The sequence below is a fragment of the Blautia sp. AF19-13LB genome (assembly GCF_003479105.1).
Classification (GTDB): Bacteria; Bacillota; Clostridia; order Lachnospirales; family Lachnospiraceae; genus Fusicatenibacter; species Fusicatenibacter saccharivorans.
On the sequence record NZ_QUGO01000008.1, the window covers coordinates 1 to 112217 of the forward strand.

The window sequence follows — 112217 nt, forward strand, 5'->3', positions numbered from 1 at the left end:
TAGTATTGACTTTTTATTTGCAGGCTGAAGTAACGAGAATGCGACGCGCAGTTTTCAAAAACGCTCCCCTAGTATCTATAACGCAAGGGGAGCGTCTATTTTCAATTAGTTCGCTTGTTCTGATAATCGAGTTTTGCTTAAGCTCTCTCCCAGCGGCCTCCCGGGGCTGAAGATATAACACAATAAGCAATATTCAAACTTGAGGTTCCAGCTTTAATATACGAACGACAGGACCGTCCACACTCTAAAGTCGAATATGTAATCATCTGCGTATTATTTGGAGTATAGTGATATGGGGTTCCTCCAGCAGGATTTGAAATTGTTTTTGTAATATCATCATACTGGAATCCCACCTCTGGTGAATATTTGGATGTCTGCATTAAACTACTTGCTTTCATAGAGGTTCCGTAGTTCAGTGTTGTTTCAAACCAATTAATTCGTACCTTTAATGCCTGACGGTCATTTGTCACGGATACTTTCATGGTTGCATAAATGCTGTACTGGCTAAGCTGCCCCGTATTGCTTACAATATCAGTGATTGCTACTCTTTGCTGATGCTCGTCTACAATCAACAAACCCGTTGAAATAATATCCTGCTCGCTGCCATTTTCATCCACTACCTGTGTGATTGACAAATAATCATCCGGCTTTGCATCAATGGCGCGGGTCTTCATCTGTTTTTCCTGATATTGTTCAATTGCAACCTTAATTACGTCACTTTCATTCGTGATGTGATTGTTTAAAACCTCTTCATACACTCTGTTTTTTAATTCTGCATTTGTTTCTGCTTTTACTTTGGATTACAATTTCGCTTCCAAATCCTTCTTCACCTACCCCACCATTTACAACAACATCTCTTCCTACAAATCCTGATGGTGGTCAAAGTTAATCAAATATTTTATTTGTCTTGACATAACTTTCCATTAACTTATAATTTGTTTGCATCTTATATAATCTTAAAAGATCTAAATCCTGTTTAAAATATTTCTTGCACTTTACATCTTTTTGTGCTTCTAAAATACAAGCCTCAACCATTAATGAAGTGTGCAATGATCCTCCTTTTCCGGCAAATAATGTCTGTTGAATTCTTTTTCGACAGACACCTATTGCTTTTTCAAAATATCCCAATTCTTCCAACGCCATCCCATAATTTCCCATACTCATACCCCAATCTAAGATGTGAAATACAGGTTTAATAAAACTTTTTTCATATTGTCCCACTAAAAATTGATATATTTCCAATGCTACTTTATAATCCTGTTCACCCCAATAAATCAATGCCATTTCTGTCAAAATACTAACTTCCTCTGTATTTAAAACATATTCTATTTTTTGTCCTTCTTCAACTTTAAGTGACATAGCAAGTAATTCTTTTAATTGTTTTATAAATTGTTCCGTATATTCTGCATTTTCCTTATATTTTACTTTTACCCTTTCTGTTTCAATATATTGGTAATTTTTCATCAAATTACAGTCTAATTTTTCTTCAATTTTTGAAAGTACCTTTTCTGCATTTCCATACTCTTTTCGATGAATAAACTTCGAAAATTCAATCTTCAACTCCAGCGTCTCATACTCTTCCACTTGAATCCCCGTCTCAATTCTATCCCCACTCCTTCCCATCTTCTCCATCATCTGACGTAGATTTCCGCTTCGTGGTTTCTGATTTCCGTTTTCGATTCTTGCCAATGTTTCCTGCGCACAAATGTCTTCACTCAGTCCTTCCTGTGTAAGTTTTGCCGCATTTCTTGTTCGACGTATCAATTCTGCATCAATCTCGAAATTCCGAACCACATGGTCAAACAGACGGTAATTTTTAAAAGAAACTTTATAATCACTTTCCAATTCCAGAAGGCTTGCACGTTCCTGTCGCAGCAACCCAATAAATTCTGCGTTACTATTTTCTTTTTCCAGAATCTGCGCATACTGCTCCAGAATTTCCGGCATATAAAGCAGTTTCCCTTCTTCTCTCAAGTTTTCTAACGCCGTTTCTGTTATCAATTTTAAATAAGTATCCGCTTTTCCATCTCGGGCTGTTTTTTCTATTAACAATGCAGCATATGGAATTACTTTTACTCGTTCTGTCCTCTCAAAGTTTTTCTGAAAGATCTCCTCTACTAACTCCTGAAGTTCTTTCTCTCCTCGTTCACGATCTGTACCAAAACAGACTTCCCATCGAAATAGCAGAAGTTTGTATTCCTCTGCACTTAAAATCCCTGTCTTTCTCTGTATTTCCGCTTCTGGCATTGTCTGTACAATTGCCTTTTCCAAATGTTCACATACTGTCTCTACTGATTTACCACGAAGCCATGCAATCTGCGCATATTCCTGCTCAATGAACTGCTGATGCAGCGGCTCCTTTGCTCTTTTATTCTTCTCATATTCAAGCAGACATTGTTTTGCTTCTTCCCATTTTTTTTGACAAATTTTCTGTTGTATCTCCTGACGCAATTCATAGATATTGTAAATGTCCCTTGGCAATATATAAGTGAGCCTCTCCACCGATTTTCCCAACCGTCCCATAATTCGATCAATCAGAAAAAAATCAATTTCCTGCTGATCTGCTTCAATTCTTGCATATTTTGACACAGAAGAAATACCCAGGCATAATTGTTTTTGTCGTATTCCTTCTTTCTCTCGTAATTTCCATAGTAATTGACCAATTCCTTGCATCTGTTTCCCTTTACTGATTCCTTTTTCTATGTTATTTTTTGTGACTTTTATTATGATTTTAAAATTGTATTTACAGCAAGAGAAATTATCACCATATTTTAATTTGATTTTTATACAAATCCACGTTTTCTATTTTTATAAGTAAAAAAGTGTAATTTTTCCCTTTTTCATACGTATAATATACTTTGAATTTATTTTCATATTTTTCTTTTGTAAATGGTGAATAACCCGTCAACTTCCTGACATCTCCAAAATCTGGGATAATGGTGTGTAGAGTGTAAAAAGTGTGTTTCACACTTTTTACGAAAAACACCACAGGAGGTATTGATCATGAACACCAAGTTAGCCACCAGACAAATCCGATTGAACGAATGGGCTGCAATTATAAAAGACTGCAAAGCCAGTGGCCAGAAAGTTGATATTTATTGTGAACAGCACGGGTTATCCAGAGATGCCTATTATTATTGGCTGCGTAAAGTAAAAGAAGCAGCTTTAACACAGGCTGGTTTTGTAGAACTTCCTGCTCTGACATCAGAACAGATACCAGCCAAAACAATTGAAAAAGGAACCTCTGCATTTGAAACTCAGATGATTATTAAAATAAATGAGATTGAGTTCTATATGAACGAAAACTCGTCATCAGAACTGATATCCAGAATGCTGGAAATCATACGTCATGCTTAATGATGCTTCCGGCTTCCAACACGTTTACTTATGTACCGGATATACGGATCTCCGAAAAGGAATTGATGGATTGATCTCTATTGTTACCGGAACATTTGGCCTGGATCCAACCGAAGCGGGATCCATCTTTCTGTTCTGTGGACGCAGAAATGACCGGATGAAAGTCTTACTCTACGAAGGCGATGGCTGGCTTCTATGCTATAAAAGATTTACCGATGGAAAACTTCAATGGCCAAGAAGTGAAAAAGAAGCCAGAGACCTTACCCCTCAACAGTACCGATGGCTGATGGAAGGACTTTCCATTGAACAGAAAAAAGTAATACACAAGGTGAAACCAGAGCTTTATTAGTTCTGTTTTATATATGTACATTGACAGTTTTATAAGTTATCTAAATTTCCCTGAAATGCCTGAAATAAAGGGTTTTTCAGTGCCATCTGTGGTATAATGGATTCATGGAAAACATTACTTTAACCCTGGACGAACTGAATAAGATGCCGAAGAATGCCATAGCATTGCTGTACATACAGATGAGCGAAAGCTTTACGATTTTATCTGCACAGAGCCAGAAGATCCAGGATCAGAATGAAAGGCTGATCCATCAGATTGAAGATCTTCAGGAACAGATTGCAATCCTGACACAACAGCGTTTTGGAAAAAGAACGGAAACTGACAAACAGGTTATGGGACAACTGTCGTTTTCTCTTGAAAACATGTGTGTCCTGAATGAAGCAGAGGCACTTGTAGAAAACGGTATTCCTGATGAACCTGACATTGAAAAAGTCGTTGTCCGCAGAAAGAGAACCAAAGGAAAACGTGACCTGAATCTTCAGAACATCGAAGTTGAAGTGATCAACCACGATTGTTCCGAAGAAGAATTACGGGAACACTTTCCAAAAGGATGGCATCCTATGGAAGATGAAGTATATAAAGAACTTCAGTATATTCCAGCCAGATTTAAAGTATTGGAACATCATATCAAAGTATATGCCGGGAATTCTGATTGCGGCAGTTTTCTGCGTGCAAAAGCACCGGAACGTCTGCTGGCACATAGTATTCTTACCCCGGAACTGGCAGCTGCCGTGTTTAATGCAAAGTATGTAAATGCGGTACCTTTGAACCGTCTTTCTGAAGAATTCCTTCGAAATGATGTCAACATTCCGCGGCAGGATATGGCAGGATGGATGATCCGTCTCAGTGAGTATTATCTGCAGCCGGTTCATGATCTGATGAAAGCAGAGATTATGGAATCCCACCATATCCATTGTGATGAAACACCATTTATCATGCCTCAGCACAGCAAGGAATATATGTGGGTGTTCCATTCTCCTGGTGGAAGCGATACCCATCCACTCTTCCTATATGAATATCTGGGTGGCAGAAGCGGCGAAGTCCTGGAAAAATATCTATCTGGATATCAAGGGACACTCGTAACCGATGGTTACCAGCCGTATCATACGCTTATGAAAAAAAGTGATAGGATCCAGGTGGCCGGATGTTATGCTCATGCAAGACGGAAATTCACAGAGATCATAAAAGCTGTGAAGAAGAATACGCCGCTCACGCCAGGACAGGCAGTTGCTGCTGAAGCAGTCAAACGGATCGACGCGATGTATCATTTGGACAACATGTATAAAGAATCATCGGCAAAAGAGAGATTAGATAACAGACAGCGCTCTGTAAAGCCTCTTGTCGATGCCTATTTTGCGTGGCTGAAAACATTACAGGGAAAATCAAACGCAAGCTCCAAGTTAAAAGAAGCAATCAATTATTCGATCAATCAGGAAATATACCTTCGAAGATTCCTGGAAGATCCGCTTCTTCCGCTGGATAACAACGATGCAGAGCGTAGTATCAAGTCTTTCTGCGTTGGAAAACATTCCTGGCATATCATTGATTCTACAAAAGGAGCCAAAGCGAGTGCTCTCTTATACAGTATTGCAGAAAGTGCCAAGGCAAACAGCCTGAAACCATACGAGTACTTCTGCTACCTGTTGACAGAACTTGTGAAGTATCCACGAAACGATGTTCCAACAGAGGTGTTAAAAACTTTAATGCCATGGTCTGAAGAACTGCCGGATCACTGTCGAAAAACTAAATCAAGGTAAAGCTCAGTGCCAGCCTTCGGGCTGGCATATCTTTTTCGGGAGGACGAGTTATTTACCATATACTTTCTTTTAAAATAAAATATGGAATTGCCCTAAATCAAGGCAATTCCATGCATTATAATTTATCTTTAGTATGGAACCCTCCCATTCTTTACCCATAGCAAAGTAAAGCATCGGTGCATGCAGCAGCAGGCTGTCATATCCCATCAACGCCATCGTTTCTGTCAATGCTTTGACCTCATCGGATGTTATGAGCGGAAGCCGCAGCGCCATCAGCCCAAAGCAGAGCGAATATCCCAAAAACACAGCCAGAAAGCCGTCATTAACACATGGGAAAAACTATAAACGCTGCTATGTACCCGCGGTAAAATACAGTTGATATAATTTTTCTGCACATCCTCCCAGTAACTGAGCGCGAACGGCAATACGACAAGAATTGTATTCGTCACCAGAAATGCACTTACACCGCCGCGCGCATTCACCAGATAATAAACCGAGCAGTTTCCTCCTGATCCTGCTGCTTCAGGGTAAATGCTCAGGAAGGTAAGTACGGCAATAAAGGCAATTGCGAGATAAAATTTCCACGATTTTATCATTCTGCTGAAATCGGAATGCAGCATTCGAAAAAAGACCATTTTTTTGTTCACCCCCGTCTCGTATGAATGTTCCATGATACCATTTTTATATTTTCATGATAGCGTAAACGCCTGAAATAGTTTATGACGTTTTCTGAAACTTTGAACAAAAAACTTTTTATTCATTTTATCAAGTTGGAACTTTCTCCACCAGATCTTCTACCGTACATACTAATGCCCGCGCAATCTTCAACAAGGTCTCTGTCTGCGCCTTGTTAATATCCTTTCTTCGCTGTTCATACTGCTGAATGGTCCGAACCGAAACACCTGCCTGCTGTGCCAGTTCACTCTGACTTAGATTTGCAAAAGTACGCAATTCTTTCAAGTTTGTCTCCGGTTTTGCTTCACGATATAATTCATTCATTTTATCTACAAACTGACGAACATCCATTTCATGATATGGCGTGTAGAGCATTCGCACTTCAGTTACAGGAATAGCCTGGTTTATTTCCGCAAAAGACAAACTGGTACTCCACTGATAATAGGCCAACGCCCAGCCTGTCCAATATTCAGGGCTGCGATCGTAAGAATAAGAGGGGGCTTGTTCCGGCTTTGGTTCCCCTGCTTCCTGTAATACTTCATATGCAATTTCAACTCCCGACATTCCCGCTACCACAGAACAGTCACCTCGTTCAAACCGTGACGCTGTATTACTCATACAAAACCACTGCCATACAGTTTCCAACGGCCGTTTTAAATCATTGACCATATAATCCAGCATGCAGGCAAGATTTTTTTGTGCAACAGAAAGATATAATTTATCGTAAGCGTGGATCATCTGGTTTCATCTCCTCATCTAAAATTGTGGTGATATATAAATCACCCCGCTGACGGCGGTTTCGTTCCAGATCAAAATATTGCCGACGCGCCATATGATCACGGGATGCTTTCCTCTTATACCATTCCTGCACACTTGCAATCTCATACCCTGTAAATTCCAAACGTTCAAATGCTCTTCTGCTTTTTAAAACAAACTGCTGGCCCAGTTTTCCCAGACGCATTGCATTACTCAACTGACGGTAAGAAATTGCACCATTAATAAAATCCGCTGCAAAAGAAAAATAGCTGTCGTCAGCACGATATCCAATGATAATATCTGCCTTTTCATAATCAAGATGAAAATTTTGTAGCAAATATTCTTTTGCTTCTGCCGCCAACGGTGTGGATGCATCAAATTCTCGATTTTCCAACAAAATCGTAAGCCAATGGAGCATTGTATAGTCGCGCATATTCAAATTGAGAACTTTCAATCCATCACATTCAATCTCATATCTATTTGCGTAACCATTTTTATCCGCACTGACACCCCATTCTTTGGCCATATTTTGGTTTTCTGTACAGTAAAATCCAACACCATAATCATTATAAATTTTTCCATAACCATATTTCGGCCGTTCAATAATATGATCCGAACCATGATAAACTGTTTTTTTCATTTTACCACCTCTGCTTCAAATTATACTCCTAAAGGCGTATAAAAACAACAAATAGAAAAATTCGGATTCAGAAAATACGTTTGAAAGAACTTTTGACATTTTTACAAAAGCGTGATGCTATGATGTCGAAAAAGAGCTCTGCCGACAGACGGTCAGCCTGTTTACTAATTATGTCAAAAATGGTCGCCTAGTTTGCAGACAGGGGTGGCTATTTTTGCGTCTTACCCTTATTTTTTCTCCACCATACGCTTCCTACAACAACTCCTCCCGCCAGCACAAAAATTATTTGTTTTCTCGAAAGCCTCCATCCGAATAACTCAACTCTTACTTCCTTCGGCTGATACGAATACCCCATCAAAATTCTGTTATCATCCCCCGTCCCCACCGACGCATGGCAGTATGTGGTTCCCATGAATTTCATCGCAGATCTCGGTGTTCCCAGCTGGCTCCCGGAATAGCTGGCGCCATTTAGCTGTTGATTGTTTGCAATAAGATTCCCACTGACTTCCCAGTCGCTCATTGTTCTGTCCTTATACCATAAGGTTCCGCCAAATTCATACGGTCTTATCGCCTCTCCCAACAAAAACGAAAAGCTGTCGTTTCCACAGGGTTTTTTGTTCTCTGCAAATTCATAGGTCGGATAAATATAAATCGTCGAACCAATTTGAAAGGCTGATGCATAGAACTCAATCCATTCGAAATCTTCCTCTCTTCCATTCATCGCCTGTTTTCCTACATCGATTTTCATATACTCAAATTTTCCATCCCCATTTTTTAAATCATCGACGATAAACTGCTTCACATGCTCATCCAGCTTTTGTATCTCATTCTCTGGCATCCCTGTTTCCTGCAAATAAGCATCGTAATCAGAAGGAACCTTTTCCTCTGCCTTCACATAAGATACCCCCGCATACAATGACAGTCCGCAACAAAGTAAAACCAGAAATAACGTCCGCATTTTTCTCATACAACGCTCCTCCTTCCTGTTGTCATATTCGATAAACCCGTTCAAATATTCTCTCTTTATCATTATATTATCATAAGATTCAGAATCTTTATATGACGTTTTCCTTAACTTTTTAAAACGCAAAAAATCCCTCCCCACACATCACGCATGGAAAGGGATTTCTCTATTTACTCTATTTTTCTTTTAATCCATCAGCAGATCTCCGCCCCTGCCGGCATTGCTTTTTCCGGGGTCATGAGGCATACGTTGCCTTCGGCGTCTTCTGCGCAGAGGAGCATTCCTTCAGACATCATGCCTGCCAGTTTGGCCGGTTTCAGGTTGGTCAGGACCATAACCTTCATTCCGATGGTATCTTCCGGTTTGTAATATGCTTTGATTCCGGAGACGATCTGTCTTACCTGGCTTCCTACTTTGACCTGGAAGCAGAGGAGTTTTTTGGATTTCTTGACTGGCTCGCAGGAGATGATTTCACCTACCTGGAACTGCATTTTTCCGAAGTCTTCGAAAGTGATTTCTTCCTTCGGCTCAAGGTCAATCACTGCTTCCTCTTCTTTTTCCTCTTCCTGGGATGCAGCAGCCATAGCAGCTTTCTGTTTTGCCTGGATCACTTCTACTTTTTCCATTACCTCTTTGACATCGAGTCTCTGGAACAGGATCTGCGGCTGATCGGTTACTTTATTGCCCGATACGTACAGTCCGAACTGATCGAGCTCTTCGTAGCTGCGTTTCTCTGCGTTCAGCTGAGCCAGGATCTTCTCAGTAGTCTCCGGCATGAAGGACTCGAGCAGGCATGCGCCGATGGTGATGCTCTCTACCAGGTTGTACAGAACTTCTTCCAGACGGTCTTTCTTTGCCTCATCCTTTGCCAGTGCCCACGGCATCGTCTCGTCGATGTATTTGTTGCAGCGTTTGAACAGACCAAAGATCTCAGTCATTGCATCTGCCACACGCAGCTCTTCCATCTTTGCAGCAACTTTTGCTTTTGTTGCGGTAACGACTGCTTTCAGATCATCATCCACCTCTTCTGCTGCGCCGGTCTTTGTCACAACGCCGCCGAAGTATTTGTTGCTCATGGAGATGGTACGGTTTACCAGGTTTCCAAGAGTATTGGCAAGGTCGGAATTCATACGCTCAACCAGCAGCTCCCAGGTAATGACACCGTCGTTCTCAAACGGCATCTCGTGCAGAACGAAGTAGCGGACAGCGTCTACGCCGAACAGGTCTACCAGATCGTCTGCGTAAATCACGTTTCCTTTGGATTTACTCATCTTGCCGTCGCCCTGCAGCAGCCACGGATGACCAAATACCTGTTTCGGCAGCGGCAGATCAAGTGCCATCAGGAAGATCGGCCAGTAAATGGTATGGAAACGGATGATGTCTTTTCCGATCAGATGCAGGTCTGCCGGCCACAGCTTGTTGAACTGCTCGGAACTGTTTCCGTCACAGTCATAACCGATTCCAGTGATGTAGTTGGTCAGTGCATCCAGCCATACATAGGTAACGTGCTTCGGGTCGAAGGATACCGGGATTCCCCAGGTGAAGGAGGTTCTGGATACACAGAGATCCTGCAGTCCCGGAAGAAGGAAGTTGTTCATCATCTCGTTCTTTCTGGAAACCGGCTGGATGAATTCCGGATGAGTGTTGATATAATCGATCAGTCTCGGTGCATATTTGCTCATCTTGAAGAAATATGCTTCTTCTTTTGCCGGCGTAACCGGGCGTCCGCAATCCGGGCATTTTCCGTCTACGAGCTGGGACTCGGTGAAGAAGGATTCACACGGTGTACAGTAAAGACCTTCGTAATATCCTTTGTAGATATCTCCCTGATCGTACAGTTTTTTGAAGATTTTCTGTACCTGTGCCTCGTGATCGGCGTCGGTGGTACGGATGAATTTGTCGTAGGACGTATTCATCAGATCCCAGATTCTCTTGATCTCGGTGGATACGTTGTCTACGAATTCTTTTGGCGTGATACCTGCCTCTTCTGCTTTCAGCTCGATCTTCTGGCCATGCTCATCGGTTCCGGTCTGGAAGAATACATCGTAGCCCTGCTGACGTTTGAAGCGGGCGATGCTGTCCGCGAGTACGATCTCGTAGGTGTTTCCGATGTGCGGCTTGCCGGATGTGTAGGCAATCGCCGTGGTGATATAATATTTTGGTCTGATTTTTTCCATTGCTTTCATTTCTCCTTTCAAATAAAAAAACTGCCTTATTCCGCTCTCTTGTAGTCGGAAGAAGACAGGTTTGTTTACCCGTGATACCACTTCTTTTCGTCCCTGCCTCACGGCAGAAACCTCTGCAGGTACATGTGCTATACCTCTCCGCTGTAACAGGCGGAACCTGTCGCAGCCTTACCGTTTCAGATTGTTGTTCTCACGGTTCGGTGCGCCTCTCGGAAGCCATGTTCGATCTGCCGCTCCTCCTCCCCTCTCAGCCTGCAAAACCGGAATAGTTTTCGGGGGTGTTCTCTGTAAATTCGCACATGCAGATGTACTCTCTTCGTCACTGTGTTTTGTTTTTATGCACTGGTTTTATGCTAACACATTTACATCAATTTGTAAACCGCAAAAAAGCCCGCCGTACGGGGATTTTTTCATATTCTCCCCATTCGGCGGACCTTTCATTCATCGTAACAATTATCTGTGGTTTGCTTTGATCACAGACATTGCTGCTTCATCTGCTACAACTGTCAGATCGTTGTGAAGCTGCAGGATGGAAGCCGGAACCTGCGGAGTAACCGGTCCGTACAGAACTTTGTCGAGGATCTCTGCTTTTCCTTCGCCGCTGACGATCAGCAGAACTTTTCTCGCCTGCATGATGTTCTTGATTCCCATGGTGTATGCCTGGGTCGGAACATCCTCTACTTTTTCAAAGAAACGTTTATTTGCCTGAATGGTGCTCTCGGTCAGGTCAACGCAGTGTGTCTCTTTCTCGAATGCTGCGCCCGGCTCGTTGAATCCGATGTGGCCGTTGTTTCCAAGTCCAAGAAGCTGCAGGTCAATGCCGCCGACGCTGCGGATGATTTCGTTGTATGCTGCACATGCTTTTTCGCTGTCCGGCTCCAGTCCGTTCGGAACGAAGGTACGCTCTTTGTTGATGTTGACATGATTGAACAGGTTGGTGTTCATGAAGTAACGATAGCTCTGATCATTCTCCGGAGAGAGTCCTTTGTACTCGTCCAGGTTTACGCTGGTGACATTTGCGAAATCAAGGTCGCCTTTGTTGTACCACTCAACGAGCTGTTTGTAAGCGCCGACCGGGGTAGATCCGGTTGCAAGGCCGAGCACTGCGTGTGGTTTCATGATCACCTGCGCGGAGATGATGTTTGCTGCTTTTCTGCTCATATCATTGTAATCTTTTGCTTCAATTAATAACATTTGTTTTTCCTCCAAATTTCTTCTATATAATAAATTACATAATAACCTGTTTCAGGTTCAGTTCGTCGTCCACCAGAAGTACATGCGCTTTTTTGCCCGGTGCAATGGATCCTACTTCATCGTAGATACCGATGCTCTGTGCCGGATTTCTTGTTGCCGCAAAAATGGCATCTGCCAGCGGAATATCAAACGAAACTGCTTTTCTCATGCAGTCGTACAGGTTCGTAGCGGAACCCGCGATGGTCTCACCGTCGGTCAGGGTTGCTTTTCCGTCTTTCATCCAGACAGCCTGTCCCCCGAGGGAATACGTTCCGTTTGGCATTCCTGTTGCCATCATGGAATCGCTGATGAGAACCATGCGCTCACTTCCCATCATGGAGAAGGTCGCGCGGACAACAGCACCGTGAATGTGATAGCCGTCGCAGATCAGCTCCATGCGGCACTCCGAATCGTCAAATGCTGCGCCGATGACACCTGGGTTGCGGTGTGCGAACGGCGGCATTGCGTTGTACAGATGGGTGACATGGTGTGCACCTGCTTTCATGGCTGCCAGCGCCGTGTCATAATCTGCTGTGGTGTGGCCGATGGAAACCATGACTTCATCGGAAACTTCTTTGATAAATTCCAGAGAACCTGGCATGTTCGGGGCCAGTGTCACGAGACGGATTTTTCCGCCGCTCGCCGCATTGCATGCGCGGAAGAACTCAGCGTTCGGAGCCACGATGTTCTCCTCTGCCTGTGCGCCTTTTTTGATCGGATCGATGAACGGTCCTTCCATGTTGACGCCGGCGATCACTTCTGCTTCCGGCTCATCTTTGATTGCTTCGATGGTTCCGAAGATTTTCAGCAGATCGTCTTTTGGCAGTGTCATGGATGTCGGGCAGTAAGAGGTGATGCCGTGCGCTTTCTCGTAGCGCAGGATCTCTTTTAAACCTTCCACGTCTCCGTCTGAAAAATCATGTCCGGCAGCGCCGTGGCTGTGTACGTCAACCAGTCCCGGCAGAACCATCATGCCTTTCGCATCGATCACTTCCTGATCGATCACTTCTTCTTTTGTGGAAACGAAACGTTTTCCTTCTATATAAAGATCTTTTTCCGCAAACGTTCCGTCTTCCTGAAATACGCGTCCGTTTTTGATAATCATTGTCTTGCCTTCTTTCTTTGATCTGTTCTGATTATAATTTATGTTGATTTTATTTTCAACTATTTTTATATTTTAGAAATTACTTTCACGTCATTAAAGTTCTTTCCATTTTTCCGCCCGCTTTCCCGTGCAATTCACACACAATTGAAAGTTGATTCACCACTCTGCCTGTGATACAATAAAGCAAGAACTGATCTGAATTTTTTTCAGATATTTACAGATACCAGGAGGACTTACGTTCCATGGAACACTTTGAAAAATCGATTATTCCTGTCATTGAGTCTGTCTATCCCTCGTTCACTCCCCTGGAACGGACGGTAGCAGATTTTTTTATTCATAATACCGACGAGTCGGATCTGTCCGCGCGCCACGTTTCGGAACTGCTCTATGTTTCGGAGGCTTCGCTCTCCCGCTTTGCGAAAAAATGCGGCTACACGGGCTACCGCGAATTTGTCTACCGTTACCAGGAAGGCCTGAACGCCGCACTGCCTGGCACGGACGATCACATCAAACAGGTGCTGAATACGTATCAGGAGCTGCTGAATAAAAGCTACTCGCTCGCCGACCGCGCGCAGATTGACCGCATCTGCCATATTCTCACTTCGAAGCGTCGGGTGTATGTCTACGGTCTTGGAAGCTCCGGACTTTCCGCCCAGGAAATGAAGCTGCGTTTTATGCTTGCAGGCGTGGATATTGAAGCAATTACCGACATTCACATCATGAAAATGAATGCCGTTCTGCTCAATGAGAGCTGCGCTGCAATCGGCATTACCGTCAGCGGACAGACACCGGAGGTGCTGCGTGCGCTCGGAGCCGCAAAGGAAAAGGGAGCCTCTACCATTCTCTTTACTTCCCGCAGCTCCAGCGATTACGATGCCTTCTGCGATGAAGTCCTGCTGCTTGCGGTCAAAGAGCATCTGAAAAACGGCGGCGCAATCTCTCCGCAGTTCCCGATTCTCGTTATGATCGACGTTCTGTACTCGCATTTTCTCACGACCGACAGCGAGCGCAAGGAGGCTTTATATGAATACGCCGTCACCAAACTCCATGAAACGTGATCCCGGCCGCGGCAGCGCGTATCTTTCTTTTCTGAAGAAACGCTGCCGCGATTTCTTTTTCTTCTGCCTGCTCCTCGGCGTTTACGTCGCCTTCATCACCCTCACAGGCATCGGCTGTCCGATCCGGTTTTCCACCGGCATTTCCTGCCCGGGCTGCGGAATGAGCCGCGCGGTACTGTTAATGCTCTCCGGTCATTTTCGGGCGGCATTTCGGATGCATCCGCTCGTCTATGCCGTACTGCCCGCAGGGATATGGCTCTTCTTCGGGCCGGAACAGACGGCGGGACTTCGGCGTTTTAAAAAGGGGATCATTACGGTGCTTGTCGTGCTGCTTCTCGCCGTTTATGCCTGGCGCATTTATTACCACGACCCGCTCCTTTCTATTGACCCTTCTCTCGGGCGCGTGCTACAATGGTTCTATCTTAATTAAAGGGGGTATTTACAAATGAATGTAAAAGACAACCGCAGTTTCTGGTTCTATCTTCTGCTCACATTTCTGACGTGCGGACTCTACTCGATCTACTTCTGGTATGTTTATGTGGAAGACCTGAACACCATCTTTTACGGTGACGGCGAAGACAGCCCAAACTACATTATCGTGCTGCTTCTGTCCTGGGTTACCTGTGGAATTTACGGCGTTTACTGGCGTTACAAACAAGCGAACCGCATGTACCGCGAATCCTACGACCGCTACGGTGTGATGATTGAGGAAAACGGTTCCGCCATTCTTCTGTGGACGCTGCTCGGCTACCTGACCGGCGGAATTGGCCAGCTCGTTGCCGACTATTTCATGATCCAGAACCTGAATAAGACGGCGCTCGTTTATAATTCACGTGCATATTAAGCAGGGGAGGCGTTTTTTATGGCAACATCTATGGTAAAGGGAAATCCGGTAAAGCTGATGCTCTCGTTTGCCTTTCCGCTTCTCATCGGAAATCTGCTGCAGCAGACGTATAACATCATTGATGCGGCGATTGTCGGCCAGGCACTTGGCCCGGAGGCACTCGCCAGCGTCGGTGCAAGCAGCAGTGTACAGTTTCTGGTGCTCGGCTTCTGTATGGGAAGCTGCACGGGATTCAGTGTCCCGGTTGCCAAGTATTTCGGCGCCGGAAAGCTTGATAAAATGCGCGATTATATTTTTAATGGTGCTGCACTTGCTGTCCTGATTGCGGCCATTCTGACCACACTCTGCAGTTTACTCTGTGCACCGATTCTGCACCTGCTGTCGGTTCCGTCCGATATTTTCGCGGATGCTTACGCATATCAGCTTGTGATTTTCCTCGGAATTCCGTTTTCGATTCTGTACAATTATCTTTCCAGCATCCTGCGCGCCGTCGGGGACAGCCGCACACCGTTTCTGTTTCTGGCATTTTCGGCAATTCTGAATATTTTCCTCGACCTGTTCTGTATTATCATTCTGCATCTGGGGTGCGCAGGCGCGGCGATTGCGACGATTTCCGCCCAGGCGATCAGCGGACTTTTATGTCTGTTTTTTATTTCCCGTAAGGTAAAGCTCCTGCTTCCGACAAAGGAAAACCGCACTCTGCGAAAGGATGCCGCGCAGGAACTCCTCGCAATGGGCATTCCGACGGGACTGCAGTTTTCGATCACGGCAATCGGCAGTATGGTAATGCAGTCAGCGAATAATGGACTTGGCAGTGTTTATGTTTCGGCGTTCACAGCTGCTATGAAAATCAAACAGTTTATGATGTGCCCGTTTGATGCGATCAGTACCGCGGCTTCCGTCTTCTGCAGTCAGAATCTCGGAGCCGGCCAGTCAAAGCGAATCCATCAGGGACTCCGCCAGGGTGTGCTTGTCGGTGTCGGCTATGGTGCGTTTGCGGGTGTCATCATGATTCTGTTCGGACGGCCGCTGACAAAGCTCTTTATTGTCAGCTCTGCTTTTGAAGCAATCAACGCTTCGGCAAAATATCTGCGCTGCCTCGGATTTTTCTACTGGATGCTTGGTATTTTGAATGTCTGCCGTATGGTAACGCAGGGACTTGGCTACTCGGGAAGAGCCGTTTTCTCCGGCGTAATGGAGATGCTGGCACGAACGATTGTCTGCCTGGGATTTGTCGGTGCGTTTGGCTTCACCGCAATCTGCTTTGCGGATCAGGCTGCGTGGCTCGCCGCCTGCTGCTATATCGCACCGACATGTCTGTACTGCGTGAAGAAATCCACGAAAATGATTGCGGATCGCGGTGCGAAATAATAACGTTATTTTCTGTCTTACAGCGGCTTCCAGATACTTCTCAGGTTATCGCGGCAATCACCAAAAACTTGTTCCATCACAGATTTTGGTTCATTGCCCGCAAAATCAAGAAAAAGATACTGTTCTGCATGGAATCATCTTCCCCTCAAAACAGTATCTTTTTTCTTGTTTTTTCATCGTTACCGCTCGATTCCATCTCTTGCCGCAAGACCCTTGTCAAACGGATGCTTGATTTTTTTCAGCTCCGAAACATAGTCCGCCCGCTCAATCAGCGCCTCCGACGGTCCCTGCCCGGTCAGAATCACTTCCAGCTTCTCCGGCTTGTGATCCAGAAAATCCAGAAGGAGCTGCTCATCAAACAGTTTGCTTCCAATCGTATAAACCAGCTCGTCCAGAAACAGTACATCGTATTCTTCCTGAACTGCTTTTTCTGTCACTTTCTGAAACTGCTCTTCATAATACCGTTTCTGCTCTGCCTTCTCCTCCGGTGTCATCAGAAACGAAAACTTTATCTTGTCCTGCCCCGGCACAAACGTCACATTCGGCGACAGTAAGAGCACCTTCCGCTCGCTCGTGCTGTTATCTTTCATAAACTGATAAATCAAAACACGGTATCCATACCCTGCCGCACGCGTGCAGAGTCCCATACCACAAGTCGTCTTTCCTTTTCCATCCCCACAGTAGATGTGGACACAGCCTGTCTGTTTTTCCATGGTGAAAACCTCGCTTTTTCTTTCTATGTTCATTTGTAAACAACAGGTAATTCGAAACAAGTTCGCAATCCCAAGTAAAAATTGTAAACAACGGAAAAAGGAGGGCAGATTTTATTCCGCCCCCCAAAAAGGTTTCCTGATTATTTACCGAAATATCTAGCCAGCAGACCAGCGAATGCTTTTCCGTGTCTAGCTTCGTCTCTTGCCATCTCATGCACGGTGTCATGGATTGCATCGAGATTCAGGGCTTTGGCACGTTTTGCAAGATCTGTTTTGCCAGCGGTTGCTCCGTTCTCTGCCTCTACACGCATCTGCAGATTTTTCTTGGTGCTGTCGGTTACGACTTCGCCGAGAAGCTCTGCGAATTTTGCTGCGTGCTCTGCTTCTTCGTAAGCTGCTTTTTCATAGTACAGACCTACTTCCGGATATCCCTCGCGGAATGCTACTCTGGACATTGCCAGGTACATACCAACCTCGGAGCACTCGCCCTCGAAATTGGCTCTCAGGTCTTTTTTGATATCTTCCGGAACATCGGATGCTACGCCAACTACATGCTCTGCTGCCCAGGTCAGATCCTCGCCCTGCTCGATAAATTTCTCTTTCGGTGCTTTACAGATCGGACAGACTTCCGGTGCTTCTGCTCCTTCATAAACATATCCACATACGCTGCATACAAATTTTTTCATAGTCTTTCTTTCCTTTCTTTTTGTTGTGTATTTAATTTTATCATTTCCAATTTTGTGGTTTATAACAGTTTTTTATTTTTGATATTAGTAACTGTTACTGATATTACTTTAACATAAGCTTCCCTTTTTGTCAATGCCTATTTTTAATTTTTTCTTTCTTCCTGGGGATGCTATACGTTCCCCGGGTGATTTTTGCAGTTCTCGCAGATGCCGTAAAAATTCACAGAGTAATCTTCGATCGTACCTCTGAAATTTTCCGCTGCTACGTTCTTGATTTCGCTGATGTCACGCATTGTAAGGTCTGTCACGCAGTGACATTTTCTGCAAATGAAATGGTGATGCGTGGAAGTATCTCCATCGAACCGGTCCGGGCCATCTCCTGTTGTAAGACGCTTGATCTCTCCTAATTCAGAAAGAAGAGACAGGTTCCGGTATACTGTGCCAAGACTGATATTGGGAAATTCTTTCCGTACATCGGTATAGAGCATATCTGCGGTCGGGTGATCCTTTCGCCCCTGAAGGCAGACTTTGATGCTTTCTCTTTGTCTGCTATACTTGAGTGTTGACATAGTTTTTTTCCTTTCGTATCTTTCGATAACAGTAATTGTTATTATATTTATACTATAAGGCTGCTTCTCGCAAAAGTCAAGAAAAAGATCACTACCCTGTCTACACAGATTTCCGTCTGTCCCAAGATCAAAAATTCCCCAAAAACGAGGAGTGCCCAGGAACCTCTCGGTGCCTGGGCTATTATTATGAAAAAATCTTAATTGTGTAGTGATTGCATACACGCTGTTCCTTTGGAACTGAGATAACTATACCAATTAATTATGAACAGATTATGAACGTGCAGTGAATCTTCTGTGAATTTGTACATTTTTTAGAATTATTTTATACTTTCTTTGTGTATTTATCACATATTTTATTTCTAATTCTGTCCCTTACTCTCTACTCTGTCTAGAAATCGTTTTTCTCCGTTAATTTTTCTATTCGTATTGCCCATCCCCGATTTTCCCTGTCATTTCTCTCTCATTTATGTTAAGATTGATGTACAGCCAATGCGGCAGAATGGAGGATTTTTTATGAGTACCGGAAATCAGGAATATATACGAGACATGAACCGCGCCCTGGTTCTCGAGGCAATCGCCAACCATCCGCCGCTTTCCCGCGCAGATCTGGCGAAAATGCTGCATCTGACAAAAGCAACCGTATCCACCATCGTCCAGGAACTGCTCGACCGCCAGCTCGTCATAGAACTCGGCAGCGCCGAAAAAACTTCCATGGGTCGAAAACCGATTCTGCTTACTTTTAATAATCGCTGCGGTTCCATCATCGCCGTCGATCTCGGCGTAAAAAAGATCACCATTCTCACCGGAGATCTGAAGGGAAAATCATGTACTGTAAAAGAATACCCGATTGATCCATCCCTCTCACTGGAGGAATACCTGATTTCCCTCCTCCACAAAACCAAATCCGACCTCCCCAAGACTCCGTGCGGCCTCGTCGGAATCTCCATCGGAATCTACGGCGTCGTCTGCGACGACCTCGTTTTATTCACACCCTACTACGATCTGAAACACTCCAACCTGAAAAACTACCTCGAAGAAGAATTTCAGGTTCCTGTCATCGTAGAAAATGAAGCCAACCTCTCCGTCATCGGCGAAGCCGCCTGCGCAGAGCACTTTAAAAATATGATCTTCCTGAACATCCACGAAGGCGTCGGCATGGGAATCCTCATTGACGGCGAACTCTACACCGGCCAGAACGGCTACGCCGGCGAATTCGGCCACACCATCCTCTTCCCCGATGGCCGGCCCTGCCCCTGCGGCAACCACGGCTGCCTCGAACAGTACATCTCCGAAGCCTCCGTCCTAAACGATTTTGCCGCCGCCGAAGGCTTAGAAAACGTCTCCGTCGAACGCTTCATCCAGTATTACCAGGAAGGCAACCCCAACGCCCTCAAAGTAATGCAGGATTTCACCCACTACATCGGAATCAGCCTGAACACGGTTCTCCACACCTTCAACCCGGACGTCATCGTCATCAACAGCTCCTTCACCAACTACATCCCAGGTCTGATCGACGAAATCACCTCCGGAATCCAGAACCGCCTCCGCTGGTACCTCCACGTCCTCCCGGCTCACCTGCAGGATGTCTCCGTCCTCATGGGCGGAATCAGCCTCTGCTCCCGGAACTTCCTCGGAATTTCCACCTTTAAGCTGCTGGACCTGTAACTCAGAAATAAGTCCCTGTTCAGAGCCCCATCTCGATTCCGCTGCGCTGCATCTTGATGTGGCTTCTCGCCATATGAAATTTCAGAAAAAAGTACTCATTCATGCAAGCATGATTCGCAATTTGTTCTGAAATTTCGCATGGCTCTGAATAGTCACAATTTGTTCATGATTTTTTTACAACATGAACACGCTTTCAACATAATTTACCCGTATACTAAAAGCATAAATAATGAATGCCAACATTATTTACACAATTTTCTTTTTCATATTGCCGATTAGAAAATCGGCTCTCCTTCCTTTAAAAATAAAAATGAAAGAAAGCACTGTTTCGCCAACGGTGCTTTTTTTCATGCCTTTTTCTCATTTTCTCCCATCTTCCTCACAACAATCTCACGCCGATCCGCCCATCCGGGCGGATCCAGACCTCCCCTCCCGCCCCCACTACCAGCCTCGCCGCCGCCCGTCCGTCCTTGCGTGATGCGGCATGGCAGCATTGGAAAAGCGGGCAGGAAAAACCAGAAAAAATGGAGGCCTTTCGAGAGACTGAAATCTGGTGCTCAACACCAGATTTCAAGGCATTCTGAGCTGGGAAAGCATCAGGCTTTCCTGGCGAATAATGCCGGTGTCTGTCGAAAGACCTCCATTTTTTCTACGTTTTTCCCCCGCTTTTCCACCGCTGCCATGCGCATCACGCGAGGGCGGACGGGCGACGGCGAGGCGTCCCCTCTATTTACACAATTCATCCGTCAACCGCGCAAACTCCTGTAAATTCAATGCCTCCCCACGAATCGTAAGCGGCCAGCCGCAGGCTGTGATTGCAGCCTCAATCTCCTCTTTCGAAAAATGCAGCAGCTCCGAATTTTTCAGTCCGTTCGCCAGCGTCTTCCGTCTCTGATTAAACGACGCCCGAATAATGGAGAACATCAACTTCTCATCCTTCGTCTCCACCGGCATCACCTCATGACGCGTCAGCCGGATCACCGCACTTCCAACCTTCGGCCGCGGCATAAAACAGTTCGGCGGCACATTCGCCACAATATACGGCTCCGCATAATACTGCACCGCCAGCGACAGCGCCCCGTAATCCTTCGATCCCGGCCCCGTCTGCATCCGGTCCGCAACCTCCTTCTGAACCATAACCGTAATCGAATCCACCGGCACATGATTCTCAAATAATCCCATAATAATCGGCGTCGTAATATAATACGGAAGATTCGCCACAACCTTGATCGGCCGTCCGTTGTTCTTCTCCTTCGCCAGCGCCGCCAGATCCACCTTCAAAACATCATTGTTGATAACCTCAACATTATCATAATCCGACAGCGTATCCTCCAGAATCGGGATCAGATTCTTGTCAATTTCCACCGCACACACACTCCGCGCAGCATACGCAAGATACTGCGTCAGCGTACCGATACCAGGTCCGATTTCCACAACAAAATCGTCCGGTCCGATACCTGCAGCGGCTACAATCTTATCCAGCACATGTGGATCGATCAGAAAATTCTGACCATACTTTTTCTGAAATACAAAGCCGTACTTCTGCAGTACGGCTATGGTATTCTGCGGCTCCCCGAGCCACGGTTTTACTTTCTCCATAAATTCTCCATGTATTTAGAACTCAAAGTCTTTCTCGTAAAGAATCACGCGGTCGTCCGCATCGGTATGCTTTCTGGACATGCGTCTTCCGAATTTACGGGTTCCCTTTTCTGCATGGGCGATGGCACGATCCACCATATCTTTGACCTGTGAAATCGTCATCGGCTCGCCCTCCTTCTGATTGTTGCCAATCTGTGTATACAGAGCAAGCACACCCATCTCGTCCATCTTGTATCCATTCTCACGCGCATACGTGCGGGCAAACGTAACCAGCTCGTCGTTCGTGAAAACAGGAATCGAAATGACCGTCTCAAACTTCTTCGCAAAATCAGGGTAATTCCGCAGAAGACCTCTCATGCTGACCTTCTCATCCTCGATGATCAGAACCAGACTGTCTGTACGGAAATCCATTGCCTGCGACAGCTTCTCGATCGTCTCCGGGTACATCAGACCGGCACGCTCGATCAGGAGGAAACCTCCCGCCAGCTTTGAAACAATCTGCGCACAGTCCTTTTTGTTCAGAACAGATGCATCCAGACGGGCCATCTTCGTTGCCGGAAGTTTTAAGTCAGCACAGATTGCACGGACGAGATCCTCCGACAGCTTCGTTTTTCCAGTACCGTATCCGCCCATAATGGCAATGTTTCCATGACGGGAAGTACGGTCGCCTGCGTAATGATAAACACCATGCATTGCATCCAGAATCTGGATATCCATGCCTGGAACTTTCGCAAAGTAAGTAAACAGCGCTTTCTGCTCATCACTCAGCTTATCCGGCTGGGTGTCGTTCAGGATGCGGAGTCTTGCCTCCTCCGGCGTCTCCTCGCGGAGCACCTCTTCAATCGATTTCGCAACAGTTCCTTCCGGAATGTTGTCGCGGATCAGCTGAACGGTGGCATCCGTTGTTTTTTCGATGCTCATGTTGATCGTCGCATCGGATACGCGCTCACGCTTTGGCTCGGTCGGAACTTCGATTTCGATTTCCTCCGGGGTAATCTCGATCGGCTGGGTTCCTGCCGGCTCAAACGGATCGGCTGGCTCAGTCTCGGCCGGGGTTTCCGGCTCTGTTTCGCTTTCCGGCTCATCAGCAGGTTCTGCTTCCGCAGTTTCCGGCTCGTCCGGCAGTTCGATTTCCGATGCTTTTTCAGCTTCCTGCACTTCTGCGTTCAGCGCTGCCTGAAGCTCACTAAAATCGATGGTCGGCCGTGTCTCCTCTGCCGGTTTCAGATCCGGGATGACAACCGTTGCATCCATGGACGGCGTCTCCGCCGGTTCTACGGTTTCCTCAATTTCGGCTTCCGCCTGAGCCTTCTCGGCTGCTTCTGTTTCAGCTTCCACTGCTGGTTCTGTAACTTCTGCTTCTTCGATTTCAGCCTCGGCTGCCGGTTCTATAATCTCTTCGATCTCAGCTTCATCCATCGGCTCTGCAGCTTCTTCGGTTTCAGCCTCATCCGCCGGTTCTGTGATCTCTTCGGTTTCCGCTTCATCTGCCGGTTCTGCTGCTTCTTCCGGCTCAGCTTCCGCCTGCGGCTCCTCAGCCGCTTCCCGTGCCTCTGCCTCGGACTCCGGATCCATCGGCTGCTCTGCGGTTTCGGCTTCTGCTACCTGCTCAGCCGGCTCTTCTGCTTCTTCCTCCGCAACTTCCTCCGACAGGTTTGCTGCGGTCTCCTGGAACAGTGCTTCGAGGTCCGGCTCTTCGTATTTCTTCTCCGGCTTCGGTGCTTTCGGCATTACCGGCTCGGCTTTTTCCTTCGGTTTTGGCTGCGGTCTTGTCTTGATCGTCGTGTTGGCATCCGGGGATACCTCTACGTTTACATCAAGCTGCTCCGGCTCCAGATCTTTTACTTCGTACTGTACCGGCTCTTCGCTTGTCTCTTCCTCGACTGCCGTCTCTTCCTGTTTCTTTCCGCGGAAGGAGAAGACATCGCGGATGCTCTTTGCAAGCTCTGCGTGAAGATCGATCGTATTTCCAAGGTACGTCGGCGTGCTGTCTGCATACGCCTGCTCTTCCGGAATCTCCTCGATCGGCTCCTCTGTCTGCTGCAGTGCTTCGTACTCCTGCACCTGCTCTGCATCTGCCTCGGCCTGCTGTGTTTTCTCATATGCTTCGTACGGCGAACCGGCTTCTTTTTCTTCTTCACCGGCCACATACTGGCTCATCACACCGCCGTTTACCGGTTTTACTTCCGGCGTCTCTGCCGGCTCTTTCGTCGCAGCCATTTCACCGGCTCCGCTCTCTCCGGCTAACCGCACTTTAAGTGCTTCCGGATCCTCGGACGGCTCTTCATTCTTTTTGTAGTCAAAACGATGCTCGTATTTGATCTGCTGGGACGGTGACAGCGGCTCGTACTTCATTTTCAGATCCATTGCCTTTGTCACATATTTGCCCTCGCTGAACCACAGGATCAGCTCATCACAGGCATCGATGCATTTCTGCGTCTCTCCGGCTTTGCTGTAAAGGTTTGCCAGTTCATATGCCCATCTCTCGGTAAATTCCCGCTCTTTGTATTCCTCCAGAAGGGAAATCTGCTCCTCAAGCGGCGCTTTCTGTCCTCTTAAAATCTTGTATTTCAGCAGATACCGGGAATTATCGTGACGTGCGACTGCTTCAAACTCGTTGTAAAAGTCAATCGCCTCATCAAAGTCTTTCATTTTTACGGAGACCTCTACCAGGCGGTACAGAATGCCCTTTCCGATGGAGGAACGGTCATACGCCATCAGCAGAATCTTCTTCGCCTCCGGATATCGTTTGTTCGCCTCATAGACATCCGCTACCATGCCGAGCGTGCGCAGACTCTTGACACGCCGCCAGTCAACGGCTTCTACAACTGCAAGTGCCCCCTCATAGTCCTCTTTTTTTACCAGACTGTTCAGCTCTTCCAGCCGGCTTTGATATTCAGCTTTATCCAATCTTTTCACCTCAATACATTTCAGATTGTTTTAGTTCATAGACACGAACAGTGTACCACACTCCCCGTAGAATGTCAAAAGAATGCCTGTTTTGCAGGCATTTTTCGGGATGCAGATCCTTCCAGCGGGCATCAAAAAAAGAACACCCGCCCCTCCGGTTTTCCCCGGAAAAGCAGGTGTCCCCTAACTACTTATATTTGATTCTGATTACTTTCTGACAGTAATCTTGTCCAGATGCCAGATATCATCTACATACTGCTGGATGGTACGGTCGGATGTGAATTTGCCGCTGTGTGCGGTATTCAGGATCGCGCTTCTTGCCCATGCAGAAGTATTTCTGTATTTATCCTCAACACGCTCCTGTGCTGCCGCATAGGACTTGAAGTCTGCCAGGGTAAAGTACATATCCGGGCGCGGAGCATTCTTCGGTGTGAGCAGAGAGTCATACAGATCACGGAACATCATGGTGTCGCCGTTTGAGTATCTTCCGCTGATCAGATCCATCACTACGTTGTGGATGTCCTGATCGTGGATGAAGTAGCTCATCGGATCGTAGGTGTAGTTGTTCTCATATTCGATAACCTGATCTGCGGAAAGTCCGAAGATGAAGGCGTTCTCTTTTCCAACTTCCTCAACGATCTCTACGTTTGCACCGTCCATGGTTCCAAGAGTCAGGGCACCGTTCAGCATGAACTTCATGTTACCGGTACCGGAAGCCTCTTTACTTGCGGTGGAAATCTGCTCGGAAACATCAGCAGCGGCAAAGATCAGCTCTGCGTTGCTGACACGATAATCCTCGATAAATACAACTTTGATCTTTCCTTTGATGGTCGGATCGTTATTTACGACATCCCCAACGGAATTGATCAGTTTGATGATTGCTTTTGCACGCTCATAGCCTGCGGAAGCTTTCGCTCCAAAGATGAAGGTTCTTGGGTAGAACGGCATATCCGGGTTCTTTTTCAGACGGTCATACAGGTACATAATATGAAGAATGTTCATAAACTGGCGTTTGTACTCATGCAGACGCTTTACCTGAACGTCAAAAATAGAGTTCGGATCTACATCAATGCCGTTATGCTCTTTGATGTATTTTGCCAGGCGAACTTTATTTTTATATTTGATTTCCATAAATTCCTTCTGTGCCTGGGTGTCATCTGCCAGCTTAGCGATCTTTTCGATCTTCGGCAGATCGGTGATCCAGCCGTCTCCGGCGTACTCGGTTACCCAGTCAGCCAGGAGCGGGTTTCCGTGAAGCAGGAAACGACGCTGTGTGATACCATTCGTCTTATTGTTGAACTTCTCCGGAGTCATCTCGTAAAAGTCTTTTAAGGTCTGTTTTTTCAGAATCTCGGTATGAAGCTGTGCAACACCGTTGACAGAATAGCCGCCTACGATAGCCAGACGGGCCATATGAACCTGTCCGTCGTAGATGACTGCCATCTGGCGGATTTTCTCTTCATCACCCGGGTACTGCTCTCTTACCTGGATCAGGAAGCGGCGGTTGATCTCCTCTACGATCTGATAGATACGCGGAAGAAGTCTGGAGAACAGGTCAACCGGCCATTTCTCGAGTGCCTCTGCCATGATGGTGTGGTTGGTGTATGCGCAGGTCTTTGTGGTGATCTCCCATGCCTCATCCCAGCCAAGGCCTTCTACGTCCATGAGGATTCGCATCAGCTCCGGAACGGCTACGGTCGGGTGAGTATCGTTCAGCTGGAAGGTAACCTTCTCATACAGCTTTGTGATATCATCGTGATGTTTTTTATATTTTGCAACTGCTCTCTGTACGCTTGCAGAAATGAAGAAATACTGCTGTTTCAGACGCAGCTCTTTTCCTTCGTAATGGTTGTCGTTCGGATACAGAACCTCTACGATGGTTTTTGCAAGATTTTCCTGCTCAACCGCTTTGTGGTAATCACCTTTGTCGAAGGAATCCAGGGAGAAGTCCTGAATAGCCTCTGCATCCCAGATGGTCAGCGTGTTTACAACATCGTTGTCGTATCCTACGATTGGCATATCGTAAGGAATTGCGTTTACAGACTGGTAATCTTTCTGTACGAAGTTTACGCGTCCGGTAGCCTCATCATACTCCTGTGCTACGTATCCGCCAAATTTTACTTCTTTTGCGTATTCCGGGCGTTTCAGCTCGAATGGATAGCCGTGTTTCAGCCAGTTGTCCGGTACTTCTACCTGATAACCGTCGCGGATCTGCTGTTTGAACATACCGTATTTATAACGGATACCGCAGCCGTATGCCGGATATCCCAGTGTAGCTAGGGAATCCAGGAAGCATGCTGCCAGACGGCCAAGACCGCCGTTTCCAAGCGCAGGATCTCTCTCCTGGTCCTCCAGAAGGTTCAGGTTCAGTCCCATCTCATCAAGAGCTTCCTGTACCTGTTTGTATGCAGTCAGGTTAATCAGGTTATTTCCCAGCGCACGTCCCATCAGGAACTCCATGGACATATAGTACAGAATCTTCGGATCCTGCTCATCCATTGCTTTCTGGGTTTTCAGCCAGTTGTCAATAATAACGTCTTTTACTGCGTAGCAGACTGCCTGGTAAATTTCCTGCTGGGAAGCCTCTTCCAGATTTTTTCTGTACAGCATTTTTACGTTTTCTTTGACACTGTTCTTAAAAGTTTCTTTGTTGAACTCGGCGTTTAACATCTGCGTCCTCCTCAATAGCAGTCTGCGAGCGGAGAGCTTGTCTGCATCCCCGCTCGCAGGCTGATTTTTATATTAACGATCGTCGTGGAAACGCATCCAGAAGTATTCTTAGATACGCTCTACTGCCATGGTAACCTTTTCGGAGTTGATATTCCACTCCTTCTCATAGCCCTTTGTCTCTCCAGTCACGATTTCTTCTGCCAGAACTTCAGATTTAATTTCATCACCATGGTTTTTCATGATGCTTACAATCTTGTCGTTGTCTTTTGCATATACTCTGATCTTGTCCATAACCTCAAAGCCGGCCTCTTTACGCATGGTCTGAATTTTACTTACCAGCTCACGAACAAAACCTTCCTCGATCAGTTCCGGAGTCAGATTGGTATCCAGAACAACGGTGATTGTATGGTCGGATTCGGATACATAGCCTTCCATCTGTGCCATGTCAATTAACAAATCCTCCTCTAATAATACAATTTCCTGTCCATCGATGTCAAGTTTAAGTTCGCCGGTGCTCTTGATCTCTGCCATAGCCTTGTTTCCATCCAGCTCAGACAGGGTTGCTTTGATCTTGTTCAGCAGTTTTCCGTATTTTGGTCCTACGGTACGCATCTGCGGTTTGAAGCTGTAGCTGATGAAATCTGCGATGTCATCTTTAAATACAACTTCTTTGATGTTCAGCTCATCCTCGATAATCTCTTTGTAGAACTCGGAAAGCTGGAACTCGCTCTTCACGTACATGGTTCCGATCGGCTGACGGTTTTTGATATTGGCGGTGTTTCTTGCGGCACGTCCCATAACGACGATCTCCAGCAGGTCTGCCATATCCTCTTCCATCTTCGGATCGATCCAGTTCTCATGTACCTCCGGGAAGTCGCACAGATGGATACTTTCCGGTGCACTTGCATCGATGCTCTTTACGAGGTTCTGATAAATATCCTCTGTCATGAACGGAATCATCGGAGCTGCTGCTTTTGCAACGGTCACCAGTGCGGTGTACAGAGTCATGTAAGCATTGATCTTATCCTGCTCCATGCCTTTTGCCCAGAAACGCTCACGGGAGCGGCGTACATACCAGTTACTCATATCATCCACGAAGGACTGCAGTGCTTTTGCTGCTTCCGGAATCCGGTAATTTGCCAGGTTGTCGTCTACAGCTTTTACAGTGGATTCCAGACGGGACAGCAGCCATTTATCCATAACAGCCAGCTTGTCATACTCCAGACTGTATTTTGTTGCATCGAAGTTGTCGATGTTTGCATACAGAACAAAGAATGCGTAGGTGTTCCACAGGGTTCCCATGAACTTTCTCTGTCCTTCCACTACCGTCTTGCCTGCGAAACGGCTCGGCAGCCACGGAGCACTGCTGGTGTAGAAGTACCAGCGGATTGCATCTGCGCCATAAGTCTGCAGTGCGTCGAACGGATCTACGGCATTTCCTTTGGATTTACTCATCTTCTGTCCGTTCTCATCCTGTACCAGACCAAGAACGATAACGTTCTCGTACGGTGCTTTGTTGAACAGCAGAGTGGAAATTGCAAGCAGGGAGTAGAACCATCCACGTGTCTGGTCTACAGCCTCGGAAATAAACTGTGCCGGGAACTGTTTCTCGAAGATTTCTTTGTTCTCGAATGGATAGTGATGCTGTGCGAACGGCATGGATCCGGAATCGAACCAGCAGTCGATAACCTCCGGTACACGGTGCATCTCTTTACCGCATTTCGGGCACTTAATGGTCACTGCGTCGATGTATGGGCGGTGAAGCTCGATGTCATCCGGGCAGTTGTCGGCTTTTTCTTTCAGTTCTTCGATACTGCCGATGCAGTCCTGATGGCCACATTCACACTGCCATACCGGAAGCGGAGTTCCCCAGTAACGGTTTCTGGAAAGTCCCCAGTCCTGAACATTCTCCAGCCAGTCGCCGAAGCGTCCTTTTCCGATGCTCTCCGGAATCCAGTTGATGGTGTTGTTGTTGCGGATCAGATCCTCTTTTACTGCAGTCATGCGGATGAACCAGGTCTCACGTGCATAGTAGATCAGCGGAGTATCACATCTCCAGCAGTGCGGGTAGCTGTGCTCGAACAGCGGCGCATCAAACAGAAGGTCTTTATCCTCGAGTGCCTGCAGAACGGCCATATCTGCTTTCTTGCAGAAAGTACCTGCCCACGGAGTTTCCTCGGTCATCTCACCTTTTTCGTTTACTAACTGTACGAAAGGAAGATCGTATCTGTGACCGACCTTGGAGTCGTCCTCACCAAATGCAGGGGCGATATGAACAACACCGGTACCATCGGTCAGTGTTACGTAGGTATCGCAGACTACATAGTATGCTTTTTTGTTTCCGATTCTCTTCTCAGCGTACGGGAACAGCGGCTCGTACTCTTTGAACTCAAGATCTTTGCCCTGATAATGCTCCAGGATTTCAGCGCCCTCACCGAGAACGGTGTCTACCAGAGCAGCTGCCATATAATAGGTATATCCTTTGCTTGTTACTTTTACATAATCCTCATCCGGGTTGACGCAGAGTGCAACGTTGGACGGAAGGGTCCACGGTGTGGTGGTCCATGCCAGGATGTAAGCGTCCTCGCCTTTTACTTTAAAGCGGACAACGGCTGAACGTTCTTTGACATCTTTGTATCCCTGCGCTACTTCGTGGGAAGAAAGCGGGGTACCGCAGCGCGGGCAGTAAGGAACGATTTTGTGTCCTTCGTACAGAAGACCTTTCTTCCAGATCTCTTTTAATGCCCACCACTCGGACTCGATGTAATCGTTATGATACGTAACGTATGGGTTTTTCATATCAGCCCAGAAGCCAACGGTATGGGAGAAATCTTCCCACATTCCCTCGTATTTCCATACGCTCTCTTTACACTGCTCGATGAATGGCTCTACGCCGTATTTTTCGATCTGGTCTTTTCCGTCCAGACCGAGTTTTTTCTCAACTTCCAGCTCTACCGGCAGTCCGTGGGTATCCCAGCCTGCTTTTCTCGGTACCTGATAGCCTTTCATAGTACGGTATCTCGGAATCATATCCTTGATAACACGGGTCTCTACGTGGCCGATGTGCGGTTTTCCGTTTGCGGTCGGCGGTCCGTCATAGAACACGTAGGACGGATTTCCTTCACGCACTTTCATACTTTTTTCGAAGATCTGATTGTCTTCCCAGAACTTCTCAACCTGTTTTTCTCTCTCGACAAAGTTCATGTCGGTTGAAACTTTCTTGTACATGCTTGTACCTCCTGAAACTTAAGTTTCTCGTTTGATTTGCTCGCGTAAAATAAGAAAAAGCTCCCGCCCTGTAATAGGACGAAAGCTGTACTTATCGTAACCACCTGTTACATACTATCATATGCATTTCCTGTAACGGGGAACAACCGGCAACTTCTTACCACTGCTCTCCGGTTTTCTATATTTTATGCGCCGGGTACGCAGATTCAGAACTGCAACTTGGAAGTGATGTTCACCTGCCGCTACTTGTACCGGACTCCCACCATCCCCGGCTCGCTTTCCACAGACCGTTCACGCGCAGACTACTGTCTTCGTCATCGTTTTTCATGCCTTATTATAACTAGGGGCTGTAAGCGTTGTCAAGAGTGGAAAGCATATTTTATCGGTTCTTTTCCGCGATTTTACGGGATTTTCGGGGGTGTGCGTTGCTATTTGGATGGGGGAATGGTAAAATCGGGGTATAATCAAAAAACGGAAGGGAAGTGAAATCATGGGAAGATTTGTGAATCCGGACAACAGTGCATTTCAGGTTGCTCTCAATTCCGAAATCTATGTGGACAAAACAGGACTTTTATCGTATACCAACAAAGTTCTGGACACCATGCAGGGCTATATCTGCAACAGCCGCCCGCGGCGGTTTGGAAAATCATTTGCTGCAAATATGCTGGCGGCCTATTACAGCAAGGGCTGTGATTCCAGAAAGATGTTTTCTGGCCTTGCGATCAGCCAGACGGCAGACTTTGAGAAGCATCTGAACCAGTACGATGTGATTCATCTGGACATCCAGTGGTTTCTTTCGAATGTCAGCGATCCGGAACAGATTGTGGCCTACATTACAGAATGTACACTGGCCGAGCTGCGTACCATCTATGCAGATCAGCTTCCGCCGGAAGTTTCCACCGTTCCCGACGCTCTGTCCCGGATCAAAGAGGCGACCGGACAGAAATTTGTGATTATTATTGATGAATGGGATGTCCTGATTCGTGATGAGGCCTCCAACCAGAAAATTCAGGATGATTACATTAATTTTCTTCGTGGAATGTTCAAAGGGACGGAACCGACGAAATATATCCAGCTTGCGTTTCTCACGGGTATTCTTCCGATCAAAAAATTGAAAACGCAGTCTGCCTTAAATAATTTTCATCAGTATTCCATGCTGAATCCAGGCCCGCTGGCTTCCTATATTGGATTCACAGAAGATGAAGTTTCCGCTCTCTGTCAGAAATACGGACAAAATTTTGAGGAAGTCAGACGATGGTACGACGGCTATCTGCTTGGAAATTACCATGTATACAATCCAAACGCGGTAACAAGTCTGCTTCTGGATGGGACATTCCAAAGCTATTGGTCGGAGACGAGCACATACGACTCGATGGTTCCTTTTATCAATATGGATTTTGACGGATTGAAAACAGCAATTCTGGAGATGCTTTCCGGCGCCGCAGTTCCCGTACTGGTTACTTCCTTTAAAAATGATATGGTCAGCTTTGTGAATAAAGATGATGTTCTGACGCTGCTGATTCATCTAGGGTATCTTGCCTATAATCAGCAGACGCAGATGGCATACATTCCAAATGAAGAAATCCGCCGGGAATTTCTGACGGCGGTTACTTCCAACCGCTGGAATGAACTTCTTACCTTTCAGCAGGAATCTGCAGAGCTTCTGGATGCTACACTTGCTATGGATGAAAATGCGGTTGCTGCAGGAATTGGAAAGATCCATGAGGAATATACTTCTGTGATTCAGTATCATAATGAAAATTCACTCAGTTGTGTGCTCACGATTGCTTATTTAAGTTCCATACAATATTACTTCAAACCCATTCGTGAACTTCCGACCGGGCGCGGTTTTTCCGATTTTGTCTTTCTGCCAAAGCCGGAATACCGATACGATTTTCCGGCGCTTGTAGTAGAACTGAAATGGAACAAGAATGCGGAAACGGCACTGGATCAGATTAAAAGACAGCATTACCCGGCTTCCATTGCATCTTATACAGGGGATATTCTGCTGGTTGGTGTTAATTATGATAAGAAGACGAAGGTGCATGAGTGTCGGATTGAAAAATATTTGAAATCAGGAGAAAAATGATGAAAGTTGTGATTGCAATTGATTCTTTTAAAGGAAGCCTTTCCTCTCTGCAGGCAGGAACAGCGGCCGCCACCGGGATTTATCGTGTCGATCCGAAGGTGGAGACGGTTGTGCGCCCGCTTGCCGATGGCGGTGAAGGTACCGTTCAGGCACTGACCGAAGGTCTTGGCGGACGGCTTGTCTCCGTTTCGGTGACCGGTCCTGCCGGAAAGCAGGTTATCTGCCCGTATGGCATCATCGACCGGACGCAGACCGCCATTATCGAGATGTCGGGGGCTGCCGGTATTACGCAGGTACACGGCGATGAGAAAAATCCGCTGTACGCCACAACGTACGGTGTCGGTGAGGTTATCTGCGATGCCATCCGCAATGGCTGCCACCGCTTTATCATTGGAATCGGCGGAAGTGCCACAAATGACGGCGGTATTGGTATGCTACAGGCACTCGGTTTCGGACTGCTCGATGCAGAAGGAAAACAGGTTCCTTTTGGTGCTGTCGGACTGGAATCTCTTACCGCGATTACGGCAGATCACGTTCTGCCGGAACTTTCGGAATGCACCTTCCGTATTGCCTGCGATGTAACGAATCCGCTCTGCGGTTCCAACGGCTGCAGCGCCGTTTTCGGACCGCAGAAGGGCGCGGATGCTGTCATGATCAAACGTATGGACACATCGCTTGCCTCCTACGCCGCACTCTGCCGGAAAACATTCCCGAACGTCGACGCGGAATTTCCCGGAACGGGTGCTGCGGGCGGACTTGGATTTGCTTTTCAGACGTTTCTTTCTGCTTCACTGGAACCCGGCATTCAGATCGTACTGGATGAAACCCGACTTCGTGATGATGTAAAAGATGCTGATCTTGTTATCACCGGCGAAGGACGGCTCGACGGACAAACCGTGATGGGAAAAGCGCCGATCGGAGTTGCAAAACTTTCAAAAGAATACTGCAAACCTGTCCTTGCGTTCTCCGGCTGTGTCACAAAGGATGCATCTGCATGCAACGCCGCCGGAATTGATGCCTTTTTCCCGATTCTGCGGAGCGTCGTTTCACTCGAAGAAGCTATGGATGTGAAAAATGCGGCAGAAAATATGACCGATACGGTAGAACAGGCTTTTCGGCTATTTTTGCTTCAGTAAAGCGGATATTCGCAATCCGCTTCGCTACTTACTTGATTCGATTAAAATACAAGACCGTTTTCTCCTGCTTTAATTTTTACAGGAAGAACAGAAAACACGCCGCGCTCTCATCGTCTTAATTCCATCAGATATTCTGTCGTTCCTGCTTCCAGCTGTTTCGTTCCTGTCCACTGAAATCCGTGGCGGTTGTAAAACGCAATGGCACGCGTGTTTTTCTCCAATGCCCATAGATGGTCTGCGTCAAACTTTTCAATTGCAAAGGTAATCAGCCCGTGGCCGACTCCGTTGTTCTGCAGACATGGATCTACGTATAGTTTACAGATTTCGGTTCCATTGATTTCTGTAAAACCTCTTATAATTCCATCATCGTAGACATAGATGCGGTTTAAGATTTCTTCTTTCTTAAAGTACTGGTCGATCATCGGAACTACCTGCATTTCACCGAAGGAATAGGCCTCCTCGTGAAAAATCGGGAAATAATTGATTCGGTTGTTGAACACGAAAATTTCCGCAATTCTGGACAGGTCTTTCGGTTCTGCTTTTCTGATTTTCATATTTTCTCTCATTTCAGTTTCCAATCAACACTTTCTTCCCCCGAAACGCAAATCCATAATGCCTGATCCGCTCCTTTGTGATTCCTCTGGCAAGCAATTCTGTGTCATACTGTTTTTCCTGAATCTGACGAAGTGCATGCTCCACCGTCTCTTCCAGCGACTTTTCTTTTGATGTGTTCTGAACCTTAAATTCCATCACGATCGCATCCAGGTTTTCTTTCAATGGCTCCATTACTACGTCATACCGTCCAAATCCACTTTCTCTGTTGGATGTGATTCTGTATTTTCCGGCCAGATCGACAATCAGCCCAAGGACAAATCCATGGTAAAATCTTTCTGGTTCGAGTTCCTCTGACGGTTTTCCGCCCGTGTCAAAACTGCTGAAGGTCTGAAGTGCTACCTGATTCATAAACTGGTTCATATAATCCAGATCTCCGGCAAGCAGAGCATCTTTAAAATTGCCATATGCAGAATCTTCTTCTGTAAACCAGTCCTCTATCATTTGTTCAAACATCAGCATTGTCTCATGATTTGTCACTTTCAAATCATACTGGCGCTTTCCTGTTCGGTTATCCATTTCGTACCGATCCACTTTCAGATATCCGCTCGCAAGCATAAGACTCCAGATGGCTCCCCGCTTTCTGCCAAGCTGTTCAAAAATAACCTGCTCATCCAATTCTGTGCAGATCACTCTGCCGTTTAATAAATCTTCCATTTCCGTCTTGATCTTTGCAGGACTTCGACGGATCAGATTGGAGATCAGCATATTTCCGCTGGTGTCTGCCCAGTACGTTCCATATTCTCCCGTGTCCAGATATTTTGTAATGGACCACGGATTGTAAATATCCTTCCGTTTTCCAAAGGAAAATCCATCATACCAATAGCGGACGGTTCCTTTTTCATCGGACACCCGAAAGTTTGAGTAAAAAAGGTCATGGGACGTCCCAGTTCTTCGGATTTTTTCTTTACCCAGGAACGGGCTTTCGCCATAAAATAGAACTGTCTGTTCGGCTCAAATTCCGGCGCTGGCTTGCTTATGTCTACCGTGTCAAGATCTAAGTCTTTCAGATTGTCTATATATCGTAAATCTATTAAATTCATGTTATTTCCCTTTCAATTTGATTTTAGAATTCTTCGCCGGATTCCTTATCCACGAAAATGATCTTAAATTCGCAATTAAGGAATTCCGCGATCTGTGACAATTCCGATTCCTTGAAATCGTCACGTTTTAATTTGTTCGAAAAGTTCTGGCGCGTCTGCCCCGTCCCTTCTGCGACTTCTCCCATTGTTACGCCGCGACGTCCAACAATCAGGCGGATCTTTTCGGCTGTTGTCATTCCCACGAAAACACCTTCTTTCTTAAATTGATATATGTATTTTACATTTTACACTTTATAATGTCAAGTTGAAATAAATATTTTATTTTTTAATTGTTTTCTTTACATTTTATATTGACATATTACACTATAAAGTGTATAATGTAATCAAAGTTAAGGAAAGCGAGGAATTAAAAATGTTAGATAAGAACGGAAAAGAAATGGTAACTGGTTGTGTGGTGGAAATCAAAAACGCATACTTCAAAACAGATAACGGACTTTACTTCGTTGAAAAGTCGCCGGAAGAACTCGGCTGGCTCGGAAGTGATTATTGTCTTCTTAAATTAAAAAGAAACGGTCAGTTAAGCACCGCAAAGAAAAATATTTGTTTCTGGCCGATTATGTCATTCGTGAGTGATCGAATGAAATCCATTGAAGCCAACGCCTGGAATAAAGAACATGCGACAATCGAAGTTAGAACAGACATTGATCGTCAGTATATCAAGGAATACTTCAAAGAAGAAGCCAAACGTCTGGATCCGATGATTGAACACATGAAATATAATTTCGGCGAAGATCACCCGGAAACAATTAAACAGATAAAGCTTCGCGATCATCGAATGGAAGTCAGCGGTTCAATCCAGTAAACGAAAGGCGGCCGGTGTGCCGCCTTTTATACACTTTATAATGTAATATAGAAATAATAATTTTACATTTTTATTATTTTTCTTTACATTTTTACTTGACATATTACACTATAAAGTGTATAATGTAATCAGAAGTTAAGGAAAGGCGGTAAATAAAAATGAAGAAATTTGAAATCGGAAAAACTTATTCAATGCGTAGTATCTGCGATCATGACTGTGTGTGGACTTACACCGTAACAGCCAGAACGACGAAGACAATCACCATTTCGGACGGTGAAAAGGTTCAGAAGTGCCGGATCATCAAGGCGGCTTCTGAATACAGAAACGCCGAAACCGTTTATCCGTTGGGCCAGTATTCAATGGCCCCGGCATTAACAGCATAATATTTTTAAGCCGGCGGCCTGGTGCCGCTGGCGGAAAGGTTAAATATATGAGAAGAAAATATAACAGAGAACAAAAAGAGTATATTGAAACAAAGAAGGCCCTGGAAGCGCTGGAAGCCAGGGAAAAGGAACTGGAAGCCGCTTTTGTGAAAAGCCTGGGTGTTGTAAATGAAGACGGAACGGTTCCTTCTCACACCTGGGCGATCGACGATGATTCGATCGCGGATCAAGCAATCGACGACTTCGGCGCACTCGTTGAAGACTGCGGACTGTGGGCGGAATTATGCAAGGCAAAGGAAGAATTCCAGGCGGCGGAAGAAAAACTTGTGAATTATGCGATTTCGCTTGTGCCTTGTAAACGCGAACGCGAAATCTTAACAACTTCGGCTTCTAACTTGAAATACCGGATCAAGATCATAGAAACAGTTATGAAGTTCGATTCAACGCTTTGACATTTGCGGCGGCTCCGGCCGCCAGTAAGGAAAGACAATGGAAGAATGGAAAGAAGCCCTTGAAGCGGCTGTAAATAAAACAATAGGCGCCTGGAACAAGGCAAGTGAAGCCTTCTTATCTCACGATCAAAAAGGTTTTGAACACTGGCACAATGAATTTAATAGATATGTGGAAACTTTTTCACATGCGATCGGAATTCCGGAAGAAGATTTTATTTCTTATCTGGAAGAAAAAGGACTGTACAAAAACAACGTGAATCAAAAATCAGAGTAAATCAGAGATAATCAGAGTTTATCAGAACAAATCAGAATATGTCAGAAATAAAAAAGAACCCACACAAGCCCCGTAAATTGGTTTTAATGCTTGCGTGGGTATTTCTTCGCCTAAAATTATTTAAGACGAAATTCAGGCAAATCTGGAAGCCTGGCGGCCATTTTATAGCCGATTATCCAGGTGGATTTTCGAAAGAACTTTGTTCCCCCTTAAACCCCCTCCCTCTGCGCCATTGTATCACACATTTTCTAAACTGTAAAGTGTATTTTGTAAATTATTTCATTTACGATTAACACATTTTGTTTACAAGTGCCTGAATGGTTGCATAATTGTAACCAGCGGCTTCAAGCTTTGCCTTTCTCTGTGGGTTATTTCCCCACTTTCCAGCCAGAACTTCCTTCGCGATTTCCTCATTGGACTTCTTCGCCGGTGCGGCTTTCTGATTGACAATCGCCTGGATCGCGTCGTAATCATAGCCGGCGGCGGAAAGTCTGTTCTTTCTGTCGTCGCCATTCCCCCAGGCTCCAGCCAGAACTTCCTTTGCGATTTCCTCATTGGACTTCTTCGCCGGTGCGGCTTTCTGATTGACAATCGCCTGGATCGCGTCGTAATCATAGCCGGCGGCGGAAAGTCTGTTCTTTCTGTCGTCACCGTTTCCCCAGGTTCCGGCCAGAACTTCGTTCGCGATTTCCTCGTTGGATTTCTCCGCTGGCGCTGGTGCTGGTTTGGATCCACCTAACTCTGCCGGAAAATCTCTGTAACAAATATTCATGTCAAGTCCGGAAGAACCGATTCCGTCACATGATCCCTTGCTGGTGTACTGCCAAATATCGAAGTTTGAAACGTTCGGCTTGTTCCCAGGCTGTCCATTGTTTGCTCCGTACTTTGCAACCCATTTTGTGTATGAATCAACGCCCACCAGGTAGTTATTCCACCAGTTTTCGTTAGCATACACGCCAGGCATGTAACCAGCGGCCTTCACGGCTTCGCAAAAGACTTTTACAACGTCCTTCGCAATTCCGGACTGGCTGGCTTCCTCAACGTCGATATAAAGCGGATAACTAAGCTTGTAGCCTTTCACCAGACGAAGCGCGTGATCTGCTTCTGATTTTGCCATATCTGTATTTTTTGCGTAAGAATACAGATAAACGCCGAACGGAATCCCCAGTCTGGAACACTCGTCGGCGTTTCTCTTGAACATTTTGTCGTCCTGGCTTTCAATGTCGGAACCATAGCCGCAACGCATAAGCACGCCGCCGATTCCAGACGCCTTTACCTTGTCCCAGTCAATAACGCCATTATGAACTGATACGTCAATCATTTTTACTTCCATGATATTATTCCTCACTTTCTACTTCCGGAATACCGGCAACACTTGTTAAAATGCTTACAACGCCAGAAACTACGGCGGAAGATACAACGATCTTCCAGTCTACGGCGGCTACAACGGTGCTTGTGCCGATCACCGCAACGGCTGTCTGTGCCATTGTTTTAACGGCGCGAATAGCCGCTTTCTTTGCCCATTCCTTTGTGTTTACTGACGCTTTCAAAACTGAATTCTTAAACATAGTCTTCTTTGCTCCTTTCTTACATTCCGACGCCTGATCGAATTAACGTGAATAAAATCCCGACCGCCGCTGTGATGATTGCCGCGACGACTGTTCTGAAAAGCCATTTGTTCGATTCTTCCAGGCTGTCAACCTTTGTTGTTACATCTTCAAGATCGTTCTGGATCCGAAGAATCGCTTTCTCGTTCTCGTATGTTTTCACCTTTGCGTTGTTGTAGCCGTCAAGCTTTTCTTCGATCTTGATAAGGCGATCGAGAACTTCTCTTTCAAATTCTGCTTCCATCGGCGAACCCCCTTTCCCTGAAAATAGACAATTAAAAATAGCCGGGATAATTCCCGACTATGAATTGTTGCGAATACGAAAAGAAAATTCGTCAATGATTTTTCTTAAAAGATTTCCGGCCGTGAAATGCTGGATCAGGCCGAAATAGCTTTGCATTGTGTTATTAAGTTTTTGAAAACCTATTTCGCAAGCTTCAAAAAGCTTTTTAATGAACTTTATCCGGCGGAACATACGCTTTCGCGTGCTTTTCCTCATTCGGATAAATTTCGGTGAAATCTGCGCCCCTACGAACGTGACCGGAAGCCACGCCGGGCGAATACTGGTTTTATTATTTAGTTCCAGGTGAAGGCGTTCTTCCAGGAAGTTTTTTATATTATCCAGGATTCCCTTCAATTCCTCTTTATCCGGCCACAAGATAATAATGTCGTCCACGTATCGAATAAACAGATGGATTCCAAGTTCGTGTTTACAGTATTGATCTAATTCGTTTAGATAGATATTCGCGAACATCTGGCTTGTAAGGTTTCCGATTGGCATACCGCGATCGAAAAGCCAGTCTTCTTCGTTGCAAAGTTCCGGTTGCACGCCAGCCGGAAGGCCGAACGCCGTATTTTCACAATTTATCAGTTTGTAAAGGTCGCGAAGAATTTCTTCGTCCTTGATTTTTCGTGATAATATATCCATCAAAACCGCGTGATCCACGCGATAGAAATATTTTGAAATGTCAAGCTTTAACACGTACCAGGTTTTTCCACTTCGATTCGCTTTTCGAAGCCAGCGTTGAAGCTGATCGCGCGCTTTTGTTGTGCCTTTCCCTTGTCTACAACCGTAACTATGCGTTATAAACTGCTTATCGAATAATGGGTTTAAGATCTGGTAATAGGCCCATTGAACAACGCGATCCGGATATTCCAGCGCCATAATAATTCGCGGCTTTGGTTCGTAAATCTGTTTCTTCCGGTATCGTCCGACTTTGTATGAAGATTCTGTTTTTCCGGGAATCTGGTTCCCTTCTTCGTCAAAAACCGGATAATAAGTAAGTCGATTAAGTAAATCAATGATCCCTTCTTCCCTATGTGCCGAAAACTTCAAATTTTCGTCGCGGTAGTGTTTACATTGCGAAGCGTTTTTGTCAGCTTCAAGAATATTTTCAAAATTGACAATATCGCTATGCTTTACATCAAAGGTCTTCATTGACAAAATTCCTTTCTTTGGAATATGCGCCCAGGTTTTCGGCCGTAGGCGCGGCGCTACCCGTGAAACCCTTCCCGGTCTTCGTACCGGTACTAACTAACTTGATAGCAACGTTAATATTTCCGGATATGGCACCCGGAACGGAGATAGATCCCTTTCCCTTTCTTGCACTGTGAAGCGTCCTTGAACGCTCCCTTCTGGCTAAAAGGGTAAGCGGAGAAAAAGCCGTGGTTCGTCCTGACGTTCGAACGTTCGTTGTTCAAGTTCAACGCGGAAGGGCCAGTGTTCGAAGTGTTGTTGTAACTGCCACCCACGATCGGCAAGCGTTATTTGACCTATCCCCACCGCGGAAATTACTTTCCGCTTTTAGCTGATTCTTTTTGTGAATTGATCCAGCCGCCGAGAAGCCGGCCTATTTCACATAACTTTTCCGAAATCAGTTTGTAACGCTTTTCGTCGATGAACCGTAAGTCATAAGAAAGATCGTTGAATAGCCTTAATTCTTCAAGTTGAATATCCGCGTCTTGAAGTGTCGTTTTCTTGAAATACTTCTTTTGTGCCGCGATAATGTATTCTAAAAATCCGAATAGACATTTCTTGTAATCTGTTACGAAGCCCAGTTTTTCGCTACGTGGATATTTCGTCCACGTAGTATAAAGATATTTCATAAGATCTTTCGTTTTCTGCAAAATGATAAGGCCGCTTCGTTGATCCTTCCCTTCGTTTGTTTCTGGATCCACGTTCGCCTTATGATAAAATCTTTGTTGTCCCACTCCCGGAATTTCCTTTCTGTCTAAAATAAAGGGGCTACTATCGTAGCCCCAAACAGAACACGGTCTGTCAGATTACAGATCACAATTCCATATAAGCGGAGAAAAAGCCGCGGCTCGTCCAGACGCTCGAACGCTCGTTGTTCAAGCCCAACGCGGAAGGGCCAGCGGCCGAAGTGCTGCCGTAACTGCCACCCACGAACGGCAAGCGCTCACCTTCGTTGTTGATCCAGAATCCGCCGGTGTGGGTTACGCCCGTAACCGGTGCAAGGAATAATTCCTTTAAGATCTCCGGAATAGTTGTGACGCCCGTTCCGGCCGCAATATTTCCGAAGTTTGGTGAATAAGTTGATCCAGCGGCGCCAGTATCTGTTGCAATCTTGAAATCCTTTGTATATTTCAAAGTTCCGGCTGTTCCAGGTTCAACAAGTGATCCGTCCGGCTTGATAGCCTTCCAGAATGTGGACGCGTCGGCGTGTGATACCTGTTTCGCGGCAAGGTTGCCGGCGAAGATCTGAATTTCGCCGTTCTTAACACGCATACCAGAACACCATTTCCAGCAATTTCCAACCCAGTCCGCGATTCCCTGGCGTGTTCCGTCATGGAACCATGTCGCCGGGCCTGATCCGGTCGCTGTTCTGGTTGTTCTTGTGCCGCCGGAACCGTCGCTTTCTGTTGCGGTTGTTTCGCCGGTTTCGTATGTATAGGCGTGATTCTTGCCATACTGTGTATTTCCACGCGGAACAAATCCGGATTTATAGATCAAGTGGTTAATGACCGCGCGTTCCGGAATACTCATCAGGTGGAATCCGGTTCCCTTCGCATTACAAGCCTTGACAGAATCGTCAAAGTTGATTGAAGCGCGCGGATCTACGCCAGGCCATGAATAAGCACGTCCGTTTACGATTGTGTTTAAGAAATTCGAAATGAAGAATCGCTTGTATAACACGCCGTCAACATTGAACGCTTCGGCGACTTTTGAACTTCCGCCGGCGAAAAGCTGGGCGTTTGTGATCTGGTTAATAGGCTTCATAAAGGACGGAAGGTTCGCGTTATCAATGATAACAGTAGAACCGTAACCAGTAAGGCCTTCCGTCGCGAATTTTAAGCTGTCAAACTGATAACTATTCATAAATTACACCTTCTTTCAGCGCGAAAAGTGTTAATGTCACGTTGTCAATAGAGAACGGAACAGCTTCGCGTTTGATAGTAGTTTTTGAAGAAGAAGGTTCTTCTTCGTTGTAGTCCGGATTCTCAACTTCGGTTTCTGTGTACTGTCTGGCCGGAATATCCACCTGGGCCACATAGTAAAGCCCCGATCCGGTTCCCAGCGCCCCGAATTCGTCCGAAGTAATGTCGATATGGACGTCGTAGTCTGCTTCACGGCTTTTCAGATTCAACATGATCTGATCGCCGATGTTAAGCCAGTTTTTATTGACAGAATGGGAAATCTTCTGTCCTTCGTTAGCTTCAACAATTTTAATCATCGAATACCTACCTCTCTTTTTACTTCGTTCATGCGCGCGTTGATTTCTTCGGCGTACTCACGGTTTTCACGATTGGAATTTCTTTCGCAACCGCCGCCGAACTGGCTAAGAATAGCCGCTTCCTGGTGTCTTCTTTCGTCTGATTTAATAATCACATTTGCCATTAGTACAATCCGCCTTTCACATGAAATTTAATAGTTACATTTTTTGCGCTTCCAAGATAGGAAGCCTTGAAAGCGTTCAGGGCCTTTCCGTACACTTCGACGTGTTCGACCGGGCCGTCCGCTTCTACGATTTCCGCTTCGACCTGATATTCGGTGTTATTCACCATCTGCGGAAGCGGAATTGTCACTTCTGCATTTGTCGCCGGAAATTTAAGCGTATTCTTCAAAGTGGACGTGATAATCTGGCCGCGCAAGTCGTCAATGTAGTTGTGTGCCAGGCGAACATTCATAGCCAGATAAGCGCCCAGAAGTGCGTTTTCCACGTTTCCGAAATCCATATTTCCGAAATTAGTCGAAGACTGCTGGGTTCCTTTCTGGCTGATTTCGCCAGGATCCGGCGCCCACTCTTTGATTCCATTTCCAAGATCTGTTACACGAACCCTTCTAGGGTGTTCAACAATTCGATCTTGCCAGAATACCGGTGTATACATGTTCCTTCACTCCTTCCTATTTGCCCGAAGACTGGACAAGTTTAATCGTATAACGATAAAGGACGCCTTCTTCGAAATCCTCTTTGTTAAGATTCTCGTTTCCGCCGGCGAAAATGAATCCGTTTCTATGATAGAATCGAATTTCGGTAATCTGATTCGGGGCGGTATGGTCGAACATAACAAAAATAGCCGCGCGGCCGTCCGGTAACGTTTCAACCTTATAGATCGGGATTTTGTACCAGGTGGATCCGGAACGATATTCTGCATAAGCCACGGAATTTTTCAGGTATTCTTTGAAGTCTTCCAGGGCTTCGTTCGTTAATGGGATATAACTTCCTTCTGCCATGCTTCGAACTCCTTTCATTCTTCGGCGGCTTCTTTCGCCGCGTCAGTGTTATAATATAAGTTAAAATTTTCGCCTTCCGGTGATAAGGAAACGCCGCTTTCCCCTTGTGCGAAGCTGATAGAAGTTTCCGGATAATCTCCGGATTCCGCTTCGCTGTCTGCCGGATAAACGATTGTAGATCCGTCAGAATCGCCTTGAACGTCAATTTGAACTTCTGTAAGTTGTGCGCCGATTGAAATATCCGGCGCGGTTCCCGATTCCGCTTCGCTGTCCGTTGGATAGACGATTGTTGTTTCGTTGGAAGCGGTCTGAATGTCAATCTGGTTTTCAGATAATGCGGCACCGACCGAAATATCCGGTGTTGTTCCGGTTTCTGTGTAAATTACAGATCCGGCGGAATCACCATTCGGAACAATGTCGATCTGTACTTCTGTAAATTCTGCGCCGATTTCGGTATTCGGATATGTTCCACATTCCATTTCGCCGCAAAATGTATAAAAGAAGCTCTGATAATCAGATTTCGGATATAGAAAAAGCGTGGTTCCGTTCTGAAATACAAGATAATCAAAACGTGACCGCGCATTTTTAACAGTGTTTAAGTATCTTAAAAATTCCGTGATCGAAGTCTGTGAAACATTTGTTCCGACCGCTATCCGGAAATGGAAGGCTTCGCCGGCGTATGTGTACCATTCTTCGACCGAAGAATTATCATTCTGGAAGACAATATCAATCATTTCTTCCATTGCCTGGCGTGTGCCTAGCTTCATATACCAGTAAATTGAATTTTGAATCAACTGGCGTTTTATCGAAGGATCCAGCCCTGAATTGTAGAACAAAACTCTGTTTTCTACCGCCAGGACGTCCAGTTTGTCGTCTGGTACGTTTTCCAAGCTGGCCCATATTAACACGCGCTTTTTCGCTTCCAGGATCCTTTTTTTCTCCTGGTCGAACGCATACGCGGCCGCGCAACGACTAGCTGTTTTCATTCCGGACGGGAACGCGTCTTCCGTCCGGTAATCTGCAAGCTTAATCATCTTCTACACCGCCATAAACAAATTCGATCGTATTATCAATAGCGACCGAGGTTTCCGGAATTCTCTGAAACACCGGGGAAGTAATAACGACGCGTTTTCCACCAGCGGCGCGGACGAATTCCGTTAATGCGTCCGGGTTAATATCCCGGCCGATCTTTGTCTTCTGCCAGTTCAAATATGTATCTTTCGCGGCTTCGACGTTTTCCTTGATAGAATCAAGATTGTTTATGTCGCTTCTGGCGATATAATAAGTCGCTTTCAAGTCGTATTTCACCACGTCAGGCGCCGCCACCTTGTCGTTATCCGTTAATGGAATGATCGGGTTTTCTTTCAGGAAGGCAAGAACGCCGTCGCAAAATGCTTTTGAAGGCAATCCGCCGCCGTTCAGAAGAATTCTAACGTCAACGATAGCGTCTGTCGGTTCGTGGATCTTCACGTCTTCGATCGCCGCCGAATTGTACTGTTTTACCCAGTATTCGTATGCGTCGGAAGGGCCGGCTGTTGAATATGAAGACGGCGCCAGATATATTCTCTCGCGGAAACTTTCTTCGGTTTCTTCTCCGGCTCCGCCGTCTGTTTTTGCAATGTTTGAAACCGTCGCCACGTAAGGAACCGGATCAACGATAATTTCGAGTTGCCCCGGCGTGTAGTCGTTTCCGACCGTTCCGGCCGTCTGACAAGTACAATCAATATCGACGTAGCTTTCGCCGGCTGTAACTTCCGCGTAGTCGTCAGTTTCGAAATAAATCCCGTCGCCGGCTGTGATTCTGGTTCCGGCCGGAATATATACGACTTCCTTCCGGCTTTCTGAAAGCGTAAATCTGGCCGTTGTGACAGCCGCTTTCGGTTCCTGGACGAACGTTTTCTTGAACGCTCCCAGGTGCTTCAAATAGTCGCCTTTTGAGTATTTCAGAAGGTTCATTTTTGCCGAAAAATCTATCTGTTGATACATCTGGAAAAACTCCGCCGCGTAGACGGTCAATTCGATGTATTCTTTATCGCCAGGACGAAGAACGACCTTCTTCCCGGTTTCTTCTTCGTATCTTGCTTCATAATCAGAAACAAGCCTTTGAAGAACTGCGTCAAAATCCGGTGCAACGTCAGAAACGAACGATATATCCGGAAGACTATATAATTTTTGAATGTCATTCGCCATTGTATGATAGCACCACCTTCGGAATCATATTTCCGGAATCTCCGGATTCAAACTGGACTTCTTCTACGGAAAGGCGATCTTCGAATTCTTCAATCAATTCGATAGCGCTTACCGTGTATAAATTTCTTGCTATTGTGTCAGGCTGTGAAATAATATCCGGATCAAGTCCGATATTCCGGTTCATCGGGATTGTCCCCTTTATGCACGATAGCAGAAAGAACGCCTTGTCAAGTAGTTCCTGGCGAAGCCCTCTTTCGTACACGCTGTTAATCACAATCTGCACGCCGTCTATTTTAATCATAGGCACCGCCTTAATAATATTCTGTCGCCGTTATGGATAAACTGACAGAAACAAGTTCGCCGCGGTTCCACACTTCGTTATATGTGGCGTCCACGCTGTCAATCGTCCATTTTCCACCGCCTACTCTGTGGCCGCCGATCATGAACGGAAGAACGTCGCCGTTCTGGCAATGTTTTATCACTTTATCCATCATTTTTTTAGGTTTTACCCCGTGTCCGGCTCTGATATTCATTTCAAACGAAACGCCCTGGTTTTCCGCGCCCTCAAATTCGCGCTGGCTTTTCTTTTTATAGCGCTTATGTTCTGAATAATTCGCGGAAATGGAACGTTTCAATCCCTTAAAGTTACAAATCTTTTTATCGCTAGTTTCGAAGATAATATCCCCTAAATAGCCGATCATATATAATCACCGCCTTACTTCGGATAGTTTCCGTCAACCGTCAGATTTCCTTTGATATGGACGTTTCCGCCCGTGGTTATGGATCCGGCGTTTATGGATCCGGAAACTGAAAGGTTCCCGGAAACCGAAAGTCTTTCCATGCGGACGGAATCGCTCACAATGTCAAGCTGTTTCGATTCTTTGTCGTACCGGATATAACTTCCGTCGCCGAAATCCTTTCTCCAGATCCCTTTTTTTCCTTCTGGCGGACGGTTTCCTTTCGTGTACGGTGGAACAAGGATCATTCCGCGCGTGCCACCGTTTGGAAGGTGTACGACGTAAACAAGCGTGTCCGTTTCCGGCGGATCGTATTCGTTAGAAGCAAAAGGAAGGTAAGGCGAAACCGCGTTGTCGCGGTCTTTGTAAACCACCTGGGCCGTTCCTTCTGCGTAATTAACATTTGAAATATAACCCACTCTGATAATATCAGACATACGTTTTCGCCCCCTCTATCCTGGAATTGTTAATGTGGTTCCTGGATAAATCCAGTGTCCGTTACTTGAAGAAGATTTTCCGTGTGACTTCGCGGCCGATTCTATGGTTCCGGAATTTGCGTTATATATCTGCATATACTTTGCACCAGATCCAAGAAACTTCGTGCTGATTCTCCATAGCGTATCGCCGGAAACAATCGTGTATTTCTTTCCGGCTGTTGAAGAAGAAGCCGCCTTTTTAACTGTATCGCCCGAAAGAACCGTCGCAACGGTTACGCCTTTAACGATAATGCAAAGGTGGGCTTCCAGTGTGCAATAATAGCCGTTTCCGGCGTCCTTACTGTGTGATACCTTGTCGATATAATATTTTCCGTCAAGTTTTCCGAAGCCTTCAAGCTTCATACACTTACTGGATATGTATTTCGTGTCGCCTTTCACTTTCAAATTTGCCGTCTGGCACTGTCTGTTATGTTCAAGTAGCTTCGATTTTGCTTTAATCTCTGCGTCTTGTAGGCTTTCCGCGGTTTCATTCAGTTTCAGAATTCGGCTTCCATTCTTTAACATGAATTTATATTTCAATGTCTGATTCTTCTTTGAATCAGTATAGGAAATCGAAACGCCGTCATACATTCGTGTAAGACTGTAAGTAAACGACCAGTTTTCGCAATTTTCTTTTTTCAACGTAAAGCTGGCCGGTTTCTTTTCATATTCTGTCTGGTCGAATGTGACAATCTTCTTGTTATAAAGTTTCATAGCCAGGTTGTGGGAACTACAAAGTTCGAACGCAAAATTCACGTCTTCTTTGTCTGACTGTTCCAGTTCGTCGATCGGATAGTCCTGGCCGGAAAAATACAGTCCGATCTTTGCGGAAGAAGCAATCGAAGAAAGAATCCCTTTGACCGATGTTTTCTTCCAGGTCTTACTTTTTTTCGTGACATTAAAGTCAGTATTGATCGGCGTTGATATTCCGCCGATTGAAGCAATCGAAGGCGGCCCCGAAAAACTCAAATCGTCGATCAGAAAATATCCACAATCGAACTTCCGGTTGTCGCCTTCTTTGTTCCAGTTTGTTAATTTAATTATTGTTTTAACGGAATCCCCCTGAACGGGGATCCAGCTTCCCGACCACTTTCCGCTTCTGTTGTTAAGCTTCAAAGTCACCGTGTCGGCCGATCCGCTGGCGTTGTCAACATAAGAAAAACCCTCTATGTAGTCCGTTATGGTTTTTGTAATGTCTTTATCGTTGTATTTTACTACAACGGACGCCTGACGCGCTTTCATGGCTTACAATCTCCATTCCGGAATATCTTCGTCTTCTTCGTCCGGAAGTTCCGGAATATATACCTTTGTTCCGGCCGAAAAGACAAAAATATCAAGTAGATCCTGGTTATTCTCAAAAAGAAGGCCTATGTATTTCGTGTCGCCGTAAAACTGATAGGCGATAGAATCCCACATGTCACCTTGAACGGTTGTGTAATATCTGTTTTCGTCCACACATTAAGCCCCCTTTCTTACGCGAAAGAAACACGTCTATTCTGCCGTTCATATTCTGCCATCATGGCGTTAAATTTCTCCTGGGACATATCAAGCGCGGATTGTACGTCTTCCTTGCTTGCGTTGCCCTGAATAATGATCTGCGGCTGATAAACGATCTTCGAAGAATTATCCGAAGAATTCTTTTCGCTTGATTTGTTCACGGTGTTGTTTGTTGTTATGTTGTTATAAAGTTCCTTTGTTACGGAATCAGTCTGTGTCTGCGGCTGGCTGTTACCGTCTGCAAGTTCTGACGCTTGTTTATAGGCTTCTGTTGCCGCGTTCGGTTGGCTTCCCATTACTCCAGCGACAACCGTTTTCATGTTCGACCATAATTCAGACAATGGAAGGACTGCTTCCTTGCCGGCTTCTCCGCCACCCAGAAGCGAATTTCCGTTCGCTCCGAATATTGTCGGGCCGGTTAAAATACCGCCGTTCTTGTACCAGTCAACCGAAATCTTCGGCGCTGTTCCTTTTCCGGCAATTCCCCACGGCGCTTGTCCGCCGGAAATATTGAAATGCGGAATCTTAATGTGTGGAAGTGACAGCTTCACGTTTGAGAAAAAGCCGCTGATCGCGCTTAAACCACTCCTGACAGTGCTTTTCGCGCCTTCCAGTTTTTCGGAAATTCCGCTTTTTATTGATTCAAACTTCGATAGTGCCGCTGACCTTGCGCCTTCCAGTTTTTCGGAAAAGCTATTTTTTAGCTGTTCCAGTTTTCCACCGGTCGCCGTGTTGATCGCCGACATTACAGTCGAAGTTGTGGTCTGTATTCCGGCCATTGCTCCGGAAACAATACCTTTGATTCCGCCGCCGGCGTTTGTGTATGCGGCTTTCATGCTATCCAGTCCGCCGCCGGTTACGGTGTTAATAGTTGATAGGGCGCTTGAAGTTATGCTTTGCACTCCGGCCATTGTTCCGGCCATTATGCCCTTGATTCCACCGCCGGCGTTTGTATATGCCGACTTCATGGTTTCTAGGTGTGCGCTTGCGTTCGAAGCCGCCTGGGACATTGCGTTTCCGATCGTAGATTTCACGTTCGAAAATGCGGTTGAAACATTGGATCCGATCGACGACATTTTTTCAGAAAATTTCGAACGAACTTCTTCAAGCTTTCCGCCGGTCAAATTGTTTATGAAAGAATATCCGGCCGTGTAATAGCCTTTTACACCTTCCATAGCGGCCGCGGCTACACCCCTGATTCCGCCGCCGTTTTCTTCGTAGGCTGATTTGATATTGTTCAGTTTTTCGCTGATCGTATCTTTCGCCGCCGACATGATATTTCCGGCGGTTTCCTTCACCTTTGAAAATGCGTCTTTGACCTTATTTTTTATTGCTGTCAGTTTTCCGCCCGTTGCTACGTCTATCGCATTAAACGCACCGGTCACAACCCCTTTCAGGGCGTTAAGTGGTGCAAGCGCCAGCGACGAAAGAGCCTTAAATGCGCCAGAAAAGATATTTTTCAATCCTTCAAGCGCTTTCGACCAGTCGCCAGTGAAAACGCCGGTAAAAAACTGAATGATTCCCTGGAAAAATGTCTTGATTCCGCCGAAAATATTTGTCGCCGTCTGCTTGAAACTTTCAAATACGGACGAAATGAAAGCGAACGCTTCCGGGAATTTATTCGCGAATTCCTGGATATACTGTGAACATTTTTCCTTGAAATTGTTAAATACATTGACGATCCAGTCGCCAAGTTGCGAAGCTTTTTCCTTTACAGTGTCCCAGTTTTTGTATAACAGAACGCCAATCGCAATCACCGCCGTAATGGCGATAATAACAAGGCCGATCGGGCTTGTAAGGAAGGTAAAAGCCGCGCCTAGTGCTGTTGTGACAGCCGTTCCGACTGCACAAATCGCGTTCCATGCCGTCATTGCCGCCGTCTGCGCCCAGGTTGCCGCTGTGCTGGCTCCCTTGACAATAGCGTCTTTGATATACAGTGCATGGATAGCCGCCGTTTCTGCAAGATCTTTCGCTTTTGCGGCTATATTTGCCAGCATGGCCTTTTTCTGTGCAAGAAATACGGTTACAAGTGCTTTTGTTGCTGTTACTGCCTGGATTGTATCTTTTGCGAATTTTACCATTTTCATGGCCGCAATAGCCCCGGCAATGCCTATAATAATAGGTTTCAGAAGTCCCCACTGGTTTAACTTCTGGTAAACCGTCGCCGCCGCGCCGATGATTTTCATAATAGCATTTACAACCGCCGGAATGGCCGTTGTCGCTATAAAAGTGATTGCCGGTTTCGCCGCGTTAAATGCCTGGAATAACTTGTCTTTCAGGTCAAGCGCGACCGCGATCACCTTATCAATCGCCGGTTTGTTGGTTTCGATTGCTGTTTTGATATTCTGGAAGGCCGTCTTTCCGGTTTCTGCCAGAAATGTAAACGCGTCAGTCGCTTTTGTTCGTATGTCGTCCAGAACCGGCTTCACCTTTTCGAAGGCCGCTTGTGCTTTCTTTGCGAAATCTTCCGCCGCCGGAACGGCTTTATCATATAAACTCTGGACTACTCCGACCACTTTATCAGTAATCGAAGGAAGCGCGTCGGCAACGCCTTTTATGGCGTCTTTTGCCATAGGTGCGAACACCTGACACAATCGGATCTTTGCGTCGTCTACGGCCGAATTAAATATCGCCATAGCCGCCGGAAGTGTATCGTTCATCTGGTTCGCCATATTCATAAGCGCGCCGTCTGAATTGTCGAAGGCTTCTGTTAATGACGTCCACGTCGAAGCCGCGCCGTCTGCCCCTTCTTTTACGCCTTCCAGTAAATATCCAAACTGTGTATAGTAGTTTGTGCCGGCAATAGCCGACATGTAGTTGTTTTTCTGTTCCTGGGTAAGTCCGGACATTGCGCCGTTTAATTCAACAAGAATATCTTGCATATTTCGCATTTGACCGGAACTATCGTATATCGAAACGCCCAGTTCCTTAAACGCTTTCTGCGCTACGTCCTTCGTCGTCATACGGACTAACATTGAATTCAACGCTGTTCCAGCTTCGGCGCCCTTGACACCATTGTTCGCCAAGATTCCCAGCGCGGCGGCCGTTTGTTTATAGTCCATTCCGGCCGACTTTGCGGCACCACCGCACCCGATCATAGCTTCCATTAAAGCCTGGGCCGTGGTGTTAGACTTATTATTCGCCTGACATGTAACGTTCAGATAGTCCGTCAACTGATCCGCCGTCAGGCCTAACGCACTCATTGAGTCGGTGACAAGATCCGAGCATGTCGCCAGATCCATTTGTGTAGCTTCTGAAAGTCGAAGAACCGGTTCCAGGGAAGCGATCGAAGTATCGACGTCCCACCCGGCAAGTGCCATATATCCAAGCGCTTCCGAAGCTTCCGTCGCCGTCTTTGTCGTCTTCTTTCCCATTTCCAGCGCGGCGTTTTCCAGCTTTTTCATTTGTTCTTCATTTGCCCCGGCGATCGCGGACGTGTTCGCCATTGCCTGGTTGAAATCCGAATATGTGCTTACCGCGTCTTTTACGAAATCGCCGACCTTAACGGCCGCGAAGGCGGCTGTTGCTATCTTCGCGGCTGTCTTTGCGGCTTTCCCGATAGAATCCAGCTTTTTATTAACTCCGCCGACACTTTTTTCAAGTGAACTTTGAATCTTTCCGCCAATCTCAAGCGCTAATTCATACTTTGTTTTGCTTGCCAATATCGTTCACTTCCTTCGCTACGTCGATGAATTCATCAATCGGAAGATCTGTGAAAAAATCAATACCGGTATGTGTAGCCATCGCAAGATATACGCTGGTTTTCTGTATATCCTGGCCGGAATCATGTCTTATTCGTCTTTGTAGAAAAAACCTGTCACGACATTTTTGATCTTTTCGATCTCGTAAGCCGGAAGATCTTCGAAGAATTCGGCCGGTAAACCAGTTACCTTCGTGGCTACGATCTTCGCGTAAGTCGTTGTTGTTTCCGGCATAAAGCTGGAAATTCCCGTCTTATTGAAAGCTTTTTCAATAGCCGTAAGGTCACGGCCGCGAATGTCTTCCAGGGCGTGAAGGTCAAGTTTTTCATAGATTTCGCCTTCGAAATCGAAAGGTTTTCTGAACTTCACGATCAGATCGTCGTCTTCGCTCTCTTTCTTCGGAAGAAGGGCGTTTTCCGCCCCTTCCGGTACGTTTGCGACCGGAATATCTGCGGTCACGTCTTCCCTTGCTGTTACTTCGTAATTATCTTCTTTGCTCATGTGCTTATTTCCTCACTTTCCTAGATCTGGGATCTTACTTTCTGTAAACGGTCAACGCCGTTAAGTTTCCAGATCAGATTATATTTATCAAGTTCAAGGACGGTCGTTCCGCCGATCTGAATTTTACAGTAAGTAATTTCACGAACGACTTTCGGTTCTCCCTTGCCGCCCTTTTTCAGGCTTCCAAGTTCGAACGACTTCACCTTTCCTTTTGTTGTTACGACCAGGCCTTCAAAATCGTTTGTCTGTGTTGCTGTGTTCAGCACTTGCATAGATCCGCGATATGTGACATTTCCAGTCTGTGTAATGAAATCAAACATTTCTCTACTAATGTTCTGAAATGTTGTTTCTGTTTCAAGCGATCCGAAGCTTCCTTCGATAGCTTCTTCGATCTCGCCGCCGATTCCGGCGCCGTCGATCGTTTCCGTCATGTACTCGAAACTAGGAAGCGAAACTTCGCTTGAAACTCCGACGTACTTATGACCGGATCCGTATGTGTTAAAGTTGTTTAACACGGTAGGAATTTTATATCCCATTATTCAGCACCCCCTTCAAGTGCGGCCTGGGTAATGGTAGGATCGAATTCAAATACGTTTTCGATGTCTTCCGCCGGTACATAGCCGCCGATTCTTGTATGGAACTTAATGTGTCCGCCCAGGATATTCGCGATCGGATTTTCTTCGTGATCGAATACAATTTCGCCGCCGGCTATATCGTCGGATCCCTGAAGGCCGTTCAACTGAATGTTGAATCCGGAAACTACTTCGTCAATCAGTCTGTAATTTGTCAGATCGTCCACGTTCTGGAAGAACGAAAGTTTGAAGTTGTTTTCGATGTAATCGAAAATAGTTACAATGTTGATCCATCTGTCGATCGGATCTGTCGAAGACGGGTAAGCCGCGGTATTGTTTCCCCAGGCTTTCCAGCCGTTCATGTTGATTGCGGTAACTACGCCGCAAGCGTTACAATAATCGTTCGCTTCGTCCATATCCAGGATAATTTCGTCGCCGGCCTTGTTGTAGGTTCCGGTGATTTTAAGATCCTTATTTGAAGGACTTCTTGAAGGAACGCCGCTGTTATTTGCGGCTAAATACTGTAAGCTTGCCGCAAGTTGGGCGGAAAAGTAATAAACATAATCGCCGACGCCAACAAGCGGCCATGTCGGAATTGTGTTTCTGTCGGAATATCCGGACTTATCCTTGAATTCCTTTACTTCGTCCGCTGATTCTGCCTTTTCTGTGTCTGTGTCAATATCTGACACGACCTTCGCTGTGAAAAGGGAAGAAATCAGGTTCGCTTTTGCGTTAAGCGCAAGATTTACCGCCGGAATGTGTGACCAGCCAGGCGCCAGAAGTAAAGAAGGAACGATTCCGTATTTCGGATAAACGTTTCCGATCAGTTCCATTCCAGTTTTCTTCTTTGAAGAAACGTCATAGCTTCCGATCACGTCCTGATATGTGACCTTCGAAGGATCGATCTGAACGTAAGTCACTTTTACTTTCTTCGCGCTCTTTGCGGCTCCGGTTGCCACGATTGCGATTGAAACTGTACCGTCTGAATTGAAAGAAGCGATATAGTCTTCGTCTGCTTTGTAGCTTGTTGCGCCGGTTTCGTCAGATACGGAAAGTTTATCCATAAGGATTCCGGTTTCTGTGACCTTTGCTGTTCCGCCTACGACGTCGAATGTCTTTGAAAGTTCCGCTGATACATGTTTCTTCGGATCCAGAACGTTAATAAGCACGATCGGGGCAACTCCGAAGACGTCGAATGTCGCGTAAACGCTCTGGCATAATGTGTAATTCTTGAAATCGTCGCTATATCCCAGGGCGGAAATCGCGTCCGCCTTCTTGTATGCGACGAAAGGCTTATTCACTGTGTCGTAAGGATCGGCGGCAAGGTTGACCGGTGCCGTTCCGATGATACACTGTAAACAGCCGTCGGACGTTACCGGCGTGGCTAACTGTGTAGCCTGGCGGCTTGTCCTGATACCATGTTTGTAATTAGACATAGCTTTTTACTCTCCTTCCGTAAACTCTTTTACTTCCGCTTCGCTGATCTCTGCGATTTTATCGAAGGCAATCGCTTCCGCTGTTCCTTCGACGCGGATATTCTTTGAAACGTCCACAATGTTTTCAAGTGGAACGATCAAATTCTGAATAATCGGTTTCTTTCCGGCGATCTTTTCAAGATTCTTCGGAATTCCACCTTCAAAAACAGCGCCGTTTTTAACGACGCCGCGAATTGTAGGCCCTAAATACATGACCTTTTTATTTTCTTTTCTAGTCATATTCGGTTTCCCTCATTTCCATTTTACTAACGTCCCATAAAGTAGACATTCCGCCGATAAACTTCGGCCAGGTGTCTTCTTCCTGGAACTTCTTTGTGATCGGGAACTGGATTCTGTATCGCTGATCTATCAGACGATCTTTCAGGAATCTGTCTTGTAATTTATTTAAGACATTCGCAACGTCAAAATGTCCCTGGCGGTTCGGGTTCTGATCCTGGATTCCAACCAGAAAATAGATTGAACAAATATTGTTTGAATCTTCCCCAGCGATCGTTTCTTCGTCCAGACACACCAGCACGTAAGGAAAGTGGTCTTTGTCATTCTTCCCTTGCTTTGCTGGTAAATTCTGCGGATAGACGTTGAATTCTACCATTTCGCCATTGTTTAACGTGACATATCCTTTCAGTTCTTCTTTCACAACTTCAACAAGTGTCTTCTGTAAAAAAATATCTGTCTGCATGTCTTACCCCCTTCGCAAAAGGTTGTTGATCTCCGCGTCAATTCGCTTTTGAAGCGTTTCGTTTGCGTCGCGGTTGATCTTATTCATAATGTCTTCATTCTTCACCATCTGCGGAACAGACGGGCCGTATAGCTGTTTGATCGGAAGACTTTTCGCGGACGTTCTGGAAAAAACGTCGACGTGTCCGGATTTCATAACAGCAACGAAAGACTTCGGGTTTCCGTCCAGCGGCTTTACGCCGCCGGCCTTCTTAACACCGGCACGATATACCTTCGGCGATCTGGACGCCCCACGGTATCGAACCGGTGTTTTTGGATTTACCTTGAATTTTGACAAGGCAATTCCGGCACCTTGCGAAATTGCCGCGGCTTGAAGCCGTGACTTTGTGGCTTTTGTGACATTGACAGTCTTTTTCACTTCGCCGGACGTGATAAAATACCTTTCCGACGTTTCTTTTCCCATATTCTTCTTTACGTTCTGAATCGCCCTGTTGATTGCCCTGGAAACAACCGTCGGGGCGTTCTTTTTCATGTTTCCTAAACGTTTTTCAACGTCTTCAATGCCGGAAACCTTTATTTCCGAAACGATCAATCTTCGTTACCTGATAGAATGATCGTATAGCCGCCCATATCTTCATTAACAGTTTTGATCGGGTAGATCTCTCCGTCGAAGGATAAGTGTTGACCGGCCACCGGTTCAAATTCCAGGTATTTTTTTTGTACGAAAATCATTTTATCGTCGGTGAATATTCCGTCGGCGTCCGCATGTTTTCCAAGTGAAAGCGTGATAATTATGTCGTTATCAACTACGACCGGAACTTCATTTCCTTGCAATTCGTGAATTTCCGCGAATTCGTCCGTATTGAAGAATGTGGTTTCAAAATCTTTTTCAAGCTGTTCTTTGAAGCTTTTCATTACTTGTTGGATCCGTCGTCAGAACCAGCTTCCATTTCTTCCTGAAAATTGATAACTGTTTCTTTCAGATCGTCCAGGGCCTTGTCTTTGTAATCTTCGCCAAGATCAAGCCCGATAGAAGCCGCGTATTGTGCAACGTCGGCCTTTGAGCGAAGCTTCATGATCTCGTCAGCGCTTTTCAGGCTGTCTACACCGCCGAACCCGTCTGTGAATCCGTCATTGTCCGGATCTTCGTCGGAATCTTCCGCCGCAAGCGTTGCCAGCGGATCAGTGTCTACAACCTCAACGAATTTTTTTCTTTTAAGGAACGCAAGATCAAGCGGTGAAATATCTTCCGGAAGGATTGTTCCAGGAAGGTATTTCTTGCCGCCGGTTCTTACCTCGATTTTTGTTCTGTATGCCATATAATCGCCCCCTACTCTGCTTTTGTGCCGTCAACGTAGATAATCGCCCAGGAATCAACGTCGTAAGGTCTAGGAAGTGGACGAGAAGTAAGACGTAACATCTTAACTTCGTTCTTCTCGTCTGCGTACTCCTTCGGAACAAGCTTTCCTTCGTAAGTGACGAATTTCTTATCTTCCATCTGGGTAACAGATCCATACTCAACCTGTCCTTCGCCGTCGGAATGTCCGATCAGAACAGTTCCGGCCGGGATCATTGCTTCCTCGTCGCCTTCGTCGTTTAAGAACCATTCGTCGTATGTGTAAATGTCAAGATCCAGTTCTGCAATTCTTCCGTAGAAGGTAAGCGCCGGATCTACTACTCGCGGCTCAATAACAACATTCTTCATGTTAAGAACGTTCATGGCCTTCATGACATAAGAGTTATTAACGAAGTCCTCGATTGCGTCAGACGCGAAAATCGCAATATCGGGTGCCTTTCCGGTCGCCTTGATAATCTTTCTTCTGATCTCGCGAAGCGGCTTCAAAGGATCCGCGCTGGCAAGCGACCACTTCTCGTCGGCTCCCAGATAGATAATATTTGAGAAGCCGAAGTCGATCTGAACATCAAGTCCTTCTTCCTCGTCCTCAACGTCGATTTTTCCTTCAAAAAGGATCTGACGGCACATCCACTCTTTTCTTCGTGCGATTGATTCTTCAAGATCCGTCCAGTCTTTCGCCAGAAGTTCGTCTTCTCTTTCCTCTGGCGTTCTCTGGCTGTAAATATTCTCACCGATCGCGCGCTGTGTAATGTCGTCGATTGTCATAGGTCTTTCAGGTGCGATCTTCGGTGTAGTGAACTGGTTCGTTCTGAATCCCTGGCGTGTGATAACCTTTCCGCCCATTCTAGGACTTACAAGCGGCGCCATGATTCTTTTTCCTTTTCTTACATCAAATTCAACCTTTTCGGAAACATGCGTTTCCTCTGTCGGGAAGAAAGTCTTCTGTAAGAAGGTTTTGACGGGCGGCGTCTGGTCGAACGCTTCCATCATTTCGCGTGTTGTGTAATCAGACATGATTTAATACCCCCTTGTTTACTCGTATTTCTGGACGTTACGAAGGTACATTCCGACGCCCTTCATATCGTCTTCGTATGTGTCAATAGTTGCTTCGGACTTAACAATCACCGCGCCGCGGTTGAAATGTCCGGTAATGTAGCACGTAGCCGGTACGTTCTCGTTTTTATCCTCTGATCCGGTGTCTACGTCGTCCGTAAGGATTCCGAACACCTTCAAAGTAACGGAAGAAACGGTTGTTCCGGCAAGATAAGCGTGTTTGTCAGATCCCTTCACGATAAGGGATCCGCGTTTCAATACGCCCTGACCTTTTTTCAGGCCGATTCCTTCTTTCAAAACCGGGTAGTCAGGTGACGCAAAAAGTGAATCCGGCGTAAATTCGCCGACTTTTTCATATAATCCCATGATTTATTTCTCCTTTCTTCTCTTGTCGCCCTTTAACGCGTTTGCAAATCCGCGAACTTTGGCTTCCTTCTGTTCCGGTGTCTGCGCTCCGGCGTCGTTTCCAACGTTCGGAACTGCTCCAACCTCTCCGGATCCGGATTTTGTCAGATCGTCAACAACATTTGTCATTGTCTGCGCTCCGGCGGCGTTGTTTGCTTTCATCTGTGCCAGTGCAAGATCAGCGGCGGAAAGTGGCTCGTCATACTTTGCCTTTTTCAAAACGTCGTCAGGAATTCCGTTCGCGATCTCGTCAATGGCTTTTAAGCGATCGCGTTCGTTCTGAATAGCTTCGTCCACGATCTGATTTATCATATCGGGATAAGCACTTCGCAACTGTGCGGCGTTCTCGATTTTCACCGGCGCCGTGTTCTGGTTCTGATTCTGTCCCATGTCATTATTTCCTTTCTGTGGATTGGTTTTATTAAAAAAAGTCCCGTCGTCCTTCTGCGGCGTTTTAGAAAGATTTTGAACCTTTTTTCGAACATCATCGGGAAGAATAGGTTCCACGTAGTTCTTGAAACTATATCTTCCTTCGTTTGTGACTGCGGCGTTCGTGAAGTTTTCTTCGATCACTTCGTCGCAAAATCCATTGTCAACGGCTTCCTGGCCGACATACCAGGCCGTTTCGTTCATCATTTCTTCGATTTCGTCGTCTGTTTTTCCCAGGCGATCGCGATAAACGGCCTTGATTGAATCTTTTACTTTGTCGGTTGCTTCCGCTAACTTTCGCAAATCGTCCGCTTCGTAGGCTCCATAAACCGTTACTTTTGGATTGTGGGCCATAATTACGCCGTTTTTTGCGATTCTGCGTGTTTCTGCCGCTTGTAAAATGATCGTGGCGGCGGAAGCACAAATTCCGATAATTGTCGCGGTAATCTTTGCGCTGTTTGCCACAAGCGCGTTATAAATCGCATTTGCCGCGAATACGTCGCCGCCCTGGGACTGAATCAATACGTTTATATTGTCTTTAGGCCCCAGCGCGTTCAAATCGTTGATAAAATTTCTGTAAGTGACACAATCGTCACTCCACCAGTCTTCTTCCGAAGAAATCGTTCCGAAAAGTTGTAATTCGGCGTCGTTTCCGTGTTCTGTGAAGTTCCAGAATTTATTGACCTTCGGCGCCGGTGTCGCCATGTTCAGGAACTTTGTCTTCTTTGTTGCCTTCTTCATCGTCAATATTCTCCTTTTCTGTTTTATTTTCAGCCGGTGCGGACGGTGCCGCGCCAGAAATGCCGTATTCTTTCATCAGGTCATTTTCGCGTGCAAGCTGGGCGACGTTTGCTTCAAAGTTGCCGCCGGTCATTTCGATTGTTTCCTTCTGACGTGTCGAAATTCCGATTGATATTCTTTCTTTTGCCGCGTTTACTTCTTTGATCGGATCGATCATTCCTTGGGCTGGGCCGTTCCATTGTGCGCCGGAGTATGCTTTTTTGATCATCGGATCCAGGAAGAATCCTGGCGCCTTTAATCTTCCGGAGGAAATTGCTTCGATCAGGAAAATCTCATATATCGGCTGGCAAAAATCAGCGGCAAGCCACGCCCTTTTCATTCGAAAAGCCTTCCAGGCTTCCAGAAGTGCGGCACGTGAAGCGGAATAATTCGACGTGAAGCTCTTTGTCAGTAATTCGACCGGGATTTCCAGTGCGGCGCCGATATACTTCGAAAGTGCGGTCACGAACGCGTCAAAATTCGTCGAAGGCCTTTTCGCGTCGGCGATCTCGACCTTTTCGCCCGGATTCAACATGTTCACCATTCCAGGCCCCAGTTCGTAACTGACATCATCGTTTGTCACTTCTTCGCCTTCCGGGACTACTCCGGTGAACCCTACGTCTTGCGCTCCGGATTCCGATGTAATAAACACTGTGAAGAATCCGTTGATAACAGCCGCCATTTGTTCGGCTTCGCTGTATCTGGTTAATTGCTTCAATGAATCAATAACCGGCGCCAAATAAGGAACGCCGCGGTATTGCTCCGGGCGTTCTGTTTCGTAAATCATTAGCACGTTCGGAATTCCCGTCTTATCGCCGAAGGCTTTTACACGCGTCCACTTCTTTTCCGCGTGAAGGTTGCTGTTCGGATAAGTCGAACAGATATGGTATGCCACGATCTGGCCGGCGTCGTTAAGTTCAACGCCGTTATAGATCCGGTTCCCGGTCTGTAAGTCCTTCGCGTATAAATTCACGGTATTCCCGGTTGTGTGCGGCGTCGAAACTCGATCCGATTCGATCAGGCGAACGCGCAAGCCATACGGGAAGAATTTCTTCGGGCGTTCGTACTCTACCAGGACGCAAGCGTCGCCGTTCATAAGCCACGACATTAACGCCGTTTGTTGGATCTCATAAAAATTATTTGATCGTGTGGCGTCGCAAAACTTTGATTCCGCCCATAATTCAAATTCGCGTTCCGCCTGGCGTTGCCATTCTGCCGCCGCTTCCGGCGTCATTCCAAGATAGGAATAGTCGATCGTGCTTTTCAGCTTCAATCCTTCGCCGACTACATTCGTTCGGTTTGTCTTGATTGCCGAAGCGGCCAGCGGCGCCGACATATACAAACTTCTTGATCGCTGGCGTAGTGTCGGAAGATTCTTGTCAATGTCTTCTTGCGGACTTTTTGATCTTGCCGACCAGCCGCGCATTGAATTTTTTGTTCTGGAAGCCCCCGATTCGTCATATCCTGAATTTTGAAACGTCCGGATCAGTTCCATTCCCATTCGTGCCTGTTGTCGTTTCAGGGCGGCCGCCGGATTGAAAGCTTCAATCGCTTTGTCGATAATATTCACTTTTCAGCCACCGCCTTTCTAAATATCACGCGGAACAAATCGGAAAGCCTTGTTTTTTCCGCCTGATTCTAATAAATCAATCTGTTTTTCCAGGTCTTTAATAGCCGCCCGGATAGTTCCAAGATCGGCACGTTTTAAGCTTTTCGTCCCGATCGTGTATTCCTGGTTAAGAAGAACAGCTTCTTCTGCTTCCAGGTACATATTCAGCCTGGATTTATAACGTTCCAGGCGTTCCTTCTGTGTGTTGCTTAACATATTTCACCGCCTTACAACTGGACGCCGCGGTTTAAGGCGCCAGTTTTTCGTTTTCCGGTCTTTTTTGCCGGTTGTCTTTTCATGTAGTTAATTCCGGCCTTGACCTTCGATTCCAGAACGTCCCAGTCAGGACGTAGGATCTCGACCGCGGCTGTGGAATAATTTCGAAGATCCAGCGGTTCGTTTCTGATTCCGCCGGCTTTCTTTACCCACTTGATAACCGGGCGCCCGTCTTTTATGTGAACGACGCGTTGCTCACTGTTAAGCCCCTTTATGTAGGTTTCGTTATATCCGCGGTCGGCATTGATCGGAAAATGGCAATACCCCGGCCCTTCGTCAACCGTATTAAGCCGCGTCATAAGTATTTCTTTTCCGGAATCCACACCCAGGATAAAAACCTTAACTTTTAGCTGGTTGTTTGTGGATAACTTGTGTATAAGTGGAATACCTGGGCCACCCATACCCTTAACACCGTAAATCCTTTTGCTTTTTCGCTCCATTTTTTTCAGCCATTTGTAACATTGTGTCGTGAAATGGCCGCCGGTATCTATGCAAGTGCAAGCGATCAGAAGCGAACTTCCGGAAGCAAAGTAAAATTCTTTATCAAGATAGTTTTCCAGAAGATCCCAGGTTTCTTCTTTTTCCAGGTCGCCGAAAATCTTATCGTACTTAATGCCCCACGATTCATAACCGCGGCCCCAGCCGGTGATCTCGATTTCGAAACGGTCGTCCTGAACGTCCACGCCGGCCGTGAGAACGACAGCACCGTCCGGAATGTCTGCTTCGTATCTTTCGCGGCGTCCGATGATAGAATCATCGTCGGCACTTTTGCCGCGTTCTTCCCATGTTTCGCCAAGCGTCGTATTGATCCAGGTTTTCATTTTGTTAATGTCGCCGTTTTCCTTCAATTCCTTTTGTGCTTCCCTGAATTCCCGGATAATTTCTTCCCAGTGTTTCCACGGTGACGCTAATTCGTTAAGGTGAAAGCTTCTTTTTCGCTTTCTGTCCGGAAATTTTGCGATATACTTTCCTTTTTGCTGTTTCCAGTCAACTTCGGAAATATGTTCGCCGCAAAATTTACATTCCATCGTCACATCTGAAAAATGAATCCTTCCCCATTCGTAGGACTGGTATTTTCCACAACAAGGGCAAGGAACACACCATTCTTCTTGTGATCCGGATAGAAATTCGGCTTCGATCTGGCTCTGTCCTTTGATTGTCGGCGTTGAAACCTTTATTTTTTTACGGTTCCAGAAGGTCGTCGTTCGCTTTTCGGCTAACTTGATCGGGTTTCCTTCTGTTCCGGCGCTGGCCGGATAGCGGTCGATCTCGTCCATTAAGGCGATTCGGATAGGTCTTGACGCCAGGGAAGCCGGCGAATTCGCCCCGGCCATAGTGATATGACCGCCCGGAAACTGTTTGTGAAGGATTGTGTTTCCAGAATTCTTCGATTTTGCGTCGCGAACCTTGCCGCGAAGTGCCGGCGTGTCGCGGATCATCGGCGCCAGTCTGTCCTTCGAAAAGGTCTGGGCCATTTCGATTGTCGGATTTACAACCAGGATCGGCGCCGGATCGTAGTCGATATAATATCCGATCGTGTTCAGGATAAGTTCTGTCTTTCCAACCTGGGCGGAAGACATAATCACCACTTCTTCACATTCCGGATTGTTTACGGCGTCCAAGATCTCGCGCTGGTAAGGTGCGCGGTCTGTGTTCCAGCGTCCGGCTTCGGCGCTACTTTCTGCCGACAGTCTTCTTTCAGCGTCCGCCCACTGGCTAACCGTCATAATAGGCGGCGGCGCTACTGCTTTCGCTATCTTTTCAAATAATTTGATTGTCTTTAAGTCGATACCTAAATCTTTCGAACGTTTTCTGTCTGGCTCTGATTTAATCATCGTCTTCACCTTCGACGTATTCATCACTATAAAAAGCCTTCGGATCGTAGTCTTTCAATTCGTTTAAGGCTTCCGTGACTTCCGCTGTCAGGCGATCTTTGATAAATCCGGCGTCGCGGCTTTCCAGCACCGGCGCAACCTTCGAAGGGATATTCATAACCCTTGTTTTGAATGAAGTCAGCATGTCAGTCATTACTTTTTCGACGTCTTCGGCCTTGTGAAGTTCTCCCTTCATGGTTTGAAGGCGAAGTTCTGAAATGTGACGCTTAACTCTTTCGTGAAGTGCTTTTTCTTCTTCAATGTTCAGTTCTCCGTCCGGATTGTCCTGGTTTGCCGTGTCAACGGCAAGCTTCAAAGACAAGATATAATTCTTAACGGATTCCTGGAAGTTGTACCGGCCTTTCGCCACGCGGACGATGATTCCTTCTTCTGCCATCTGGCGAATACGTCTGTCAGACACGCCGAATATATCGCCCAGGACGGCGGCCGATACGGTCAAGCTGTCTACGTTCGTGATTTTTGCTGATTCTGTTTCTGCTTTTGCCATATCCTCGCCCCCTTTCCGGTCAAATCGGTAACGGCAACTTCTGTTATTTTTTGTCTGTATCTAGGAAGATTTTGGGCTTCGCTTACCCGCGGGGCCGATTCGGTCGCCGGAAGAACCTACGAAAGTTCGGGGAAAAATTCCCCGATGATTTTCACGTCCTGGCCGGGTGCCTTGTCGTCCCCTTCTCTTGACATATCTTGTAATTGTGTCAAGTCGCTTGTGCGCCTTTCCTTTCTATTAAACGCAACGAAAACGAACACACTTCACTTGTCAACGCCCCGTTGTGTCAAGTAAAAGGCAAAAAGAAAGAAGTCTTCCGATTATCCGTGTGGATAGGAAGGCTTCTTGTGTGTGCTATCTCTTGCCCTTGCCATGTTTAAAGGTCAGGCTCTTAATCAGCTTATCTTTGTTGTCCTGGTTGATACCAATGTATCGAAGGGTGACGCTTATGTCTGCGTGGTTGAATATCTCCATCAGTGTAACCGCGTCGTGTGTCTGCTGGTACATGTGATAGCCGAATGTCTTTCGTAGTGTGTGCGTGCCTATTGCTTCCAGGCCGAACACCTTCGCCGCGTCAGTCAGTACGTTATACGCTTGCTGTCTGGTGATAGGCTTATTCGGGTATCGTGGCGATTTGAATAGATATTCATAATCTCTTTTACCGGCGATATATTCTTCGATAATAGGTTTCAGTTCAGAATTTATCGGGAATCTTTTTTCCTTCCCGGTTTTTTTCTCCCTGATATAAACAGCGTCTTTTTCCCGGACGTCACGAATTCGGAATTTCAAAATGTCCGAAATTCTAAGCCCGGTATAAATGCCAAACATGAAAAGAACATAATCACGTTCATTATTCGATTTTAGGTATTCGGCCAAATCCATCACAAGATCCATGTCCCTGATCGGTTCGACCGTATTCATCGGGCCACCCCCTTTTTATGTACGCAAAAAGCGCCGCCATTTCTGGCGACGCCTTTCAAGGAATTTTTGATTCACTTATCAACGCTAATATATTAACACGGATTGACACGACATTTCCACGACATATTTCACGACAAAAACACGACATAAAACACGACATGTAATTTTCGCGTAAATCCTTGTAAAATGTGGATTTCTTGAAAAATCAACGTTTCAAAAAGTGAAAAAATTTTCGTTTCAAAAAATTTTCATTTTCAAATCAGCCCTTTGTCCTTCATATCGCTTTCGATTCTCTGGAACTGGCGAACAGAAAGTCCGATTTCGTCCGCGGCGGCCGCTTGTGTTTTTTTCTGAATCACGCGGCAATAGTAAACTTGTGCTTCCATTCCGGAAAGTCCGGCGTAGATTTTTTTCACGCGTCGCATGGTTCGGCGAAGATCTTTTCGTTCTTCCGTAAGCTGGTTTATCTTTTCCGTGTCACGGTCGATCATTTCCAGGCCTTCGGCGAATGAAATATGTGTCGAAGGGAAAGATTCCTTCGAATAGTCAATCCCACCAACGCCAGAAGGGCCATACCAGCCACACATTTTTTTCACTTTTTCGATAGATCTTCGGTGATTCTTGATCTTCTCGTTGCATAGCATAATTTGAAGATCAATGTCTGTAAAAAGATTCCTTTCGTTTGAATTCGATGGTTTCGCCATTTTCAGCTTCCCCTTGCAATTATAACTTTTCGTGTTATAATTATTAAAGGCTACTTTTTAGGGCGGAATTGCTGATCGGCGTTCCGTCTTTTTATTTTACCACTTATTTTTTGTCAAATCAAATACTTTTAGTAATATCCGGTTACTACAAGCCAGAAGCCTTCTTTTCCGTCTTTTTTATACAGAAAATCAGTTTCAACGCCGGATTTCACAAGTTCGTTCATCGTGTCGATCATGTCGTCCGGATCGTGACACTTTATCGTGTCGCCGACTTTCAGGTCAGATCTCTTTTTCTTCTCCTGGGACATTCTTTTCACCTTCTTTCCAGTTTTTCACGCCGAAACTGCTATTATATCCAGCTTCACGAAGAATTTTCCGAACCCGATCGAATTCCTTCTGTGAAAACTTTTCAATTTTTGCTATAACGACCGAATTTTCGATTTTCGCCGTATATCCAGCCTTTTCCAATATCAAAACCGCTTCTTCTTTGCTCATTTTCTTTCCCTTTCTTCGTTTCATTCAAGTAGATAATCGGTCGTTACTCCTAGCGTGACCGCTATTTTCTTGAATTCTGTTATCTTTGGTAGTCTTTCGGCGTTTATGTATCTGCTGATAGACACTTCCGAAATTCCGGTCGCGGTGGCTAATTCTCTTTGTGTCATTCCTTTGTCGTAAATCGTCTGTTTTAGTCTGTTGCTAAAGTTTTGAACCGCGATTCCATCTTCTGAAAGTGCCGCCTTCTTCTGTTCTGTTTTTCGCTCCCTGGCCGCCGATCGAAACATCATAAGCAACATTTCAGAAGCCGGACGTATTCTGTCTTTTCTCCTGGCGTTTTTAACAGATTTCAGATCGTACCAGTCGCCGAAATGGCTTTTGCATTTCGGGACAAATACGCCGACATTGTACGGTATTTCTTTTTTGACTTCATCGAATACGTTTTCAGGCATGACGTAATAATTAAAATCGCCTAGAAAATTATGTCCGTTTTTCGAATGAAAATCATCGACCGACGATTTTACTTCGAAACAATAAAAATCACCTTTTTCGATTCCAGAAACACTATTATTAACCGGCTTAAACCTCATAAAGTCCACACGGCCGGCCGCCGTTGTGGAATAATCAAAAGTTACTTCTTTCGCCCAGTATATCCTTGTGTCGTTATTAGGGTTTATGTTTTTTTCGGTTGAAATTGATAATATTTTTGTTATTTCTGGCCGGCTCATTCCGTCAAATTCAATCATCAAGTACAACCCCCAATTCCACAATTCTTTTATTATTTTTGATAGACATTGTTTCGATCTGTTTTTTATAAAGCGCACCGTAAACCTGATAGTCTTTTTTCAGTGTTAGGAAGTATCTTTTATGCGGATCTCTTTCATGTAATTTTATCAAGCTATTAAGTAAGTGATCCGTGACACCTTTGTCAATGACCGTTATGTCTATCCTGGCGGCCGCGCGGTTGAATTCGCGGCAAATAACGACATATTCAGGCTTTTTATTTTTATTTTTTCTTGCCATCTGTTTATATTCCTTTCCGGTTATAGATAACCACCATCGAAGGGAACGGGGCGGCGTTTTTGCTGTTTCCGAATTTCAATCTTCCGCGAATGAAACGAATTTCCGCTTTATGGTAAATATATTCGTGGAACCATTTTGTGTCGGTTCTGGCTGGAAGTAACATCACCACAAGATTTCCGTGTTCTTCGTTTGTTCTGAAAGCTTTTTCAACCCAGTTTCCAATTTCGCGGCCGTAAGGCGGATTTACAAAAACGTTATGCCCCCCCACGATTGCAAAAGGCCATTTGTGTTTTTATCAAAATACAAATCGCACTTGTGATTATATTCGTCCGCGCATGGATCAAGGTCAAAATGAAATTCAGAATTTAATTTCTGGTAAAAGTCCGCTGGCGTCGCCCACGCGTCCGTTTTACTTGAAAACATAACTTCTGTGTTCATTTTTTCTTTTTCTCCTTTGCTATTCCTCTATCTGCGACTTATCAAAAGTCGTTATTGACGTTACGCCGTTTTTTCGCTCCACTTCGGTTCCGACTGTAATTTCAAGATTGATCGGTTCCTGATTCTGTAAATCGAACACCACCAGCGGCGCGCCATGCTCCACGGCCACGGTGATTCCGGTTTCCTGGGTGGCTTCCGTCATAAGTGACATAAATCTTTTAATTCTTTCTTCCAGTGTCATTTTTCTTTTCCTTTCCGTTTTTCAGCTTCGATAACCATTCTTCTTGTTCCAGATCTTCGCGGACTTTTTCTTCGTCTGTCTGTTGCGCTATGATCGCGCCGCATACGAAGGCGAACAGAATCATAATCGCGAAGGCTCCAATTACTGCCAGAATCTTCATTCTTCTTCCCTTTCAAATTTCCCGTCTATGTATTTATAGGTTTCATATGCCGGTATTGTGTAGAAATTCGGATAAAGATCATATTTTTCAAGCCAGGTATTGAACACAACGTCAAGCTGTTCTTCCAGTTCCTCGCGCTGTTCCTTTGTTACGTCGTCAAGGTAATTTTCCGCATATTCTCCGCCTTCGTCGTATGCGTCAGTCTGAACAGCTTCGATCACATCATATCCACAAGATAAAAGCGACGGCCGGTAAAGTTCACACTCTCCGACGAAGACGCGTTCCGGAAGAACAACCTTATATCCCTTCTTCCTGGATTCGATCATGTATTCAATTTCGTTCCTGGCGTCTTCCAGCGCTTCCGCGGCTGTGTCATACATTGCGGAATAATTTTCGCCGTCCATGCTATACGCAACCTTATTTCGCGTATATTTCTTAATTTCACACCAGCCTTCTTCCGCGATATTACACGATTTACGAAGTGACTTCGCCGTTTCGATCGGGAATGAATAATCGAATTCGATCAGCGTTTCCGGCTTCGGATTGATTTTGTTAAGTTTTGCATGTGTGATTAAACATTCAGTGTCCTTCACTTCGAATTTTCCAACAATTCCGGTATTCAGGATATAACAGATCACCTCTGATCCGGATTCAACCGGTATCGGATTCTTTGTTTCAATGGTTATCGTTTCGCTTTTCTTTAGTGCTTCCCACTGTTCCGGTGTTATGTCGATCAGTATTTCGCCCATTTCTTTTCGCTCTCCTTTTCTTGATTTTATCAACCCCGGCACTTAAAACAGCCAGCGACAACATGAAAAGATACGCTGTCGCCCTACCAAGAAATTTTATAAACTCCTCGTCCATTTGCACCGCCTTAAATGTCGTCTTCGGATCTGTTGTTTGCTCTCTGCTCCGAAAATCCTTCCGGGTATCTGGCTTTTAGTTTGTCAATGTTCATCTGGAAGATCTCGCCCAGATCGAAGCCCATTGAATGGCAAATATCCGCGATATACCAGCAAACGTCGCCGATTTCTTTCTTCATGTGTTCGCGATCCAGTGGCTTCTTGTGGAAGATCCACTTTTTTACAAGGTCGTTAAGTTCTCCGGCTTCTCCGGAAAGTCCAAGGCACCCGTTAAGAAGTCCGCCGGCGTCAATTTCGTTTTCGATCATGACGTCACCTTTGTATTCGGCTCCGGTTTCTTCTCTGATCCATTCTTCCAGGCGTTCAGTTCCCTTTCCGTCGTTTGTTCTCATTGCTAAATTTTGATATTCTTTTGCTTCCATTTCGTTTTTCCTTTCTGTTATCTGTAAACTGTTCCGGACTTTCTATCCCGGAAAGCGATTCTGTTATCAATGTCATAACCGTAGGCCCTGGCGATTTTGTGGAACATATCGACCATTTCCGTAACTTCATACGGTGGCTGGTATGACGATTTCGGCGGCTTATCCGCCGCCCTGATTGCTGTTTCCGCCGTTTTATCGCGATAGCCTTCGGCGTTGTATTTCAAATCGTCTTTATTCATCGGCGCCCCCCTAATTGAACGGAAGTTCGCTGTCTACGCCTTCCGGAATATCCATGAAGCTGTTATCTGGTGCCGGCTGTGGCTCCGGTTGTCCTTCTACCTGGCGGCGCGCTTCTTCTTCGGCCTTTGTTTCCGCAAAATTCAATTCTTCGACGAATACTGTCTTTGTATAAATCTTCTTTCCGGTTTCGCGGTCGATATAGCTTCCGGACTGTAACGGCCCCATGACTTCGATTTTCTTTCCATCTCTCAAATATTGGCGCGCCAGTTCGGCAATATTGCCGGTACAAATACAGTCGATAAAATCGACCGCCTGGTCGCCGTCTTTGATTTTTCTGTTTCTCTTACACATCATCGTAAAGGCCACGAACGAAGCCTTGTCCTCTTTGTAGCGGATTGTCGGATCTTTTATCACTTTTCCGCTTCCGATCCATTTATTCATTTTCTTTTTCTCCCCTTTCCTTTTCTTCGCATAGGATAACCATGTAATTTCAGCCAGTTATTCGGGCGGATCCTGGTTTCGATCAGTTTATCCGCTTCATGTGCCGCGGCTCTTACAAGTGACGTCATGGCGTTTATTGCTTCGGTCGCCGATACTCCGATTCCGGAAAATCGTCTTGACATTTCCAGCAATTCCGTGCCGGCCGCGTCCGCGTCGTAGCTGTGGACGCCGTTTTCTTCCGCTATATGCCTAGCTTGCGCCGCCGCTTCGATCAGGTGACACAAATAATCGTGAAATCCCTGATCCGGAAGCGTTGCAACCTTGCGGCCTATCATTTCCGCCATGTCTTCGGGGATATAAAACATGATAGCGCCGAATACTTCTGAAAGTGCTATCACATAGATCTTGAACAGATCCAGTCCGGTATCATAAACAAATTCAAGCTTCGCTTCGGAAACTCTGTGAAGTTCTTTTCCGAACTGAAATTCACACGTTCCGATCGCCCTTAAAATCATTGTGTCGGTCGGAACGCTTTCGCCAGGCGTTTCCGCTTTAATTTCTGGCTGTTGCTTTGAAGACTGTGATTTTTCTTCCCTTGCAATATTTTGCAAGTTTTTTTCGCTTTCGCTCTGCGGCTTCTGGCGTGTCCCGAATAACCGCCCTTTCATCGCCTTCAACGATGATAAAATATTTTTCTTTGCAATTTTCAAAATTCATTCAACCACCTTCCGTTAATCTCATTTGTCCGGGAATCTGTTCGTCGGACGTATAGAAAGCCGGTGAACCGTCCAATTCCTGACCGATAAACATATTCGTTTCAGCCGCCCGGACTGGTGCTTTGTTCACCCTTGTTTCAATCTGGATCTTCATGTTCTTTCGATCTTTCGCCGGCCGGAATGTTATTTTCACGGTCAGCGTTCGCCTTGCCTGGGGCGTTGTCCCTTCGTCCCGGATATTATCCAGAATTTCGTTGATCCCTTTCCGGATCAACCTTGTTAATTCACCACCGGCGAATTTATCAAGATTCATACGCCAGCCGTTCCTTGTCGCCGGCGTTCTGGAACGCCTTTCCGTCAACATATCCAGCCTGGCGAAGAACGTCGTTTTCGTGCTTTTGCTGATATTCGCGGCGGTTATATTCTTCCATTCCTGGAATTTCATCGACAAATTTAACAACTGCTTCCGGAACCAGAAGCGCCAGGGTGAAGGATTCACTTTGTTTTTTCTGTTCTTCAAAATTCCGGTAAAGCCCGGAACAGAATCCATCGACATAAGCCATCTTTTCATTTCTTCCGAATTCGCGTTCCGCGTCGCGGTATATCGCGCGAAGCGTCGCCATTCTCTTTCGGATCACCTTCACGGCATAATTGAAAACGTTGATACTGATTTCCGCGTCTTCTTCGAAGCCGAAGAATTTCAGCCGGTACGCGCCGCCGCTGTTGCGTCTTTGTGATATAATCGCGCGGCACCTGAAATTATTCGCAATCAGGGAACCAACATCGACACACCAGTCATCACGGAACATCGGCGAAGTAAAGCAAACGACCGGGCGTTCCTTCTTTCGTTCCGGATCAATACGATCCTGTTCGATTTCGTATTTTGCCATTAACTCCTGGGCTTTTAACATTGCCGCTTTCGCTTCGTTCTCGTTATCCGAACCGGATAAGGCGATCAGTTTTTCGATTTTCTCAATGATTTTGTTTTCTTCGTCATTCATCGTTTGTCCTTTCCGGGAACTCTACCTTCAACGCCTTGTCGTCAATGTAAAGATCCGCTGATATTTTCCGGCTGTTATTGCCGTATAACTGTTTTAATTCTTCCAGGTTATCGTTCACGGCGTCGAATTCCAGGCCGTGAACCTTGCAAAACTCAACCGCCTTTTGAAGTGCTTCGTCCGCGCGGCACGTCCACAAGATAACCTTGTCGCCGCGTTTTCTAAGGCATATCAGCCAGTTTATAAGCGCTTCGTTCGGTTCTCCGACTTCCGGCCACGTTCCGGCGGAAGCAAGGCACCCGTCAAAATCTACTGCGATAATCATTTATACACCTAACAATCTATCAAGAAGATCGTCGTTTTCCTTTCTGGCGATTGCTGTTCGAATTGATTCGTCCGGGAACTGTACCGGAAGCGCCATTTTAACAATTCGATTTGTGATTCTGTCGTCAAAATTCAATTCTTCGATCTTGCAATTACTTGTAAAAATCGTGACGCGTTTTTCTATCATGCGGCCGTTCAGAATGTTGTAAAATCTTTCGTTGATCCAATCCTTCACAGCTTCAACGCCTATATCGTCGATCACAAGCACCGGAACCGAAACAATATCGTGAATCAACTTCTGTTCGGATTCTTCGTTCTTGCTGATTCCGCCCCAGGTTGCTTTTATCTGATCCAAAATCTGAATCGTTGTCGCAAATTTCGCCTGAATGAATTTCTTTTCGATCAGGTCATTCGCGATAGAAACGGCCAGTCGTGTTTTTCCGGATCCCTTCACCCTGGAATAAAAATACAATCCCTTTCCGGTTTCCTGGATCTCGTCAAACTTTTCGACGTATCGTTTCGCGATCGTCTGGGCCATAGCCGCCAGTTCTCTATTCGCCGCCGTACTGTAACAATCCGTTTGAAAATTATCTACTGTCTGCCCTTCGAATTCCTCCGGGATCGTTGCAAACTTCAAGCGGCCATTCAGGCGTTGTCTTTGAAGCCAGCCACACGAACATTCGCGACAAAATTCGTGTCCGTCCGGCTCTTTCACCATTTCCCAGCCGGTATCGTGGCATTTTTCGCACTTATACGCCGGTGTGGTTTCTTCGGAATCGTTCAAGTGCTTCGTTCGTAGTGCGATCAGATCCGGAAACATCTTCCTGATTGTGTCGCTGATCTGTTCTTCCGGCATTGCTTACGCCCCCTTTGTTTTGATACTGCCCTTCAAGAACTTTCAGGGCGTTTGTTTTATTGATTAACCAGTCGAAAGAGCAACCATTCCACTTCCCGGATCTCCCGGAAAGGAAATCGCTGTTCTGTGCCGCCTGGAAGATTACGTGTAACTTCTTTTCCGGTTCAACACCAGGAAAGATTTTAAGTTTATCAAGTTCCTTTACCAGCGAACGGATCTTTGTTTTCCTTGCGTCGTTTAACGCGCGTATGCCTGGAAGATCCGGACAAGTAGCGTGAAAGTCTTTCATGATCTCGTCGTAAGATAAACGTTCAGATTTTCGGTCAGGAACTTCGGACGTTTTTTCCGAAGTTTCGACTATATCTTCGTTAGAAGATATATTATATATATTCTTATTCTTATTCTTATTCTGTTTCGTGACTTCACGCTCTGTCACGCGTGACGTCACGTGACTTGTCACATTGTCTGTCACGTTTTCCGGTAAAGTTTCCGGATTTTCCGAAGAATTGTCCGGAAGCGCCGGCGTGTTACCAGCTTCCAGAAGCGCGCGTTTTTTCTCGCGTTCTCGTTGCTTTCGGATCCTTGCTTGTTCTCTGATTTTCTCCATTCCTTCGGTGTTCTGGTGCTTTTCGAAGTTGGAAATATAAATACCTTTTTCGGTTCGTTCGATCATTCGGAATTTCTCAAAAGTGCCAAGTGCCAGGCGAACGGTCGCCAGCGGCTTATTGAATATCGTCGCCAGCATTTCGTCACTGTAAGGGAATTCGTCTTCGATCAGGACAAGCCCTTTCGCGTTACATTTGCCGGCAAGCGCTATTATCCGGATCCAGATAACAAGAATCGCGTCGCCTTCCGGCATAGACTGAATAATTTTGATTTTTTCATCGTCGAACATATCAACGCGAAGCTTGATCCAGTTAATATCTGCCATAGTAAAACACCGCCTTTATAAATATTTACTCATAATGTTTCTGCGCGAAAGCGGCTTCTTCTCTGTCGCCGGTTTCTTCTCCGGTTCCAGGTCGTCCAGGAAGTTCACGTCTTTTTTCATCGTGCTTTCATGCGTTGCCGCCAGGTTCTTTTTTATCGCTTCTTTGTTCTCTGAAACCTTGTTATACACAATATCAAGGCGCGTCTGTGGATAATTCAGTCCGGAAACACAACATATTGTGTTTTCATCATTAAAAGTCTGGAATGTGTCGATCGGCGTTCCTAAGTCTTTTTCAAGATCTGTCATTCGTACATTGCCCGATAATGACGCGGTGATGTATTTAACGGCTCTATCTCCTTCGATCGGGGCGAAAGGTGTATTATGTATAGCCTTAATCACTTCGGCGCTTTCCTGGGCCTTCTGGCGCGTCACAACGGCCATTCCGTGGGCCTTTAATGTTTCGATGATCTCCGCCTTGTCAATATTGCCTTTTACGCTCTTGTGTTTTTCCGGAATATCCAGGAATGAACAAAAATCTTCGACGAAGCGCGAATTCAGTTCTAGCTTGTCCCCGTTGTTGTTATCCAGGATAAAGCAAGAAGCAAGTCCCGGAATCTGTGTCAGTTCCGAAAAACATTCATAGGAATTCATGTGGCTTTTAACGCTTTCTTCCGGGTTCGGAATGATCGTCATGGCGCCGATTGTCTTTCCGTCGTCAATCAGAAGATCCGCAAGCATAGGGCCGGCGCCTGAACCGGTTCCGCCGCCGCTGGCGAAGATTACAAAAATCAATTCCGACTTGATCTTTGTTTCGATTTCTGCGGCGATCTGGTCGAAGTCGTCGATCACAAGCTGTTTCGCCTTTCTTCTGTCCTTGTTGCAACCTTCTCCGTTCGGGATATGATACTTGAATTTCGCCTTTTCAAGCGTGTCAAGATCTTCCTGGCTTGTGTTGATGTAAAGCACGTTGTAGCCCTTCTGTTCGAAAAGCTGTCCGATATTTCCGCCAGCCTGGCCGACGGCTACAAAAGCAATTTTATTTTTCATTGTCTGATTCTCCCTTCGTTGTATTATCGAACGTCTGTTGTTCGGTTTCTGCCGGAACGCTCCCGATATTCCGGGCGCCGGTCAAAATGATTTCCTGGCCGTTAATCTCATATAGCCACGTTCCGTATAGTCCGGAATGTAAATCAATAACGCCCTGGTATGTGTCCCAGCATTTCGTTTCTTCGTTGTAGATCTGAACAGTCGCAAGTGATCCGTCCAGATCTGAATTCTTTTTCTGTTTTTCCGCTTCTTCGCGTGCCGTGTTGCTGTTGTCCAGAATGGCGGCCAGCGTTAAGAATATGGCCGCCAGCATTAAGAAGATAAGGCCGTGTAAAACAGAATTAGCAAAAAGTTTTTTATTTCGATTCATTCTTCGCCCTTTCCAGAAATTCGCACCCTTCCGACGTTATGAAAAACGTGTCCGCCCGGCCTTCTTTCAAGCCGCGGCATATGTAGCCGGACTGTTCAAATTCCTTTATTTTCTTAAAAATTGTATTTTCCTTGTAACCACAATCTTCTTCTGTGTCGGTGATTTCCCGAACCGACATAGAACATAATTTGTTTGTTGCTCCGTTTGCTTTCAGAATCGAAAGCACCAGGAAACCCAGTCTGTTCATTCTTTCACCGTCCTTTCTAACTCTGATAAATTCTGATTATCTCTGATTTACTCTGATAAACTCTGATTATCTCTGATTTACTCTGATAAACTCTGATTTTTTGAAAGTAAATATTCAGGGATAGTCGGTTCGCCGCGTTCAGTTTTGATTTCTTCAAGGCTCTTTCCGTCCAGAAATGCCTTCTGATCCATCGAACCGCACGTCGGACATTCTGCTATACAGATACACGATAAAAAGACGTGTCCGCACTTGTTACATTTCATTTTCCAGAACGGATCCGTCACCCGTGTAATGCCGTCAGAATAATATCTTCTGGCGCTTGCGCCGATTCTTGACATTTTTACACTTTTCCTTTACAATAAATAAAGGCTGTGCTTTCACAGGTACGGTCAAAAGCGTAACGTCCGAGGGGCCAAACTTCCGCGTTGCGCTTTTTATTATGCGGAATTAGCCGGAACGGTTATTGTGTCCGTCATAATTCCGATTGTCATAGCTTCCAGGGCGCCAGCAAGGGCGCCGTCAAGTTCTTCCTGGGAATTGATCCCGAAGCTTTTCAAAATGTCTTTCAGGCGTTCCGCCTGGCTCTTATTTCCAATATCAGAAGTCTTCTTCATAGAATCACCGCCTTAATAGTATTTATCCGGGGCCATAACGTGGAACCATTCGGCGCGTCCCTGGTATTTCCAGTCCACACGAAGATATTCCTTTTCCTGGGTGGAAACGGCGTCCACGTCGGCCATTGTCTTTCCTTCGTCCATGTACTTCTTAAACTTCTTCGTTCTTCCGTTTGCTTTTAAGATGATCCATTCGCGGCCGATCTCCCAGCGAATATTTCGCTGTTCGTCTTCGTCCCATTCCGGGGCGGAATAATAATCATATTCTTTCACGTAATGAACCGATTTCGGCCACATGGTTATTTTTGTATTCATTCCCAGGCTGTTCATGTGCGTGACACAATAGCTTTCGAACAGTTCTTTCTGTTCCTGGGTTAAATCTTCGTAGCCGTCCGTTTCGCGAATATCGAATCTGTGAATGTTCAAAATGTCTTCGGCCGATCTCAAACGATAATCGGAACGACCGAATTTTTCATATAACGCGCAAACTTCTTTGTAACTGGTTCGATTTGTTGGTTTTCTTCTCATAGTTCCACCTTTCTGGCCGTTTATCCGGCCTATTAGCCACGCTATCGCGTGGGTAAACAGATTACAGTTATCGGCGAACAGGTTCCCCTAAACAAGCGGAGAAAAAGCCGATGCTCGTCCCGTCGTCCGAACGTCCGTTGCCCAAGTTCAACGCGGAAGGGCCAGTGTTCGAAGTGTCGTTGCAACCGCCACCCACGAACGGGATTGCTTCTTCCAGATCGGCGTCTGCTGATAACCATTCCGAATTTTCCTTCATGTCGTCCGTGATGATTCCTAAGTCTTTCAGGATCTGCGGAACTTCGGTCAAATTGACGTATGTTTCCGATCTCATTCCACCGGCCCAGCCGCCAACCTTTTCTTTGTCGGTCGTGATAACAAGTTCGCCGTCTTCGTTTGCGCCTATCCTTACCGGATCCGGGAACGGAAGATCGTCAACGTGTACTTCCTGGAATTCTTCCGAAGAAATCGAAAGATCCGCGTCAGGTGCCGCCGCGTCGTTGTCCGGCATATACTGGATCACGCCGCTTTTCAATCGAAGTCCAGCAATCATTTTCCAGACATTACCGACTACATCAGCGATTCCGGTTTCTTTGTTGCCGTTGTGGAACCAATTCGCCGGGCCGGTGCCGGTCAAGGTTCTTCCGCAATTCACAACGCCGATTCCGATTTCTGTTTCGTCGTTGTGATATTTGCCGAAGCTTGTATTTCCGTGAATGTCCGGAATTGTATGTTCGCGAATATATTTCCATTCCGCCCAGGTCAGTAAGTGCCAGCCGCGGCCCTTTCTCTTGCATGCGGCGATCGCTTCGTCGAAGTTAATTCTTACGGCCGGATCAACCGCCGGCAATGAATACGCGCGTCCGTTTCTGATACAATTAACGAACTGGCTTAAATAAATGGAATCATATTCCACACCGCGGACGAAGAACATTCGATCCGCTTCTTCCGGTGTCTTCGCCGTGTTCTCAACTTTAAGCATGATCGAAGGGATTCCCATGTCGTCATACTTTAAAACAATAGATTCTTTCGTGTTACTCATTCGCTTATTTCCTCGCTTTCCTTTTTGTCGAACATTCCCAGGCGTGTACCCAACTCGACACAACCCAAAACAATTTGTGTTAGATCTTTTCCAGATACACCGACAAATTCAAAACTTAACGTTGATTCGCCGTTCGGTTCGTCTTTGATATGACAGAAGAAACCTTTTTCGACGGTTTTACTTGTGCCGTCGGTGTAGTTGAAAACAAAATTCTTGATTTCCTTTTCCTGTGCCATGTGCTTATTCTCCTTCCTTCGGAAGAATCAGTTCGGACACATGGAACAGATAGCCAAGCGAACCGATCTTTCCGTAAACGACTTCGTTGTCGATCGGGACGTTAAAGCCCTGGGAACCGGTACGGATCGCGTACATCATCGCGGCCGGGTTGCAGTTGCTATCCATCCAGGAAAGGCCGCCGGTCACATTCTGCCAGTAGTCTTCGATTGTAAAGTCGGCGCCGCCGAGCTTTGGGATCTCGTTTCTGACCTTCACGGTCTGTCCGGCGAACCGGAATTTTTCTCTTGTCATTTGCTTATTTCCTTTCTATCTTTACCGCATAGCCGCGGCGTTTTAACTCAATCACAAGTTCCTTTGTTTTTTCAGCTTTCAGTTTTTCCAGGTGGGCCATATGCTTTTTATAGCCTTCTGATCGTGTCGGATCCTTCATTCGGTGAAGATTGTCTTCCGGCGTAAGATCGAACAGTTCCCAGCAAGAAATGACGTGTGTGTCCTTTTTGTTCAAAATGACAATCCAGTTCATGTTGAGATCGTAATATACCCGGCCGCGATATATCCGGCCATCACGCCAGTAACGGAAGTATTTAATGTCGCCGTTGCGAATTTCCTTTCCGTCGCGATCTAGGCCGTACTGGCCTTCGTGGCCTTGCCCGTCCAACGCGTGAAGATCGAAATTCATGTCAGTTTGTGGATAGTGACACGATTCAACGTATCGTGCTTTTATCCATTCTTCCGCGGTCTTTGTCTTTATGCTGGATCTGTCTTCAACTTCCACAAGGCTTTTTATTTTCTTGACAATCAGGTTCATGTATTTTTCATATTGAAGCCCGATCAGGTATGGCATTTTTTGCCGCTTGTCAAAATCGTAAAAACCACCGTGTGGGTTTTCGTGAACAACGTCCTGGTAAAAAACAATTTCGAAGCCGGCTGGGAACCGCTGGGCCTTGAATTTCAAATCCCTTCTGATCCCTTCGATGTAATTTCTTCGAATTATCTTTGAAACTCTTTCGTCGTGATGTACGTCGAAACCTTCGTCTTTCAGCATATTAAGAATTTTCCAAAAATACGCGTCGTGGACGAATTTCTGGTTCCGTCGCCATACGCCCGAAGGTCGTTCGGTTTCGTTATTGAACCGGAACATTGTGTCATAGATTCTAAAGTTATCCATATTCAATTTTTCCTTTCGCTTATTTCCAACATCAGCCGCCGATTGCAGTCGGTTGTTCCGGCTATATGTCGAAGTGCTGGCGGCCTATCTGGCCGCCGTTGCGGTCTGTTTCTCTTGCAGATCCAGGCCGATAATAATTCCCTGGATAAGATTTTTCTTTTCCGGTGGAAGTGACATAATCACGCGGATAAAAGATTTGTCTTCGTCGCGTACTGTTGTAATGTTCTTTTCGTTTGCCATAAGTACGGCCCCCTTTCTGTTGTTTTTTAGTTCGTCAACCGTTTCTGTTTGGTTGATAAGCCAAGTATATATGTTTTATTTTGGTTTGTCAACCATTTTTACAAAAAATATAAAAATATTTTGGTTGACGAACCAAAGAAATAATGATATTATGTGTTCATAAAACGAAAGGGGGTGACGTGATGAATGAAAGAATCCGTTGCTTACGCGAAGAAATAGGTCTTTCGCGCGCGGCTTTCGGTCAAAGAATAGGTGTAAGCGGCGACGTAATAAATAATTTAGAACGTGGTCGTGTAGAGATAAAAGAACCTATGATAAAACTTATCTGTTCCGAGTTTTCCATAAATGAAGAATGGTTAAGAACCGGATCCGGAGAAATGAAAGTAAAAAGTCCTTCTGATACTATGGATCAGTTAAAAAAGGAATTTAATCTTGACGATTTCAGTTATAATCTGGTTTACCAGTATTTGAAATTAGACGCCGATCAGCGTCAGACGGTAAGAGATTTCTTTTATAATGTGGTTGAATCCGGAAGTATGGACGAAGACTTGTTCGGTGATGTACCGAAAACGCCGGAAGAACTGGAAAAGGAATTTCCGCCGGTCGAAGAAAAACCGGTTCGGAATAAAGAAACGGGCTAGGCGTTTAAAACGCCCGGCCTTGCCTATAAGGCTACCAGATCAACAAGTATATCTTCGTCCTTCCATTAAATTTCAAATTATAATACATTGTTTTGCAATTTGCGTAATAGATCGCGTAAACGCGGCGGCTTTTGTATTCTATGTATTTAATTATCATTAGCACCACCCCTTTTCCAGAAAAAGGCCGGGCTAAACTATTATAAATTTAATGGTCGGCAAGGTATACTGGTAATTTTTGGAAGGTGATATTGTGGTTTTGAAAATAATAATCGGTGCCGTTGCCGTCTTCCTGGCCGTGTGGGCCTGGAAGATCCGAATATATTTGAAATGGCAAAAGAAGGCGAAGGCGAATGTTGCGCCGTTCTATCGTTTCCCGGAAAGAATTCACCAGTTACCAGCCCAGAAAGAAAAGCTTCGTCAGGCAAAAGAAGAAAGCTTCATAGTTCACTTCCAGGACGAAGAAAAAGGGCTTGCAAGGATAAAAGCAGAATCCGATCCGGAAGAAGTCTGGTGCAATCTGGGAATGTGCCAGTGTTCAACATACAAGGCGGATCACCGTCCTTGTAAACATATATATAAAATTGCCCTGATGAAAGGGCTTATATAGAAAGGAATAGGACTATGAAAAAGAAAGTGGTGATTTTTATGTCGATTCTGTCAATTTTTGCCGGTCTGACCGGTTGCGGCAAATCAAAAGAACCGGTCGAAAGTAATAAGGAAAGTGAAGTTGTCAGTGAATCCGTTGTTCAGGAATCCGAGCAGACGGAAGAAGCAACCGAAGCGGCTCCGGAAGTTGAACACCGTACCGGCGATACAATCGTCGGCGTTAGCGACAAAGATATTTCAGAACTTGATCCGGTATTTTGGAAAAGCGTTGTTAATGATGTAACCGGAAAATGGCGTTATGCTACTATATCGAACGATGTAAATATTCAAGATTATGTTTTGTCATATTACAAAGAATATTTCAAATCCGACGACGAAGTTCACGCTATTATAAATTTTGCCAACAACACAACAACACGGATCAACAGTGGCGGCGATCGTCTTCTTGTTACGGTTCTTGACTATGTAGACGGTGAAGAACACGACGCAAAGAAAATGTTCGGCGGAACTCCGTTAGAATCTTATTGTGTTTACCTGGATAACGGGGATATTGAAAAGACGGAATAAGGCATTTTGTAACCGAATAAAAACAGCCGGTCAACGACTGCAATCATTAACCGGCTTTAATACCAGGCAACCGAAAAACGGCCTTCTGATATTGGAAATAAGCACCCTATATTATAGCAAAGAAGGCCGGAAAAATCAATCGGCTTTCTTTTTTATACCTTTTTTCGGTGCCTGGGGAAAGGGGCTATTTATGGCATACGCCAAAGCAAAAAAACACCTGAAAATCTGGACGAAGAAAAAGGCGGCGTTATACGTCCGCGTTTCCACCAGATACCAGGTCGATAAAGACAGTCTTCCGTTCCAACGGAAGAAATTAAAAGAATATTGTAAATTTCTAGGACTTGAAGATCATGTGATTTTTGAAGACGACGGATATTCAGCGAAGAACACGGAACGTCCGCACTTTCAAGAAATGATGTCGCGTGTCAGATCTGGCGAATTTTCACACTTGATCGTGTGGAAGGTGGATCGTGTTTCCCGAAATCTTCTTGACTTCGCGGCAATGTACCAGGAATTAAAAGATCATAAAGTCACGTTTATTTCGATGAACGAACAGTTCGACACTTCAACCGCGATCGGTGAAGCTATGCTTAAAATCATTCTGATTTTCGCGGAACTTGAAAGAAATATGACGTCCGAACGTGTAACCGGAATCATGCTGGATCGTGCCGAACAAGGATTGTGGAATGGCGCACGTATGCCGGTTGGTTATCGCTGGAACAGCGAAACGAAGTTTCCTGAACCGGATCCGGAAGAAGTGAAGATCGTTCAACTTATCTTCGACAAATACGAAGAATGGAAATCCAGCATAAAAATAGCGCGATACCTGAATAATAATAATTTCAAATCAAAGCGCGGCGGCCAGTGGACTTCGAAGCTGATCCATGATATTATTCGGAATCCGTTCTATATTGGGACATACCGCTACAATCTGCGTGAATCCGGGCGCGGCCCATTGAAGCCGGAAAGTGAATGGATTGTCCGTGAAAACAATCACCCGGCAATCATCGACAAGGCACAATTTGAACGGTGCAATAAGATCATGGATCAGAACGGATCCAGCCGCGACACGTCCGATCTGCGCGCCAGGAAGTACGTTCACACGTTTTCCGGACACCTGGTTTGTGGCAAGTGCGGCGCTAATATGATCGCGTCGAAGGATCGCGCCAGGGCGAACGGCTGGCAGCCGTCAATGTATCGTTGCGCCCAGCGTTCCAGAATGTTGGACTGCGACAATTCCAGGACGATAAACGAATCTTATATCGGGCCTTTTATATTTAATTATATTGCGAACCTTGCCAGGGTTCAGAAGAATTTTAAGAACATAGCCACGCCCGAAAAACTGGAAAGGGAACTTCTGAAAGGCGAAACGTTCGACGGCGTGGCCGGAATCCTTCCGGAAGGCTTGAATTTGACCTTCCAGGCGCTTTCTTTTCGTCAGGTAGGGAACGGAACCTATATTCCAGATATTGACTTCCTGGGCGATTCTGACGGTGCCAGCGACCGCGATCAGATCGAATTGTTAAAATCTGAAATCGAAAAGTCGAAAAATGCTGTCACCAGATTAACGGACGTTTATCTATTTGATCCGGATTCTATGACGAAAGAAGAATTCGCCACGAAGAAAAAGGGGCTGGCGAAGAAAATCGAAGGCATGGAACGCCAGCTTGCGGATCTGCTGGACGATTCCGGGAATGATGATCTGGCCGACATGTCATTTATCAAGAAGGCTTCCGCGTTCCTGGTGGCTCAAAGGATCGTTTCAAAATCCTTCGTCGATTATGTCGGCATGGCCCAGGAATTAGACAACGAAATCCTGAAAGACTTTATCGACCAGATCGTCGATCAGATCGTCGTCCTGGACGGCCGCGTCCAGTCGATCACATTCATAAACGGGTTGAAACACGAATTCCGATATACCGCGCCGGCGGAATTGCCGGTGTGTAAGAAATGCGGCGGACGTATCGGTTCAACGTGCGGCTGTCGGACAAGGACGTTCGATTTCTCCGGCAAGCGCTACCAGCGAATAAAAGTCGGTGATCCGCGCGACGCGCTTCACGGGAAGAAGAATCCGGTTTGTCCGGAATGTTTCGCCCAGGAAGGACGTTGGCACCATTGGAATTGTAAGATTGAAGCGTGTCCAATCTGCGGCGAACGCCTGGCAGAATGTGAACACGGGCCGAATGGTAAGAATTAACACAAGGGGCGTTCTGCCCCTTACTTTTGTTTTATTAACAATTCCCATTTACTACCGGTTTGACGATCTCATAATCAACGAATGTCTTCGCCATGATTTCGGCCAGATCCTTGTCTATTCCCTGACTGATTAAGTTTTCCTTGTATGCTTTCTTTGCTTTCTTCTCTGCTACTGTCATTTTTTATTTCCGCCTTTCCTTAACTTCTGATTATATTATACACTCTAAAGTGTAATGTGTCAAGTATTTTTATATATTTTATTTACAAATTTCACTTCAAAGTGAAAAAAGCCGCCATTTCTGGCGACTTTGTTATTTGAAATATCCACGTTCAACCTTTGATTTCAGAAATTCGTTTATTTGCGACGTTTTGTAACCGGAAGAAATACGTTCTTCGCAATATGCCATAATGTCACGGGCGGCCTTTTTATAAGTTGTCCGGATCCGATCTTCTGTCGCGTACTCGTCCCGAATGTATCTTGTCATAAAAAGCACAATGTCTGTATGGCAATAAGGACAAGTTGAGTATGGCTTGACCTTTGTTATATCGTCGTGGCTGAACGGGCCGATCTCGTATTTTGATACATCTATCGACATTTTCCCAGTTCTGTTTGTGTAAATGACGGAAACTTTCCAGCCGAAAACGATTTCTTCATCGTCCGAAGTTTCGAATTCTTCAACAACGCAATTATGTATTTCTGCGTATAATTCCGCCTTTCTTTTATCTCGGAACACGCCCAAAATCGAAGCGTCGTAAGGATCACCTGGAACAACAATATAAACCTTTATAGTTTCATAATTCGATGGATTTTTATAAACACCTGGAATATATTTGTTTTCTTTATTTACCATATCTTCGGCCACACTTCCCCGGCAATCGGAACGCCTTCGGTGTGCCTTTCGATGTAAGCTTCACGATTGCGCGCTTCTATGTTTCCAGCGGAAGTATAGTTGAAATCAGCGTCGAATTCAGTTCCGCAAGCGATACATTCCCAGGAAGCCGTTGTGTCTGGCCCTTGATAGAATCCGGCCGATCGAAGGGCCGCGCCTTTTCTTTTCAAGATCACCATTCCGCCGCATAGTGGACATTTCTTTTTGTCATATAATGCCGACATTATTCTTCACCTTCTTCGTAGTAATAGCGATCGTGAATTTGCGAAATGATTATGTCGCTATTTTGTGGAACAATCACGGTCAAATCACAATCCGTCATAAAATCTTCATTAGCGCAAGCAATAAATCCACATTCCATAGATCCAGCGTCTTCCTTTCGCTTCCTTCGCTCTGTCAGATCACCGTTTCTTTTTATTCCGTATATGTTCGTGTATTGACATAACATATTATATTCCAACTTTCCGCCACATATCGGACATTTATTTAGAATCTTCATTCACTTTCCCTTTCTTCAAAAGTTTTTTATATCTTCTGGAAGTTTTCAGAATTTCACATTCAAGTTCCGGATCCCACCATCTATTATCCGGGCGGAACTCACATTCATTACACGGCCATTCGTTGGATCCGTTTTTCATTCCAGGACAACCGTGACATTCGATTATCATTCCGCTTGAATTCATTTCTGGTTGAATAAGAAAGTTAATAATCACCACGACAACAAATAGAATAAATAAGGCAATCGGGGCGCCAACGATAACGCCGGCAATAATTAAAATTGTTTTTATCATAGTCCCACCGCCTTAATACCTGGATATTTCCCAGCGTTCGGAAGTATAACGATTTATGAAATCGTTTATGTTCTTCACATATTCTTTCAAGATCTCTTTTGATTCTTCGATTGCGCCAGGAAGTGATTCGGCTTTCAACTTTTGGGCGTCAATTTGAAACTGGGCGCATGATAAGAACCAGCCGTCCAGGTGAATAATTTTGTGGATTGTGACCTTGATTCCGTTTAATGTCGTGTAGAATATTGTTCCGGTTTCAACCGGTTTTCCGTAGTCTGAATTACTGATAAATTTCATGTTTTCCTTTCCGGGAAAAGCCTTGAATTTATAAGAAGATTACAACGTCTTTTTTACTCACACAATAGGACAGCCCATTTTCCTCCAGCGCATGAAAGACTTCTTCTTCTGTAAAGCCAAACGAGCCGCTGTACTTTTCCGATGTTGTTGTTACAACTTCAAGATTATTCAGATCGGAAAAGATAGATTCTTTACTGACTCTTGTTATTCCTGTCAGCAGTCCCCGTTCCATATAGGGATTCGTTTTGAATGTGGAATTGAACAGGCTTCTGATAAACGCAGTAAGATTCTCCCAATACCCATGAATATACGATTCCTGCAAAGGAGTATCATACTCATCCAGAAGAATAATCACCTTTTTTCCGTAATAGCGGCTCAGATAATCGGACAGATAATTGACAGCTACTGCTGCCGCATCATCCGACATATTTTCTTCAACGGAATCAAAATAGGCGCGGTCTTTTTCATTTAATACTTTGCTGGATTTGACAAATTCAAAAGTACTATATAATTTTACCAGCTTACGAATTACCGCTCTTCTTGCAGTCTCATATGTGGTTGCCTTGATATCTGCAAAGCTGAGGGAAATCACCGGATACGTTCCCTGCAGCTTACGAAATCTTTCCTCTTTCCAGATGACAAGGTCTTCAAAATATTTGCTGCATTCGGAATGATTTACGGAAAAGAAATATTCGACCATACTCATATTCAGGGTCTTGCCGAATCTTCTTGGGCGTGTGATCAGAGTAACACTGTCCTGATTGTCCCACCATTCCCTGATAAAATCCGTCTTATCGATATAAAAACAGTTATTCTTTCTAATGGATATAAAATCCTGATTTCCAATGGAAATTACTGATTTCATGGGTCTGCTCCTTCCTAAATCCTTTACCACCGACAGGCTTGCAAAAATTTATTTCTGTTTCTATTTTATCATATTTCTCTGGCAGAACAAAGATCATTCCCTGTCCGAAGCAATTATTTTCCATTGGATATTATGTTTTGACAGATGTCACGAACTATGCTTTCTCTGTCCTGATCCGCCGTTATTCTGGTTTCATACAGAACGGATGTATAATCTTTTTCGTTCCACCATCTCTGCATATCTTCTGCACTGAAATCATTGCAGTTCGGCTTTGTTTTGTGGCGCTTCACGGTCTCCTCGAAGGGGATGTCGAAGTAATATGCGTATATATTTTTTCCATATAAAGCTACTGCCAGCTCAAATAATGCACGATACCATTCCGCATTCAGTATTCCTTCCAGAATAACAATCTCGCTGTGTTTTCTTCCATATCGCAGAAGTTCTTCCAGAAGAGGCAGCGCCTTTGTATTTTCTCCGTCTTTGACTTTGAGCATATCTCTTCGGATAACATCCTGCGAGATCAGCATTGTATTCTTTCCGAACACTTGCTGTAATTCCTTTGCAATAGTTGTTTTTCCACTGCCGGAATTTCCTCTTAAAATGATTAATTTATTCGTCCGTAAGCAATCGCCCATTGTCATTCCATTCTCCATACATAATTCCCGCTTTCGTATTATCTAAAAGTTTCTGCAAACGGCTCTGAAATATTTCTTTTTCCTCAAACATTGTAATTTTATACACTTTTCGCTATCTGCAGCGCCAGAAACAGCTTGTCCAGATCGTGGTTAGCGGCAGATAATCCATCCGTTTCATAGTTTCCTTCGATCAGCACATCTCCCGCAACAAGAAAATCATACAGTTCAAATCCATAAAAATCACTGATCGCCTGAACGCCTGCGAGTTCCATTTCCACGGCAATGCATCCTTCTTCTTTTCGTTTTCTTACAAGATTTACCGTTTCCCGAAGCATACTGTCTGTCGTCCATACGCGCCCCTGAACGTATGGCAGTTTCCTTTCTTTGAAAAATTCCGCCAGTTTGTCCGTGTTTTTTATTTTTATGTAGTCCTGCGGTTCTGCAAAATAATAGGACAGTCCTTCTCCCCGGTATGCCTCCGTTGGGAGAATAAACTTTCCATCGGTTGCTTCTTTGTCCAGACTGCCGCACGAGCCAAACATGATAAAGACGGATGCTCCTGTTAAATGATTGACTTCGGCAATCGTTCCTGCTGCAAGAGCGGAACCAATTGGTGTCAGGTAGAAAGCAATCGTTTCTTCCTCATATGGCAGAGTCCAAACCGGTATATTTCCATTGCATGCTCTTACTTCTGCAATCTGTCGGCATGGGAATTTTTCAAGCATGTATTCATATATTACTTTTGAAAAAATTACCATACATTTTTTTACCAGATGCTGCTTCTCCCCATAAAAATTCTCCAGCTTTACAATCGGCTCGCTGTTGATATCATAAGAATCAATAATCATTCTGTTTCCTCCATAAATTTTATTTATCTTTACCAAAAAGTCCCATATCCACCACCCTTACTGCGCAGACATGAGACTTCCGTTTTTATTTTTGCATTACTTCAATAACACATTCATGTTTCTTCGTTTTTTTATTATAATTGATACCGGCAAGCATTCGAACCACAGAATCTTTCAGGCCATCCATATCCATTTGAATATAAATTTTTAAGGCCTCATACGTTTCCGTCTGGTTCCAATAGGTTCCGAATTTGTGGCGCAGCATGGCTTCTACCACAGATTTCGGGCTATACATGGAATAAATTTCATCTCCAGTCTGCCGATGCGCAATCAACTGATAACCATCGTACCACGTTTTTGCTTCTTCAAAACTCATCTCATATTTTTCACAGAGGGCAGATATCTCCTGCTCTGTGAAGCCAAAATATTCCGCCAGATCACCGGGATCTGTCATGGAATACTCGGTAAATATATTTAGTGCAGAATGAGAACCATTTTTGTTTGTGAATTTTTCTTTTTTCAGACTTTTTAGCAATACCTTTCGATTATATACATGCGTATTCCACAGTATTTCCATGCTTCTGAATTATTTTCATTAAATCATCAGCCTGCATCCAAACGGTTGCTGTATTATCATTTGGATGAACACCAATTTTATTTCCGACAAATTCCACGTCCATGAAGACTTGAACTCTGTGTTCGGCATCGTTTAGAATACCAAGCGGCGTAACGGCACCGGGTATCAGTTTCATAATATCAAATAATTCCTCCGCAGCTGCAAAAGAAAGTGCACGCAGACCACGTTGCCTGCGAAACGCTTTCAAATCTACTCGCTTGTTCCCTTTCATCGTTATCAAATAATAATTACGTTTTTTATCGTCGCGAACAAATAAATTTTTAGCGCCCCACTCTGGATACGGCAAATCAACAGCATCTGCTTCTTCCATATTGAAAACTGCCTTATGTTCCGTAATTTCATACGCTATATTTTGCCTTTTTAAATAATGATATATCTCTATCTTATCCATACTCTCTTATCTCTGTAAACTGAAATTGAAATATGCCCTTATTTTTCATACTTTTCAATCCGGCATTCATGTTCTTTTGTTTTTTCATTGTAGTTAATTCCCACCAGCAAAAGCTCCCCTGCATAGCATGCAACAGACTCCGGATATTTTCTGTCTCTGATCTGATCTAATGCTGCTCTGACGCTTTTGTCCCATTTCAGTTCCACAACAAGCGCCGGGTAATAATTCTGAAACTCCGGCTTTGGAATAAACACAAAGTCTGCAAATCCACGACCCGCGGGAAATTCGCGGATTGGTTTGAAATAGTATTGCATGGAACTCAAATAGGCAATGGACAGAACACTGCTGAGTGAGTTTTCATTGTTATACTGAATCACAGAAGTATATTCCCTGTGAATTTTTTCAATTTCTTTTGCTACTGCGTTTCCATTCATCTGAATTGTATCTTTCAGAAGCTGCTCTGATTCTTTTTGAAATACAATCAACTCATTCCATTTTTTCCTTTTCGTTGCCAGAATCAATTCCTGACGGATTTCCTCATTCGGAATAAAAGCAGTTCTAAATGTCCGGTCATAGGCCAGATATCCAAGGTGAATCAGATACGTCAGCACATCGTCTTTATTGGCGAAGCTAACGGTATCGTTCTGAAAAGAGGTAACATCAACCGGAACATGATCTCCTGAAAGCATTTCGATTACGGCACTTTTCAGGCCATCAAAATCCATATTGATCAGCGGAACAATCGCCTCATAGGATGCGGTTCCGGACCAGTAGCTCTGGAATTCGCCTTCGAGCATCAGGTTCACAACGGCATTTGGATTGTATACATGATATTTCCCAATCTGATAACCGTCGTACCATCGTTTGACTTCTTCAAACTTCTGACCATATACTTCACATAGTTTTTGAACTTCTGTTTCTGTAAAACCTACATATGGTGCAATCGGCCCGGCATGCAGCATCGAATAATCTTTGAAATTGTTCAGCGCCGACTGTGTCTTTTCTTTTTTTACAGGCAAAATACCTGTCAGATATGCCAGTTGAATATATTTTGTCGGCTCCGTCCCTTTGAACATCGCCCGCAGAAAATTGATATATTCTTCCTGTGTTTTGAGATCCGCCGCCTCGTCACGAATCAGAACATCCCATTCGTCTATAATCACAATAAATTTTGTCCCGGATGCCGCGTTGATCCGTGACAGCGCCTCCGGCAGTGACCGGATTTCTTCTGGAAGTATATGGGGATAATATTCTTTTAACTCCGAAATCGTTTTTTCTGAGATATAAGAAACAATCCGCTCCGGTCCGCCTGCCGGTTCCATACACCATTGGATATCCCAGTGGAGCACATCATACTGATTCAGATGTTTTTCAAAATCCTTTGCCCTGCTGATTTCCAGCCCGGAAAACATTTCTTTCGAACTGCAGCCCTTGCTGTAATACGCGGTGAGCATGTTTGCCGTAATTGATTTTCCAAACCGCCGCGGGCGGCTGTTGCAGATATATCCCTGCAGAGTGTTCATGACTTTATTCGTATAAGTCAGCAGTCCTGTTTTATCAACATAAATCTCAGAATTTAATGCAACCGCAAATGCTTCATTTCCCGGATTCAGATAACTTCCCATGCAAATCCCTCCCGTCAACATTTTATATGACTCATTATACTTGATCCCTCTGACTATCACAAGGACAGGATTTTCCCACGCAGCTTCCGGTTTTTCACTTTCGTCCTCCTGTGAGAATCCCATACAATTCCGGTCTTCTGTTTTTCAGTCCGCATTTTTCCCGCTTTCTGCATTTCCTGCATTTCGTTGATACTAAAATCAGACATGTTATTATCCTTCATCCTCGTAAATAATGATTTGAAAATATTGTAACTATTCAGAGCCATGCGAAATGGAAGAAAAATCGCGAATCATGTTTACATGAATGAGCTATTTTTCTGGAATTTCATATGGCGAGATGGGGCTCTGAATAGTTACAAAATATTATACCCTATAAATGCTTCAATGGTAAACTTTCATTTTGCCGCATAAAAAATACGCGCCGCATTTCTCATCAAAATCATGAGTATGCGGCACGCAGTTTTTATTTTGCTTTTTTCTTCTCTCTTTTCACAAAAAGACAGACACATACAACAACAAAAACAGCCGTTGCTGCGATCAGTACCGGCCATACCGGCAGTGGACAGACGCTTGCGCTGATCAGTTTCAGTCCCTGGTAAAGTGTGTATACACCGAAAATTGAAAAGATGACAAACGCCAGTGTATTCAGCAGCCCATCCGGTGTCTTGCTCTTTAAGAGGTAGCCGACCAGCATTCCGAGAATATCCGCTGCGAACAGTCCGAGAGAACATCCGATCCATACAACGAATGCGGATCCCATACCTTCATTTGCACCAAAGGTGATTGCGGTAAGCTGTGTTTTGTCTCCGAGCTCTGCTACGAAGAACGTACAGAAAACGGCGAGCGGTGCGAACCGAATTTTGGATTTGCCGCCTTCTTCCTCTTCCTCGTCATCATCACCGGAAATGGTGGATGCTGCGAAGTAAAGAAATGCGAGTGCTGCAATCGTCTTAATCAGCCAGTCCGGAATGAATTCGCTGACGAGGCCGCCTGCGAGAACCGCCATTCCATTCAGTACCAGAATCGCGGCTGCGGTTCCCAGGATAATGTCTTTCAGCTTGTACTTCGAAGTAAGCGCAATCAGCATGAGCTGCGTCTTATCGCCCATCTCTGCGATGAACTCGGTAAGAAACACCTTTAGAAATAACACCATTTTCCATTCCCCTTATCTTATAATGATATAAATGGCATATGCGGCATAAAATGCGACCATACAGAAACCTTCGACTCTTCCGATTTTCTTTTTGGTTCCTGCAAAAATCCATACACATACCGTGAATACGATCAATACACACAAATCAATTATATTTTCCGTAATGATGGCCATCGGGCTGATTGCGGATGCAATGCCAAGTACCATAAGAATGTTGAAGATATTAGAACCGATCGCATTGCCAAGTGCCATATCAACTTCATTCTTTCTCGCAGCAACGATAGAAGTTACGAGTTCCGGAAGGGAAGTTCCGATGGAAACAATGGTCAGTCCGATCAGAGTCTGGCTCATTCCGAGATCGCCCGCAATTCTCGCTGCGGCATCTACGGTCACATCTCCGCCGACTGCAATGGCGACTGCTCCGCCGACGATGAACACGATACTCTTCGGAACGGAAAGCAGCTTGATGTCCTCGTCGGAACCGCCTTCAATTTCGACTTTTTTTCCTTCGCGGTTTGCCTTTAATGCAATCTGAACCATGTAGACAATGTAACCTGCAAAGAATCCAATTAAGATCACGCCGTCCAGGTGACCGAGCATCATACCGGATTTATCGCCGAGTCCGCTGATTCCTAAAACCATTAAAAGTCCGGCGCAGATCAGGGACAGCGGGATGTCTCTTTTGATGGTTTCCTTTGCGACTTCTACGGTAGTCAGTACGGCACAGACACCGATGACAACCATCAGGTTAAAGATATTGGAACCGATGACATTACTGACTGCGAGCTCGTTGTTGCCGGTAAGTGAAGCCGATACACTGACCGCGGTCTCCGGAAGTGATGTTCCCATGGCAACAATGGTCAGTCCGATGATGATCGACGGAACGTGCAGTCTCTTTGCTGCGCTTGAGCTTCCTTCTACGAAAAAGTCCGCACCTTTGATCAGCAGGACAAAACCGATGACGAGACAGACAAGCACAAGAGCAAACGGGGCGTTGTTGATGAAATTTTCCATGTTTTCCTCCTTTGTTTTCCAAGCATATATTCCAAAATAGTATCGTTAACAGAAGCAGGTTTTACTCATTATCCGCAAAAAAAGACTCATGTATATCAAGGAACATCCGATATGCGATACACCGGTGATTCATCGATATACATGAGTCTCATTATTTAAGATTTGCCAGATTATACTCTTTTCTTATAATCAGAATGTTGACAAATCACACATTCGTGCTAACTACTCCCTCATGGAATATTACATTACTTGATAAATACTATCAAATGTCTTCGGGGTTGTCAACAAAATTTGACTTTTTTATCCGAAAGATTTCAGCCCCGCTTACGAATGCATACCAGTCATGGGTGCAGAATACTTTACAAAATATAACAAACCGAATATCCTAAAACGAGAAAAACTTCATTTTCATGATAGTCCATTTTTAGACTGATCTATCTTTTCTATGGTACTCACCTCTCTATTCGTCCTGTGTTTCCATCTCTTCGAGTTCCAGTTCCGTTTCCATCATGCGTTCCAGCAGGGATTCCTGTGTCTGATTTTCTTCGTCTATTTTCGTCTGAAGCTCCATCAGCCGTTCGTAATCTGCGGAAAGTTCCGGGTCCATCATTTCCAGTTGAAGTTCTGACATTCTGCTCTCACTCTCCGCAAGCTGCTCCTCGTATTTTTCGAGCTGCCGTTTTAAGCGGGACAGAATTTTTCCCGGATTATAATATTTCTTTTTGTCAAACACATCATCCAGTGTCGGAACGTCGGCTGATTTCCGTACAATTCCTCCCGCATTTCCCGTTTCTCTGCCCGGTGTCTGCCGTTTGATTTCTTCGAGATACTGTGCATAATTCATTCCGTAAAATTGTACGTCGCTCTCGCCGAACTCCAGAATGCCGGTTGCCACCTGGTTGATGAAATAACGGTCGTGCGATACGAACAGAACGGTTCCCTCGTAGCTGGTCAGCATTTTTTCCAGCGCTTCTTTTCCCGCCAGATCCATGTGATTCGTCGGCTCGTCCAGGATCAGGAAATTCGGTTTCGTATAGAAAATCCGGCAGAGCTCCAGCCGCACTTTTTCACCGCCGGAGAGCTGCCCCATTTTCTTTTCGACATCCTCACCGGAAAACAGAAAGGCTCCCAGTGCGCTTCGGACATCGTTGCGAAGCAGGTTCGGATAAAGACTCCAGAAATAGTCGAGCACCGTCTGCTCCGGGTCGAATTTCTGGTTGACTGCTTGGTGCTGATCGAAGTAGGCAAAATCCACGCGGTTTCCAAACTGATAGCTTCCGCCTAATGCCTTGATTTCGCCCACAACGGTTTTCAGAAGCGTCGACTTTCCTTTTCCGTTTTCTCCGATGATCACAATCCGTTCTGCTTTTTTGATGACGGCCGAAACCTCGCTCAGGACGGTATCGTATCCGATTTTCAGTTTCTTCATCGTGAGCACATCCGTATAGCTTTCGCGTACCGGATGGAATAAGGCGTGGAATGTCCTCGTGTCAAACCGCCGCGGTTTCTCAATTTTTACCATGTGCTCGATCGCCATTCGTTTCGAACGGGTGGCCGCAACTTTTGTCGGTGTGTTTTTCCATTTTTCAATCCACGCCGTCAGACGCTCGATTTCCTTCTGCTGCGCTTCATAGTCTTTTTCCTGTTTGATCTGTGCTTCTTCTTTTTGTTTCACAAATGCCGAATAATTTCCCGGATACCGTTTGATGTCACCGTATTCGATTTCATACGTCACATCAATCACGCGGTCCAGAAACATGCGGTCATGTGATACAATGATAACGGCATTTTCGTAGCTTTTCAGATAATTTTCCAACCACTCCACTGCAGCGATGTCGAGGTGGTTGGTCGGCTCGTCCAGAAGCAGGATGTCCGGGCGCTGTAAGAGGAGCTGAATTAGGGCAATTTTTGTCTGCTGTCCGCCCGAAAATTCACCGATCGGTTTTTCCAGATCTTCGAGCGCAAAACCAAATTTCTGAAACATCGTTTCCATATCTTTTTTCCAGCTGTACCCGTGCAGACTCTCGATTCTCCGCTCCAGAAAATCGTACTCCGCCAGCAGCTTTTTGTGATCTTCCGTCTCGGCGAGCAGCTTTTCGATTTCCTTTTTTCGTGCCTCGCACGCAAAGACTTCTGAGAAAGCCTTCTCCAGCTCCTCTTTTACCGGCACATCTCCATCGGTAAAATTAATCTGGCGCAAAAAACCGATGTTCTGTTTTCCGCTCATCGTAATTCCGCAGCTCTCGTCGCTGTCCAGATTACTCATCTCAATATCCCCGGCAATCAGCCGCAGAAGCGTCGTTTTTCCGCATCCGTTTCTGCCGACAATTGCAATTTTTTCTATGTCGTGAATTTCGAAATTCACACTGTTTAAAATCGTGTCTGCGCCAAACTGGACTCTGGCATTTCTGATCTGATATCTCATGTTTTATACCTTTTCTGTTGTTTCAACTCACAGTCGGTATTTTCACGGAGTCTGACATGTCGAAAATAGTTCGACTGTGACTTACCTCATGTCAATGGAGGATACCGATTTCTCTCCGCCCGCCACTGCTGTTATGTTTCTTTTAACAATTCATCCCACCGCTTTAGAAGCGGGGGGCTTCTTGTCTACTGATGTTAAAATTCTGCTTCCATTATACCGTCTCCGTCCTTCGTTCTCAATGCCAAAAATTTTTCGAATCAAATTTGGTACGCCTGCGGCATAAAAATATCTCTGTTTTACTGATTTGCTCCAGTAAAACAGAGATATTTAACTTCCTATATATTCCGAAAGTCCCTTACGCAAAAATACTACTCATGAGTAGTATATAATATTCTTCTCTTTTTTTCAATGCTGTCTCTTAACAGATTTTCCCAACCAGCACTACAATCCCAGCTGTCACAAGTGCAATGATCAGATACAGAATCGTCGCCAGGTCTCGTTTTGTCAGCACGGTTTTCCATGGTTTTATGTACGGAATCCCTTCCATTCCTTTGATCTCCCATATTTTACTGTGTCCAACCCACACCCGGTCAAGCATAATTCCGTCGAACCAGTTCATCACCACAAGGAAGAGGTAGGATTGGAGATATGCCGTCTTGAAATCGGTGACTTTATTCCAGACAAAAATGATCGCGATCAGCACCACGAACAAAATGATGCAAAATGAAATCATAACCTGCTTTCCTTTTTTCATGACCGCATCTTTGTCGATCAGTCCACGTTTATCGGCTTCTTCTATATATTCCTTTGGGTAAAAATAAACACAGTTCATTCCATCATTTCTTACCAGACACTTTACCATCAGAATAAACAGAAGACAGTATAATATGTTTTGCAACAACAGCATCTCACATTCCTCCTCAGACTACCGTTTATGTTTCTTATAGCTTCATGTTAGTTCAGGCTAATCACATTGTCAAGAGGACTTGCTGTTTTTACATTAACACTGCCGCAATGGATAAATTATAATCGTTTATAAAGCAAAAAAAGAAACGAGCAAGTCCTGTCAGGCATAAACCTTACCCAGTGAAAACCCATTTCTTTTTTAGACAATGTCAAAGATACCATACTTCTTTCTCCCATCGAACTTTCTTTACACTCGTCCCTCATTTATTTTACAATTTCTATTTCAGATTGCAAAACTCATCCGCCGTCAGCTCATAGTCGACAGAAGATTCCATTTCCCCCAGCTGATTTTTCCAGGAATTGTAATGGACTGCGATTTTGCGGAAGCCGAGTTTTTCGTAGACATGCTGTGCTCTTGTGTTTTTGAGGTTGGTATCAAGAAAAATAACGTTGGCTCCCATGCGGAACAATTCTTCTATGAGCATGCTCAGTACAACTCTTCCAATGCCTTTTTCCTGGTAATCGGATTCGCAGATTTTGATTCCGATTTCATATCGATGATTTTCGAATACATAGAAACTCATTTCGCCGATTCGCACATCGTTGTATTCTATGATGAGTCTTCGTCTTGTTTCATCGCTGTCGTCGGCAATCTGTTTTTCAATTTCCGCTGCGCTTGTCCCAAGCCCGTTTGGAAATCCGGCGTGGGCCATGACGGTTCCATCGTTCCACCAGACGGCTAATTGTTCACAATCTTTCTTTTCGGCATTTCTAATGCACAGCTGATTGTATTTTATGTTCATTTCTTCTCTCTTTCTCTGCAATCACTTACAGCTTAGACTCATACCATTCCTCCGCCGTTTTCTCAAATCCGACCGACTGGAACATGCGCTGGCTTTGTCCATTAAAAGAATAAATATTGGCTTTTACCCGCTCCATTCCCTTTTCTCTTGCAAGCTTCAGCATCTCCAGAACGCACCGTCTTCCAATATGCTGATTCTGGTATTCTTTACAGACAACGACAGCGATTTCACTATTCTCTCTCAGCGAAACATCTCCCACCAGCACGCCCTTATATTCTATATAATAGCAGTCACCGTGCGCGGTAAGATAATCATACATCCGATGCAACAGCTCCACATCATACGGCTTCTCCCGGTTGTCCACCTGCCTACACACGTCCAGATCCTGATACCACGGAAGAGAGGCCTCGTCATTCCTGTAATATGGGATCAGCCGGAGTTCATTGTCTATGATTCGTTCGGTCATTTTGGTTTGGCTCCTTGTTTTTTGATCTTAAAGTGCTGCAATTTCCTCTGTAATTTCACAGACACTCTTATTACTCGTATCAATTTTTACCGTATCAAGTACCTGATACATCTGAATTCGTGCAATGCTTTTGTCCATAATCTCTTCCGTACGAATCTTATTTGCGATGTCGGATAATAACCGCTTCCGCAAATTTGCTTCATCCACGATCAGCGAAATTTTAATCACTCTGCATTCTTCCGTGTCCAGCTTACTGACGATTTCATCAACAATACTCTGCTCATGCATCACCCAGCAGAAAATAACGTTTTCATAAGCGCTGCAATGCAGAAAGTTATTCAGCAGATAACAGATGTTGTCCATCACCATCTCTTTCGTCTCATCCGTCACCTGAAACGGATCGGCGTCCCAGCACCAGTCGCCGTCAAGAAAAACGCTGTTCGCCAGATCTTTTTTCAGCTGCTGACTTACCGTCGTCTTGCCAACGCCCATCGTTCCGCCGATCAAATATAATGTTTTCATTTTTCTCTCCCCATAACACGAATATCCGAAAAAATATCGTTTTCAAAAAGGATTTCAAATCCATCTGCCGGCTGAAATCTGCCATTCAGGATTTCTTTTCCATGGAAGGATATTTTTCTTACTTTGTTTTCCGCATCTTTCACTTCAATTTCACAGTAAGAAAGCAAATATGCACAGATCGCCGTCGCATGAGAAACCACGAGTGCTGTTTCTCCTTCTTCCATCTGTCCGACGATAGAATCGATCGCGGTTTTCATCCGCACCTTCACTTGATTTAACGATTCCCCGCCCGGATTGCGAAAATCGTGATCTTCATACTGTTTCAGCCAGAAATCCTCCCTGGCATCCCCGATCGTTCTTTCATGCAGCTCCTTCACAATGACCGGGTGATCTGCGATGAATTCAGCCGTTTCCATTGCTCTCCGATAAGGTGAAGAAAAGCATCTGTCCACATTTGAAAATATATTTCTTTTTGATACAGCAAGCTCTTTTCCCTCTTCCGATAGAGGAATCTGCTCATTCGGCATATCCCCTTTTTCCGGGATGGAATGCCTCATTAAAAATATTTTTTTCATTTCACTCTCCCCTGCTGTTATTCCTAAAGTTTTTTAATCAAAAACATCTCCATCGGCTTTTTTCCATATCCTTTTTCTGATGTTCCCCAGCGATAAAAAGCATGGTGCAAAACGGAGTATTATCCCAGAAAAGATTATATTGCAGCAATCAAATGTTTCCAGCGGACCTGCTCTTGTGGATATTCTTGATAAACTGATACGAATGGATGTTGTTGCAAAAGAAGCTCCTATTAACGATGAAAATGATGTGTCGCACGGACGGAAGCTTCCCACAGTTCCACCAGCGTTTCCATCCGCGGCATTCTCTCCTGTACTTCATATATTGTTATCTTACTCATCTTCCTTCCACAGCTTTCCTTCTTTATAATGTTTCCTGCAAAGCGCCACATAACTCTCGTTCGATCCAAGGAAAATCTGCGCGCCTTCCCGAACGATTTTTCCGTCTGCGTATCTCGTATTGCACTGCGCCCGTCTTCCGCACCAGCAGACCGTTGGGACTTCCTCGATGATGTCAGCGATTTCCATCAATCTTCTCGAACCCGGAAACAGATGTGTCTGGAAGTCCGCACGCAGACCGTAGCAGAGAACCGGAATCCCATAAAAATCCACGATGTCCGAAAGCGTATCAACTTCCTCCGGAGAAAGAAACTGCGCCTCGTCGATCAGAACCGCATCCACTTTCTTTCCGTGATACCGGTATTCCCCGCTGTCTGTACTCCAGGTCTCTGAAATTTCTTTTAAAAATTCATCCACATATTCCGCCGGTGCCTCCAGCCCGATGCGGGACTTGATTTCATGTTCTCCGTCGCGGTTGTCCGTCCGCGGCTTCAACAGGACAGCATACTGCCCGCGCTCCTCATAATTATAGCGAACCATCAAAATATTAGCAGATTTCGAACTGCCCATCGCGCCGTAGCGGAAATATAATTTTGCCATTGTTTTTCGTCCTTTTGTCTTTTCTTATTCTTTCAGTTCTTTCCGTAAAAACGGCTCCTCATCAAGCTCTGCGTTTTCAAAGCTGTGATAAAATTTATCTGCATTTGGATTTGTCGCCCGAATCAGATAATATTGGTTAATCCCATGTTTCCTGCAGTCTTTTTCCATCTCCTGAAACAGCCCCTGCGCAACGCCTTTATGTCTGGCTTCCGGCAGCACATAAACCCAGTCCACATACGCCATCCGGTAACCGTCCTGCATACATCCGTAAAAATGATACTCAATCCGCCCAAGAACCTGATCATTCTCCATAGCAAGAATGGATATTGTATTCTGATAGAAGGGATCTTTTACTCTTCTTCGCAGCCCTTCCCGATCCACCGCTTCCACATGCATCATCTCCGGCTCTGCCCCCATTTCTTTTCTATAACAGAAAACTACCGACAAACCTGCTTTTATCGATAGTTTCTTCAATTTTTATTATAACCGATCCCGCTCTGTTTTCCAATTAAAAAGGCAGAAGAAATGAAACCTTTTATCCCGTTTCCATTTCCTCTGCCTTTCTTACATTTCTTTCCTCTTCTGATTCCTCTTCTTCCGCAGGTTCTCTTTCTTCTGCCGGATTTCCCCCGCCTCCTGTTCGCTGCTGATGCGGATGGTTTTCACGACGAAGAGTTTTCCTTCATCCGAATGTTTCATGCGGGCTTTGCCTTTCAAATATCCGTGCTCCGGGCACCAGGCTACGCAGTAGTAGTTTTTCCCGCCGGCCGAAAACCAGCGTAAGCGTTTTCTTGCCGTTTTCCCGCAGATGCAGCAGTGCGTGCTGCAGACCTCGCGGTCGTGCATGGCTTCTTCTTTTGTGTCGAATTCGCGGGAGATGAATTTCGTGTAGCCATTATAGACGGCGTGGATCTCCTCTTTTTTCGATTTCGGGTTCTGATATACGTCGATCGAGTCGTACGCCAGCACAACATCCATATCGATGCGCGCAAAAATGTCGGCCGTATATTTTGCATCCGAAAGCGCCTGATGAAAATGCTCGTCCTTCGGGAGATGGAGGAAGTCGGCGGCGTACTCGAGCGCCCGGCGGCTCTTCATCGTTTCGTACTGGATCGCGAACAGTTTCTGTACATCGTAAAAATGAATCGGCCCGCGGATCAGCGACAGGAGGTTATAAAATTTCATGTTCCGCTGGAGCTCCGTCAGGTCTCCCGGTCCCCAGGTGCCGAACATGCACGCACCGCCGGAGAATGCAAAAAATTCCTGCACGGCCTGCGCAAATGGGATTCCGTTCTGCAGATCCTCTTCTGTCAGTCCGACGACCTCGCGCGTCCGGTGATGGAGATGCTGGTAGACCACCGGTTTTACAATCCGGTGAAACGTTCCCAGCACATTCCGCTCACCATCCATCTTCACCGCGCCGATCTCAATAATCTCAAATGGCAGCTTCGGGTTCTCTTTTCCTTTTCCATAGGGACACTGGTTCCATTCCAGGTCAAAAATCACATAGTCCATTGTATTGTCAATCCTTCATTCTGTGTCGTCTGTCCCTATTATAAATGATTTTGATATAATGAGCAACTATCTGGCAATTCCATTCTCCGCCCATTCTGGCAATTTTCTTCTTATGCATTACATTTCCCATTCATTTCATCCCGTTCTCTTTCAAACTTAACGCTTCTTTTATTGAAATCCCAGGGTAAATCCGATATAATATTTTTAACTCCGGCCTTCGTTTTTACTCAAAAAAATCACCTGAAAAAGCCGGAAATATTACGAATTTAGATGAGCATCCGATATGAAAACAAAATTAACGCAAAAACAGATTCGATTTCAGGCGCTTCTGCTGTTTTTTATTACATTTTTTCTTGTCGAGCTCTGCGCCGTTTTTCTGTATCAGAATCAGTTAAAGGAAGCAAAGCTGAAAGCTGACTATACCGCACAGACGACCATCGGCCGCGTGAAATCGCAGTTAAACCATTATCTTGCCGAATCCAATCTGATGAAACACATGATTGAAGCCGGTTATACCGTCAATGACGAAGAGTTTTCCGTCCTCTCCTCGCTGATGCAGGACGACCAGAATGTCATCAAAGCACATGAGCTTGCAAAGGACGGCATTGTCACACTGATTTATCCGATGAGCGGAAACGAAGCCGCACTCGGACTTAACATGCTCGAGCATCCTGCCCGGAAACAGGAGGCACGCCTTGCCAAAGAGAGCGGCGAATACACGATTGCAGGACCGTTTGAGCTGCAGCAGGGCGACATCGGAGCACTGCTCTTTGACCCGATTTATACCACCGATGCCAACGGTGACCAGACCTTCTGGGGCTTTTCGATTCTCGTTCTCGACTGGGAATCGTTTCTGAACGAAATTGAACTGGATACACTGGAAGAAGCCGGCTACACCTACGAACTCTGGAAAATTTCTCCGGCCACCGGCGAACACGTTTCCATCGCACACTCCGGCAATTCCCGGCGTTCCGATGCCATCGAAGTTCTCTGCACCGTGCCGAACGACACCTGGCATTTTGAAATTGTACCGAAAAACGGCTGGCTCAGTCCGCTGCAGGTTTTTGTTTCCTTTGCACTCGGACTCATCCTTTCCCTGCTTGCCTCTATTGGTTTTCTGCAGTTCCAGATGCGCCGCTATAAAGACGAGATTCACGCAGCAGAACTGGAAAAAGCCGTACAGGAAGCACAGTCTGCCAACGAAGCAAAAACACGTTTTCTGTTCAACATGAGCCACGACATCCGAACCCCGATGAATGCCATCATCGGTTTCTCGGATCTGCTGGAAAAGCACATCGACGAGAAGGACCGCGCGGTCGACTACATTGCAAAAATCAAGTCCTCCAGCAGTTTTCTGCTCTCCCTGATCAACTACGTGCTTGAGATGGCGCGCATTGAGAGCGGTAAGGCCTCGCTGAAAATCGAGCTCGGCAGCTACAGCGAGCTGATCAATTCCCTGAATGCAGTGTTTGAGCCTTCGTTAAAAAGCAAAAATCTTTCCTATCTCTGTTACAACACGGTGGAACACGATGCCATCCTCTGCGACCGGACAAAAATACGGGAGATTCTGCTGAATATCATCAGCAACTCCATCAAGTATACGCCGGAGGGCGGAAAAATTTCCGTAAAAATCGAAGAGACACCGGCACCAAGGAAGGGCTTTGCCTCCTACCGCATCACCGTGAAGGACAACGGCATCGGCATGAGCAAAGAGTATCTGCCGCATATTTTTGAAGAATTTACAAGAGAACATTCCTCCACCGAAAGCCACATCACCGGAACCGGCCTCGGCCTTCCGATCGTCAAATCCCTCGTGAATCTGATGGGCGGAACGATCGATGTGGAAAGCGAACTCGGTGCCGGAACAATAACTACGGTCTGCCTCACGTTTGGACTTCCGACCGAAGAACAGCTTGCGGCTCACCAGCATAAAGACGAGATTCTCGAGCAGTCCCTGCAGACGCTTTCCGAAAAACGCGTGCTGCTTGCCGAGGATAATGACCTGAATGCAGAAATTGTACTCACCGTTCTGGAAGAAAACGGCATTCACGCCGAGCACGTAAAAGACGGCGCCCTCTGCTTAAAAGCAGTCCAGAACGCACCAGAAGATTATTACAATGTTATTCTGATGGATATTCAGATGCCGAACATGAACGGCTATCAGGCCGCAGAAGCGATCCGTGCACTCCCGGGAAAACGCGGGGAAATCCCGATTGTCGCCATGACGGCAAACGCGTTTGAAGAGGACCGCCGAAAAGCACTGGAATCCGGCATGAACGCCCATATCGCGAAACCCGTTGACGTTTCGGTTCTTCTCGAAACACTTTCCAGGTTTTCATGACCTTTACAGATCCCGATGCGCCGTAGCGGACGCTTTTATTTCTCGTTTTTCAGCAGCTCCAGGTTTTTGGAGATCAGCTCGCATCTCTGTTTTACGCAGTCCGGGGATCTGTGCGGATCCTGCGGTGTGTTGAACAGATAGTCCTCGAGTTTGTCGATTGTGGTGGTTGCTACATGCATTCTTGTATCGCAGGATGCATAGTAGATGTAAACCTCTCCGTTCTCACGCGCAATCGCGCCGTTTGTAAATACAACGTTGGAAACGTCTCCGACTCTCTCTTTTCCAAGCGGAACCAGGAATACACCGGACGGCTCTGCAATGACTTTGGACGGATCGTTCAGATCGGTACCGAAGACATACAGAACGTAGCGAAGGCCTGCTGCTGTATTTCTTACACCGTGTGCAATGTTGATCCAGCATTTCTTACCGCGGATCGGCACTGCTCCGGCACCGTTTTTGGACTCGGTCAGGGTATGATAAATACGTTTGCTGATGATCTTCTCCTCGTCGATGACAGCGTGTGTGATATCATCGCAGAGTCCGAAGCCGATTCCTCCGCCGCTTCCGGTCTCAATGAAACCATCCATCGGACGGGTGTAGAAGGCATATTTTCCGTCTACGAACTCCGGATGCAGAACAACGTTTCTCTGCTGCGGAGAACGTAAGGTTTTCAGGTTGTCCAGACGCTCCCAGGTCTTCAGGTCTTTCGTTCTTACGATACCAGCCTCAGCAACAGCCGCGGACAGATCCGGATCGTTTTTGTCCTTGCTCTCAGAGCAGAACACTCCGTAAATCCAGCCGTCCTCGTGCTGGGTCAGACGCATGTCATAAACGTTGGTTTCCTCTGCGCAGGTATCCGGCAGCACAACCGGGTAATCCCAGAAATGGAATCCGTCGATACCAGTATCACTCTCTGCAACAGCAAAGAAAGATTTTCTGTCATTGCCCTCCACGCGGACAACGAGATAATACTTTCCATTCAGATAAATCGCGCCGGAGTTCATCACAGCGTTGATGCCGAGACGCTCCATAAAGTACGGATTCGTCTCCTCATCCAGATCATATCTCCAGTGAACAGGAGCGAACTCTCTTGTCAGCACCGGATACTCATAGCGGTCATAAATACCGTTGTAAAAATCTGCTTTTGTGTTCTTTCTTGCCACAAGGCGGTCTACCTTGGCTTTTTCCACATAATACTGTTTATTCAGCATCTTTTAACCTCCCAATTACTTCCATACACATACGTCCATTGTGATACGGGCATTTCCACGGTTCTACAATCGGCTCATGAATCGGGCTTCCGTCTGCATTCACGCACCAGAACCACTCAGACCCCTCTCGTTTGTCGATCACATATTCCTTGATGTAGCCCCAGATGTCTTTTGCCGCATCGAGATACTTTGTTTCCTCCGGTTTTTTCTGCCATGCATTTAAAAATCCAACGACAGCTTCTGCCTGTACCCACCAGACTCTTGTGGTATCATCCACACCGCGCTCGCACTCATTCATCAGCGAATGATTTTTGTATGCCGTATTGTAGATATTTTCCGCAATCTCTCCGGTGATCGGCAGCAGTTTTTCCCGGTAAGCCGGATCGCCGAGTACTTCTGTACCCCGGTCGATCAGCCAGGAAGTCTCGATATCATGGCCATAAGAATACAGATCAATCAGCGTATTCCATGTCCGGTCGAAAAATACTTCCTGACGGCCTTTTTCTTTGTTGTATACTTTATCCGCGAAGAGATCCATCATAAAGCGGAGACGGTCACCGGTAAACGGATCCTTTGTCACGCGGTACAGCTCGGTATATGCTTCGAAAACATGCAGCAGCGTATTCATGGTCTTCTCTGCCATGACGCCGTTCTCCGAGAGCTTTTCATTGCTCTCCGGCTTGAAATCGCGGGTAAATGCCTCGAGATAACCGTACTCGTCGGTGCAGTGTGTCTCGATGATCTGCTGCAGCGATTTTGCCAGCTCCAGCGCCTCGGTGTCGCCCGTCGCATCAAAATACGTAGACAGCGCATAAATTGCAAATGCCTGATTGTACGTATGCTTTGTCGTATCGAGCGGTTTTCCGTCGTAGGTGACAGACCAGAACACGCCACCGTACTCGCGGTCCACACACGCCTGTTTCATAAAGCGGTACGCATGCTCCGCATCGGCGCGCAGCTTCTCGTCCTTTAAGGTCAGGTACGCATTCGAGAAAAACCAGAGAATTCTGCTGTTTAAGATGCAGCCCTTCTCATACGTTTTCTGCACGTTCAGATCAAAGTCCTGATAGCCGTAAAATCCGCCGTATTCCTCATCTCTTAAGCCCTCCCAGAACGGAACGATCCGTCCAGTAAGCTCCTGCTTTACTTCCTTTGCCAAAGACTGCATCTTTTCTTTCCTTCTTTCCTTCTTTCTTATCTTCTTCCAATTTCGGTGTCAGACTCGCGTACGACACTGTTTTTCTTGATATAATCTACAATCAGATCTACGGTTGTGAATGCCAGTCCTACATACGTATCGGCTGCGCCGTAGTAGATCGCGATCTTTCCGGTCTCTGCATCGTGAATGGTTGCGCACGGGAAGGTTACGTTCGGAACGAAGCCTCTCTCCTCATACCACTCTTCCGGTGTCAGAAGGAAGTTCTGGCAGCGGTACTTTACGATGGACGGATTCTCTTTGTCGAGGATTGCGCCGCCGATGCTGTATACATAGCCATTGCAGGTGCCGCTTACACCGTGGTAGAACAGCAGCCATCCTTCGTTGGTCTCAATCGGAGCTGCGCCGCCGCCGATCTTTAAGGACTCCCACCACTCCGGGCTCTTGCTCATGACGTGGCGGTGTTTGCCCCAGTACAGCATATCCGGGCTCTCGGACAGGAAGATGTCACCGAACGGTGTGTGGCCGCTGTCGCTTGGACGGGACAGCATCACGAAGTTGCCGTTAATTTTTCTCGGGAAGAGAACGGCATTTCTGTTGAATGGAAGGAATGGATTCTCCACACGTACGAAGGTTTCAAAATCTTTTGTTTTTGCCATTCCGATGGCTGCACCGTAGAAGTCCTGGCACCAGATGATGTAGTAGGTATCTTCTACTTTTACAAGACGCGGGTCATATGCGTAAACCGGCATGAACGGTTTGCCTTCTTCGTCAACGAACTGGATTTTGTTCTCATCGAAATTCCAGTGGATCGCATCTTTGCTTCTTCCAAGGTAGATGTACGGGATTCCGTTTGTCTGCTCACCACGGAATACTCCGATGAACTCGTCGCCGTACGGCATAACGGCGCTGTTGAAGATTCTTGCTACTTCCTTCACCGGATTTCTTCCGATGATCGGATTCTCGCTGTATCTCCATACCGGTGCACCGGAAAACTCAGCCGGGCCTTCCTGCCATGGCATATTTTTGACAGCATCTCCAATCATTTTAACTTCGCTCATTTTTTGAAACCTCCATGAAAAATATTGTTTGTTTATGAGTTGTACTTTGTTTTTTTAAGTTTCTGTTAGTGGACAGAATCTTGTTTTTTCATTCTTTTTTCTCCGAACCGCCGTGTTTTATCACCCTCACGCCCAGTCCTTTAGCTTAATTTTAACATAGATGATTAATTTTTCAACTGGAAATCACTTAAAAAAATAAGTTCCGTTAGATACTGTCAATTTTTAAGTGACTTTGTTGTGTAATATGTACAAAAACGGGGCATTTCAAAATGCCCCGTTTCTTAATTTATAATTCAGTTATAAAAATCAAAGCTTTACGCTCTCTTTCGGCACCAGCTGTCCGGAGACAATTTCCATATTTTTGCCGGATGCCGCGCCGCGGATCTGCTTCAGCGCTTTTTCGAGCGCTACTTTTACCATCGCCTTCGTATTGATCTCATACGAAGTGATCTTGAGATCCGGGAAACCCGGATACAGGTAATTGTCGAAGCCGACAACGGAAACATCCTCCGGCACGGAGATGCCGCGTTTTTCCAGCTCGAGCATCAGAAGGCCGGCGGTCAGGTCGCAGTTGCAGACGAACGCTTCCGGCATCTGTTCCGGGAGATGAATTTCGATCTGGCCCCGCTCATCACGGTCCTCCAGAATCCATTCCGCCGGTGTCACATCGCGGTGTTCCAGAACAGCCTTGGAAAAACCGCAGTACCGATCCATGATACTGCTGGAAAAATGAATCGAACCGACAAAAGCCAGCTTGGTCAGGCCATGCTCATACAGGTATTCCGTCATCAGATACATTCCGTGAAAGTTATCTGCGATCACGGCATCTTTTGCCAGCTCATTGTCGTAGAAATCCAGAAATACGATCGGAAGATCCACGTTTTTCTTCAGATAGTGGATGTAATCGCGGCTCGTGTCTCCCATAAGGATCAGTGCATCGACGGTCTGCTCCTTGGCGATGCACGGCACGATCATCTCATCTTCCATCTCCTGTTTCAGGATCTCCACGGTCACCATACAGCTCTTTTCCGTCGCCGCCAGTGCCATCTCCTGATACATTTTCCAGTAAAATGTCGTATACTCTGCCAGATACCGTTCCGGAATCACCACTCCGATGCAGCGCAGGCTTTTTCCCTGTGTATTTCTCGCTCCGCTTCCCGGCTGGCGGTACCCCATTTCCTTTGCAATTTCCAGAATCCGGGCACGCATCTCATCGCTGACCCCTTTCTGTCCTGTAATCGCGTTATGCACGGTGACGGCGCTGACGCCCGCCACCTTTGCAATATCTGCCAATCTTACTTTTGCCATATCCGTTGCTCCTTAGTCTACTGCAACAAAGTGATACAGTCTGCTGACGAAATCACCCCAGAAATCTTTCATCCGGAAACCGGCATTCATCAGCATCTCGCCGCTGTAAACCTCATCGGTTCCCTCCAGACGATATTTTTTCGCCGGATCAAAGCCGCGCAGGCGAACCTTGCGGGACGGCATATTTGCCTGTGCCAGCACCTGTACGTAGGTCACAAGCACTTCGCTTTTATCCTCCGATGCTACTGCCCAGCAGTCGGATCTGTGGTTTTCACGACAGGAAAGAATACGGTAATACTCTCCCTCGCGGATCAGTTCATGATATTTGTGATACATTGCGGTCTGCTCCGGAATCAGCTTTCTCTCTTCTTCCGGCAGTTTTGTGATATCAAGCTCATAGCCGAACGTTCCGGCCAGTGCCACATGGCCTCTCGTTGTAAACGGAGTTACACGGCCAACCGTGTGGTTCGGGCATACGCTGACGTGTGCACCCATTGAGCAGAGCGGGTAAATGAGGGCTGTTCCCTCCTGGATTTCCAGACGCTCAATCGCATCGGTGTCGTCGGAGCACCAGATCTGCGGGCTGTAGTAAAGCATTCCAGGATCGAAACGTGCACCGCCGCCGGAGCAGTTCTCCAGAAGCAGATCCGGGAACTCCTGTACCAGACGCTCCTGCATCGCATACATACCGAGCACGTAGCGGTGGAACAGCTCCTGCTGGGAATCTTTGTCCAGGTAGGTGCTTCCCAGGTCGCTTAACTGACGGTTCATATCCCATTTCACGTATTTGATGTTTGCACTGCGCAGGATTTTTGCCACACATTCATACGCATAATCCTGCACTTCCGGGCGGGAGAGATCCAGCACGTACTGGCAGCGGATCTCAGTCGCTTCTCTTCCCGGAATCTGAATCGCCCATTCCGGGTGCTCTCTGTAGAGATCAGAGTCCGGGGAGATCATCTCCGGCTCGAACCAGATACCGAATTCAAGACCGATTTCATTCACTTTGTCAACCAGATTTTTCAGGCCGCCTTTGATCTTCTCTTCGTTGACAACCCAGTCACCGAGGGAAGAATCGTCTTTATTTCGTTTTCCGAACCAGCCGTCATCCATAACAAGCATCTCGATGCCGTCTTTTTTTGCCTCTCTTGCGATATCGAGGAGTTTATCGGTATCAAAATCAAAGTAAGTTGCTTCCCAGTTGTTAATCAGAATCGGGCGTTTTTTGTGGTTGTACGGGCTGCGGATCATATGTCTGCGATAAAATGCATGGTAGGAACGCGTCATTTTGCCAAGTCCCTCGGCAGAGTAGACCATAACAACCTCCGGCGCCTGGAATTCATCGCCGGCTTTTAAATTCCAGCAGAACTCCTCCTGGTTGATACCCATGACCATACGAACGGTATCAAACTGGCATCTTTCCACCTGTCCGATAAAGTTGCCGGAATATACGAAGTGCATTGCGTAAACCTCGCCGCGCTCCTGATCCGTTCCCGGTGTCACCAGGGCCACAAACGGGTGCTCCTGATGGCTGGACTCTCCTTTTCCGGAGGAAACGAGCTGTTTTCCGTAACGGAGCGCACCCTGCTGGATGTGGCGTTCTCTTCCCCAGGATCCATGAAGAGAAAGCATCTCAAAGTCTTCGTTGTCCATATCGAGGCAGGCACTGTAGATTTTCTCTACCTTCAGCGCTTCACTGCCTTCATTTTTCACGCGGACACTTCGGGTGATAACGTTTTCTTTTGTAAAAACAGAGTAGGAAAGGACAACAACAAGATCAAGAACAGGATCTTTGCAGGTGATTTCCAGAGTTTCTACTTCGTCCTCGGTTCCAAAAGAAGCCGGAAGACCGGTCAGCGGGCGTTTTCCTTTGAAAATTTCATAGGAATCAAAGAAAATCTCACATCCCATACGGCCCTGTGCATTTCTTATATTCAGACAGCTCTCACGGTAATCGCCGACTCCTCCGGTCGGGTATTCCATTGGAAAACGGTCGAGGAACGAAGATTTCTCTCTCTTATTGACGGACGGGGTGAACGGCGGCTCATCCATGCGGAGCGGATACAGATCCGGCTCTCCGTGCAGAAGGGGTCCGTAGTAAACATGTCCGACGTAGCCTTCCGGGCTCAGGCCGATCACATACGTCGTATTCTCTGTATTTAACTGAAAAAGCTTTTTCTCATCATAATATAAAATCGCCATTTTCTTCTCCTTATTTCAGGTAAGCTTGATCCGCCGGGCCGATTTTTGTACAAAAAGACCTCACCCGCCGGGCTGAGGCCTTTTTTTGTTTCTATATCACACAGCGTTTAAGCAGTTACCATTGCATTTTTTAATTTTTCCAGTTTCTCGGCTGCATCTTCAAGGGATGTGCCTTTTACGCCGAAATAGAATTTGATCTTCGGCTCAGTACCGGATGGGCGCACACAGCACCATGCGTTGTTTTCCAGCTCATAGTAAAGAACGTTGGAGGACGGAAGTCCGGTCGCGCTCTTCTCGCCACTTACGAGATCCACTCGTACGTCTGCTTTGTAATCGCGTACGGCAAGAACCTGGAAACCGCCCAGCTCTTTTGGCGGGTTCTCACGGAAGTTGGTCATCATGGTCTGGATCTCTTTTGCACCGTCGATACCTTTTAAGGTCATCGTTGCAAGACCCTCTTTGTAATAGCCGTACTCTTCGTACATATCCACCATGGCATCCCACAGTGTCTTGCCCTGCTGTTTGTAGTATGCAGCAACCTCGCACAGCATCATAACTGCCACGCAGGCATCTTTGTCTCTTGCATATGTTCCAGCCAGGCAGCCGTAGCTCTCCTCCAGGCCGAAGACATAGTTGTGTGCACCGCTCTGCTCAAAGAACTTGATCTGCTCGCCGATGTATTTGAAGCCGGTCAGAACTTCGATCAGTGCCACGTTGTAGGCTTTTGCGATTGCTTTTGCCATATCTGTGGTAACGATCGTCTCAACGAGAGCCGGGTTCTCCGGCATGGTTCCGTTCTTGGTGCGCTCGCGCAGGATGTACTCTGCGATCAGCATACCGGACATGTTTCCGGTGAAGCTTACGTACTCGCCGGTCTTGCTGTCTTTTGCATAAACGCCGAGACGATCTGCATCAGGGTCGGTTGCAAGGATGATGTCAGCGTCTACTTCTTTTGCCAGTTTCAGCGCCAGTGTCCATGCTTTCTCGTCTTCCGGGTTCGGGTAAGCCACCGTCGGGAAGTTTCCGTCCGGCATTTTCTGCTCTTTTACAACGTAAACCTGATTAAAGCCAAGCTCGCGCAGAACGCGGCGTACCGGCACATTTCCGGTTCCGTGAAGCGGTGTGTAGACGATCTTCATATCTTTTGCCGCATCTTTGATGATTTCCGGATGAATGCTCTGCTCTTTTAATTTTGCGACGTAACGGTCATCAAAATCGGTTCCGATGACCTGGAACAGGCCTTCTGCTCTTGCATCATCTTCTTCCATCGTTTTAACGGCAGAAAACTCGGTTACTTTTGCTACCTCTGCGAGAATGTTTTTGTCGTGCGGCGGTGTAATCTGTGCGCCGTCCTCCCAGTATACTTTGTATCCGTTGTACTCTCTCGGGTTGTGGCTTGCGGTAATGACGATACCGGAAATACAGCCGAATTCACGGACAGCAAAAGAAAGCTCCGGTGTCGGACGCAGGGACTCGAACAGATACGTTTTGATTCCGTTTGCATTCAGGCAGAGTGCTGCTTCGCGTGCGAATTCCGGAGACATTCTTCTGGAATCGTGTGCGATGGCTACGCCTTTTTCCTGTCCGTTCTGGGAAATGATGTAGTTGGCAAGGCCCTGGGTTGCCTGGCGTACGGTGTAGATGTTCATGCGGTTGGTACCCGCTCCGATGACACCGCGGAGTCCGCCGGTACCGAACTCAAGCTGACGGTAGAAACGGTCTTCGATTTCTGCCTCATTTCCTTCGAGTGCTTTCAGCTCTTCTCTGGATGCCTCATCAAAATATGGATCATTGCACCATTTTTCATATACTTCTCTGTAACTCATGTTTGTTATCCTCCCTGTCTGTTGTACTTTATTTAACTTAAGACAGCAGACTTTTTCTGGATTTAAGCTCGTTTCATCACAGCTTAAAGTTACCATTTGTTTAGTCTGCTGTCAACTTAAAAATTAATTTATTTTTTCTAATTCTCTTGGTTCCTGATAAAGCTCTTTTAGATCACTGAGAACCTGTACTTTTCCTTTGCGGTCTGCGGTGCTCCAGGCTTTTCGTCAGTTCCATGACAGCCTTCATATAGCAGGCATGATCCTCTCTCAACCGGCCATACCTTCCGCAGCGTTCCGCGCAGACGGTACATCATATTTTTCAGTGCTCCGTACGGATTTTCACTCTCCTCATCCGTCCAGGGTGCTTCGGTTAACTGTTCCAGTGTTACGATATGGTTTTTGTTGCAGATCATATAAACCAGCAGCTTTGTGATCATCGGGGAATGAATCGCTTCCTCGTTGAGGCAGCGTGTTTCATCGTACATGCGGAATCTTCCAAGCAGCTGTACGCGAATCATAAAACATCGTCTCCTTCTAAGAACTCAAGCTCTTTTTCGGTCTGAATTGCCGGCAGTGCACTGTATTTCAGATTCTTTGCCCAGCCTTTTTTCTCCTCGGAGAAGCGCTCGCTGATTCTCTTGTAGACGAGTTCGCATCCTCTCTGGCTGCCGCCCTGCAGCAGAATCACATACTGGGACGGGCTGTATTTTGCAAAGAAATCGGAATGACGCAGGCTGCGTTTCATTACCTCAAGCAGCTTTTCGGACATACGGTCAAGGCGCGGACCGCCTTTTGCCGGGTAACCTTTTCCGTCTGTAATGGTGCACAGCATCAGCCACGGCATCTGTCCGTTCAGCTCGGACATACGGTAAACAAGTCGGTAGCAGTCACGGAATCCGGCGAGGGAACAGAAGAATGCT

General features: G+C 45.8%; 130 protein-coding genes and 2 pseudogenes (1 of these 132 running past the window's edge). 19 read left to right on the plus strand and 113 right to left on the minus strand.

What is annotated here, in order from left to right:
* Positions 1-137: 137 nt before the first annotated feature.
* Complete coding sequence (locus tag DWX32_RS09470) at positions 138-758, minus strand: hypothetical protein (protein ID WP_055268443.1); 621 nt, start codon at positions 756-758, stop codon at positions 138-140.
* A 127-nt stretch (positions 759-885) separates the two neighbouring features.
* The gene (locus DWX32_RS09475) at positions 886-2673 is read right to left on the minus strand and encodes a helix-turn-helix domain-containing protein (protein ID WP_118640491.1); all 1788 of its coding nucleotides are present in this window, start codon (positions 2671-2673) and stop codon (positions 886-888) included.
* A 330-nt stretch (positions 2674-3003) separates the two neighbouring features.
* On the opposite strand from DWX32_RS09475, the gene tnpA reads away from it, so the two are divergent.
* The 3 genes from tnpA to tnpC all read left to right on the plus strand — a co-directional run bounded on the left by tnpA (position 3004) and on the right by tnpC (position 5463).
* Positions 3004-3357 carry an IS66 family insertion sequence element accessory protein TnpA gene (gene tnpA / locus DWX32_RS09480; RefSeq protein ID WP_118640492.1) on the plus strand — a complete coding sequence of 118 codons (354 nt, stop codon included), beginning with the start codon at positions 3004-3006 and terminating at the stop codon, positions 3355-3357.
* Complete coding sequence (gene tnpB, locus DWX32_RS09485) at positions 3350-3706, plus strand: IS66 family insertion sequence element accessory protein TnpB (protein ID WP_118640493.1); 357 nt, start codon at positions 3350-3352, stop codon at positions 3704-3706. The genes tnpA and tnpB overlap by 8 nt, the downstream gene beginning before the upstream one ends.
* Positions 3707-3810: 104 nt before the next feature.
* Complete coding sequence (gene tnpC, locus DWX32_RS09490; RefSeq protein WP_118640494.1) at positions 3811-5463, plus strand: IS66 family transposase; 1653 nt, start codon at positions 3811-3813, stop codon at positions 5461-5463.
* A gap of 69 nt (positions 5464-5532) precedes the next feature.
* On the opposite strand, the gene DWX32_RS19590 is transcribed toward tnpC, so the two are convergent.
* The 7 genes from DWX32_RS19590 to nagA form a co-directional block, all read right to left on the minus strand.
* Entirely contained in the window at positions 5533-5691 is a 159-nt protein-coding gene (locus DWX32_RS19590; RefSeq protein ID WP_158579565.1) for a hypothetical protein, read from the minus strand.
* Positions 5692-6228: 537 nt separating this feature from the next.
* The gene (locus DWX32_RS09505; RefSeq protein WP_055220951.1) at positions 6229-6876 is read right to left on the minus strand and encodes a helix-turn-helix domain-containing protein; all 648 of its coding nucleotides are present in this window, start codon (positions 6874-6876) and stop codon (positions 6229-6231) included.
* Positions 6857-7534, minus strand: a complete 678-nt coding sequence (locus DWX32_RS09510) for a DUF3990 domain-containing protein (RefSeq protein ID WP_082426280.1) — start codon at positions 7532-7534, stop codon at positions 6857-6859. Before DWX32_RS09510 ends, DWX32_RS09505 begins: the two co-directional genes overlap by 20 nt.
* 208 nt (positions 7535-7742) lie before the next feature.
* On the minus strand, positions 7743-8501 hold the full coding sequence (locus DWX32_RS09515; RefSeq protein ID WP_118595657.1) for a hypothetical protein: 759 nt from the start codon (positions 8499-8501) through the stop codon (positions 7743-7745).
* Positions 8502-8692: 191 nt separating this feature from the next.
* Positions 8693-10675 carry a methionine--tRNA ligase gene (gene metG, locus DWX32_RS09520; protein ID WP_117761350.1) on the minus strand — a complete coding sequence of 661 codons (1983 nt, stop codon included), beginning with the start codon at positions 10673-10675 and terminating at the stop codon, positions 8693-8695.
* 462 nt (positions 10676-11137) lie between these two features.
* The gene (nagB, locus tag DWX32_RS09525) at positions 11138-11878 is read right to left on the minus strand and encodes a glucosamine-6-phosphate deaminase (RefSeq protein ID WP_117761352.1); all 741 of its coding nucleotides are present in this window, start codon (positions 11876-11878) and stop codon (positions 11138-11140) included.
* A 34-nt stretch (positions 11879-11912) separates the two neighbouring features.
* Positions 11913-13022 (minus strand): N-acetylglucosamine-6-phosphate deacetylase, encoded by a 1110-nt coding sequence (gene nagA, locus DWX32_RS09530; protein ID WP_055225779.1) that lies wholly within the window; start codon positions 13020-13022, stop codon positions 11913-11915.
* A 242-nt stretch (positions 13023-13264) separates the two neighbouring features.
* On the opposite strand from nagA, the gene DWX32_RS09535 reads away from it, so the two are divergent.
* Genes DWX32_RS09535 through DWX32_RS09550 form a run of 4 tightly spaced genes read left to right on the plus strand, consistent with a single transcriptional unit; the run spans position 13265 to position 16295 of the window.
* The gene (locus DWX32_RS09535) at positions 13265-14080 is read left to right on the plus strand and encodes a MurR/RpiR family transcriptional regulator (RefSeq protein WP_022462919.1); all 816 of its coding nucleotides are present in this window, start codon (positions 13265-13267) and stop codon (positions 14078-14080) included.
* Positions 14046-14510, plus strand: a complete 465-nt coding sequence (locus DWX32_RS09540; protein WP_117761353.1) for a DUF2752 domain-containing protein — start codon at positions 14046-14048, stop codon at positions 14508-14510. Before DWX32_RS09535 ends, DWX32_RS09540 begins: the two co-directional genes overlap by 35 nt.
* 15 nt (positions 14511-14525) lie before the next feature.
* Positions 14526-14924: a DUF4234 domain-containing protein gene (locus tag DWX32_RS09545; protein ID WP_022462917.1), complete on the plus strand. Its 399-nt coding sequence runs from the start codon at positions 14526-14528 to the stop codon at positions 14922-14924.
* An 18-nt stretch (positions 14925-14942) separates the two neighbouring features.
* Positions 14943-16295, plus strand: a complete 1353-nt coding sequence (locus DWX32_RS09550; protein WP_117761354.1) for an MATE family efflux transporter — start codon at positions 14943-14945, stop codon at positions 16293-16295.
* Positions 16296-16474: 179 nt separating this feature from the next.
* Here the strand turns inward: DWX32_RS09550 and DWX32_RS09555 are convergent, their stop codons facing one another.
* The 3 genes from DWX32_RS09555 to DWX32_RS09565 form a co-directional block, all read right to left on the minus strand.
* Positions 16475-17008: a cob(I)yrinic acid a,c-diamide adenosyltransferase gene (locus DWX32_RS09555; RefSeq protein WP_022462915.1), complete on the minus strand. Its 534-nt coding sequence runs from the start codon at positions 17006-17008 to the stop codon at positions 16475-16477.
* Positions 17009-17148: 140 nt separating this feature from the next.
* On the minus strand, positions 17149-17694 hold the full coding sequence (locus DWX32_RS09560; RefSeq protein WP_022462914.1) for an NADH peroxidase: 546 nt from the start codon (positions 17692-17694) through the stop codon (positions 17149-17151).
* Positions 17695-17864: 170 nt separating this feature from the next.
* Positions 17865-18263 carry a Fur family transcriptional regulator gene (locus DWX32_RS09565; RefSeq protein WP_022462913.1) on the minus strand — a complete coding sequence of 133 codons (399 nt, stop codon included), beginning with the start codon at positions 18261-18263 and terminating at the stop codon, positions 17865-17867.
* A 513-nt stretch (positions 18264-18776) separates the two neighbouring features.
* Here DWX32_RS09565 and DWX32_RS09570 point away from each other — a divergent pair.
* Positions 18777-19928, plus strand: coding sequence for an ROK family transcriptional regulator (locus DWX32_RS09570; RefSeq protein WP_118640500.1), 1152 nt, complete (start codon positions 18777-18779; stop codon positions 19926-19928).
* 726 nt (positions 19929-20654) lie between these two features.
* Here DWX32_RS09570 and rsmA read toward each other — a convergent pair.
* From rsmA to ileS, 4 genes are all read right to left on the minus strand, one after another.
* Positions 20655-21527: a 16S rRNA (adenine(1518)-N(6)/adenine(1519)-N(6))-dimethyltransferase RsmA gene (gene rsmA, locus DWX32_RS09575; protein ID WP_022461748.1), complete on the minus strand. Its 873-nt coding sequence runs from the start codon at positions 21525-21527 to the stop codon at positions 20655-20657.
* Between the two features lie 15 nt (positions 21528-21542).
* Positions 21543-24437 carry a hypothetical protein gene (locus DWX32_RS09580; RefSeq protein WP_118640501.1) on the minus strand — a complete coding sequence of 965 codons (2895 nt, stop codon included), beginning with the start codon at positions 24435-24437 and terminating at the stop codon, positions 21543-21545.
* A 207-nt stretch (positions 24438-24644) separates the two neighbouring features.
* Complete coding sequence (locus DWX32_RS09585; RefSeq protein ID WP_118659752.1) at positions 24645-27107, minus strand: glycogen/starch/alpha-glucan phosphorylase; 2463 nt, start codon at positions 27105-27107, stop codon at positions 24645-24647.
* A gap of 108 nt (positions 27108-27215) precedes the next feature.
* Complete coding sequence (ileS, locus tag DWX32_RS09590; protein WP_118659754.1) at positions 27216-30335, minus strand: isoleucine--tRNA ligase; 3120 nt, start codon at positions 30333-30335, stop codon at positions 27216-27218.
* 490 nt (positions 30336-30825) lie between these two features.
* Between ileS and DWX32_RS09595 the strand changes: the two genes are divergently transcribed.
* Positions 30826-32424, plus strand: a complete 1599-nt coding sequence (locus DWX32_RS09595; protein WP_117814370.1) for an AAA family ATPase — start codon at positions 30826-30828, stop codon at positions 32422-32424.
* Positions 32424-33560: a glycerate kinase family protein gene (locus DWX32_RS09600; RefSeq protein WP_118659756.1), complete on the plus strand. Its 1137-nt coding sequence runs from the start codon at positions 32424-32426 to the stop codon at positions 33558-33560. Before DWX32_RS09595 ends, DWX32_RS09600 begins: the two co-directional genes overlap by 1 nt.
* Before the next feature lie 107 nt (positions 33561-33667).
* Here DWX32_RS09600 and DWX32_RS09605 read toward each other — a convergent pair whose 3' ends face one another.
* From DWX32_RS09605 to DWX32_RS09620, 3 genes are all read right to left on the minus strand, one after another.
* The gene (locus tag DWX32_RS09605) at positions 33668-34114 is read right to left on the minus strand and encodes a GNAT family N-acetyltransferase (RefSeq protein ID WP_118659963.1); all 447 of its coding nucleotides are present in this window, start codon (positions 34112-34114) and stop codon (positions 33668-33670) included.
* Positions 34115-34127: 13 nt separating this feature from the next.
* On the minus strand, positions 34128-35024 hold the full coding sequence (locus tag DWX32_RS09610) for a PD-(D/E)XK nuclease domain-containing protein (protein ID WP_243037578.1): 897 nt from the start codon (positions 35022-35024) through the stop codon (positions 34128-34130).
* 214 nt (positions 35025-35238) lie between these two features.
* Positions 35239-35451 (minus strand): helix-turn-helix domain-containing protein, encoded by a 213-nt coding sequence (locus DWX32_RS09620; protein WP_118659965.1) that lies wholly within the window; start codon positions 35449-35451, stop codon positions 35239-35241.
* 176 nt (positions 35452-35627) lie between these two features.
* Here DWX32_RS09620 and DWX32_RS09625 point away from each other — a divergent pair, with 176 nt between their 5' ends.
* The 4 genes from DWX32_RS09625 (at position 35628) to DWX32_RS09640 (ending at position 37186) form a co-directional block, all read left to right on the plus strand.
* On the plus strand, positions 35628-36077 hold the full coding sequence (locus DWX32_RS09625; protein ID WP_118659758.1) for a hypothetical protein: 450 nt from the start codon (positions 35628-35630) through the stop codon (positions 36075-36077).
* A gap of 158 nt (positions 36078-36235) precedes the next feature.
* Positions 36236-36460, plus strand: coding sequence for a hypothetical protein (locus DWX32_RS09630; protein ID WP_118659760.1), 225 nt, complete (start codon positions 36236-36238; stop codon positions 36458-36460).
* Positions 36461-36507: 47 nt separating this feature from the next.
* Entirely contained in the window at positions 36508-36912 is a 405-nt protein-coding gene (locus DWX32_RS09635) for a hypothetical protein (RefSeq protein ID WP_118659762.1), read from the plus strand.
* A 37-nt stretch (positions 36913-36949) separates the two neighbouring features.
* Positions 36950-37186 (plus strand): hypothetical protein, encoded by a 237-nt coding sequence (locus DWX32_RS09640; RefSeq protein ID WP_118659764.1) that lies wholly within the window; start codon positions 36950-36952, stop codon positions 37184-37186.
* 289 nt (positions 37187-37475) lie between these two features.
* On the opposite strand, the gene DWX32_RS09645 is transcribed toward DWX32_RS09640, so the two are convergent.
* The 63 genes and pseudogenes from DWX32_RS09645 to DWX32_RS19610 all read right to left on the minus strand — a co-directional run bounded on the left by DWX32_RS09645 (position 37476) and on the right by DWX32_RS19610 (position 78891).
* Positions 37476-38519 carry a GH25 family lysozyme gene (locus tag DWX32_RS09645; RefSeq protein WP_118659766.1) on the minus strand — a complete coding sequence of 348 codons (1044 nt, stop codon included), beginning with the start codon at positions 38517-38519 and terminating at the stop codon, positions 37476-37478.
* A 4-nt stretch (positions 38520-38523) separates the two neighbouring features.
* Positions 38524-38754, minus strand: a complete 231-nt coding sequence (locus DWX32_RS09650) for a holin (protein WP_118659768.1) — start codon at positions 38752-38754, stop codon at positions 38524-38526.
* 19 nt (positions 38755-38773) lie between these two features.
* Positions 38774-39037, minus strand: coding sequence for a hemolysin XhlA family protein (locus DWX32_RS09655; protein WP_118659770.1), 264 nt, complete (start codon positions 39035-39037; stop codon positions 38774-38776).
* A gap of 57 nt (positions 39038-39094) precedes the next feature.
* Positions 39095-40231, minus strand: coding sequence for a reverse transcriptase/maturase family protein (locus DWX32_RS09660; protein WP_118659772.1), 1137 nt, complete (start codon positions 40229-40231; stop codon positions 39095-39097).
* Positions 40232-40584: 353 nt separating this feature from the next.
* Positions 40585-41004 carry a diversity-generating retroelement protein Avd gene (gene avd, locus DWX32_RS09665; RefSeq protein WP_118659774.1) on the minus strand — a complete coding sequence of 140 codons (420 nt, stop codon included), beginning with the start codon at positions 41002-41004 and terminating at the stop codon, positions 40585-40587.
* A 79-nt stretch (positions 41005-41083) separates the two neighbouring features.
* The gene (locus DWX32_RS09670) at positions 41084-42133 is read right to left on the minus strand and encodes a hypothetical protein (protein ID WP_118659776.1); all 1050 of its coding nucleotides are present in this window, start codon (positions 42131-42133) and stop codon (positions 41084-41086) included.
* Entirely contained in the window at positions 42126-42488 is a 363-nt protein-coding gene (locus DWX32_RS09675) for a hypothetical protein (RefSeq protein WP_118659778.1), read from the minus strand. The genes DWX32_RS09670 and DWX32_RS09675 overlap by 8 nt, the downstream gene beginning before the upstream one ends.
* Positions 42485-42652, minus strand: a complete 168-nt coding sequence (locus DWX32_RS19600; protein ID WP_158579566.1) for a hypothetical protein — start codon at positions 42650-42652, stop codon at positions 42485-42487. The genes DWX32_RS09675 and DWX32_RS19600 overlap by 4 nt, the downstream gene beginning before the upstream one ends.
* On the minus strand, positions 42652-43143 hold the full coding sequence (locus tag DWX32_RS09680) for a hypothetical protein (RefSeq protein ID WP_118659780.1): 492 nt from the start codon (positions 43141-43143) through the stop codon (positions 42652-42654). Before DWX32_RS09680 ends, DWX32_RS19600 begins: the two co-directional genes overlap by 1 nt.
* A 16-nt stretch (positions 43144-43159) precedes the next feature.
* The gene (locus tag DWX32_RS09685; protein ID WP_118659782.1) at positions 43160-43489 is read right to left on the minus strand and encodes a hypothetical protein; all 330 of its coding nucleotides are present in this window, start codon (positions 43487-43489) and stop codon (positions 43160-43162) included.
* Between the two features lie 14 nt (positions 43490-43503).
* Positions 43504-44523, minus strand: a complete 1020-nt coding sequence (locus tag DWX32_RS09690; protein WP_118659784.1) for a phage tail protein — start codon at positions 44521-44523, stop codon at positions 43504-43506.
* Positions 44516-45679 carry a baseplate assembly protein gene (locus DWX32_RS09695; RefSeq protein WP_118659786.1) on the minus strand — a complete coding sequence of 388 codons (1164 nt, stop codon included), beginning with the start codon at positions 45677-45679 and terminating at the stop codon, positions 44516-44518. Before DWX32_RS09695 ends, DWX32_RS09690 begins: the two co-directional genes overlap by 8 nt.
* A complete protein-coding gene (locus DWX32_RS19430; RefSeq protein ID WP_147398477.1) occupies positions 45669-45980 on the minus strand; it encodes a hypothetical protein in 312 nt (103 codons plus the stop codon). The genes DWX32_RS09695 and DWX32_RS19430 overlap by 11 nt, the downstream gene beginning before the upstream one ends.
* A 10-nt stretch (positions 45981-45990) precedes the next feature.
* Complete coding sequence (locus DWX32_RS09705; RefSeq protein ID WP_118659790.1) at positions 45991-46380, minus strand: phage tail protein; 390 nt, start codon at positions 46378-46380, stop codon at positions 45991-45993.
* Between the two features lie 14 nt (positions 46381-46394).
* The gene (locus DWX32_RS09710; RefSeq protein WP_118659792.1) at positions 46395-46853 is read right to left on the minus strand and encodes a phage baseplate assembly protein V; all 459 of its coding nucleotides are present in this window, start codon (positions 46851-46853) and stop codon (positions 46395-46397) included.
* A gap of 15 nt (positions 46854-46868) precedes the next feature.
* The gene (locus tag DWX32_RS20135) at positions 46869-48134 is read right to left on the minus strand and encodes a LysM peptidoglycan-binding domain-containing protein (RefSeq protein ID WP_118659794.1); all 1266 of its coding nucleotides are present in this window, start codon (positions 48132-48134) and stop codon (positions 46869-46871) included.
* A 3-nt stretch (positions 48135-48137) separates the two neighbouring features.
* On the minus strand, positions 48138-48347 hold the full coding sequence (locus DWX32_RS09720) for a tail protein X (protein WP_243037579.1): 210 nt from the start codon (positions 48345-48347) through the stop codon (positions 48138-48140).
* A gap of 17 nt (positions 48348-48364) precedes the next feature.
* Positions 48365-52051 carry a phage tail tape measure protein gene (locus tag DWX32_RS09725; protein ID WP_158579567.1) on the minus strand — a complete coding sequence of 1229 codons (3687 nt, stop codon included), beginning with the start codon at positions 52049-52051 and terminating at the stop codon, positions 48365-48367.
* Between the two features lie 129 nt (positions 52052-52180).
* The gene (locus DWX32_RS09730; RefSeq protein WP_118659798.1) at positions 52181-52591 is read right to left on the minus strand and encodes a phage tail assembly protein; all 411 of its coding nucleotides are present in this window, start codon (positions 52589-52591) and stop codon (positions 52181-52183) included.
* Between the two features lie 20 nt (positions 52592-52611).
* Entirely contained in the window at positions 52612-53127 is a 516-nt protein-coding gene (locus tag DWX32_RS09735; RefSeq protein ID WP_118659800.1) for a phage major tail tube protein, read from the minus strand.
* Positions 53127-54599 carry a phage tail sheath family protein gene (locus DWX32_RS09740; RefSeq protein ID WP_118659802.1) on the minus strand — a complete coding sequence of 491 codons (1473 nt, stop codon included), beginning with the start codon at positions 54597-54599 and terminating at the stop codon, positions 53127-53129. The genes DWX32_RS09735 and DWX32_RS09740 overlap by 1 nt, the downstream gene beginning before the upstream one ends.
* A gap of 6 nt (positions 54600-54605) precedes the next feature.
* On the minus strand, positions 54606-54878 hold the full coding sequence (locus tag DWX32_RS09745) for a hypothetical protein (protein ID WP_118659804.1): 273 nt from the start codon (positions 54876-54878) through the stop codon (positions 54606-54608).
* Positions 54871-55338, minus strand: coding sequence for a hypothetical protein (locus DWX32_RS09750; protein ID WP_118659806.1), 468 nt, complete (start codon positions 55336-55338; stop codon positions 54871-54873). Before DWX32_RS09750 ends, DWX32_RS09745 begins: the two co-directional genes overlap by 8 nt.
* A 3-nt stretch (positions 55339-55341) precedes the next feature.
* A complete protein-coding gene (locus DWX32_RS09755; RefSeq protein WP_118659808.1) occupies positions 55342-55929 on the minus strand; it encodes a phage tail protein in 588 nt (195 codons plus the stop codon).
* A complete protein-coding gene (locus tag DWX32_RS09760; protein ID WP_118659810.1) occupies positions 55926-56252 on the minus strand; it encodes a hypothetical protein in 327 nt (108 codons plus the stop codon). The genes DWX32_RS09755 and DWX32_RS09760 overlap by 4 nt, the downstream gene beginning before the upstream one ends.
* Positions 56252-56656: a hypothetical protein gene (locus tag DWX32_RS09765; protein WP_118659812.1), complete on the minus strand. Its 405-nt coding sequence runs from the start codon at positions 56654-56656 to the stop codon at positions 56252-56254. Before DWX32_RS09765 ends, DWX32_RS09760 begins: the two co-directional genes overlap by 1 nt.
* A gap of 11 nt (positions 56657-56667) precedes the next feature.
* Positions 56668-57708 (minus strand): major capsid protein, encoded by a 1041-nt coding sequence (locus tag DWX32_RS09770; protein ID WP_118659814.1) that lies wholly within the window; start codon positions 57706-57708, stop codon positions 56668-56670.
* A gap of 18 nt (positions 57709-57726) precedes the next feature.
* A complete protein-coding gene (locus DWX32_RS09775; RefSeq protein WP_118659816.1) occupies positions 57727-58113 on the minus strand; it encodes a hypothetical protein in 387 nt (128 codons plus the stop codon).
* 3 nt (positions 58114-58116) lie between these two features.
* A complete protein-coding gene (locus DWX32_RS09780; RefSeq protein WP_118659818.1) occupies positions 58117-59322 on the minus strand; it encodes a head maturation protease, ClpP-related in 1206 nt (401 codons plus the stop codon).
* Positions 59258-60931, minus strand: coding sequence for a phage portal protein (locus DWX32_RS09785; protein WP_118659820.1), 1674 nt, complete (start codon positions 60929-60931; stop codon positions 59258-59260). The genes DWX32_RS09780 and DWX32_RS09785 overlap by 65 nt, the downstream gene beginning before the upstream one ends.
* 18 nt (positions 60932-60949) lie before the next feature.
* Positions 60950-61186: a DUF6148 family protein gene (locus tag DWX32_RS09790; RefSeq protein ID WP_118659822.1), complete on the minus strand. Its 237-nt coding sequence runs from the start codon at positions 61184-61186 to the stop codon at positions 60950-60952.
* A gap of 11 nt (positions 61187-61197) precedes the next feature.
* Positions 61198-63081 (minus strand): phage terminase large subunit family protein, encoded by a 1884-nt coding sequence (locus DWX32_RS09795; protein ID WP_243037580.1) that lies wholly within the window; start codon positions 63079-63081, stop codon positions 61198-61200.
* Entirely contained in the window at positions 63074-63628 is a 555-nt protein-coding gene (locus DWX32_RS09800; RefSeq protein WP_118659826.1) for a hypothetical protein, read from the minus strand. The genes DWX32_RS09795 and DWX32_RS09800 overlap by 8 nt, the downstream gene beginning before the upstream one ends.
* Before the next feature lie 354 nt (positions 63629-63982).
* Positions 63983-64549, minus strand: coding sequence for a site-specific integrase (locus DWX32_RS09805; RefSeq protein WP_118659828.1), 567 nt, complete (start codon positions 64547-64549; stop codon positions 63983-63985).
* 254 nt (positions 64550-64803) lie between these two features.
* The gene (locus DWX32_RS09810; protein ID WP_118659830.1) at positions 64804-65253 is read right to left on the minus strand and encodes a hypothetical protein; all 450 of its coding nucleotides are present in this window, start codon (positions 65251-65253) and stop codon (positions 64804-64806) included.
* A gap of 128 nt (positions 65254-65381) precedes the next feature.
* Positions 65382-65561, minus strand: a complete 180-nt coding sequence (locus DWX32_RS09815) for a hypothetical protein (protein ID WP_118659832.1) — start codon at positions 65559-65561, stop codon at positions 65382-65384.
* A complete protein-coding gene (locus tag DWX32_RS09820; RefSeq protein WP_147398480.1) occupies positions 65533-65748 on the minus strand; it encodes a hypothetical protein in 216 nt (71 codons plus the stop codon). Before DWX32_RS09820 ends, DWX32_RS09815 begins: the two co-directional genes overlap by 29 nt.
* A gap of 20 nt (positions 65749-65768) precedes the next feature.
* The gene (locus tag DWX32_RS20140; protein ID WP_118659836.1) at positions 65769-66494 is read right to left on the minus strand and encodes a helix-turn-helix domain-containing protein; all 726 of its coding nucleotides are present in this window, start codon (positions 66492-66494) and stop codon (positions 65769-65771) included.
* Complete coding sequence (locus DWX32_RS09830; RefSeq protein ID WP_118659838.1) at positions 66487-66771, minus strand: hypothetical protein; 285 nt, start codon at positions 66769-66771, stop codon at positions 66487-66489. Before DWX32_RS09830 ends, DWX32_RS20140 begins: the two co-directional genes overlap by 8 nt.
* Positions 66772-66775: 4 nt before the next feature.
* Positions 66776-67209, minus strand: a pseudogene (locus DWX32_RS20725) (DNA N-6-adenine-methyltransferase).
* 19 nt (positions 67210-67228) lie between these two features.
* Positions 67229-67420, minus strand: coding sequence for a hypothetical protein (locus DWX32_RS09840; RefSeq protein WP_147398481.1), 192 nt, complete (start codon positions 67418-67420; stop codon positions 67229-67231).
* Between the two features lie 7 nt (positions 67421-67427).
* On the minus strand, positions 67428-67610 hold the full coding sequence (locus tag DWX32_RS09845; protein WP_118659842.1) for a hypothetical protein: 183 nt from the start codon (positions 67608-67610) through the stop codon (positions 67428-67430).
* Positions 67607-68359, minus strand: coding sequence for a hypothetical protein (locus DWX32_RS09850; RefSeq protein WP_118659844.1), 753 nt, complete (start codon positions 68357-68359; stop codon positions 67607-67609). Before DWX32_RS09850 ends, DWX32_RS09845 begins: the two co-directional genes overlap by 4 nt.
* Positions 68360-68484: 125 nt before the next feature.
* Positions 68485-68895 carry a nucleoside triphosphate pyrophosphohydrolase family protein gene (locus DWX32_RS09855; protein WP_118659846.1) on the minus strand — a complete coding sequence of 137 codons (411 nt, stop codon included), beginning with the start codon at positions 68893-68895 and terminating at the stop codon, positions 68485-68487.
* 17 nt (positions 68896-68912) lie between these two features.
* A complete protein-coding gene (locus DWX32_RS09860; protein ID WP_118659848.1) occupies positions 68913-69134 on the minus strand; it encodes a hypothetical protein in 222 nt (73 codons plus the stop codon).
* 10 nt (positions 69135-69144) lie between these two features.
* Positions 69145-69576, minus strand: a complete 432-nt coding sequence (locus DWX32_RS09865; RefSeq protein WP_118659850.1) for a single-stranded DNA-binding protein — start codon at positions 69574-69576, stop codon at positions 69145-69147.
* Positions 69573-70286 carry a hypothetical protein gene (locus DWX32_RS09870; protein WP_147398482.1) on the minus strand — a complete coding sequence of 238 codons (714 nt, stop codon included), beginning with the start codon at positions 70284-70286 and terminating at the stop codon, positions 69573-69575. Before DWX32_RS09870 ends, DWX32_RS09865 begins: the two co-directional genes overlap by 4 nt.
* A gap of 7 nt (positions 70287-70293) precedes the next feature.
* A complete protein-coding gene (locus DWX32_RS09875) occupies positions 70294-70605 on the minus strand; it encodes a hypothetical protein (RefSeq protein ID WP_118659854.1) in 312 nt (103 codons plus the stop codon).
* Complete coding sequence (locus DWX32_RS09880; protein WP_118659856.1) at positions 70595-71293, minus strand: DUF2786 domain-containing protein; 699 nt, start codon at positions 71291-71293, stop codon at positions 70595-70597. Before DWX32_RS09880 ends, DWX32_RS09875 begins: the two co-directional genes overlap by 11 nt.
* Positions 71286-71615 (minus strand): hypothetical protein, encoded by a 330-nt coding sequence (locus DWX32_RS09885; RefSeq protein ID WP_118659858.1) that lies wholly within the window; start codon positions 71613-71615, stop codon positions 71286-71288. The genes DWX32_RS09880 and DWX32_RS09885 overlap by 8 nt, the downstream gene beginning before the upstream one ends.
* The gene (locus DWX32_RS09890; protein WP_118659860.1) at positions 71616-72470 is read right to left on the minus strand and encodes an ATP-binding protein; all 855 of its coding nucleotides are present in this window, start codon (positions 72468-72470) and stop codon (positions 71616-71618) included.
* On the minus strand, positions 72364-73401 hold the full coding sequence (locus DWX32_RS09895) for a phage replisome organizer N-terminal domain-containing protein (protein ID WP_118659862.1): 1038 nt from the start codon (positions 73399-73401) through the stop codon (positions 72364-72366). Before DWX32_RS09895 ends, DWX32_RS09890 begins: the two co-directional genes overlap by 107 nt.
* A gap of 15 nt (positions 73402-73416) precedes the next feature.
* Positions 73417-74448: a hypothetical protein gene (locus DWX32_RS09900; protein ID WP_118659864.1), complete on the minus strand. Its 1032-nt coding sequence runs from the start codon at positions 74446-74448 to the stop codon at positions 73417-73419.
* Entirely contained in the window at positions 74438-74818 is a 381-nt protein-coding gene (locus DWX32_RS09905) for a hypothetical protein (RefSeq protein WP_118659866.1), read from the minus strand. The genes DWX32_RS09900 and DWX32_RS09905 overlap by 11 nt, the downstream gene beginning before the upstream one ends.
* Entirely contained in the window at positions 74805-75065 is a 261-nt protein-coding gene (locus DWX32_RS09910) for a hypothetical protein (RefSeq protein ID WP_118659868.1), read from the minus strand. Before DWX32_RS09910 ends, DWX32_RS09905 begins: the two co-directional genes overlap by 14 nt.
* 77 nt (positions 75066-75142) lie before the next feature.
* Complete coding sequence (locus DWX32_RS09915) at positions 75143-75403, minus strand: hypothetical protein (protein WP_118659870.1); 261 nt, start codon at positions 75401-75403, stop codon at positions 75143-75145.
* Positions 75404-75502: 99 nt separating this feature from the next.
* The gene (locus DWX32_RS19605; RefSeq protein WP_158579568.1) at positions 75503-75679 is read right to left on the minus strand and encodes a hypothetical protein; all 177 of its coding nucleotides are present in this window, start codon (positions 75677-75679) and stop codon (positions 75503-75505) included.
* Positions 75680-75691: 12 nt separating this feature from the next.
* Entirely contained in the window at positions 75692-76207 is a 516-nt protein-coding gene (locus DWX32_RS09920) for a hypothetical protein (RefSeq protein ID WP_118659872.1), read from the minus strand.
* A gap of 67 nt (positions 76208-76274) precedes the next feature.
* Entirely contained in the window at positions 76275-77246 is a 972-nt protein-coding gene (locus tag DWX32_RS09925; protein WP_118659874.1) for a hypothetical protein, read from the minus strand.
* Positions 77243-77482 (minus strand): hypothetical protein, encoded by a 240-nt coding sequence (locus DWX32_RS09930; RefSeq protein ID WP_118659876.1) that lies wholly within the window; start codon positions 77480-77482, stop codon positions 77243-77245. Before DWX32_RS09930 ends, DWX32_RS09925 begins: the two co-directional genes overlap by 4 nt.
* 4 nt (positions 77483-77486) lie before the next feature.
* Positions 77487-77774: a hypothetical protein gene (locus DWX32_RS09935; protein ID WP_118659878.1), complete on the minus strand. Its 288-nt coding sequence runs from the start codon at positions 77772-77774 to the stop codon at positions 77487-77489.
* Between the two features lie 4 nt (positions 77775-77778).
* Complete coding sequence (locus DWX32_RS09940; RefSeq protein ID WP_118659880.1) at positions 77779-78651, minus strand: hypothetical protein; 873 nt, start codon at positions 78649-78651, stop codon at positions 77779-77781.
* Between the two features lie 84 nt (positions 78652-78735).
* The gene (locus DWX32_RS19610; protein ID WP_022004875.1) at positions 78736-78891 is read right to left on the minus strand and encodes a hypothetical protein; all 156 of its coding nucleotides are present in this window, start codon (positions 78889-78891) and stop codon (positions 78736-78738) included.
* 182 nt (positions 78892-79073) lie between these two features.
* On the opposite strand from DWX32_RS19610, the gene DWX32_RS09945 reads away from it, so the two are divergent.
* From DWX32_RS09945 to DWX32_RS09960, 4 genes are all read left to right on the plus strand, one after another.
* On the plus strand, positions 79074-79532 hold the full coding sequence (locus DWX32_RS09945; RefSeq protein ID WP_022004874.1) for a helix-turn-helix domain-containing protein: 459 nt from the start codon (positions 79074-79076) through the stop codon (positions 79530-79532).
* A gap of 256 nt (positions 79533-79788) precedes the next feature.
* On the plus strand, positions 79789-80139 hold the full coding sequence (locus tag DWX32_RS09950) for an SWIM zinc finger family protein (protein ID WP_147398483.1): 351 nt from the start codon (positions 79789-79791) through the stop codon (positions 80137-80139).
* Between the two features lie 14 nt (positions 80140-80153).
* Positions 80154-80705: a hypothetical protein gene (locus tag DWX32_RS09955; protein ID WP_118659886.1), complete on the plus strand. Its 552-nt coding sequence runs from the start codon at positions 80154-80156 to the stop codon at positions 80703-80705.
* The gene (locus tag DWX32_RS09960) at positions 80689-82902 is read left to right on the plus strand and encodes a recombinase family protein (protein WP_147398484.1); all 2214 of its coding nucleotides are present in this window, start codon (positions 80689-80691) and stop codon (positions 82900-82902) included. The genes DWX32_RS09955 and DWX32_RS09960 overlap by 17 nt, the downstream gene beginning before the upstream one ends.
* Positions 82903-82936: 34 nt before the next feature.
* On the opposite strand, the gene DWX32_RS19615 is transcribed toward DWX32_RS09960, so the two are convergent.
* From DWX32_RS19615 to DWX32_RS10080, 23 genes and pseudogenes are all read right to left on the minus strand, one after another.
* Complete coding sequence (locus DWX32_RS19615) at positions 82937-83080, minus strand: hypothetical protein (RefSeq protein WP_158579569.1); 144 nt, start codon at positions 83078-83080, stop codon at positions 82937-82939.
* A 132-nt stretch (positions 83081-83212) separates the two neighbouring features.
* A complete protein-coding gene (locus tag DWX32_RS09965) occupies positions 83213-83752 on the minus strand; it encodes a hypothetical protein (RefSeq protein WP_118659891.1) in 540 nt (179 codons plus the stop codon).
* Entirely contained in the window at positions 83746-84015 is a 270-nt protein-coding gene (locus DWX32_RS09970; RefSeq protein WP_118659893.1) for a hypothetical protein, read from the minus strand. The genes DWX32_RS09965 and DWX32_RS09970 overlap by 7 nt, the downstream gene beginning before the upstream one ends.
* Positions 84015-84152 carry a hypothetical protein gene (locus DWX32_RS19620; RefSeq protein WP_158579570.1) on the minus strand — a complete coding sequence of 46 codons (138 nt, stop codon included), beginning with the start codon at positions 84150-84152 and terminating at the stop codon, positions 84015-84017. The genes DWX32_RS09970 and DWX32_RS19620 overlap by 1 nt, the downstream gene beginning before the upstream one ends.
* Before the next feature lie 121 nt (positions 84153-84273).
* Positions 84274-84582, minus strand: a complete 309-nt coding sequence (locus tag DWX32_RS09980) for a hypothetical protein (RefSeq protein ID WP_118659897.1) — start codon at positions 84580-84582, stop codon at positions 84274-84276.
* 12 nt (positions 84583-84594) lie between these two features.
* The gene (locus tag DWX32_RS09985; RefSeq protein WP_118659899.1) at positions 84595-84876 is read right to left on the minus strand and encodes a hypothetical protein; all 282 of its coding nucleotides are present in this window, start codon (positions 84874-84876) and stop codon (positions 84595-84597) included.
* Between the two features lie 28 nt (positions 84877-84904).
* Positions 84905-85741, minus strand: coding sequence for an AAA family ATPase (locus DWX32_RS09990; RefSeq protein ID WP_118659901.1), 837 nt, complete (start codon positions 85739-85741; stop codon positions 84905-84907).
* Positions 85742-85854: 113 nt separating this feature from the next.
* On the minus strand, positions 85855-86394 hold the full coding sequence (locus tag DWX32_RS09995; protein WP_243004570.1) for a kinase: 540 nt from the start codon (positions 86392-86394) through the stop codon (positions 85855-85857).
* An 80-nt stretch (positions 86395-86474) separates the two neighbouring features.
* On the minus strand, positions 86475-87224 hold the full coding sequence (locus tag DWX32_RS10005; protein ID WP_055225800.1) for a nucleoside phosphorylase: 750 nt from the start codon (positions 87222-87224) through the stop codon (positions 86475-86477).
* A 145-nt stretch (positions 87225-87369) separates the two neighbouring features.
* Positions 87370-87723: pseudogene (locus DWX32_RS10010) on the minus strand (AAA family ATPase); the annotation flags it as partial.
* Positions 87724-87769: 46 nt separating this feature from the next.
* On the minus strand, positions 87770-88252 hold the full coding sequence (locus tag DWX32_RS10015) for a prolyl-tRNA synthetase associated domain-containing protein (RefSeq protein ID WP_055268132.1): 483 nt from the start codon (positions 88250-88252) through the stop codon (positions 87770-87772).
* A gap of 38 nt (positions 88253-88290) precedes the next feature.
* Positions 88291-89877, minus strand: a complete 1587-nt coding sequence (locus DWX32_RS10020; RefSeq protein WP_117761360.1) for an AAA family ATPase — start codon at positions 89875-89877, stop codon at positions 88291-88293.
* Positions 89878-90340: 463 nt separating this feature from the next.
* Positions 90341-91030 (minus strand): TMEM165/GDT1 family protein, encoded by a 690-nt coding sequence (locus DWX32_RS10025; RefSeq protein WP_117761361.1) that lies wholly within the window; start codon positions 91028-91030, stop codon positions 90341-90343.
* 12 nt (positions 91031-91042) lie between these two features.
* The gene (locus tag DWX32_RS10030) at positions 91043-92044 is read right to left on the minus strand and encodes a calcium/sodium antiporter (protein WP_117510557.1); all 1002 of its coding nucleotides are present in this window, start codon (positions 92042-92044) and stop codon (positions 91043-91045) included.
* A gap of 460 nt (positions 92045-92504) precedes the next feature.
* Complete coding sequence (locus DWX32_RS10035) at positions 92505-94469, minus strand: ABC-F family ATP-binding cassette domain-containing protein (protein ID WP_118659903.1); 1965 nt, start codon at positions 94467-94469, stop codon at positions 92505-92507.
* A gap of 418 nt (positions 94470-94887) precedes the next feature.
* Complete coding sequence (locus tag DWX32_RS10040; RefSeq protein WP_118659905.1) at positions 94888-95376, minus strand: hypothetical protein; 489 nt, start codon at positions 95374-95376, stop codon at positions 94888-94890.
* A gap of 277 nt (positions 95377-95653) precedes the next feature.
* Positions 95654-96178: a GNAT family N-acetyltransferase gene (locus tag DWX32_RS10045; RefSeq protein ID WP_118659907.1), complete on the minus strand. Its 525-nt coding sequence runs from the start codon at positions 96176-96178 to the stop codon at positions 95654-95656.
* 25 nt (positions 96179-96203) lie between these two features.
* Entirely contained in the window at positions 96204-96644 is a 441-nt protein-coding gene (locus tag DWX32_RS10050; RefSeq protein WP_117510551.1) for a GNAT family N-acetyltransferase, read from the minus strand.
* Between the two features lie 27 nt (positions 96645-96671).
* A complete protein-coding gene (locus DWX32_RS10055) occupies positions 96672-97166 on the minus strand; it encodes an AAA family ATPase (RefSeq protein ID WP_117510549.1) in 495 nt (164 codons plus the stop codon).
* Complete coding sequence (locus DWX32_RS10060) at positions 97163-97741, minus strand: histidine phosphatase family protein (protein ID WP_118659908.1); 579 nt, start codon at positions 97739-97741, stop codon at positions 97163-97165. The genes DWX32_RS10055 and DWX32_RS10060 overlap by 4 nt, the downstream gene beginning before the upstream one ends.
* 330 nt (positions 97742-98071) lie before the next feature.
* Entirely contained in the window at positions 98072-98677 is a 606-nt protein-coding gene (locus DWX32_RS10070; RefSeq protein ID WP_117802704.1) for a thymidine kinase, read from the minus strand.
* 24 nt (positions 98678-98701) lie between these two features.
* Entirely contained in the window at positions 98702-99076 is a 375-nt protein-coding gene (locus DWX32_RS10075) for a GNAT family N-acetyltransferase (protein ID WP_243030644.1), read from the minus strand.
* Positions 99077-99241: 165 nt separating this feature from the next.
* Positions 99242-100192: a 3'-5' exonuclease gene (locus DWX32_RS10080; RefSeq protein WP_117761367.1), complete on the minus strand. Its 951-nt coding sequence runs from the start codon at positions 100190-100192 to the stop codon at positions 99242-99244.
* Positions 100193-100475: 283 nt separating this feature from the next.
* Between DWX32_RS10080 and DWX32_RS10085 the strand changes: the two genes are divergently transcribed.
* The gene (locus tag DWX32_RS10085; RefSeq protein WP_117761368.1) at positions 100476-102533 is read left to right on the plus strand and encodes an ATP-binding protein; all 2058 of its coding nucleotides are present in this window, start codon (positions 100476-100478) and stop codon (positions 102531-102533) included.
* Between the two features lie 35 nt (positions 102534-102568).
* Here DWX32_RS10085 and DWX32_RS10090 read toward each other — a convergent pair whose 3' ends face one another.
* From DWX32_RS10090 to DWX32_RS10125, 8 genes are all read right to left on the minus strand, one after another.
* Positions 102569-103744 carry a glycoside hydrolase family 130 protein gene (locus DWX32_RS10090; RefSeq protein ID WP_022461807.1) on the minus strand — a complete coding sequence of 392 codons (1176 nt, stop codon included), beginning with the start codon at positions 103742-103744 and terminating at the stop codon, positions 102569-102571.
* Entirely contained in the window at positions 103734-104912 is a 1179-nt protein-coding gene (locus DWX32_RS10095; RefSeq protein WP_055221154.1) for an AGE family epimerase/isomerase, read from the minus strand. Before DWX32_RS10095 ends, DWX32_RS10090 begins: the two co-directional genes overlap by 11 nt.
* A 26-nt stretch (positions 104913-104938) precedes the next feature.
* Positions 104939-105961 (minus strand): glycoside hydrolase family 130 protein, encoded by a 1023-nt coding sequence (locus tag DWX32_RS10100; RefSeq protein ID WP_118659910.1) that lies wholly within the window; start codon positions 105959-105961, stop codon positions 104939-104941.
* A 306-nt stretch (positions 105962-106267) separates the two neighbouring features.
* Complete coding sequence (locus DWX32_RS10105) at positions 106268-107269, minus strand: substrate-binding domain-containing protein (RefSeq protein WP_055266843.1); 1002 nt, start codon at positions 107267-107269, stop codon at positions 106268-106270.
* A 12-nt stretch (positions 107270-107281) separates the two neighbouring features.
* Positions 107282-109471, minus strand: a complete 2190-nt coding sequence (locus tag DWX32_RS10110; protein ID WP_118659912.1) for an alpha-galactosidase — start codon at positions 109469-109471, stop codon at positions 107282-107284.
* Between the two features lie 107 nt (positions 109472-109578).
* Positions 109579-111297, minus strand: a complete 1719-nt coding sequence (locus DWX32_RS10115; RefSeq protein ID WP_118659914.1) for a phospho-sugar mutase — start codon at positions 111295-111297, stop codon at positions 109579-109581.
* Positions 111298-111464: 167 nt separating this feature from the next.
* Positions 111465-111815, minus strand: coding sequence for a hypothetical protein (locus DWX32_RS10120; RefSeq protein ID WP_118595640.1), 351 nt, complete (start codon positions 111813-111815; stop codon positions 111465-111467).
* Positions 111812-112217: the 3' end of an AfsR/SARP family transcriptional regulator gene (locus tag DWX32_RS10125; RefSeq protein ID WP_055266837.1), read on the minus strand. It continues 854 nt past the right edge of the window; 406 of the gene's 1260 nt are visible here — the last part of the coding sequence; its start codon lies off the right edge, out of view; it ends in the stop codon at positions 111812-111814. Before DWX32_RS10125 ends, DWX32_RS10120 begins: the two co-directional genes overlap by 4 nt.

What these genes read in the sequence shown, in the direction of transcription:
- DWX32_RS09475 (WP_118640491.1), bottom strand. Translation starts at nt 2,673, where the DNA reads ATGCAAGGAATTGGTCAATTACTATGGAAATTACGAGAGAAAGAAGGA.
- tnpA (WP_118640492.1), top strand. Translation starts at nt 3,004, where the DNA reads ATGAACACCAAGTTAGCCACCAGACAAATCCGATTGAACGAATGGGCT.
- tnpB (WP_118640493.1), top strand. Translation starts at nt 3,350, where the DNA reads ATGCTTAATGATGCTTCCGGCTTCCAACACGTTTACTTATGTACCGGA.
- tnpC (WP_118640494.1), top strand. Translation starts at nt 3,811, where the DNA reads ATGGAAAACATTACTTTAACCCTGGACGAACTGAATAAGATGCCGAAG.
- DWX32_RS09505 (WP_055220951.1), bottom strand. Translation starts at nt 6,876, where the DNA reads ATGATCCACGCTTACGATAAATTATATCTTTCTGTTGCACAAAAAAAT.
- DWX32_RS09510 (WP_082426280.1), bottom strand. Translation starts at nt 7,534, where the DNA reads ATGAAAAAAACAGTTTATCATGGTTCGGATCATATTATTGAACGGCCG.
- DWX32_RS09515 (WP_118595657.1), bottom strand. Translation starts at nt 8,501, where the DNA reads ATGAGAAAAATGCGGACGTTATTTCTGGTTTTACTTTGTTGCGGACTG.
- metG (WP_117761350.1), bottom strand. Translation starts at nt 10,675, where the DNA reads ATGGAAAAAATCAGACCAAAATATTATATCACCACGGCGATTGCCTAC.
- nagB (WP_117761352.1), bottom strand. Translation starts at nt 11,878, where the DNA reads ATGTTATTAATTGAAGCAAAAGATTACAATGATATGAGCAGAAAAGCA.
- nagA (WP_055225779.1), bottom strand. Translation starts at nt 13,022, where the DNA reads ATGATTATCAAAAACGGACGCGTATTTCAGGAAGACGGAACGTTTGCG.
- DWX32_RS09535 (WP_022462919.1), top strand. Translation starts at nt 13,265, where the DNA reads ATGGAACACTTTGAAAAATCGATTATTCCTGTCATTGAGTCTGTCTAT.
- DWX32_RS09540 (WP_117761353.1), top strand. Translation starts at nt 14,046, where the DNA reads ATGAATACGCCGTCACCAAACTCCATGAAACGTGATCCCGGCCGCGGC.
- DWX32_RS09545 (WP_022462917.1), top strand. Translation starts at nt 14,526, where the DNA reads ATGAATGTAAAAGACAACCGCAGTTTCTGGTTCTATCTTCTGCTCACA.
- DWX32_RS09550 (WP_117761354.1), top strand. Translation starts at nt 14,943, where the DNA reads ATGGCAACATCTATGGTAAAGGGAAATCCGGTAAAGCTGATGCTCTCG.
- DWX32_RS09555 (WP_022462915.1), bottom strand. Translation starts at nt 17,008, where the DNA reads ATGGAAAAACAGACAGGCTGTGTCCACATCTACTGTGGGGATGGAAAA.
- DWX32_RS09560 (WP_022462914.1), bottom strand. Translation starts at nt 17,694, where the DNA reads ATGAAAAAATTTGTATGCAGCGTATGTGGATATGTTTATGAAGGAGCA.
- DWX32_RS09565 (WP_022462913.1), bottom strand. Translation starts at nt 18,263, where the DNA reads ATGTCAACACTCAAGTATAGCAGACAAAGAGAAAGCATCAAAGTCTGC.
- DWX32_RS09570 (WP_118640500.1), top strand. Translation starts at nt 18,777, where the DNA reads ATGAGTACCGGAAATCAGGAATATATACGAGACATGAACCGCGCCCTG.
- rsmA (WP_022461748.1), bottom strand. Translation starts at nt 21,527, where the DNA reads ATGGAGAAAGTAAAACCGTGGCTCGGGGAGCCGCAGAATACCATAGCC.
- DWX32_RS09585 (WP_118659752.1), bottom strand. Translation starts at nt 27,107, where the DNA reads ATGTTAAACGCCGAGTTCAACAAAGAAACTTTTAAGAACAGTGTCAAA.
- ileS (WP_118659754.1), bottom strand. Translation starts at nt 30,335, where the DNA reads ATGTACAAGAAAGTTTCAACCGACATGAACTTTGTCGAGAGAGAAAAA.
- DWX32_RS09595 (WP_117814370.1), top strand. Translation starts at nt 30,826, where the DNA reads ATGGGAAGATTTGTGAATCCGGACAACAGTGCATTTCAGGTTGCTCTC.
- DWX32_RS09600 (WP_118659756.1), top strand. Translation starts at nt 32,424, where the DNA reads ATGAAAGTTGTGATTGCAATTGATTCTTTTAAAGGAAGCCTTTCCTCT.
- DWX32_RS09605 (WP_118659963.1), bottom strand. Translation starts at nt 34,114, where the DNA reads ATGAAAATCAGAAAAGCAGAACCGAAAGACCTGTCCAGAATTGCGGAA.
- DWX32_RS09620 (WP_118659965.1), bottom strand. Translation starts at nt 35,451, where the DNA reads ATGACAACAGCCGAAAAGATCCGCCTGATTGTTGGACGTCGCGGCGTA.
- DWX32_RS09625 (WP_118659758.1), top strand. Translation starts at nt 35,628, where the DNA reads ATGTTAGATAAGAACGGAAAAGAAATGGTAACTGGTTGTGTGGTGGAA.
- DWX32_RS09630 (WP_118659760.1), top strand. Translation starts at nt 36,236, where the DNA reads ATGAAGAAATTTGAAATCGGAAAAACTTATTCAATGCGTAGTATCTGC.
- DWX32_RS09635 (WP_118659762.1), top strand. Translation starts at nt 36,508, where the DNA reads ATGAGAAGAAAATATAACAGAGAACAAAAAGAGTATATTGAAACAAAG.
- DWX32_RS09640 (WP_118659764.1), top strand. Translation starts at nt 36,950, where the DNA reads ATGGAAGAATGGAAAGAAGCCCTTGAAGCGGCTGTAAATAAAACAATA.
- DWX32_RS09645 (WP_118659766.1), bottom strand. Translation starts at nt 38,519, where the DNA reads ATGGAAGTAAAAATGATTGACGTATCAGTTCATAATGGCGTTATTGAC.
- DWX32_RS09650 (WP_118659768.1), bottom strand. Translation starts at nt 38,754, where the DNA reads ATGTTTAAGAATTCAGTTTTGAAAGCGTCAGTAAACACAAAGGAATGG.
- DWX32_RS09655 (WP_118659770.1), bottom strand. Translation starts at nt 39,037, where the DNA reads ATGGAAGCAGAATTTGAAAGAGAAGTTCTCGATCGCCTTATCAAGATC.
- DWX32_RS09660 (WP_118659772.1), bottom strand. Translation starts at nt 40,231, where the DNA reads ATGAAGACCTTTGATGTAAAGCATAGCGATATTGTCAATTTTGAAAAT.
- DWX32_RS09670 (WP_118659776.1), bottom strand. Translation starts at nt 42,133, where the DNA reads ATGAATAGTTATCAGTTTGACAGCTTAAAATTCGCGACGGAAGGCCTT.
- DWX32_RS09675 (WP_118659778.1), bottom strand. Translation starts at nt 42,488, where the DNA reads ATGATTAAAATTGTTGAAGCTAACGAAGGACAGAAGATTTCCCATTCT.
- DWX32_RS19600 (WP_158579566.1), bottom strand. Translation starts at nt 42,652, where the DNA reads ATGGCAAATGTGATTATTAAATCAGACGAAAGAAGACACCAGGAAGCG.
- DWX32_RS09680 (WP_118659780.1), bottom strand. Translation starts at nt 43,143, where the DNA reads ATGTATACACCGGTATTCTGGCAAGATCGAATTGTTGAACACCCTAGA.
- DWX32_RS09685 (WP_118659782.1), bottom strand. Translation starts at nt 43,489, where the DNA reads ATGGCAGAAGGAAGTTATATCCCATTAACGAACGAAGCCCTGGAAGAC.
- DWX32_RS09690 (WP_118659784.1), bottom strand. Translation starts at nt 44,523, where the DNA reads ATGATTAAGCTTGCAGATTACCGGACGGAAGACGCGTTCCCGTCCGGA.
- DWX32_RS09695 (WP_118659786.1), bottom strand. Translation starts at nt 45,679, where the DNA reads ATGGCGAATGACATTCAAAAATTATATAGTCTTCCGGATATATCGTTC.
- DWX32_RS19430 (WP_147398477.1), bottom strand. Translation starts at nt 45,980, where the DNA reads ATGATTAAAATAGACGGCGTGCAGATTGTGATTAACAGCGTGTACGAA.
- DWX32_RS09705 (WP_118659790.1), bottom strand. Translation starts at nt 46,380, where the DNA reads ATGATCGGCTATTTAGGGGATATTATCTTCGAAACTAGCGATAAAAAG.
- DWX32_RS09710 (WP_118659792.1), bottom strand. Translation starts at nt 46,853, where the DNA reads ATGTCTGATATTATCAGAGTGGGTTATATTTCAAATGTTAATTACGCA.
- DWX32_RS20135 (WP_118659794.1), bottom strand. Translation starts at nt 48,134, where the DNA reads ATGAAAGCGCGTCAGGCGTCCGTTGTAGTAAAATACAACGATAAAGAC.
- DWX32_RS09730 (WP_118659798.1), bottom strand. Translation starts at nt 52,591, where the DNA reads ATGAGCAAAGAAGATAATTACGAAGTAACAGCAAGGGAAGACGTGACC.
- DWX32_RS09735 (WP_118659800.1), bottom strand. Translation starts at nt 53,127, where the DNA reads ATGGGATATAAAATTCCTACCGTGTTAAACAACTTTAACACATACGGA.
- DWX32_RS09740 (WP_118659802.1), bottom strand. Translation starts at nt 54,599, where the DNA reads ATGTCTAATTACAAACATGGTATCAGGACAAGCCGCCAGGCTACACAG.
- DWX32_RS09745 (WP_118659804.1), bottom strand. Translation starts at nt 54,878, where the DNA reads ATGACTAGAAAAGAAAATAAAAAGGTCATGTATTTAGGGCCTACAATT.
- DWX32_RS09750 (WP_118659806.1), bottom strand. Translation starts at nt 55,338, where the DNA reads ATGCAGACAGATATTTTTTTACAGAAGACACTTGTTGAAGTTGTGAAA.
- DWX32_RS09760 (WP_118659810.1), bottom strand. Translation starts at nt 56,252, where the DNA reads ATGAAAAGCTTCAAAGAACAGCTTGAAAAAGATTTTGAAACCACATTC.
- DWX32_RS09765 (WP_118659812.1), bottom strand. Translation starts at nt 56,656, where the DNA reads ATGGCATACAGAACAAAAATCGAGGTAAGAACCGGCGGCAAGAAATAC.
- DWX32_RS09770 (WP_118659814.1), bottom strand. Translation starts at nt 57,708, where the DNA reads ATGTCTGATTACACAACACGCGAAATGATGGAAGCGTTCGACCAGACG.
- DWX32_RS09775 (WP_118659816.1), bottom strand. Translation starts at nt 58,113, where the DNA reads ATGGGATTATATGAAAAAGTCGGCGAATTTACGCCGGATTCACTTTTT.
- DWX32_RS09780 (WP_118659818.1), bottom strand. Translation starts at nt 59,322, where the DNA reads ATGAAGAAGGCAACAAAGAAGACAAAGTTCCTGAACATGGCGACACCG.
- DWX32_RS09790 (WP_118659822.1), bottom strand. Translation starts at nt 61,186, where the DNA reads ATGTTAAGCAACACACAGAAGGAACGCCTGGAACGTTATAAATCCAGG.
- DWX32_RS09795 (WP_243037580.1), bottom strand. Translation starts at nt 63,081, where the DNA reads ATGATTAAATCAGAGCCAGACAGAAAACGTTCGAAAGATTTAGGTATC.
- DWX32_RS09800 (WP_118659826.1), bottom strand. Translation starts at nt 63,628, where the DNA reads ATGGCAAAAGCAGAAACAGAATCAGCAAAAATCACGAACGTAGACAGC.
- DWX32_RS09805 (WP_118659828.1), bottom strand. Translation starts at nt 64,549, where the DNA reads ATGAATACGGTCGAACCGATCAGGGACATGGATCTTGTGATGGATTTG.
- DWX32_RS09810 (WP_118659830.1), bottom strand. Translation starts at nt 65,253, where the DNA reads ATGGCGAAACCATCGAATTCAAACGAAAGGAATCTTTTTACAGACATT.
- DWX32_RS09815 (WP_118659832.1), bottom strand. Translation starts at nt 65,561, where the DNA reads ATGTCCCAGGAGAAGAAAAAGAGATCTGACCTGAAAGTCGGCGACACG.
- DWX32_RS09820 (WP_147398480.1), bottom strand. Translation starts at nt 65,748, where the DNA reads ATGAGCAAAGAAGAAGCGGTTTTGATATTGGAAAAGGCTGGATATACG.
- DWX32_RS20140 (WP_118659836.1), bottom strand. Translation starts at nt 66,494, where the DNA reads ATGATTGAATTTGACGGAATGAGCCGGCCAGAAATAACAAAAATATTA.
- DWX32_RS09830 (WP_118659838.1), bottom strand. Translation starts at nt 66,771, where the DNA reads ATGGCAAGAAAAAATAAAAATAAAAAGCCTGAATATGTCGTTATTTGC.
- DWX32_RS09840 (WP_147398481.1), bottom strand. Translation starts at nt 67,420, where the DNA reads ATGTCACTTATGACGGAAGCCACCCAGGAAACCGGAATCACCGTGGCC.
- DWX32_RS09845 (WP_118659842.1), bottom strand. Translation starts at nt 67,610, where the DNA reads ATGAAGATTCTGGCAGTAATTGGAGCCTTCGCGATTATGATTCTGTTC.
- DWX32_RS09850 (WP_118659844.1), bottom strand. Translation starts at nt 68,359, where the DNA reads ATGGGCGAAATACTGATCGACATAACACCGGAACAGTGGGAAGCACTA.
- DWX32_RS09855 (WP_118659846.1), bottom strand. Translation starts at nt 68,895, where the DNA reads ATGGAAGCAAAAGAATATCAAAATTTAGCAATGAGAACAAACGACGGA.
- DWX32_RS09860 (WP_118659848.1), bottom strand. Translation starts at nt 69,134, where the DNA reads ATGAATAAAGACGATTTGAAATACAACGCCGAAGGCTATCGCGATAAA.
- DWX32_RS09865 (WP_118659850.1), bottom strand. Translation starts at nt 69,576, where the DNA reads ATGAATAAATGGATCGGAAGCGGAAAAGTGATAAAAGATCCGACAATC.
- DWX32_RS09875 (WP_118659854.1), bottom strand. Translation starts at nt 70,605, where the DNA reads ATGAATCTTGATAAATTCGCCGGTGGTGAATTAACAAGGTTGATCCGG.
- DWX32_RS09880 (WP_118659856.1), bottom strand. Translation starts at nt 71,293, where the DNA reads ATGAATGACGAAGAAAACAAAATCATTGAGAAAATCGAAAAACTGATC.
- DWX32_RS09885 (WP_118659858.1), bottom strand. Translation starts at nt 71,615, where the DNA reads ATGATTATCGCAGTAGATTTTGACGGGTGCCTTGCTTCCGCCGGAACG.
- DWX32_RS09890 (WP_118659860.1), bottom strand. Translation starts at nt 72,470, where the DNA reads ATGCCGGAAGAACAGATCAGCGACACAATCAGGAAGATGTTTCCGGAT.
- DWX32_RS09895 (WP_118659862.1), bottom strand. Translation starts at nt 73,401, where the DNA reads ATGGCAGATATTAACTGGATCAAGCTTCGCGTTGATATGTTCGACGAT.
- DWX32_RS09900 (WP_118659864.1), bottom strand. Translation starts at nt 74,448, where the DNA reads ATGAAAAATAAAATTGCTTTTGTAGCCGTCGGCCAGGCTGGCGGAAAT.
- DWX32_RS09905 (WP_118659866.1), bottom strand. Translation starts at nt 74,818, where the DNA reads ATGAATCGAAATAAAAAACTTTTTGCTAATTCTGTTTTACACGGCCTT.
- DWX32_RS09910 (WP_118659868.1), bottom strand. Translation starts at nt 75,065, where the DNA reads ATGAACAGACTGGGTTTCCTGGTGCTTTCGATTCTGAAAGCAAACGGA.
- DWX32_RS09915 (WP_118659870.1), bottom strand. Translation starts at nt 75,403, where the DNA reads ATGTCAAGAATCGGCGCAAGCGCCAGAAGATATTATTCTGACGGCATT.
- DWX32_RS19605 (WP_158579568.1), bottom strand. Translation starts at nt 75,679, where the DNA reads ATGAAGAAGACTTCTGATATTGGAAATAAGAGCCAGGCGGAACGCCTG.
- DWX32_RS09920 (WP_118659872.1), bottom strand. Translation starts at nt 76,207, where the DNA reads ATGAGAAGAAAACCAACAAATCGAACCAGTTACAAAGAAGTTTGCGCG.
- DWX32_RS09925 (WP_118659874.1), bottom strand. Translation starts at nt 77,246, where the DNA reads ATGAGTAACACGAAAGAATCTATTGTTTTAAAGTATGACGACATGGGA.
- DWX32_RS09930 (WP_118659876.1), bottom strand. Translation starts at nt 77,482, where the DNA reads ATGGCACAGGAAAAGGAAATCAAGAATTTTGTTTTCAACTACACCGAC.
- DWX32_RS09935 (WP_118659878.1), bottom strand. Translation starts at nt 77,774, where the DNA reads ATGACAAGAGAAAAATTCCGGTTCGCCGGACAGACCGTGAAGGTCAGA.
- DWX32_RS09940 (WP_118659880.1), bottom strand. Translation starts at nt 78,651, where the DNA reads ATGGATAACTTTAGAATCTATGACACAATGTTCCGGTTCAATAACGAA.
- DWX32_RS19610 (WP_022004875.1), bottom strand. Translation starts at nt 78,891, where the DNA reads ATGGCAAACGAAAAGAACATTACAACAGTACGCGACGAAGACAAATCT.
- DWX32_RS09945 (WP_022004874.1), top strand. Translation starts at nt 79,074, where the DNA reads ATGAATGAAAGAATCCGTTGCTTACGCGAAGAAATAGGTCTTTCGCGC.
- DWX32_RS09955 (WP_118659886.1), top strand. Translation starts at nt 80,154, where the DNA reads ATGAAAAAGAAAGTGGTGATTTTTATGTCGATTCTGTCAATTTTTGCC.
- DWX32_RS19615 (WP_158579569.1), bottom strand. Translation starts at nt 83,080, where the DNA reads ATGACAGTAGCAGAGAAGAAAGCAAAGAAAGCATACAAGGAAAACTTA.
- DWX32_RS09965 (WP_118659891.1), bottom strand. Translation starts at nt 83,752, where the DNA reads ATGGTAAATAAAGAAAACAAATATATTCCAGGTGTTTATAAAAATCCA.
- DWX32_RS09970 (WP_118659893.1), bottom strand. Translation starts at nt 84,015, where the DNA reads ATGTCGGCATTATATGACAAAAAGAAATGTCCACTATGCGGCGGAATG.
- DWX32_RS19620 (WP_158579570.1), bottom strand. Translation starts at nt 84,152, where the DNA reads ATGGAATGTGGATTTATTGCTTGCGCTAATGAAGATTTTATGACGGAT.
- DWX32_RS09980 (WP_118659897.1), bottom strand. Translation starts at nt 84,582, where the DNA reads ATGATAAAAACAATTTTAATTATTGCCGGCGTTATCGTTGGCGCCCCG.
- DWX32_RS09985 (WP_118659899.1), bottom strand. Translation starts at nt 84,876, where the DNA reads ATGAAATTTATCAGTAATTCAGACTACGGAAAACCGGTTGAAACCGGA.
- DWX32_RS09990 (WP_118659901.1), bottom strand. Translation starts at nt 85,741, where the DNA reads ATGAAATCAGTAATTTCCATTGGAAATCAGGATTTTATATCCATTAGA.
- DWX32_RS09995 (WP_243004570.1), bottom strand. Translation starts at nt 86,394, where the DNA reads ATGGAGAATGGAATGACAATGGGCGATTGCTTACGGACGAATAAATTA.
- DWX32_RS10005 (WP_055225800.1), bottom strand. Translation starts at nt 87,224, where the DNA reads ATGATTATTGATTCTTATGATATCAACAGCGAGCCGATTGTAAAGCTG.
- DWX32_RS10015 (WP_055268132.1), bottom strand. Translation starts at nt 88,252, where the DNA reads ATGGATAAGATAGAGATATATCATTATTTAAAAAGGCAAAATATAGCG.
- DWX32_RS10020 (WP_117761360.1), bottom strand. Translation starts at nt 89,877, where the DNA reads ATGGGAAGTTATCTGAATCCGGGAAATGAAGCATTTGCGGTTGCATTA.
- DWX32_RS10025 (WP_117761361.1), bottom strand. Translation starts at nt 91,030, where the DNA reads ATGGTGTTATTTCTAAAGGTGTTTCTTACCGAGTTCATCGCAGAGATG.
- DWX32_RS10030 (WP_117510557.1), bottom strand. Translation starts at nt 92,044, where the DNA reads ATGGAAAATTTCATCAACAACGCCCCGTTTGCTCTTGTGCTTGTCTGT.
- DWX32_RS10035 (WP_118659903.1), bottom strand. Translation starts at nt 94,469, where the DNA reads ATGAGATATCAGATCAGAAATGCCAGAGTCCAGTTTGGCGCAGACACG.
- DWX32_RS10040 (WP_118659905.1), bottom strand. Translation starts at nt 95,376, where the DNA reads ATGCTGTTGTTGCAAAACATATTATACTGTCTTCTGTTTATTCTGATG.
- DWX32_RS10045 (WP_118659907.1), bottom strand. Translation starts at nt 96,178, where the DNA reads ATGAACATAAAATACAATCAGCTGTGCATTAGAAATGCCGAAAAGAAA.
- DWX32_RS10050 (WP_117510551.1), bottom strand. Translation starts at nt 96,644, where the DNA reads ATGACCGAACGAATCATAGACAATGAACTCCGGCTGATCCCATATTAC.
- DWX32_RS10055 (WP_117510549.1), bottom strand. Translation starts at nt 97,166, where the DNA reads ATGAAAACATTATATTTGATCGGCGGAACGATGGGCGTTGGCAAGACG.
- DWX32_RS10060 (WP_118659908.1), bottom strand. Translation starts at nt 97,741, where the DNA reads ATGAAAAAAATATTTTTAATGAGGCATTCCATCCCGGAAAAAGGGGAT.
- DWX32_RS10070 (WP_117802704.1), bottom strand. Translation starts at nt 98,677, where the DNA reads ATGGCAAAATTATATTTCCGCTACGGCGCGATGGGCAGTTCGAAATCT.
- DWX32_RS10075 (WP_243030644.1), bottom strand. Translation starts at nt 99,076, where the DNA reads ATGATGCATGTGGAAGCGGTGGATCGGGAAGGGCTGCGAAGAAGAGTA.
- DWX32_RS10080 (WP_117761367.1), bottom strand. Translation starts at nt 100,192, where the DNA reads ATGGACTATGTGATTTTTGACCTGGAATGGAACCAGTGTCCCTATGGA.
- DWX32_RS10085 (WP_117761368.1), top strand. Translation starts at nt 100,476, where the DNA reads ATGAAAACAAAATTAACGCAAAAACAGATTCGATTTCAGGCGCTTCTG.
- DWX32_RS10090 (WP_022461807.1), bottom strand. Translation starts at nt 103,744, where the DNA reads ATGCTGAATAAACAGTATTATGTGGAAAAAGCCAAGGTAGACCGCCTT.
- DWX32_RS10095 (WP_055221154.1), bottom strand. Translation starts at nt 104,912, where the DNA reads ATGCAGTCTTTGGCAAAGGAAGTAAAGCAGGAGCTTACTGGACGGATC.
- DWX32_RS10100 (WP_118659910.1), bottom strand. Translation starts at nt 105,961, where the DNA reads ATGAGCGAAGTTAAAATGATTGGAGATGCTGTCAAAAATATGCCATGG.
- DWX32_RS10105 (WP_055266843.1), bottom strand. Translation starts at nt 107,269, where the DNA reads ATGGCAAAAGTAAGATTGGCAGATATTGCAAAGGTGGCGGGCGTCAGC.
- DWX32_RS10110 (WP_118659912.1), bottom strand. Translation starts at nt 109,471, where the DNA reads ATGGCGATTTTATATTATGATGAGAAAAAGCTTTTTCAGTTAAATACA.
- DWX32_RS10115 (WP_118659914.1), bottom strand. Translation starts at nt 111,297, where the DNA reads ATGAGTTACAGAGAAGTATATGAAAAATGGTGCAATGATCCATATTTT.
- DWX32_RS10120 (WP_118595640.1), bottom strand. Translation starts at nt 111,815, where the DNA reads ATGATTCGCGTACAGCTGCTTGGAAGATTCCGCATGTACGATGAAACA.